The organism is Deinococcus detaillensis (genome assembly GCF_007280555.1).
In the GTDB taxonomy this organism is placed as follows: domain Bacteria; phylum Deinococcota; class Deinococci; order Deinococcales; family Deinococcaceae; genus Deinococcus; species Deinococcus detaillensis.
The window spans coordinates 222,180-330,619 of record NZ_VKDB01000001.1 but is presented as its reverse complement, the minus strand read 5'-3'; the positions used below and the strand labels follow the sequence as shown (position 1 = coordinate 330,619).

Genomic DNA, 108,440 nt, shown 5'->3' with positions numbered 1-108,440 from the left:
CAATTCCTAAAGTTAGTTAGGTTACACTACGGTCACGTCGGGTTCTTTGCCGAAGCGACGCGGCTTCATTGCGGGAATTTGTTATAAACCTGTCATAGTTTTTTTAAGAATTTCGCAAAAATCTGCATTTCTTGGAGTGTTTTTCATGGCATTGTCCACCAAGGTACGCTTAAATAAAGTATGTCAATGAAGTTTAAACAACAGCTCGGCTTACTGGTGATGGCCGCGCTTTTTCTATCCGCTTGTGGTTCGCAGGTGGCGGCCCCGCCGACTTCTGACCAAAGCGCTCAGCCTGCGGTGGCTGTCCGGAGCGCTGCCCCCGCTGCCGACACAGCCCTTGATACTTCCACCATGCCTAAAGCGCTGAGCCTCAGCGTGGGCGAAAGCCTGCAAGTCCCGGTCACCATCAGCGGCCAAGTGCCTGCGGCTGGGCTGCTGAGTTGGCAAAGCAGCGACCCCCGCATCGTCGCAGTCACGGCGAGCGGCTTACTGAGCGCGTACCAGCCCGGCGCGGTGCAGGTCAGAATCGTTCAGAAAGACCACCCCGAGCGCGATTATGTCCTCGAAGTCACGGTTCAAGCGCCCCCAATGGCCACGCCCAAGCCGCCCGCGCAACCAATTGCTCCCGCTCCACCTGCGCCAGTCGCGCCCGCTCCAGTAGTGCCTCCGACTCCCACGCCACCTGTGCCAGCTCCCACACCTACCCCGGCCCCTACGCCCACACCGCCAGCGCCAGCTCCTACACCTACTCCGGTCGCGCCTCCAGCCCCCGCGCCCACCCCACCTGCGCCAGCTCCCACACCCACTCCAATTGCTCCGCCGCCCGTACCAGCCCCAATTCCCACTCCAGCCCCCGCGCCGACGCCGACCAGCGGCTTTACTTCCGAAGTGCTGCGCCTGGTCAACGTGGCCCGCGCGGCGGGGGGAAATTGCGGCGGCGTGGCTTACCCGCCCGCAGCAGCCCTGAGCTGGAACACTCTGCTGGCCGGCACGGCACAGGCCCACGCTGCTGATATGGCCACCAAAAACTACTTTGACCACACCAGCCCGGATGGCCGCACCTTCGATCAGCGCATCACCGCCGCCGGATACCAGTGGCGCAGCGTGGCCGAGAACATCGCCGCCGGCCAGCAGACCCCCGCCGATGTGATGGCCAGCTGGCTGAGCAGCCCCGGCCACTGCAAAAATATCTTCAATCCCATTCTCAAAGAGTTGGGGGTGGGCTACTTCGAGGGCGGCAGCTACAAACAATACTGGGTGCAGGACTTCGGCACGCCACGCTGAGGCCAAAGCATGTTGCTGAATTGACCCTCTTCTTCCAGCACAACTCCTCCCCTCTTCGTTCGGAATGGCCGTTCCAAATGAAGAGGGGAGGAGTTTTTATTAATTATTCAGGCAAACGACCAAGCCTTTTTACAACTCCTGCTCTGTCCTGGCTTCTTCACGGCTTTGCTGCGCTGTGTTGACCTCACCGCGTGCTTTCTTGACTGCTTTATAAATAAAGTAAGCGGGAACGCTGAGAACCACCAGCCCGACCAGGCCGTAGATTTGATACCGGTGCCAGACCGCAATAAAGGCCACTCCGCCCAGCCACATCCCAATTTGCCACACCGCCGTCCAGGACAACGCCCCAAGAAAAGAGCAGGCGATATACGGCAAGGGCTTGAGGCCAGCTTCACGGGCATACAAAATAAACAGCGTTCTGAACGGCCCGAACCAGCGGCTGATGACGGCCATCCACGGGCCGTACTGGGTCAGCATGTTCTGAATTTGGGTCAGGCCCAGCTTCTGCTGCGCTTTTTTGGGAATCAGCTTGATCCCGCGCGGCCCGATGTAGTAGCCGATCAGGTTGCCGATGGTATTGCCGATGGTGCCGAACAAAATCGATTCCCAAAGTGTGGTGTCGTGGCCCTGAATCATTAAACCCAGCGCCAACATGCTGGCTTCATAAGGAATAAAGGGCAGCCCGATGCCTTCCAGTAGCAGCAGCAAGGCGTTCACCAAATGGACGACCTGCGGGTTGAGCGTCCCCAGCCAGTGCAGCAAGTGCTCCGTCATGGTGAACTTTACGCTTTAGGCTTGCTAAGGCGGGCAATGGGCGTTTGTGCGCCGTACACTTGGTCGCCCACGCCCACCAAGAAGTCCACGTCACCGAAGATAAACAAATCCACCTGTGAGCCGCGCTCAATGAAGCTGATTTTCTGGCCGGGGCGCAGGGTATCGTTCACGCTGACATAGGTGCTGATCTTGTTGACGAACTTGTCGGCGATTTCCACCATCGCCACTTTGACGCGCCCCTCGATGAACACCGTTTGGCGCTCGTTTTCCAGGGCGTAGCGCTTGGCAAACAAATCCACCGCCCGCCGCAGATACGTCAGTTGAATGTATTCCCAAATATCCACCATCGGCAAATTGAGTTTGGCTCCGTTGTGAACGATGCCGGTGATGCGGCCTTTCATCGGCGCGTAGTTGAAATGCACGTCTAAGGGTGACATGTAAATCCCGATCAGCCAGCCGTGTCCGGGCGTCTGGCCTTCAGGCCACTCGGCGTGGGTAATTTCGCTGACTTTGATTTTCTGGCCGAGCTTCTCGCTGACGATCTCGCCGTTTTCCACGCGGCGCACGTAAACGACTTGGCCGTCACAGGGACTGGTCAGCAAATCGTCGTCGGTGGGAGTGATACGTACCGGATCGCGGTAAAACCAAACGCGCTGCAAAAACAGCAAGACCGCGCCCCAAATCAGGGCGATGGGCAAGAGGCGCTTGAGAACATTGAGCAAAAATTTCAGCATGTGCAGAGTCTAGCAGTGTGGACATTCAACGCTTCTTAAGATGCCCCACACACGCCACAATCTCTCTATTTCTTATTTTCCACGTACGCTTTACGGGCGATATACGGCAACTTGGGAAGGTAATAGCGGGCAAATCCGGCGTACCCTCGCCAAGCTGCCGGCAGCGGGTGGGGCGTGCCGAGGTCTTGCCAGATGCCGCTGCGGTAAAGGCCGTCGAGGTGGGCGCAGGTGCTGGCCCAGCCGTGAACCTCAGTATGGCCTCGCACCCGGTCTGCTTCGGTAAAGCGCAGCCAATCGGTAGAAAAGCCCACCCGCTCCGCGAGTTCGTCGGCGCGTTCAAAGAGGGTGTCGGATGCGCCGCCGAGCATCTGTGCCCGCAACTGGTTGTAACTCTGGCGGCTAAACGGCAAGGTGCCGGGCAACTTGGCGATTTTTTCCACCGCCTGCACAATGGCCCACAGCCGCTCTGGATCGGGAACCGGGTCGAGGACGCGCAACTCCAGCGTGCCCAGCCGGCGGGTGATGATCAAATCCTGAAACCGCTCGTAGGGATCGCTGCCGAGTTCGCCCAAAGCAAACGACGACTTGATGCGCGAAAGCGGGCCGCTCTCGCCCTGTCCAAAGTAAGGGCTGCTGGCGCTGGCAAGGGTCAGCACCGGCAAGAAGTAAGCCAGGTTGCCGTAAACCCGCTGGCGCTCGGCGTCCGGCACACCGACGTGAATGTGCAGCCCCGCCGTGTGATAGCGGTCACTGCCCGGCAAGGCACCGAGGGCAATCAGTTGACCCGACGAAAAAACGCGGGCGAGTTCGCGGCGGCGCGACAACGTAGCGGCAAACAGCGTCGCGGCGCTGAACTCCACTCGGGTGCTGACTTCCACGCTGCTCATCACCTCACGCCTGGCCGCTTCACCCCGCCGGAAATTGGTGGCGGTGGCCGCCCAGTTGCGGCCCGGGTCTTGCCACAACAGCCCCCCCATATCCCACAAACTGCCCAGCGAAGTGCGCCCGCCGTAGAGGACGAAGACTTCTTCTTCCAGACCGTAAGTGGGCGCGGCAGCGGCGATCAGAGCGGACAAGGCAGCAGGCATTTGAGAGCGAGTATACGCACAGCGCTCACCGTAAGCTTAAAGCTTCCTTTATATTGATGGGTGCTGATGCGTTTATACAGGCCGCGCAAATGGAAACGTCTGGCAGCAGCGGCCGTTATCCTGCTGCTGCTGGCCGCCTTTATTAACGGCTGGTACTGGCTGCCCACCGGAAGGTTGACCGTTCACCAGGTCAAGGCGGCGGCGGCGGCGTTGCCCATTATGGAGCCGCTCAGCGGGCGGGTGCTGTTCGTCTCGCCGCATCCCGACGACGAAACTTTGGCGGCAGGCGGACTGCTGCAAGACGTGATGGAGCGCGGCGGGCAAGTCTACGTGGTCTTTTTGACCAGCGGCGACGGCTTCGAGTGGGACGCCCGCGCCACCAACCGCGAAGTAAACGTAGACCGCGCCGATATGCTGCGCCTCGGCCTGCGCCGGATGAACGAGGCCCGTGCGGCGACGGCGGCGCTGGGCATTCCCAAAGACCATATTTTCTTTTTGGGGTTTCCCGATCAGGGTCTGACCCCGATTTATCTGCAAAATTATTTGTCGCCGTACACCAGCCCGCACACTGGCGTCAACCGGGTGCCATATGCCGGAACCTTCGTGCCGGGTAAGCCCTATACCGGCAAGGAATTAGACCGCCAATTGGCCGCCGTCTACGACCAGGTCAAGCCTGACACGGTGCTGGCCCCCAGCGCCCAAGACGGCCACCCCGACCACCGCACCGCCGCTTACGTGTCGTCGCGGCTGGCGACCCAGCGCGGCGAGAAGCTGTACTTTTACCTCGTTCACGGCGGGCTGGAGTGGCCCCTTCCCAAGGGCAAGCACGAAGACCTGCCGCTTGTCCCGCCGCGCCCGACCTGGCAAGGGCTGAAATGGAACCGCTATCCGGTGACGGATCATCAGCGCAAACGCCAAATCGAGGCCATCAAAGCCTACAAGACGCAGCTGATGGTGGTGCCGCGCTTCATGTGGGCCTTCGTGCGCCAAAACGAATTGCTGCTGCCCGCTCCCGCCGAAGGTGCGCCGATTCCGCCCGCCGATCTGGGAAAATGAACAGGCATGGCTGAAGCGAGCACGGTTGAACGCACCTCGGACGGTACACTCACGCTTTTCAGCGAGCGCTACGGCGAGTGGTATTCGTCCATGCACGGCGCAGGGGCACAGTCGCGCACAGTGTTTTTGGAAGCCACCGGAACGCACCTCCACCCTTTTGCACAGGTGCTGGAAATCGGCTTTGGGCTGGGCCTCAACTTCCGCACCACCTTGACGAGTGCCGAGGAGCGCGGCGCGGCGCTGAGTTACCTCGCTTACGAAGCCTTTCCGCTGGCGGCCTCGGCATTGGCGCAGGTCGCGGCGGGCGAAACCCATCCGCTGTGGACGGCGCTGCTGGGGGCATGGGACGCAGGTACCAAAGTGGGCCAGCTCCACCTCCAGCACGGGCAATATGAGGTGAGGGTAGAGTTTGCCGACGCCAGCGCAGCGCTGCTGCCACGTCAGTGGGCCAGCGCCATTTACCTCGACGGCTTCAGCCCCGCCAAAAATCCTGAAATCTGGACGCCAGACTTTTTGGCCCGCTTGGCGGATAGCTTGGCGGCGGGCGGCGCTCTGGCAACGTACAGCGCAGCGGGCGCGGTACGGCGCAGTTTGCTGGCGGCGGGCTTGGCGGCCAAAAGGCGGCGAGGCCTGGTAGGCAAACGTGAGTTTTTGGTGGCGCACAAACCGTGAGTGTGCAGCGGTGAGACTGCTCATCATCGGCGGCGGCATTGCGGGCGCGTCGGCGGCTTACTTCGCGGCGCAGGCAGGCCACCGCGTCACGCTGCTGGACGCAGGCGCGGGCCGCTCAAGTGACGTGCCAGCAGCGCTGCTCAATCCGGTGCGCGGGCAAAGCGGCAAGGTGGAGCCTCAAGCTTTAGCGGGCCTGCGCTGCACTTGGGCGCTGATTGCCGAATTACAGGCAGCGGGCCAGCACATCCCACACGGGCAAACTGGAGTGCTGCGCCCCGTACCCGACGAAAAAACCCAGCGCAAATGGGCCGCCGCCTTGCCCACCGAACTGCCGCACATTTGGCGCGGGCCTGCCGGGTTGCCACCAAGCTGGCAAAGTGTTCTCGAATTGCCGGAAGGCGGCTGGGTCAGCGGCGCGGCCTTCGTCGGAGCGCTCAAGCGGGCTTCGGGAGCGCGGCTGATGCGCGGGAAAGCGGCGCGAATCTGGGCCAGCGGCGCGGCTTTGGAAAGCGGCGAGATACTGGAAGCCGAGCGGGTCATTTTTTGCGGCGGCTCATTGGGCGCTGAATTCAGTCATCAAAATGGCGGCGAACAGAGCAGTCACTTGGAAGGCGCAACTCACCGAGCGGGCAGCCTGCTCCTGCTCAGTCAAGCGCCCCAGCAGCCGCTGAGTTTCGGCGCTTACCTGTCTCCGGCAGCGGTAGGCGGCGTGCTGGGAGCCACTTTTGAAGCGCCTGCTGTCAGTCACGCGGCGGCTTTGGCGGGCGGTTTGCCGTTCAAATCATTAGACTGGCTGCTGCAAAAAGGAGCAGCCCTCAGCGACCTCGGCGGCGTGCAAGTCACGGGCCGTTGGACAGGCGTGCGCCTCTCGCCTCTGCGCTCTGAACCAGACGCGGCGGGCGTGTACCACCTCAGCGGGCTGGGCAGCAAAGGCTTTTTGCTGGGGCCGCTGCTGGCGCGGGAGTTGGTGCGCGAACTCTCGGGCTGAGGCTGAATGAGTTGGTTGGGCGAGTGAGTTCAGCGCCCACCGCGTTACTCTGGAGGCATGCCGCCGTTGCCTTTTCCTCCCTTCAAGCTCTGCCCCTGCAACTCCAAACAACCTTACGCTCAGTGCTGCGGCCCGCGCCTGAGCGGGGAACAACCGGCCCAGACACCCGAAGCGCTGATGAGGTCGCGCTATGTCGCTTACGTTTTGCAAGACGCAGCTTATCTGCTGGCCACCTGGCACCCCACGACCAGACCCGCCGAATTGGAGGTGGGGCCGCAGCCGCAGTGGTTGGGCCTGAATGTGCGCCGCGCTGCGGGCGACACCGTCAGCTTCACAGCCCACTACCAGGAACGGGGGGTGCGCCGCGAACTGCGGGAGCGAAGCACCTTTGTGCAGGAGAGCGGGAAGTGGTTTTACTTGGACGGGGTTGAGGATTAGTGTTGTCTCTAGAGTAGTTACGCTAGCACCACTGAGCGGCTGCTTAAACTTGGCGCATGTGGAATCCCCAGCAATACCTTCAGTTTCAAATAGAGCGAGATCGGCCCTTTTTTGATTTGCTCGCGCAGGTGCGGGGCGACCCCCAACAAATCGCCGACCTCGGCTGCGGCACCGGCCACCTGAGTGCTGCGCTGAGTCGGCGCTGGCCGAAAGCACAGGTGACCGGTGTGGACAGCAGCCCCGAAATGCTGAAACAGGCCAAGCCGTTTGCCAGTTCGCACCTCAGCTTTGTTCAGGCCGACCTGCGCACTTGGCAACCCGAGCGCCCCGTGGACCTTCTGCTGAGCAACGCCGCTTTGCAGTGGGCCAACAACCACGCCGAACTGATTCCCCGTTTGGCCGCTTGGGTCGCTCCGGGCGGCACCTTTGCTTTTCAGGTGCCGGGCAACTTTGATGCGCCCAGCCACACGCTGCTGGCGGAAGTATCAGCCCGCCCGCGCTGGACGCCGCTGCTCAGCGGCCAGCAGCGTGACAAAGCCGCTCTGAGCAGCTACGGCCCCGCCGAATACACCGCCGTGTTGGCTCCGCTGGGCTACCATGTCAACGCTTGGGAAACCACTTACCTTCATCTGCTACCCGCTCATGAAAATGCCGTGTTGGACTGGGTCAAAGGGACGGCGCTGCGGCCCGTGCTGGCCCAACTCAGCGCCGCGCAGAGCGCCGAATTTTTGCAAGAGTACGGCAAGGAACTCAGCAAGGCGTACCCAGCTAAAAGCTACGGTACGCCTTTTGAGTTCCGGCGAATTTTTGTAGTGGCCCAGCGAGATTAGCCGGCGGCTCTACAAGGTGCAGCTACCCGGCAGCTCCGCCGTCCCAAATGCTGACAATCCAGATGTACGTGACGGTGAGGAGAGTGATGACCGCGTAGATCAGGCGCAAGCCGATCAGATGCGGCCCCAGCAGATCGCTGCGGAAATAGTCGAGGGCCAGTGCCGAGGCAACGAGCAGCACCAAGCCCAGCGCCACGAAACCCTGATGGCGGCGCACAAAAATAAACAAAGGGCGAACGGCTGGGGCGGGCTTGGTCATGCTCATGAGGTCTCCGGCAGTGTCAGGTGAAGGGATTAGGTGGGTCGTTCAGTGGCCGCCGGGCTGGTGCTGTTCTCCGGAACGCCCACACTGCGGTCATGCGCGGTCTTTTCCAGCGCAATAAAGTAAATCAGGGTGCCGAAGCCGACTTTGGCGAGAATATCCGCGATGCTGTAGCCCACTTGAAGCCCAACGACTCCGTTGGCACTCAAGCTGCCGCCGCCCAAAATGACGGGCAACAGGTAAGCGATCGGGTAAAAGCCCCAAGAAGCGAACAACAGCAGCCGCAGATTGCGGGTCAGCACCTGAACCCGTGGCGGCTGGCGGTCCAGCGACTTGCCCAGTTCGACAAACAGCGTGTAGACGATATAGATAAACGGAATGGTGCTGATGGTTCCCCAGATCAGGCGTGTCGTGGTGTCGCCGGAGATTTCACCGGGATACCCCGTGGCGATCATCACGAAGGCGGCCATCGCCAAGCGCCAGATCATGCCCGAAGCGATATTGCTGGCAAGGGCCAGCACCGCCACGGTTTCGACCAGCAGCAGCGGCACCGTCAAGATCCAGTCGGCGTAGCGGTAAGCGTCGTTGAAGGGAACAGCCGTGGCGACGTAGGCTCCGGCGTTCAGGGCGTAGGACTCGTTCCAAGAGTTGAAGATTCGGAAGTAGTGGTAGCAGGCCACGGCCACCACCAGCGCCGAGACCACCATGGCCGGGCGGTACTTGGGCGACAGATTTTGCTGGGCCAGCACGAAGAAGATAAAGCCCGCGCCCATGGTGGCGATAGTGATTGAAAATATCTGATACACCAAGCCGAACTGACCGCTGCTCAGCGAAAGCTTGGCAGCTTCGACTGGGGCGTTTTGCGTCTGCGCCAGCACGGTGCCCAGCAGCACGGTCAGCGTGGCGACGAGCCAAGTGAGCGGCGTAAAACGTTGCCTCATAACAACTCCTGTAGTAAGAGCCGCACCCGGAAAGGCGCGGGGAGTGGGCCGCATGCACGGCGGGCTAAGGAGCCAGGTGGTGAAAAGCGCCCCGTTCGTCAGAATCGGGATACCCGTCAGCGCAAGGTTCGCGTCAATTGGGAGTTGAAGGACGAACGCAATCCGCTTCCGCTCGCTCCTTGGATCGGGGCAGCCAACCGAGGTTTGGGCCAGTCCCCAACGAAGGAGAAAGGGGGCTTAAGATCAGTCCTTGCCGCCCTGCTTTTTTCATAATGCTCCTCCTCAAAACGAATGACCACGCGACGTGGAGATCAAGCACTTCCTTTGGTGGAGTAGCCCTGACCTCTCACGACCTCTCACAATGAGCGCGTTAGGAAGATTGTTGGCCTATATGTCTCATTGGTTGTTAATAATTTATACAATTAGGAACATCTGTTCAAAAACGAAGAGTGCTCCAACATACTATTAGCCAATACCCCACCCCTGGTATTTGCCGGAGGTAGGGTATTGACGCGCAGGCAGTTCGATCAGAACAAGGCAGCCCAAAGCAAAATTTGCAATTCAGCGCGGGTTGTTTTATTTGCGTTTAACTGGAAGCAGCAACACGTCCCAGTGGTGCAGCAACAAACTGCAGAGCATCACCATAAAAGTCAGCAGCAACCCGAACAGCACCGGCTGAGGCTGCTGCGAGTAGCCGTAAGCCGACACCACAAACAGCGAACACAAACTCAGCAGCAGTTGGGGACGCTGCTCAGGGCGGTGGCGGTAAATCCACAGCCCAGCAAGAGTTGAAAACAACAGCGGCAAGGTCAGAATGTTCAGCATCTCTTGAGGCATTTCTCATAATTTAGCAAGTTTGGTCTGACAAATGTCTCTCTAGATTGGGACGGCGGTTCAAAAAGTTGGGCGTCTGTGTTCGCGCCCGCAGTTCCTCCCCAAACGGCTAGCTCCCCATTCGGCGGAAGTCAAATGGTGGCCAGCGGCGCAAGATAGTCCCATGACAAAGAACACCCCCGAAAACAACACGTTTTCCGATCTGTCCGAAGCGCTTTCCAGCGCCGTTGCTCAAACTTCTCAATCGGTGGTCACCGTCTTGGCCGCCCGCAGCATCAGCGGCGTCGTGACCGGCCCAGATGAAATCCTGACGGTGGCGCACGTCCTGCACGGCGACGAAGTGCAGGTGCGCTTGCCGGATGGCCGCGAGCTCAGCGCTCAGGTGGTGGGCCGCGACCCCGCCAGCGATTTGGCGCTGCTGCAGGCCGGGAATCTCGGCCTTCCCGCCGTCAGCGCCAGTCAGGGCGCACAAGTCGGTGAACTGCTCAGCGTGGTAGGCCGCACCCCTCGGGGTCTTCAAGCGGCCCTCGGCTTTATGGGCGCGTCCCTCCCCCAGCGCGGCCTGATACCCACCGGAGCGGCACCCTTTAGGGGCGTGTCGGGCGGCGGCGTCTTTGATGCACGCGGGGGCTTCATCGGCGTGGCCAATGCCGGGATGTCACGCGGCGAGCTGCTGGCCGTACCTGCCGAGCGGGCGCTGAAAATCGCGGGCCTGCTCTCCCGCGATGGCCGGGTACCGCGTGGCTATTTGGGGATCGGCACCCAGCCTATTCACTTCCCCAGCGACGCCCCACACAACGCGCCCGACGCTGACGGAGAACAAACCCAAAGTCAAGCCCAGCCACACCAGAGTGGCCCGCGTGGACATGGCCCACAGGAACGGGGCGGACGCGGCGGCCCACAGCGCGGCGAGTTTGGCCCACGTGGTTGCGGTGGTTGGGGTGAGGAGCGCTGGAGTCGTAGCGGCTGGAACCGTGAGGGCTGGGGCGGACGCGGCGCTGATCCTCGGCGCGGAAAAATCGGCCTGACGGTGGTGCAGGTCGAAGACGGCAGCCCCGCCCAAAGCGCCGGAATCCTTCTCGGTGACGTGCTATTGAGCATCGCCAGCACACCCATCCGTCACCCCGGCCAACTCCTGGAAGCGGTGCGCGGCCACGCGGGCGAACATCTGACGCTCGGCTTGCTGCGCGGTGGCTCGGAGCAAGACGTCACTGTGACGCTGGGAGAAAGGTAAAAGAGGGATGTGGCTTGTGAGAACCGAAAAAACGGAAATGGAGCAACGACCTCAAAACTGGACTGCTCTCCTCCACCTTTTTCACACGCCGCTCACCATCCATGCGAGGCTTGATCGGTGCTGAGTGACCTGCTCTCCGACCTCCACATCTTTATTGGCGTGCGCTCTCCCGCTGCGGCGGCGGGGGTTCGCGCCTTTTTGCTGGAAGCGGGCCTGACCGTCGTCAAAAGTGCTGACGAAGCCGACGTGCTGCTGCTTGACGACAGTGCTTTGAGTGACTTGGGCACGCTGCGCGACTTCGTGGGCGGCGTGGTGGCGCTGGGCAGTCCGGTGTGGGTGGGCGCTTTGGCTGATCTGGCCCTCTCCGGCTGGGCTGCCCTGCCGCCCGACGCAGGGCCGCTGGAAGTGGTGGCCGGCGTGCTGGCGGCGGCGGCAGGCTTGGCAGCTCTCCCCAATGAGCAGGCCGAGTTGTTGCAACTGGATACGGAGCATCCGGACGCCGAACTCTCAGACACTGCTTTTGCAGATACCAGTTTTTCAGACCCAGACCTCCTCGGCAATGTCCACCTGACGCCCCGCGAGCACGAGGTCTTGGAACTCCTCGCGGCGGGCCTGAGCAACAAACGCGCCGCCAAACAGCTCGGTGTCAGCGAACACACCATTAAGTTTCACGCGCAGGCGCTGTATTCCAAATTGGGCGTGCAGAGCCGCGCCGCCGCCGTGACCAGAAGCGTGCAGCTCGGCTTGCTGAGCGTGTGAAATTGGGCGTGTGGGATTGAGCCTACGGAGCTGAGCACGTGAGGCGCGGCCTCATCTTTTCTTATCTTCACCCCCTTCATCAATTCAGACAATCAACCGGCGCGGCCTGCGCTTTAATTTCGCCATGACTGACGCTCAAGCCTCCCTGTTCGGCGCGGCCCCCGAAGCTGCGCCCGATCTGCCCGCTTTGCCTGAATCCTGGCAGGCGGCGCTGCGAGACGAATTGGCCAAGCCTTATTTTCACGCCCTGATGCAGTTTGTGGGTGAGCAGCGGGCAGCTGGGCCGGTTTTTCCGCCGCCGGAAGACGTGTTCACCGCCCTACAACTCACCCCGCTGGACGATGTGAAGGTGCTGATTCTGGGCCAAGACCCCTACCACGGCGCGGGTCAGGCTCAGGGGTTGGCGTTCAGCGTGCGTCCAGGCGTGCGGGTGCCGCCGAGCCTGGTCAACATCTACAAAGAACTGCGCGACGATGTCGGCTTTCAAATTCCCAAGCACGGCGATTTGCGAACCTGGGCCGCTCAGGGCGTGCTGCTGCTCAACGCCGTGCTGACGGTGCGCCAGGCCGAACCCAACAGCCACGCCGGGAAAGGCTGGGAAGCGCTGACCGACGCCGTGATCAAAGCGGTCAACGCCAAGCCGGAGCGGGTGGTGTTCGTGCTGTGGGGCGCATATGCCCGCAAAAAGGCCAAGCTGATTACTGGAGAGCAGCACATCATTCTGGAATCGGCCCACCCCTCGCCGCTGAGCGTCACCAAATTTATGGGCACCAAGCCCTTCAGTCAGGTCAACGCGGCCCTTGAAGCAGCGGGGCGCGGCAGCATTGTCTGGCAACTGCCGATGCAGGCGGGCGATTGATGCCGTCGCGCACCGACCTCTTGCAAGACGAGTACCTGCGCCGTGAGGGCCAGAAAGCGGGCGAGTTCCAGTATTTCTGGCCGGACAGCACGCCTTACGAAGACCAAGCCGGAATAGAGCGGATCTCTGCCCTCGCGGTGCCGCCTGCTTATCAGGGCGTGTTTGTTAGTCCAGACCCCGACGCCGAGGTGCAGGCTTTTGGCCGCGACGCCGCCGGACGGTTGCAGTACCGCTACCACACCGACTTCGTGCAGGCTGGAGCCATCAAAAAGTGGCAGCGGCTGACCCGTTTCGCTACAGCTTTGCCTAACCTCCGCACTGTCACCGCCACCGATTTGCGCCTCGCGGCAGACGCAAAGGGTGGCCTGCCCCGCCGCAAAGTGCTGGCGCTGATGACCCGCTTACTGCACGTCGCCCGCTTCCGGGTCGGCAGCGACATCTACGCCCGCGCCCACAAAACTTACGGCCTCTCCACCCTGCGCCAGCGCCACGTCAAGGTGGAAGGCAATACCATTTCTTTTGACTTTAAGGGAAAACATTCGATCTGGCAGCACAAACAGACCGTCGACAAGACGCTGGCTGCCAACCTCCAAAAGCTACTCGACTTGCCGGGGCCGTGGCTGTTTCAGAGTGTGGATGAAGATACACGCCGCCGGGTGCGCTCAAGCGACCTCAACGCTTACCTCCATGACGTGATCGGCCCGTTTACCGCCAAAGATTTCCGCACCTGGGGCGGCACGCTGCTGGCCGCCGAATTTTTGGCCGAAGCGGGCACGCCGGGAAGTGAAAGGGCTGCCCAAAAAACGCTGGTCGAATGCGTCAAATACGTGGCCGCCGACCTCGGCAACACGCCTGCCGTGACCCGGGGCAGCTACATTTGCCCGGTCATCTTTGACCGCTACCTCGCCGGAAAAGTGCTGGACGACTACGAACCGCGCACGCTCAAGACGCCCGCGTTCGAGGGCCTGACCCGCAGCGAAGCGGCCCTCAAGCGCCTGCTGGAAAGCGAGAAGACACTCAAGAAGGGCAAATGAAGCCGTCTGCCGCTCACCTGCCGCTCTAGAATGGCGGGTATGACTTCCACCCACGACTTTATCCGCGCCGACGATGTGCTGAGCGGCAAGCTCTCGGACGCACAAACGGTTTATCTCGAGAAAAAATACGGTCACGGCAAGCTGATTCGGCTGCTGGAAGTGGTCGGCACCGGCGGCCCCTTCAAGGTCAAATCGCCCTGGGAACTGCAAGACCGCGCCGGACAGACCGTCATCAACGCTTCGGGCTACGCCGCTTTGCCGTTCGGAGACAACCCGCCGGAACTCAACTTGTTTTTGCGCCAAGTTCTGGAGCAGACCGATCAAGTCATGTTCGGCCAGCAGTCCATCACCACCTGGCGGGCAGCGCTGGAAACCAATCTGGTGCGGCTGCTGGCCCGTGAAAGCGGCGATCACCACGACTCCCGCGTATTTTTTTCCAACAGCGGCACCGAAGCCGTCGAAGCGGCCATCAAATTTGCCCAGGCCGCCCGACCCAAGGCCAAGTACCTGATCAACTTCACCCGCGCTTATCACGGCAAAACGCTAGGAGCGCTGGCGGTCACACCCAATCCCAATTTGCAGGGGCCGTTCAAAAATATCCTCAATCCGGCAGTCATCACCTTGCCCTACGGTGACGCCGAGGCTGTCGAGCGGGCGATCAAGCGGGTGGGCGATCAGGTGATCGCGGTGCTGCTGGAACCGATTTTGGGTGAGGCGGGCGTCCGGATTCCGCCGCCGGGCTTTCTCAAGCGGGTGGGCGAAGTTTGCCGCACCAAAGGCGTGATCGTGATCGCCGACGAAATTCAAACCGGACTGGGCCGCAGCGGGCACTGGTTTGAAAGCGTAGCGCAGGGATTGATCCCCGACATCCTGACGCTGGCCAAGCCGCTGGGCGGCGGGATGCTGCCGGTGGGCGCGACCATCGTGCGCCACGAGATCTACAAGCCGCTGCTGGGCAGTGTGGAAACCATCAAGCGCCACTCCAACACCTTCGGCGGCAACTCGCTGGCAATGGCGGTGGGCCTCAAGAGCTTGGAGATTTTGCTCGACAACGATTATCCGGCACGCTCGCGGCGGCTGGGCGAACGCGGCTTGACCCGCCTCAAAGCTGTGCAGCGCCAGCATCCGGCCCTGATCGAAGACGTGCGCGGCGCGGGGATGCTGTTCGCCATGAACTTCCACCCTGTCGCAAAGTTGCCCTTCAAACTGCAAGGCGAGCTGATTGCCGAAGTGACCGGCATGCTGGCGCTGGTGGCGTTTTACCGCTCCGGCGTGCTGCTCAATTTCTCGCTGAACGCCGCCCGTACCATGCGCCTGACCCCGGCCATGAACATGCCCGAGGAACTGTTTGACCGGATGTTCGACGATGTGGAAGCCGCTGCCGCCGAGCATCCCAGTAGCTTCGCCCTGGTGCAGAAGTACGGCACGCCGGAGCTGCTCAGCCTCGTCAAAGCGGCCTTCTTGGAAGATTGAGGCGCTGGAGTAAATACACCTGCCCCGGCACGTTCCTGCCTTCGTAACAAAAAGCAAAGACGGGACGCGGTGAGGAGAGTGATAGACTGACTCCAACATGACTGAAATCGCCAAAGGTTTAGAGGGCGTGCTGTTTACCGAAAGTAAACTCACCTTCATTGACGGAGCGCAAGGCATTCTCACCCACCTCGGCATTCCTATTCAGGAGTGGGCCGAGAACAGCACGTTCGAAGAACTCAGTTTCGCGCTGCTGCACGCCAAGTTGCCGAGCGCCGCCGAACTGGCCAAGTTTGACGCCGAGCTACGGGCCAACCGTGAAATTCCCGCCGAGCTGATCAAAGAAATTTCGAGCTTTCCGCCAGCGGCCAACCCGATGCAGATGCTGCGCACCGCCATCAGTGCGCTGGGCCTGTATGACGCGCAGTCCGAAGACACCAGCGAAGCGGCCCGCTACGCTATCAGCGTCCGGCTCATCGCTCAGTTTTCCACCGTCAGTGCCGCAATTGCCCGCGTCCATAACCGCCAAGACCTCGTGGCTCCCCGCGCCGATCTGACCCACGCTGCCAACTTCCTTTATATGCTCAGCGGCAAAGAGCCGAGCGCTGAGCAGGCCAAGCTGTTTGACATCGCGCTGGTGCTGCACGCCGATCACGGCATGAACGCCAGCACCTTCACGGCGATTGCCACCTCCAGCACCCTCAGCGACATGTATTCGTGCGTGGTGTCGGCCATCGGCGCACTCAAGGGGCCGCTACACGGCGGAGCCAACGAAGCCGTGATGGACATGCTCGACGAAGTCGGGACGCCTGACAAAGCCGCCGACTACATCACCAGAAAGCTGGACAACAAAGAGAAGATCATGGGCGTGGGCCACCGCGTCTACAAAAACTTCGATCCGCGTTCGCGGGTGCTGCGCGACTACGCCGAACACGTTGCCAACAAAGAAGGCAAGAGCAATTATTACCAAATCTTGGAGACCATCGAAAAAATCGTGGTCGACCGGATGGGTTCGCGTGGTATTTATCCGAATGTGGACTTTTACAGCGGCACGGTCTATTCGGACTTGGGGATCAGCAAAGAGTTCTTTACCACCATTTTTGCGCTGGCCCGTGTCAGCGGCTGGTGCGCTTCGGTGATCGAATACACCCGCGACAACCGTTTGCTGCGCCCCGACGCCGTTTACACTGGGGCCACCGATCAGCATTACGTGGAGTTGAAAGACCGCCAATAGGCTCAGGTTTCGAGCAACCCATTAATACCCCAGCGGGCCACCCCCTTTAAGGAAGTGGCCCGCTGGCTTGGCTACTGGGTTTCTTCAGCCGATTGCGTTTTGGAGGCGCTGGTAAACCTCGTCCATGTTGCCGACGCCGTTGATAGTCTTGAGCTGGCCTCTCGCAGAGTAATAATCGATCAGCGGTTGGGTCTGCGTACGGTAGACATTTTGGCGTTCGCGGGCCACCGCTTCCTCATCGTCGTTGCGCTCTGAGGTCTTGCCGCGCTCCAAGATGCGGGCAATGAGCAGTTCTTCGGGGACTTCAAGCAGCGGCACCGCGCTGATCGGTGCACCGAGTTCATCCAGTAAACCGTCCAGCGCCTCGGCCTGAGCAGTGGTGCGCGGAAAGCCGTCGAAAATCACCCGTACACTGTCCATGCTGGCGAGGCGGTCACGAATCAGGGCGATCAACAAATGATCCGGCACCAACTGACCGGCTTTCATAATCGGCGCGGCTTGCAGGCCCAACTCGGTGCCGCGCTCCACATGGTCACGCAGAATGTCGCCAGTACTGATTTTGGTGAGCTGCTTATCGGCGGCCAGACGCTCAGCCTGAGTTCCTTTGCCTGCGCCGGGCGGGCCGAGGAAAATCACCACTTGGTGCTGATCTTGCGCGGGTTTGCCGGAAATGTCAATCTGAACCGTTTCATTTTGGGTCATTCTTGTCCTTTCTTCCGCTTTGGAACGGTGCCTGCTTCGCTGCGTTTTTTAAGGCAGCCTGCCTTCTCCAACAGAATAAGGCGCACGGTGAGGTGCGCCTTAAAAAGGTCTAACTTGGAAAAGGAAAACTGCCGCTCAGAGGCGTCCGCGAATGCGGCCCTTGCTGATAAAGCCGTCGTAGCGGCGCACGGTGAGTTGGGCTTCGAGCTGCTTGAGGGTTTCGAGCGCCACACCCACGATAATGAGTAGGCCGGTGCCGGAAAACTGAAAGGTGGTCACGCCAGTCCAGCGCTGCACCAATTGCGGCACCACCACCAAAATCGCCAAGAAGAGAGCGCCCCACAGCGAAATCCGCATGCTGATGTTGCCCAAAAAGCCAGCGGTGGGCGTGCCGGGCCGCACGCCGGGGATAAAGCCGCCTGCTTCGCGCAGTTGCTCGGCAATCCGTTTGGGGTCAAACTGCACGCTGTTGTAGAGGAAGGTAAAGCCGATGATCAGCAGCACTTCGATGCCGGTGTACCAAACGCTACCCGCCGCTAGGTACTGCTGAATAAAGGTCGATATCGCAGGCGCACGTTTGACGGTGGCCTGCTCGATCAGGTTCGGCAAAATCAGCATGGCCGAAGCGAAAATCACCGGAATGACGCCCGCTTGGTTGAGCTTGATCGGCAAATAGGTGGCCTGCCCGCTGTAATTGCGCCCCGAAGAGCTGGGCGTGCCGCCACGGGCGCGGGCGTACTGCACTGGCACCCGCCGCTCAGCTTGGTAGACGTAGACAATTCCCACGACCACCACGATGATGATCGCCAAAAACGCCACGATACTCAGAATGCCGAGGTTGCCCTCTCTGAACAGCGTCGCCGTCGCACCGATCTCGGTGGGATAGCGGGCAATAATGCCGAGCGTGATGATGAGGCTGATGCCGTTGCCGATGCCGACTTCGGTGATGCGCTCGCCAATCCACATGGCAAAGGCGACGCCCGCCACCTGAGTCAGGATCATCACCAGCAGAGTAAACAGTCCCGGCGTCCAGCCCACCGCGATATTGGCCGCGTTGCTGCTGACAAACAGTGAAAACACGGTGGCCTGCACTGCACCCAGAGCAATCGCGGCGTAGCGGGTGTACTGGTTGATCTTCTTGCGGCCCTCTTCGCCCTCTTTAGAGAGCTTTTCGAGGGCCGGCAAAGTGGTGGTCAGCAGCTGAATCACGATGCTGGCCGTGATGTACGGAAGCACCCCCAACGCAAAGATGGAGAACTGCGAGAGGTTGCCGCCGGAAATCATCCCGATAAGGCCCAGCAAAGGATTCGAAGTCTGCGAGAGATTGGCGACATTGACGCCCGGCGTGGGGATAGCGTTGCCGAGACGGTAAACCGCCAACAGCAGCAGCGTAAAGACGATCTTCCGCTGCAAATCCGGAATACGGAAGGCGTCGCGGAAGGCTTTCAGCATTAGCGGGTCTTCTGCTCGGCAGCGTCAGGGGCTTTAGGAGCGGGCAAAACGACTGTGCCGCCCGCCGCTTCAATAGCCTTGACGGCGCTCTCGCTGGCGGCGTCCACGTGCAGGGTCAGCGCCCGGCTGACCGTACCGCGTGCCAGCAGCTTGACGGGGTTGCCTTTCCGGCGAACCAGTCCGGCAGCTTCCAAGCCAGCACGGTCAAAGCTGTCACCTTCCAAGCGATCGAGCTGGGCAAGGTTGACGACTTCGTACGTGGTGCCGACGTTGTTAAAACCGCGCTTGGGCAGGCGGCTGATCAGGGTCGAGCGGCCACCTTCGAAGAACTGGCCTTTGCCCGCGCCGGAGCGCGATTTCTGGCCTTTGTGACCGCGTCCGGCGGTCTTATCGGTGCCGCCGGGGCCGCGTCCGACCCGTTTACGGGTTTTGCGCGAACCGGGCGTGGGGAACAGGTCACTCAGTTTCATGATTCCACTTCCAGCAGATGCTGCACGGTTCTGACCATGCCGCGAATGGCGGGCGCGTTGGAGACTTCACGGCTGTCGCCAATTTTGCGCAGGCCCAGCGCACGGACGGTGTCCACTTGCGACTGAGGACGCCCGATCACGCTGCGCCTGAGGGTAATTTTGATGGTGGTAGAATCGCTCACAAGCTCCCTCCAGCCTCCGCCTCGCCAGCCTGCGTCGCGGCGGACTGAGCAGCGGGACTCTGTTCTTTGGGACTCTGTTCGGTGCTGCGGCTCGTGTCGACGCCGCGCAGGGCACGCACTTGCTTGGCCGTCCGAAGGTTTTTGAAGCCGTCGAACACGGCGTAAGCCACGTTGATTTGGTTGCGGCTGCCGATTTCTTTGCTCAGCAGGTTGGTGATGCCGGCCAGCTCAGCAATGCTGCGCGGCACGGTGCCCGCGATCACGCCGGTACCCGCGCTGGCGGGCTTGAGCAGCACGCGGCTGCTGGTCGACACGCCCACGATTTCGTGGGGAATGGTGCCGTTTTCGACCGGCACGGTGATCATGTTCTTGCGGGCCACCGATTTGGCTTTCTCGATAGCAACCGGCACTTCTTTGGCTTTGCCAATGCCCATGCCGACGCGGCCATTGCGGTCGCCCAAGATGACGAGCGCGGCGAAGCGGAAGCGCCGTCCACCCTGATAGGTCTTGGCGGTGCGGTTGACGTTGATCAGCTTTTCTTCGAACTCGCTGTTCTCGCTGTTGTTGCGGTCGTTTCGTCGGTTAAAAGTCAAGGCCACCCTCCCGCGCCGCATCTGCGAGCGCCTTCACGCGTCCGTGGTAGCGGTACTGACCACGGTCAAACACAACCGCTTTGACGCCCTTTTCGGTGGCGGCAGCGGCCAGTGCCTTGCCGACAGCGGCGGCAGACTCGGTTTTGTTGCCTTCCTTGACTGCCTTGCCCCCGGCCTGCGCGATGGTGGTGCCGGTGACATCGTCAATCAGTTGGGCGTAGATGTACTTGCTCGAGCGGTAAACGCTCAGGCGTGGGCGCTCCGGCGCGGCGGCGGCGCGGACTTTGCTGCGGTTACGCAGCTTGCGGCGCGTATTGGTCTGGTTGGCAGTACTCATTTCTTACCCTTCCCGCCCGTCGCACCGGCTTTACCGGCCTTGAGGGCAATTTTTTGACCGAGGAAGCGCACACCCTTGCCGTGATAGGCGTCGGGCTTGCGGGCTTTGCGAACGTTGGCGGCGACTTGACCGACGAGCTGCTTGTCGATGCCCGACACGTCGATTTTGGTGGGTTCCGGCACCGTGAAGGTGACGCCCGCTGGCGGCTCGATGATGACGGGGTGGCTGTAGCCGACCGACATTTCGAGGTTCTTGCCGGTCAGCTTGGCGCGGTAGCCGACGCCGCGCAGCTCTAAGTTGATTATGAAGCCGTCCGAGACACCCTTGACGGCGTTGGCGACCAAGGTGCGGGTCAGGCCGTGCAAGGAGCGGTGGTCTTGGCGGTCATCGGGGCGGGTAACCACGATCTGGTCACCTTCCTGCTTGACGGTCAAAGCGGTGTTAAAGGGAACGGTCAGTTCGCCTTTGGGGCCTTTGGTCTTGAATACGCCGTCAACGATACTGGCGGTTACGCCACTCGGCACAGCAATGGGTTGTTTACCGATTCGGGACATAGCGCCTCCTTACCAGAGGACGCAGACGACTTCGCCGCCCACGCCCTCTTTGCGTGCGTCACGGTCAGCCAGCAAACCTTTGCTGGTCGACACGATAGCCACGCCCAGACCGCGCTGGATGCGGGGCAGGTTGTCGTGGCTGACATAAGCGCGGCGGCCCGGACGGCTGATGCGCTCGATGTGCTTGATGACTTGCTCTCTTTTGTTGCCGTAGCGCAGCGTCAGGCGCAGCACGTCAAATTTCATGCCCTCGTCACGTACCCGCTCGGCGGACGCCACGAAGCCTTCTTTGACCAGCAGTTGAGCGAGTTGCTCTTTGAATTTAGAAGCCGGAACATCCACGGTTTCTTTGTAGGTGCGCGTCGCGTTGCGAATGCGCGTGAGCATATCGGCGATGGGATCACTCAGCATTATTCCTCCGAGAACAAAAGTAAATTGTTCCCCGGACTTCGGCAAAGAGCCAGTGTTGGCTCGGTGCAAGATTTGACCCACTGAGAACCGCCTAAAAAAAGATTCGGCGGCATTCTCTTCTTGGGAATTGACGCTTGCTCAGACGATCACCGCAAAAAAGTTGCGGTTCGTATCCAAGAAAGGTGTTTACCAGCTCGCTTTGCGGACGCCGGGGAGTTCCCCACGGCTGGCCATTTCGCGCAGCACGATGCGGCTGACGCCAAAAAAGCGGATGAAACCACGGGGACGGCCCGTGAACTCGCAACGGTTGTGCAGCCGGGTAGGGCTGGCGTCGCGGGGGAGTTGCGAAAGGCCGTAGTAGTCGCCCGCTTCTTTCATGGCGTGACGCTGTTCAGCGTACTTGGCCACGACTTTCTCGCGCTGCTTCTGCTTGACGATTTTACTCGTTTTCGCCATGCTTCCTTCTCCTTGGCTTGCTTAGTCACCGCATTTTGAATACGGCAGCTTCAACAAGCATGCGCGTGAAACGCTTTTGACGTCACGCGCAACTCGAAATTATAACGCAGTTACTTGCGGAAAGGAAGGCCCATGCCCGCAAGCAGCGCCCGGCCCTCTTCGTCGTTCTTGGCGGTGGTTACGATGGTGATGTCCATGCCACGCGTCTTGTCGACCATCTCGTAGGTGATCTCAGGGAAGATCAGCTGCTCTTTGATACCGAGGTTGTAATTGCCGCGTCCATCAAAGGAGTTGGGGTTAACGCCACGGAAATCACGGATACGTGGCAAGCCGATGTTAACCAGCTTTTCCAAGAAGACGTACATCCGGTCACCGCGCAACGTCACTTTGATGCCGACTGGCATGCCCTGACGCAGCTTGAAGTTCGAGATGCTCTTTTTGGCTTTGGTGATGATCGGCTTTTGAAGAGTGATCAGACCAAGTTCTTTTGCGGCCTTGTCAATCGCCTTGCTGTCTTCCTTAGCGGAACCCAGACCCTCGTTGACCACGATCTTCTCGATGCGCGGCGCGGCCATCACTGAGCTGTAACCAAACTGCTGGACGAGTGCGGGGCGCACTTCGTCATTGTATTTTTGCTTGAGCTGCTGCATATGTCTTCCTTCTTTGGGCGGGAATAACGCCCAGGACGCGCCTTAAGACGCGCCCCAGAACTTAATCGATGGTTTTGCCGCTCTGAGCGCCCACGCGGACTTTCTTGCCGTCCACGATGGTTTTGCGGATGCGAGTGGCCTTGCCCGTTTCGGGATCGACAAGCTGCACTTTGGAAGCGTGCATCGCGCCTTCGCGCTCCTCAATGCCGCCCGAGGTACTGCCGGGGTTGGGCTTGACGTGCTTCTTGACGAGGTTGACGCCTTCCACCACGACTTTTTGGTCTTCGGGGCTGGCAAACAGTACGGTGCCGGTTTGGCCCTTGTGCTTGCCACGGTTGACAATCACGTTGTCGCCCTTCTTGACGTGAAGCTTGTTGCTGTGGTGCTTGCCCGGTTTGGGAGCGCTGATTTTTCCTTGAGGCATTACAGCACCTCCGGGGCCAGCGAGATGATTTTCATGAAGCGGCGGTCGCGCAGCTCACGGGCCACCGGCCCGAAGACGCGGGTGCCGCGAGGCTCGCCCTGATTGTTGATGATCACGGCAGCGTTCTTGTCAAAGCGGATAACCGAGCCGTCAGCCCGCTTGATGGCGAAGCTGGTGCGGACGATCACGGCCTTGACCACGTCGCCGCTCTTGACGGTGCCGCGAGGGGCAGCGTCTTTGACCGAAGCGACGATGATGTCACCGACGTGGGCGTAGCGCTTGTTACCGCCGCCACCAGTGGTCAGGCCTTTACTGCCGACGCCGGAGTTGAGCACCCGGATACACATGATCTCGCGCGCACCGCTGTTGTCGGCCACGTCGAGACGAGACTGGGGCATGATCATGCTTGACCGCCTTCAGTTTCCACCGCAGTGGTCTCGATGCCGCGTGGGCGCTCGAGCAACTGGGTGACTTTCCAAGTTTTGGACTTGCTGATCGGACGCACCGCCAAAATCTCCACGCGGTCGCCGGTTTTAAATTCGTTGTTTTCGTCGTGGGCCGCGTACTTGTGGCTGCGGGTCACGATCTTGCCGTACAGCGGGTGGGCGAAGCGGCGCTCGACTTTGACGCTTACCGTCTTGTCGGCTTTATCGCTCACAATCACGCCTTGAAGGGTCTTTCTGGCCATCTTACTTGTCACCGTCCTGGCTGGGTTCAGCTTGGCGCTGACGCTCGCTTTGAAGGGTGAGCAACTGCGCGACTTCCTTACGAAGCTGCTTGACCTGGTGCGGATGGGCCAAGTTGCCCACCGCGCCCTGAAAACGCAACTTCATCAGTTCTTCTTTGCGCGAAGCGACTTCTTTTTGAAGGTTCGCCGCGTCAATTTGGCGCAACTCACTGAGCTTCATCGTAAACCTCGCGCTTGACCATCTTGGTCTGAATAGGGAGCTTGTGGCCAGCCAGACGGAAGGCTTCTTTGGCCTGCTCTTCGGTCACGCCGGAAACTTCAAACATCACGCGGCCCGGCTTGACAACGCTGACCCAGAACTCCACAGCGCCTTTACCTTTACCCATCCGGGTTTCAGCGGGCTTTTTGGTCACGGGCTTGTCAGGAAAAATACGGATGTAGATTTTCCCGCCGCGCCGGAAGTGGCGGCTCATCACGATGCGGCAGGCTTCGATCTGGTTGCTCTTGATCCAAGCCGGTTCCATGGCGATCAGACCGAAGTCGCCGAAAGCGACGTAGTCGCCGCCCTTGGCTTCACCGCGCATACGGCCACGCATCTGCTTACGGTATTTGGTGCGCTTGGGAAGCAGCATCATTCACCTCCGGTGCGGCGGCGGGCCGTCGGGCGGCGGCGGTTGTTACGGTCGCCCCCTTCGGGACGGCGCTCGGTGCGCTCAGGGCGAGCGGGTTTGGCGACGGCTTCAGTTTTGCCACCGATGACTTCACCGTTAAACACCAAGACTTTGATGCCGATGATGCCGTAGCCGGTTTTGGCCAGGGCGGTGCCGTAATCGATGTCGGCACGGAGGGTGTGCAGCGGCACACGGCCTTCGAGAACCTTCTCGGTACGGGCCTGCTCGGCTCCGCCAAGGCGTCCACTCATGACTACTTTGACGCCGCGTGCGCCGGATTCCATCACACGCTGAGCAGCCTGCTTCATGGCGCGGCGGAAAGCAAAGCGGCGCTCGATCTGCTCAGCGATTCGCAGCGCCACTAAAGGCGCAGAGGTGTTGGGATTGGGGATCTCGGCGACGTTAACCGCCACCGTGCCCGCAGTCACCACACGCTCGATCTGACCGCGCAGTCTCTTGATGCTCTCGCCGCCCTTGCCAATCACGATGCCGGGTTTAGCGGCGCTGATGATGACATTGACCTGCTGACCGGCCCGCTCGATCTCGATACGGGCGATGCCAGCGGCCTTGAGTTCGCGGTTGACCAGTTGACGAATGGTTTCGTCTTCCTTGACCAGTTTGCTGTAGGTTTTCTTGCCGGCGTACCAGCGGCTGTTCCAGCCTTTGGTGATGCCGAGGCGAAAGCCGTTCGGGTTGACTTTATTTCCCATTAGGCTCGCTCCTCCAAGATGACCGTGATGTGGCTGGTGCGCTTCTTGATGATGTTGGCCGTGCCACGCGCACGTGGGATGAGGCGCTTGAGGGTCGGGCCGGCGTCCACGAAGATCTGCGAGACGTACAAGCGGTCTTCGATCATGTCGTGGTTGTTGACCGCGTTGGCTTTGGCGCTTTTGAGCACCTTGTCCACCGGGGTGCTGGCGGCCTTGGGCACGAAGCGCAGCAGGTCTTCGGCGTCACGGACGTTCTTGCCGCGAATCACGTCCACGACAAGGCGAACCTTGCGTGGGCTGATGCGGATGTAGCGTGCAATCGCTTTAGCCTGCATTACTTCTTCTTGCTCCCTTTGGCGGACTTTTCAGAGCCGTGCCCACGGTAACTGCGGGTCGGGCTGAATTCACCAAGTTTGTGGCCGATCATTTGCTCGTTCACGTAGACCGGCACGTGCTGCTTGCCGTTGTACACGGCGATGGTGTGACCGATCATCTCGGGAACCACCGTACTGCGGCGGCTCCAGGTCTTGATCACACGCTTGTCTTTTTTGGCGTTCTGGGCGTCCACCTTGTTCAGGAGGTGGTCATCCACGAATGGCCCTTTCTTCAGGCTACGGGGCATGTCCTACCCTCCTTACTTCCCGCCGCGGCGGGTGATGATGAAACGGTCCGAATTCTTGCGCTTGCGCCGGGTTTTAAGACCCTTGGCAAGCTGGCCCCAGGGGCTGACCGGCTGACGGCCTGCACCGGTGCGGCCTTCGCCACCGCCGTGTGGGTGATCCACCGGGTTCATGGCGCTGCCTCGTTGGTGAGGCTTATTGCCCAACCAGCGACTGCGTCCGGCTTTACCGAGGTTGATGTTCTTGTGCTCGGCGTTGCCGACGGCTCCGATGGTGGCGTAGCACTCGGTGTGCACGCGGCGGAGTTCGCCGCTGGGCAGACGCAGGATAACGTAGTCGCCTTCCTTACCCTGAAGCTGAATGCTGGTGCCTGCTGAGCGGGCGAGCTGCGCGCCCTTACCGGGGGTCAGCTCGACGCTGTGGACAACCGCGCCGACGGGCACGAAGCGAAGAGGCAAAGCGTTTCCGACTTTGGGTTCGGCTTCGGGGCCGGTCTGAACCATCATACCGACGGCGAGACCTTCCGGCGCAATGATGTAGCGCTTTTCACCGTCGAGGTAGTGCAGCAGAGCAATGCGGGCGCTGCGGTTGGGATCGTACTCGATGGAGGCGACTTTGGCGTTGACGCCAGCTTTACCCCGGCGCTTGAAATCGATGATGCGGTACACGCGCTTGTGACCGCCGCCGATAAAGCGGCTGGTAATGCGTCCGTGGTGGTTACGCCCGCCGGTTTTCGGCAGCGCTTCGGTGAGGTTTTTCTCAGGCTTCTTTTTGGTCAACCCCGAAAAATCAGCGGTCGTCATTTGACGGCGCGAGGGGGTATAGGGACGGTACTTCTTAACGGCCATGCTTCAACCTTCCTTAAACCAGACCCTCGAGGGCCTCAATTTTCTGGCCATCGGCGAGTTTGACCATGGCCTTCTTGCGGTCGTTGCGGTTGCCGGTAAATTTGCCGACCCGCTTGACTTTGCCTTCGACGTTAAAGGTCGTAACCTTGACCACCTTGACGCCGAATGCCTGCTGAACCGCGTTGCGGACATCGGTTTTGGTGGCGCTGGGCTTGACCCAGAAGGTGTAGACACCCTTTTCCATGCCTTTGTAGGCTTTCTCGCTCATCACCGGGATTTGCAGGGTTTCGTAGATGCTGCTCACTGCTGCTCACCTTCCGAGTTGGATTGGGGGACGTCGGTCTTGGCGGGTTCCAGTACGGCGGCGTCGATGACGAGGCGCTCGTGGCGCAAGATGTCATAGACGTTGAGGCCGGCCACTGGCAAAGCTGTGACCCAAGTCAAGTTGCGGGCAGCACGGCGGGCGTTCGCGTCGTCGGTGACGAGGAACACGCGCTCAGAGCCGTCCATGCCGTTGTCCTTGGCCCAGCTCAGGAAGCCTTTGGTCTTGCCGTCGAGGTTAAACCCGTCCACGGCCAGAAGCTTGCCTTGCTCGCTGCGGTCAGACAGAGCCATCGCCAGACCAAGCTGACGGACTTTTTTGGGCAGGGTGTAAGCGTAGCTGCGGGGCTTAGGACCGAAGGCCACGCCGCCGCCCACGAAGTTGGGAGCGCCACGGTCGCCGTGACGGGCGTTACCGGTGCCTTTTTGGCTGTACATCTTCTTGCTGGTCGCACTGACCTGGGTACGGGTCTTGGTGCTGGCCGTTCCGGCGCGGCGCTTGGCAAGCTGCCAAGTGACCACTTCGTGCAGCAAATTGGGGTTTGCCTTAGGCAACTCCAATTCGATGGTGCGGGCATTCGCGCCCACCACGTTAATCTGAGCCATTACTTCGCTCCCTTGACGGCCTGACGAAGCTCCACCAAGCTGCCGGTCATGCCGGGAATCGCGCCTTTGATGAGGATCAAGTTCTCGCTGGCGCGGATTTCCACGACTTCCAAGTTCTGCACCGTGACGCGCTCGACGCCCCAGTGTCCGGCCATGCGCTTACCTTTGTAAACGCGGCCTGGCGTTTTACGCTGCCCGATCGAACCGGGACGGCGGTGCCACTTTTTGGAACCGTGGCTGGCGGGGCCGCCGGAAAAGTTCCAGCGGCGCATGACGCCCTGAGTACCGCGCCCCTTGCTGATGCCAGTGGCGTCAATTTTGTCACCTTCACCGAAGATGTCCAAAGTAATGGTGTCACCGTCGGGGGTGAAGTCACGGAACTCGCGCAGGTAGCGCATGCCGCCGACGCCTGCTTTCTTGAGGTGGCCGAGTTGCGGACGGGTGATGCGCTTTTCAGACTTGGGCGAGAAGGCCACTTGCACGGCTTCGTAGCCGTCGGTGGCCGCCGTCTTGCGCTGCACCACCGGGCAAGGCCCGGCCAGCACCACCGTCACCGGAACGGCGCGGTCGCCCTTCCAGATCTGGGTCATGCCGATTTTGGTGCCGAGAATGCCCTTGCTCATGCGCGTCCGCCCACAGTCTTGATTTCGATGTCGACGCCAGTAGGCAAGTCGAGGGTCATCAAGCTGTCGATGGTCTTCTTGGTGGGGTTCATGATGTCGACAAGGCGGTTGTGGGTGCGGATTTCAAAGTGCTCTTGGCTGTCTTTGTCGATAAAAGGCGAGCGCAGCACACAGAAGCGGCGGATGCGGGTCGGGAGCGGCACTGGGCCGGTCACGTCCGCTCCGGTACGGCGCACGGTGTCGACGATCTTGCTGGCCGACTGATCGAGCGCCTTGTGGTCAAAGCCACGCAGTTTGATACGGATTTTAGGGGCTACCATTTCACTCACTCCACGATCTTGGTGACGACGCCCGCGCCGACGGTGCGGCCACCTTCGCGGATGGCGAAGCGCAGGCCTTCTTCCATGGCAATCGGCTTGATCAGATCGACGATAAAAGTCACGTTATCGCCGGGCATCACCATTTCCACGCCCTCGGACAGTTCCACCACGCCCGTCACGTCCGTCGTGCGGAAGTAAAACTGAGGACGGTAGCCGCCGAAGAACGCACTGTGGCGTCCGCCTTCGTCTTTCGAGAGCACGTAAACGCTGGCTTCAAACTTGGTGTGCGGCTTGATCGAACCAGGCTTGGCCAACACCTGGCCGCGCTCCACGTCGTCACGGGCCACGCCGCGCAAAAGCACGCCGACGTTGTCGCCCGCCATACCGGAATCGAGGAGCTTGCGGTGCATTTCGATACCGGTAACGGTGGTCTTGCGGAGGTCGCGCAGGCCGATGATCTCGACGTCGTCCTGAACCTTGACAATGCCGCGCTCGACACGGCCGGTGGCGACGGTGCCACGTCCGGTGATGGTGAACACGTCCTCGACGGGCATCAAGAAGGCTTTGTCGGTGTCGCGCTCAGGGGTGGGGATGTAGCTGTCCACGGCGTCGAGGAGTTCCCAAACGTTGTCGACCCACTTGTCGGTGCCGCGTGCCATTTTGGGCGTGGCGGTCAAAGCTTCGAGGGCACGCAAAGCGCTGCCTTTGACAACAGGAACATCGTCGCCGGGGAAGTCGTACTTGGCGAGAAGTTCGCGAACTTCCATCTCGACCAACTCGAGCAACTCTTCATCATCGACCATGTCGACCTTGTTCATGAAGACGACGATGTGGGGCACGCCGACTTGCTTGGCAAGCAGGATGTGCTCGCGGGTCTGGGGCATCGGGCCGTCAGCGGAGCTCACGACCAAAATCGCACCGTCCATCTGGGCCGCGCCGGTGATCATGTTTTTGACGTAATCGGCGTGACCGGGGCAATCCACGTGGCTGTAGTGACGTGCAGCAGTGGAGTACTCGACGTGGGCGGTATTGATGGTGATGCCACGGGCCTTTTCTTCGGGGGCCTTGTCGATCTGGTCATAGCGCATGGTCTCGATGCTGGCGTCAATTGAGGCTGCCGTGTAGGTGATGGCAGCGGTGAGGGTGGTTTTGCCGTGATCGACGTGACCAATCGTGCCGATGTTGACGTGGGGCTTGTTGCGCTCGAATGTTCCTTTTGCCATGTGATTACTCCTCCAAGTGGTGGGCGACATGCTCTGCTCTGCGACAAGAGAAAATTTCCCTTTGATCGGGTTGCGGTCGAACATAAAGTCCACATTGGGTTGATTCCCGCCGGGGCCGCTGCACTTGAGTTTCTCAAGGCCCAACCTCACGGCACGTTGCGCCAACGCTTTTCAGCGCACCGACTTCACAGAGTAATGGATTTGGCGGGAAATGGCAAGGGGTGTTTCACTTGCAGGAACAGCGAAACACCCCTTTAAATTTGACTTTTGCTTACGTCTTGCTTTAGCGGTTGGCGTATTCCTGCACGGCAGGGTCAAAAGCGCCAACTAGCATAAAGACGCCCAGCGCCGTGCCGACTGGAAAGTTCAGCAGGCCCAGGATGGCAATCACGATGGCGGCAATTCTGGCCCAGCCTTTGCCTTCCTGTATCGCCCGGTAAGTGAGAAACTGAAAAACAGTCCAAGCCAAGCTGAAAAAGAAAATGACCCATAAGGTCGAGCCGGTTAAAAGTTTGACCCAGCCGAGCGCTTGAGCGTCTGACGCCGTCGTTGAAGAATCGTTCATGGCCGCACCGAAAATCAGATTGATAAAAAAGCCTATAAACGGCAAGCTTAACATTCCCAAAATGCTCAGAATGATGGAGATCAGTAGCGGGATCGTGACCCAAGAGAGTTTTTCAGGCTTCATGGTTCATCTTAACATTACCTTTGTCAAATACCCGTCAAAAAAGCGGGCCACCTCCGAAGAGATGACCCGCTTTGCAGAATTTGGTTTTACTTCTTCATCAGTTGCTGAGCGATATTGTTCGGCACTTGGCTGTAGTGATCGAAGAACATCGAGTAGCTGGCGCGGCCCTGCGACATGGAGCGCATGTCGGTGGCGTAGCCGAACATTTCGGAGAGCGGCACGAAGGCCTTGACGAGCTGGGCATTACCGCGTGCTTCCATGCCCTGAATCTGGCCACGGCGCGAGTTGAGATCGCCGATGATGTCGCCCATGAAGTCGTCGGGCACCGTGACCTCGACGCGCATAATGGGTTCGAGCAGGGCCGGAGCACCCTTCTGAACGGCTTCTTTAAGGGCCATCGAACCGGCGATCTTGAAGGCCATTTCCGAGGAATCGACTTCGTGATACGAGCCGTCATAGATAGTGACTTTCATGTCCACGACGGGGAAGCCGAGCATAGGGCCGCTCTGCATGGCTTCTTCGATACCCTGCTGGGCGGGCTTGACATACTCGCGGGGCACAGTGCCGCCGACGATGGCGTTCTCGAAAATGAAGCCTGAGCCGGGTTCGAGCGGCTCGGCCTTGATCTTGACATGACCGAACTGGCCGCGTCCGCCCGACTGACGCACGAACTTGCCTTCGGCGTCCACGGCGCGGGTGATGGTCTCGCGGAAGGCGACTTGCGGAGCGCCCACATTGGCTTCAACCTTGTACTCGCGCTTGAGGCGGTCCACCAGAATTTCGAGGTGAAGTTCGCCCATGCCCGCGATGGTGGTCTGGCCGCTTTCCTGGTCGGTTTCGACGCGGAAGGTAGGATCTTCCTCGGCGAGACGCTGGAGGCCCACGCCCATTTTTTCCTGGTCGGCCTTGGTCTTGGGTTCGATAGCCAGCTTGATCACTGGTTCTGGAACGTCAATGCTCTCCAAGAGCACGTGGTTGTCGCCGTCACCGATGAGGGTGTTGCCGGTGCCCGAGTCCTTGAGGCCAATGACGGCTCCAAGTTCACCTGCACGCAGTTCAGTGACTTCCTCGCGGCTGTTGGCGTGCATTTTGAGCAGACGGCCCACGCGCTCGCGCTTGTTCTTGGAAGCGTTGTAAATGTACGAGCCGCTGTGCATGGTGCCCGAGTAGATGCGCACGAAGGTCAGGCGGCCCACGTAGGGATCGGCCATGATCTTGAATGCCAGCGCGGCCAGTTGGCCTTCGGGGTCAGCGGGGAAATCGTGGGTTTCTTCGCTATCTTCCACGACGCCGCGAATGGCCGGAACTTCCAGCGGGCTGGGCAAGTAGTCGATCACGGCGTCGAGAAGGAGCTGCACGCCTTTATTTTTGAGGGCGCTGCCGCAGAGAACCGGGAAGATCTTCTTGGCGATGGTGCCCTGACGAACGGCGTACATCAATTCTTCGATGGTGGGTTCTTCGCCGCTGAGGTACTTCTCCATGACGGTCTCATCGACTTCGGCAGCGGCTTCGATGAGTTGAGCACGCATCTCGGCGACTTTGGCATTGAACTTCTCAGGAATCGGCCCGATCTCAATGTCGGTGCCCAAGTCGTTGGTGTAGGTGTGGGCCTGCATCCGCACGATGTCGATGATGCCCTTAAATTCGGCTTCCTCGCCCATCGGGTACTGGATGGGAGCGGGGATTGCGCCGAGGCGCTCGCGGATATCGCTCAGTACCAGCTCGAAGCTCGCGCCGGTCTTATCCATTTTGTTGGAATAGGCAATGCGCGGCACGCCGTAACGGTCGGCCTGACGCCAGACGGTCTCGGACTGCGGCTCGACGCCCTGCGAGCTGTCGAAGACAGCCACCGCGCCGTCGAGGACGCGCATGGAACGCTCGACTTCAATGGTGAAATCCACGTGACCGGGAGTGTCGATGATGTTGATGACGTATTCCTGGTCAGTGCCGGAGTGCTTCCACTTGGCGGTGGTGGCAGCGGCGGTGATGGTGATGCCGCGCTCGCGCTCCTGCTCCATCCAGTCCATGGTGGCCGCGCCGTCATGGACTTCGCCGATGTTGTGGGTGCGTCCGGTGTAATACAGGATGCGCTCGGTGGTGGTGGTCTTGCCGGCGTCGATGTGCGCGGCAATACCGATGTTGCGGAAATGCTCCAAATAAGCGGTGCTTGCTTTGATCGTCATTTTAAAACTCCCTAAGTGGGTTGACTTACGAACAGGTTAGGTGCTGAAGCGCGGTATATAGGAGGCGGACAAAGCGGCGACCCAGCGAAAAACGCTACAGCCGCCGTCTGCCTTGCTGCTTTGTTTACCAGCGGTAGTGCGCGTAAGCGCGGTTGGCCTCGGCCATGCGCTCCACATCGTCTTTTTTCTTGATGGCCCCGCCGCGTCCCTGCGCCGCATCCAAAATCTCGGCAGCGAGGCGCTCGACGGCGGTGCGCTCAGGACGGTTGTCCACGGCGGACTTCATCCACCGCAGGGTCAAGCTCTGGGCGCGGCGGACGCTGACTTCCACCGGCACCTGATAGGTGCTTCCGCCCACGCGGCGGCTGCGGACTTCCACGCGCGGCTTGATGTTCTCGAAGGCCTGCTTGTAGACCTTGAGCGGCTCCTGACCAGTGCGGTCTTGAACGACGCTCATCGCACCGTAAAAAATGCGGCTGGCAAGGTTCTTTTTGCCGTCTTCCATGATGCGGTTGATGGTGGCGCTGACCAGCACATCTTGGTAAACGAGGTCGGGCAACAATTCACGAACTTCTGCTCTACGGCGACGGGCCATTTTGTCTCCCTCTCTACGCCCAACGCACCAAGTGTCGGTGGGGGCGGGCTTCAGCGCCGTGGTACTCCAAAGCGCTTACTGATGAAGCACGGTTTTACGGTGCATTTGCTTAACTGCTACTCACTGATTCATTGGCCTGGCCTCCGAAGAAGGCGGCAAATCAAGTGCGGCCTACTTCTTTATTTCTTTTTTGCGCCGGCGGCAGCAGCGCCCGCTTTGGGCTTCTTGGTGCCGTACTTGGAGCGGCTCTTGTTGCGGTCTTTCACGCCTTGGGTGTCGAGCGATCCACGGACGATGTGGTAACGCACGCCGGGCAAGTCCTTGACACGTCCGCCGCGAATCAGCACCACGCTGTGTTCCTGAAGGTTGTGGCCTTCCCCGGGGATGTAAGCGGTGACTTCAAAGCCGCTGGACAGGCGCACACGGGCAATTTTACGCAGCGCCGAGTTGGGCTTTTTGGGGGTGGTGGTCTTGACGACGGTGCAAACGCCGCGCCGGAAAGGGCTGCCTTTGAGGGCGGGAACTTTGCTCTTTTTTTGCAAAGTGGTGCGCCCCTTGCGGAGCAGCTGTTGGGTAGTGGGCAGAGTAAATCACTCCTCAGTGGGTGGCTGGCGCTGCCTTGCTGCTCGGCAGGCGCTAGGGCTTGAACAGTGCTCCGGCGCGGTCAAACGTGCACCGAAGTCGTGGCTTTAAAACTCTGCGAGCGTGGTCAGCGTTCACGCCGCGCATCCGCAGAAACTTTGACGGGTTAAAAATCAGCCGCGAAGTTTCCAACCGGAGCATCTTAGCGCTCTTGTGCAGCGCGGCGCAAGGGTAAAAACTCGCAATTGAGCCGCCGAACCGCCGTCAAGTCAGCTGAGAAAGCAATGCCGCTTCCCGTTCTGCACTCGGCCCCGTGCCCTCAGCGCCCGTTTGCTTGGCCCAGGCCAGCGTGTCCCGCGCCGTGTCGGAGAGGGGGCGCAACTTAAGGCCCGCCGCTTTGGCCCGCACAGGCTCAATATTGAGAATAGGTTCGCGGTGAGCATAGATGGGCCAGCTCTCCCCTGCCGCGAGGCGTTGCTGATCGGCCTGCGAAATCCAATGCCAATCGGGATGAGCGTCCACGCCCACAGAAACTTCAGCGAGAAAAGCGGCAAACGTCAGCGGCTCACCCACCGCGTTGAAGATGCCCGGCGTATGGTGCTCCAGCAGATGCGCCACAAACGCTGCCAAGTCGCGGGCGTCTATCGCCTGAGTGATGTCCTGACCGTCGCCGGGAGCCAGAGCAACGCCACCCTGGGCAGCCCGTTTGACCCAGTAGGTGAAGCGCCCGGTGTGATCGTGTGGCCCTGCCACCAAACCGGGGCGTACGATGGTGGCCCGCTCGCCGTAAATCCGGCGCACCTCCGCTTCGCAAACTGCTTTGAGCGCTCCATAATCGGCTTGAATGTTCTCGCTTTTAGAGTCTTTCAAGACGGCCAAGGCTGAATCTTCGGTGATCGGCCCGCTCTGTCCGTCCGCATAAACGCTGACGGTGGAAATAAAGAGGTAGCGTTTCACGGCGTCTTTAAGGAGTTCAGCACTCTGGGTCACCACACGGGGCACGTAGCCGCTGACATCCAAGCAGGCGTCCCAGGTGCGGCCCGTGAGGGCGCTCAAATTGCCCGCGTCTCTATCGCCGCGCAGCCGCTCCACTTCCAGCGGCAGGTCGTCGTCGGTTTGTCCGCGCGTCAGGATGCTCACATGGTGGCCGCGCCCGAGGAGTTCCAGGACTATTTGCCGACCCACGAAGCGGGTGCCGCCCAATACCAAGAAGTTCATGGCTTTAGGCTAAGGCATGCTTGCACCTTCGCCTCCCTTTTTTGTTGGCATTCCCCCGCCGCCCGAACTCACGGCCCGTGTGCTGGCTTGGCAAGCCAAACTGGAACACATCATCACTGTGCCGCACGTGACCTTGCTGGCTCCTGCCGCGCTGCCCCAAAAGCGCTGGCAAAGCGTGGCCGCAGCGGTGGCTGAGCGCCAGACCGCCGCGCCCGTCACTCTTGGGCGCGTGGGATTTTTCGGCTCGCGGGTGATTTTTTTGTCGGTGGACGCGCCCGCTTTGCACGAGCTTCACCGCGACCTGGTGAGCGAACTGGGCCAAGCACCCGGCGATTTTGCTTTGGAGAACTACCATCCGCACCTGACTTTGGCGCTGGAGTGGCGCAGCTTCAACGTGACTTGGGAGCAGGCCATCGAAAGTGCTCAGCAGGAGTTCAGCGATCTGGAAACTCAGCCGCTGGTGTTCACGGCTTCTCAGTTGGTGCTGTTTGGCAAAGACCAAGCGGGGCAGCCTTACACGGAGCGGCAACGCTTTGACCTCAAACCGACTTGAGCGTTTCTTCATTTTGATTCATCTGGCTTAACTTAGGCTTGACAATTACGCCAACACCGTAATAATACCAGTATGGATAACCTCTTGAAGAAAGCGGGCGCGATGACCGCGCACTTGGAACTGTTTCAGCACATGCTTCATTTGCGCGGCCTGCTGCAACTCGCCGCCCACATGGAGGAGCGCGGCGATAGGGTCACGATGGTCTCGCCCGACAACATCACCTTGATCGGTGCGGGGATGGACAGCGCCAGCACCGTGACGACCACCAAAGGAGCGGAGATCGAGTCGGCCAGCGCGTACAGCGTGCTGCGCGGCCTTAAGGGTCACGACGCGCCCGAATACGCCGTGACCCGCGAAGAACTCAAAGCGCTCAATGCCCGCGCCGTGTCTGAGCTGGAAGCCAGCGACGCCATGCGGGCTTTTGGCGAAACCTTGGGCCGCATCTCGGCTGTACCTACGAACAACATGCCCACGACCAACACGCCCGCTGCCAACGTCCCTGCGGCCACTGCGCCCACCGCCAGCGCCCCCGCACCGACAGAGACCACCGCCGAGCGCCCTAACCGCAACCGGCGCGGCGCGGAAGAAACCAGCAACGAAGCCCCCGCCGCTTAAAGGCTACCCCGACGTTTGGCTCCGCTCCCACCAATTGGGAAGCGGGGCTAATCTTTTTTGGTGTCCCACAGGCGTATGCTGGCTCAACGCGAACTGAAGTTTTTTCAATTTAGGCTCTACCGCCGTACCTCAAATCCGTGAGGCAGGGCGGTCATTCCCACTTCTTTGGCGTGGAGGGCACATGACGCAGGGCAAAAGCGAATCCGCTCCAACTTCTGTTGATTATCTGGTGATCGGCGCGGGTTCAGGCGGCTGCGTGGTCGCGGCGCGGCTGAGCGAAGACGCCCAAACGCGGGTGCTGCTCCTCGAAGCGGGCGTGCCGGACGAAGCGCCGGAGATCGGCATTCCGGCGGCCTTTGCCAAACTGTTCAAGTCGCCGCTGGATTGGAACTACGAAACGCAGGCACAGGCGCATCTGGCCGGGCGCAAATTGTACTGGCCGCGCGGCAAGATGCTGGGCGGCTCCAGCAGTATCAACGCGATGGTTTATATTCGCGGCAACCGCGCCGACTACGACGCTTGGGCGGCGGCAGGCAATCCGGGCTGGAGCTACGACGAAGTGCTGCCGTACTTTATCAAAGCTGAGGACAACGAAAACGGCGCGGGTGAGTTTCACGGTGCGGGCGGGCCGCTGCACGTCGAGAACCGCCGCTACACCCACGAGATTTGCGACGCCATCACCGCTGGTTTCGAGGAAATCGGCTTCGCGGCCAATGGTGACTTCAACGGCGAGTCGCAAGAAGGGGTCGGGCGCTACCAAGTCACTCAGAAAAGCGGGGTGCGGCATTCGGTGGCCAGCGCTTACCTCAAACCCGCTCTGGCGCGGCCCAATTTGGAAGCCCGCACCGGAGCGCACGTCACCCGCATTGTGCTGGAAGGCGGGCGGGCGGTGGGGGCCGAGTATCTCAGCGGCGAGCAACTGCACACGGTTCGGGCCGAGCGGGGCGTGATTCTGGCGGCGGGAGCGATCACCAGTCCGCACCTGCTGATGCTTTCGGGTATTGGCGAGCGCCGAGAACTGGAAGCGGCAGGGATCGAAGTGCTGCATGACCTCCCAGGCGTGGGCCAGAACTTACAAGACCACCTGTTTGTGCCGCTGGTCTACGAAACCCAGACGGTGAGCATCAAAGACGCCACCAGCGAAGCCAATTTCGCGCTGTACATGAGTGACCAGCAAGGCATGCTGTGCAGCAACATCGCTGAAACCGGCGGCTTTATGAAATCCGATCCTGCCCTAGACGCGCCGGATTTGCAGTTTCACAACGGCGCAGCGCTGTTCGTAGATCACGGCTTTTTGGAACTGGACGGCCACCACTTCACGCTGCTGCCTTCATTGGTCGCCCCAAAGAGTCGGGGGCGTATCCGTTTGGCCAGCGCCGATCCGCAGGCCCAGCCGCTGATCGAACCCGATTACCTCTCGGATGAAGCCGATATGAATGTGCTCCTGCGCGGCATGCGGCTGGCGCGGCAAGTCGGCGAATCAGAGGCACTTTCGGCATACCGCACCCGCGAAGCCATGCCGGGCGCAGAGATTCAAAGCGACGACGACCTGCGCGAGTACATTCGGGCGCAGGCCATGACCATTTACCACCCGGTCGGCACCTGCAAGATGGGCCACGACGACCTCGCCGTAGTCGATGAGCGCCTCAAGGTACGCGGCTTGGAAGGCCTGTGGGTCGCTGACGCCAGCATTATGCCCAGTGTCGTGCGCGGCAACACCAACGCGCCAACCATCATGATTGCCGAGAAGGCAGCTGAGTTTATTCAGGCGGAGGGTCAGGCTACGGCTCAGCGGGCCGCAGCGAAGCCGGAAGCCGTCAGCGCCGACGACTGAGTTTCAAGTTTTAAGATTGGGAAAAAGCCTTGGGCCGCTCGGTGGCACTCAGCAGCGCCACTGAGCTTTGTCCAGTTGGGTTTTGTCCAGTGCGCTGCGCCAGTGCTCCGGCTTCCTTGGCGGCCCGGTCAGCGCCTAACCAGCCTTGCCAGTACGCCTGCATGGTATCTGTGACTAATCTCAGTGAAACAGTCTCAGATGTTTCGAGCGGGCAGTACATCAGGTCCAAGTCTTTGAGCGGGCCACCCTCAGGGCCGCCGACAGGCTGCCAATACGGAATGTCCACCGTAAAAAAGCCCAGAGCGCCCAGCTTGACGCGCCGCAAAGTGGGGTCGCTGCCCACCCGGGCTTCGGCGGCCAGGTCTTCGGCGCTGAGCGCTTGGCGGTGAACGGCGTCAGCAAACACGCCCGCCGCACCCGCTTCACCAATGATTTGCATTCGGGCTTGATGTAGAGCGCGGGCGGCTCCCGTTCCCCACGCCGACTGGGCCACCCCCATAAATGAGCTGAAGCCCGCACCGCTGCTCAGCAGGTGAAAGAGCGTGCCGCCCACCACTTCGCCGCCTTGCTCGGCCACCAAAATAATGTTCTGGCGCTGGCTGGTCTGCGGCGGTTGGGCAATCATCGGCCCGAAATATTCAGCGGGAATCAGCATCTCCGGCTGATAGTAGGCGGCTTCCTGAATGCGCCCGAAGGCCTCAAGGGCGGGGTCATGCGGATCGGTGACGCGGCGAACGGAAAGAGACATGGCTGGAGTGTAGCCCTACCGCTGAGCCAAAAGGCAGAGACTAGGGCTGCTACTTTTAGCCACACCGTTAAGGCAAAGGCCAGCGCACCGTTCCCACCTGATCGGTGCGCCAGACTTTTACACCGGACGCTTGAAGGCGATCCAACACCTGCGGGTTGGGGTGACCGTAACTGTTGGCCCGCCCGACACTAATAACAGCGTCATGCGGGCGGGTTTCATCCAAAAACGCTTGACCGCTCGAAAAGCGGCTGCCGTGATGGGCCGTTTTGAGAACGTCCAGTTTGCCGACGCCCAGCTCGCTTTCTAGCGGGTCGGGGAGGTCGCCCAGAAAGACGGTGTGAAACTGGGGAGTATCGAATTTGATGACCACACTGTTTTCGTTGTCGGCGTCCAACCAGACTTTCCCGGTGGGCCACAGCACCGTGAAGGTGGCTTTTCCGGCCTGCACGCTGTCACCTCGCCGCACTTCGCGCACCGGTACGTGGCGGGCCTCAGCGGCCCTGAGCAGCATATTGAGATTGGGGTCGTCTTTGCGCTGACCGATCCACAACTCGCCTACTGGCAAGCCCAGCAGCACGCTGATCAGGCCTTCGATGTGATCGGCGTCGGCGTGGGTGGCGACCATCACGTCGAGGGAGCGCACGTTCATGGCCCGCAAGGCAGGCAGCACCGTGCCTTTGCCGACGTCGTAATCGCCTCTGGGAGTGCCGCCGCCGTCGATCAACATGGTGAGCTTGGGAGTGCGAATCAGCGAACTGTCGCCCTGTCCGACGTCCAGATAGACGATTTCGCTGGGTGGGTTGAGGACGCCCGGCAAAGCAGTGGACGCGCCGCCCAGTAAGGCGGTGAGCGGCAAGACCCACAGCGGCAAGCGGCGGTAAAGGGTGAGGACGGCGGCGGCGGCAAATACCGCATAAACCGCGAACCCCGCCGAACTGATCATTCCCCAAGTCAGCACTGGAGCGCGGCCAAAAATGTCCACCACTTTCAGCAGCGCTTCTGACAGCGGGCCAAGCGCCCAATTGACCGCCACCGCCAGCGGCCCCAGCAGTCCGGCGAGGTAGCCGAGCGGCACCAGCACGGCCATCAGCGCGGCGGCGGCGAGGTTGGCGGGGAGGCTCAGCAGCGGCAACTGGCCGAAGGTGTGCAGCACCACCGGCAAAGTGGCCAGCTCGGCGCAGGGGGTGGCGACCAGCGCGAGACGCAGCCACAGCGGCCACTTTGCGGGCAGCAGGGCGGCCACCCTGTTTGACACACTCAGGCCCAGCACCGCCAGAAAACTGAGTTGAAAGCCCACGTCAAAGAGCCAAGCCGGTTGATACAGCAAGCTGGCGATGGCCGCCAAGCCCAACACACCGTAGACGTCGAGCTTGCCGCGCCCCAGCCACAGTGAGAGCAGCACCAAGACGCCCATCAGCACGGCGCGGGTGATGCTGGGCGTGGGGCCGACCAACCACAAAAAACCCGCCAGCGCCGCAAGCATCAGCGGGTAGCGGGCGTTTGTCCACTTGAGCGGCAATAAACGGGCCAACAGCCAGGTCAGCGCTCCCACCAGCAGCGCCACGTTTTGCCCGCTGAGCGCCATCAGGTGTGCCAAACCCGCCCGCGTGAAAGCGTCGCGGACATTCAGGCCGTCATTGAAGCTTTCCTGTGAGATGTCGTTGCGCTCGCCCAATTCCACCGCCCGCAGCAGGGCCGACTCACGCGGCGAGAGACCAGCGCTCAGGCCACGCCGAAACCAACCGCGTACCCCACCTTCGGGGGTCAGGTGCTTGACCTTAGCGGCCACCAAGACTTCGCGCACGCCCTGCATCCGCAGCCAAAACGCGTAATCGAAGCCGCCGGGAATGCGCCGACCTTCGGGGCGAACCAGCCGCCCACGAACGGTCAGACGTCCGGCTGGCCCCTTGGGTTTGGGTGCCAGCGCCACCGCCGCCGCAGGGCTGCTGAGGTGCAGCAGTTGGCCGTCCCAGTCGCCAGTCAGGGTGGCTTGAGCGCCCACCCAGCTTGAGAGCGCGTCGGGAGCGGCTTGCCAGGCCCGCTCGCGCACAAAGCCGCAGGCCGCCAACACCACGCAGGCTCCCAGCAGCCAGCCCTTGCCGACAGGCCAGCTCAGCGCCAGGGCCACAACCAGTACCACCGCGCCCCAGAGCGCTCCGAAGCCCAGCAGCACGCCGCCGATGACCGCCAGCGCCACCGGAACCGGATAAGCCGGAACGGGCCAGCGGCGCGGCGAGTGGACCGCGTCCGCCTGCACTTCTCCGGTGGCCGGATTCCAACTCAGCGCCATACCGGGCTCACTTTCAAAGACCCGACCATCAGAACTCGACCAGCGGCGTCAGTTTGCCGAGCAGCACCGGCCCCACCCCGCGCACCGCGTCGAGGTCGGTGAGGGTGTGGTACGGGCGGGCAGCAATTAAGCGGGCAGCCAGCGCTGGGCCGATGCTGGGCAGGGCTTCGAGCTGCTCTTCGGTGGCGGTGTTGAGATTGAGCCTGCCAGAAATCAGCGGCCTCACGCTGGCGGTGGTGGCATAAGTTGGGGCGGCCTCAGCGGTGGCCGAAACGGGCAGCGCCGCGTGGGTCACGGTTGGTCGGTGCAGAGCGGGACTGAAAGCGGGGAACAGCGCCCAAGCCCCGCAACCGAGTGCCAGCGCGGTCAAGACTGCCGCCGCGCCGCGCTCCAACGGTGAAGAACCAGACATGGCTCAAGATTCTCACGGCCGCGCTGACACGAAAAGCACAAGCGGCGGGGCGGGCGCTCAGACCAACTGTCAACGGGCAGCACAGGGCTTTTGGGACAAGCTGCCAGTTGAGCAGTGAGCCGCACCACTCCCAAAACAGGAAGCCACGTAAGCCAGCACGCCGCTCCACCCACTCACTTTGGTTAGACTGCTTACCACAGCACAACTCACGGCCCATTTCCCCAACTTTCCCCACTGTTTCAAGGAGAACCAAGATGAAAAGCACCATGATGGACGTTCCACTGCTCATTCCCGAAATCGTCGAACGCGCCCGTCACTTTTTTGCCGAGCGCGAAATTGTCAGCTTGATGGTCGCGGGACGCGGCGAAGACGGCCAGCCCACCGCCAAACTTCACCGCACCACTTATGGCGAGGTCGCTGAACGTGCCTTGCGGCTGGCCAGCGCCATCACGGCGGCGGGCGTGGGGCCGGGCGAGCGGGTGGCGACGTTGGCGGTCAACTCCTACCGGCACTTGGAGGCTTACCTGGGCGTTCCCAGTTCCGGCGCGGTACTGCACACCCTCAACATTCGGCTGCACCCCGACCAACTCTGCTGGATCATCAACCACGCCGAGGACAAAGTGCTGCTGATCGAAAACCTGTTTGCCGACAAGATTCCCACCATCTTGGAAAACTGCCCCAGCATCGAGAAAATCGTGGTGCTGGGGCCGCTGCCCAAACCCATGGACGGCGTCGAGGACTACGACACCTGGATCATGAACCACGCGCCGCAAAGCCGCTATCCCGAGATGCTGGAAACCGACGCGGCGGGCATGTGTTACACCTCCGGCACGACGGGCAACCCCAAGGCCGTGACCTACTCGCACCGCTCTACTTTGCTGCACAGCCTCGCCTCCGCGCCCAAAGACGCGCTGAACGTCGGTCAAAGCGACGCCGTGCTGCCGATTGTGCCGATGTTTCACGTCAACGCCTGGGGGCTGCCGTACACCTGCTCACTCTACGGCGCGAAACTGGTGTTTGCCGGAGCATTTTCGGATGGCCCGAGCCTCGCCAAGCTGATGCAGGACGAGCAAGTGACCATCACGGCGGGCGTGCCGACCATCTGGATGGGCCTACTCAATGAGCTTGACCGCGCCGTCGGAGCTGGGAAGCCGTATCAACTCCAGCTCGAGCGCTTGGTGGTGGGCGGCTCGGCCGCTCCCGAAGCGATGATTCGGGCTTTTTCGGAGCGCCACCACCTCAAGCTGGCCCAAGCCTGGGGCATGACCGAAACGCACCCGCTCGGCACGGTCAGCATCACGCCGCCAGGAATGAAGTTTGCCAGCGACGCAGGCTACGCGCTGGCCGCCAAGCAGGGAGTGGCGGTGCCCACCGTGCAACTCGAAATTCTGGATGATGCGGGCAATATCTTGCCGCACGACGGCAAAAGCATGGGCCGCCTCATTACACGCGGGCCGTGGATCGCCGGAAGCTACTACGGCGGCGCGGGCCAGGAAAACTTTTTGGAGTTGGGCGGCCAGCAGTGGTTTGACACCGGTGACATCGCCACCCTCGACGGGCGCGGCTTTATGCATATTCAGGACAGGGCCAAAGACCTGATCAAATCCGGCGGCGAGTGGATCAGCAGCGTGGACTTGGAAAACGCTTTGATGGCCCACCCCGCCGTGTCGCAGGCTGCCGTGATCGCCATGCCCGATCCCAAGTGGGACGAAAGGCCGCTGGCGGTGCTGGTGCTACGGCCCGACCACGACCACCCGGGTTACGCCGAGCTGACCGCCTTTCTGTCTCCCCGATTCGCCAAGTGGTGGCTGCCCGACGCCTACGAAGTGGTGGCCGCTATTCCGATTGGCGCGACGGGCAAGTTCCTCAAGCGGGAGTTGCGCGAGCAGTTCGCAGAGAAAAAAGCCGAGGGAACAGCGGTGCGCTGAGCGCGATTTCAAAGTTCACCAAGGAGCACCCACATGACCAGCACTCCAGCGAAATCTGTTTCTACCCCCAACATTTCCTGCGGCGCGGCGCTCGAACTCATTGCGGCGGCCCGCGCCGCTGCCAAGCGACTCGGCGTGAACATGGCTGTTGCCGTCACCGATACGGGCGGGCACCTGCGGGCTTTTGAGCGGGCCGACCACGCGCCCTTTTTGGTGGCGGAGGTGGCGATCAACAAAGCCTGGACTGCCGCCTCGTTTGGCCGCCCCACTCACGTTTGGAACGAAATCGTCCAGAGCCCTGAAGTCTCGCCGCTCAACCACCACCCGCGCATGACGGCTCTGGGCGGCGGGTATCCAGTGGTGGAAAATGGACAGGTGATTGGCGGCCTCGGCCTTTCGGGCGGCAGTTCGGCGCAAGATCAGCAGGCTGCCGAGGAAGCGCTGCGGGAGATGGGTTTTGAGGTGAAGTGAGGGCTGAGACGAAGCGAATCGGCTCAACTCACCCGTACCGCTCCCTGTGCTCCTGCTTGAGCCGCTTGTACTCGGCGTTGGCCGCCGCTTCGTCCCACTTGGCCTTAAAGATGCGGGCCGACTCGGCTTTGACGGGGTCTTCAGGCATGCGCGGCAACTCGGGGCGGCCATGTGCGCCGCTGACCCCTTTTTTGTCGTCTGGAACTGGCCCGTCGTACTTTTTGCCGCCCTTGTGGTTGGCGTAGCGCCGAGAGCGGGTATACCCCATCTGCAAAAATTTGCGGGCCATGTCCGCGCCCACCACGTCACCCGCCGCCAAATAATCCAGAAACAGCTGGTAAATCTTCTGGCTGCTCTCCTCTGCTGCTTCGGGCGTGGCAAAGCGCCAGTGCGGGAGGATTTCAGCTTTGTAAGGCTGCACCAGCAAGACGCCCTGCTCGCCCACGCCGATTCGGTACAGCTCAGGGTGAGCGCGGAGATCGAGTTCGGCGTAGTGAAGGCTGTAATCAAACTTCTTGGCCGGCTGTTTAGGTTGGTCGCTCACCTTCGCTCCTCATCGCAGAGTCCGGAACACAAAAAAGCGGAGGTTTCCCCCCGCCTTCCATTTTTCAAAATCAGTTCAGTTGCTCGTCGTCCATCATCGCCTGAAGCATCCAGCGAATTTTGTCGATGGTGCCGGCGTAACCGTTGTACATATCGGCGGTGGCGTGGTCTTCGGCGTCGTCCACTGTGCCGCTGTCGTCGCGGTAACCTTTGCCCACGCGGCTTAGGTCGCTGACCAGATCGGCCACTTGGGTGCGGGCGTCGCGCACGGTTTCGGTGGGCACTTTGACCACGCTGTAGCGGGCCAAGTCTTCCGGCGCGTTTTTGGGACTGCCGCCGAGGGCCACCAAGCGCTCTGCCTGCTCGTCGATGCTGGGAAAGATTTCGTCGATGAACTCGTCGTAGGCCAAGTGAAGGTCGCGGAAAAAGCGGCCCCGGATGTCCCAGTGGTACTTTTTGAACTTGAGGTACAAGTTGATGCTGGTCGCCAAGTTGCGCTGCAAGGTCTCCGAAACGATTCCGAACTGCTCTTCGGTGAGGTAATGGTGATTGACCAGTTGGTTGAATTCCCCGCCCTCGTGCGCCGCGTCGGTTTGCTTACCCACCGAGGCTTCGGCGGGCGTCATGGCGTCGCTCACGTCATTCACGGTGATCGGAGCGACTTTTTTCTTGCTGGCTTTGGCGCTGCCGGTACTGACTTTGGCATTGCTTTCCGGCAGGTCGGTGTTCTTGCTCTTTTTGGTCATGCTCTCACCGTACCGCCGCCACCGCGCCAACTGGGTGATGTGGCCGTAAGGAGGCCTTTAACATTGTGCAGGAGAGAGGCTCACGCGCTCAAAGCTGCCCCGCGAAGAGGAGCTGATTGCCCTCCACACTCATGCTCACGCGGCCCAATGCCACCAACTCCGCGAGGTGGGCGCTCACCACGCTGCGGTTGAGCACGACTGCGCCGGGATTGGTCATTTCAACGTCCAAGCTGTCGCAGACGCGCTTCAGGGCCGTGTCCACCGTGCAGGCGTGTGTCACGGCTTCATGCACGGCCCGCGTGACCCGCTCGAAGGCGCTGAGGTTGGCGGCCACCAGAGCGGGCAACTCTTCAGTGGGCTGGCCGTGCCCAGGCACCGTCAGGCGCACGCCGCCCAGACTGGGTAAGCCTTGACTCAGCAGGCTCTGGGCGCTGCACTTCATGGCGGCGCTGTCCACACAAAAAGTCAGCGGGTGCTTGCTCAGCGCTTCCGGCCCGAACAGCGCGTCGGCGGCGTACAGCACCTCCCCTACCCTCACGGCGTACATTCGAGAAGCGTGGCCCGGCACTTCGATCAGTTCTACGTCCACGCCGCCGAGCGTCACCAAGCCGGGTTCAACGGCCTGTGCCGGACTCGCTGGAGCCAGCAAAAACTTGGTTTGAAGGGCCTGCGGTGGGTATGCGCCGTAAAGGTAAAGCGGCTCCAAGAGCGGATTGGCAATGATGGCGGCTTCGAAAGGCGGCGCGTAGATCGGCAGATTAGGAAAGCGCTTAAGGAAAGCCGCGTTGCCGCCGTGATGATCGGCGTGCGAGTGGGTGTTGAGAATGGCTGTCGGCCTCAGACGCTGAGCTTCTAAGCCGCGCAGCAGCTTGCGGGCGTGCTGCTCGTCTAGGCCGGTATCGACCACTAGCACACCGCTGCCCTGCACAAACACCAGCGAGTTGACGGCAGCCGGGAACAAAAAGACATTGGGCGCGAGGGCGAGCGAATCAGGCATACCTTGAGTTTAGTCGCCCAACTCCTCACGTCCAGTTTCTATTCCAATGACCGCGCCACTCACACAGCCGCTGCGCTAGTCTGCCCGCATGACCCTGACCGCCCTCAAAGAATGGGACGTCCAAGCCCAAGCCCTGACCACCGGCCAGACCGCCGTGATTTTGCGCAAAGGCGGCATCATGGAAACGCACGGCGGCTTTGAAGTCCAGCACCGCGAGTTTTTGCTTTATCCCACCTTCCTCCACCAAAACGCCGCCGAGGTGCGCTCCGAATTCAGCGGCCTGCTGCGCCCCGACCCCGCGCCGGGCCAGATCGTCGTTCCTGCCCGCGCCGAGGTACTGGGCGTCTACAAAATAGAAGCGCTGGATAAGGCACTGGCCCTCGAAGAGGTGCAGGCTTTAAATGCCAGCGCGATTGAGCGGCGCTTTCACTACCGCAACCGCCCTTGGCTGCATGCTGTGGTGCTGCGGGTCTGGCCGCTGACGCCGCCGCTCAGGATCGAGGAAACGCCGGAGCTGCTCGGCTGCGTGAGTTGGGTGCCGCTGGCTGACTTTTCAGTTGGAACCCTTTCGTTTGAAACTGCCGCGCCCGCTCTCGCTGAGTCGGCACTCACCGAAATCCGCGCCGAGGTGGCCCGCCGCCTAAGCTAGAGCCGTGAGCTAGAGTATGGAGATCATGGCTCAACCGCTTAGTTTCAAAGACACCATCGTTATTCGCTCACGGCCCGACGTGCTGTTTCGGCTGGTTCTTGATCCCAAACGCCGCACCCGCTGGGATCCCAATATCCGCTTGGCCAACTACGTCGGCGAAGAAAAACTGGCCAGCGGCACCCTGGTGAATATCAAGTTGGAGCGGCGGCTGCTGGGCTTGTCGTACACCGCCAAATACGGCCAGATTCAAGCGCCGTTTCGCGGCGGTTGGGAAGCGGTGAAGCCCTTTGGCCCCATCGAGAAGTACACCCAGAGCTGGGTTTTCAAGAACATTCCTGGCGGCACCGAAGTCACGCTGAGCACCAACGCCACCATCCGCTACAACTTCATTGGCAAGCAAATCGAAGCTCAACTCCGCAACATGAGCGGGCAGACCCTCATTGAATTGCAGCGGGCGGTGGATCAGCAGGGCGCTCAACTGATGGAAGACACCGCCAAGCAGTTTCAGGACAAAATGCGGGCCGAAAAAGCTGCCGCCAAAAAGCAGGGCAAGACCAAGAAACCCAAAGCAGCCAAGTAGGTCAGTGCTGAACGGAAACGGGGCCAAGAACGGCTGAGGCTCAATTCGTTTTCACAACGTCCCCGTAGCCCATTTCCTCACTTCCCCTTTGCCACTTCCCAGCCTTCGAAGCCGTCGTCGCCCACGCTTTCTAGGCGGGCGGGGCTGCTGGGCGTCGGGCGTCGCATAACCGCGTAATTCCAGCCCGCCTTGAGATTCAAGGCGTAACTGGTGCTAGACGCCGCCACCGCGCACGTCAAGTCGCCCTGCACGCGGGCCGGCATGCTGGCGTAGATGTAAACGCGCTGATCCAGCGGCCCGCCCGGCACGTTGCTGCGGGTCTGACTCACCAGCGTGAGGTTCGCTCCCGCCGCCGAGGCGCTGATGCTCGGCAGCAGGTAAAACTGAGCCGCCGGGTCGCTGACCGCCACCTTGTCGGTGCAGCCCGCCGCAAGGCTCGGCAGCAAAGTGGGCCGCAGCACCGGAGCCATCGCCGCCGCGCCGGGCAAAGGCAAGGTAAAGCGCCCCACCTTGTCTATGGCGCTGCTGGTCAAGGCCGTGCCGCCGCCACCAAGGATCATGACTTGCCCCGCCTCACCGGGCCAGTCGCGGACTTGAGCGCGGATTCGGCTCACGCCTCCGGGCGAGCAGCCGCCGAGCAGCAGACAGAGGACCATCAGGGAAGCAGGCAGAAAACGGGCCATAGCGCGAGGATAGCGCTGCGGGCCGGGGACGGATGTGCCGAGCTGGGCTGGAGATGGCCGGGTGCAGTTTATGGGTTGACGGCGAGCCCGAACGCTGTACCTAAGTACGCCAATGTTTATCTTTAGATAAATCGAGCGGAGCGAGAGATGGGAAAAGTACGGCTAGATGGGAGTGAAGGGATGGAGCGCTTTTTGCGGAATCCCGAAACGGTAATCTTGCTGTACTTAGCGCCCCTTGCCCAGCCGCCGCGCCCCGCCGCGCAGCTTCCTGAATTTTTGCTGACTGCGCCGCATGCCGTGATCGGGCCTGATGCCGTCGGCGATCAGGTGCAGCCACTGGCTGACGTAGTAGCCCAGCGCCAGCGGCAGCAGCACTTCAAGACTGGGCGAGGAGGTGGTGGCGGGCCAAGACGCAGGCCAGTGCAGCTTTGGCCACACCAACAGCAGCGCACTGTAGAGGAGCAGGGCAATCAAGCCCAGATACACCAAGCGGGTCAGCGGCCCCAGCAGCCACGTGTGCGACAGACCCCTGTGGCTGAACATGCGGCCATACGGCACCCAAATGAAACCCAGCGGCCCCCAGCGGCGCTTGCTGTCCACCCGTCCCTCAGCCAAGTCAAGGTCCGGCGACAGCAAGAAGGTGCCCACCGCGTAGGCAACGCTGAAGCTGGCGGCCTGCGGCAACGTGAGAACCACGAGTTGCTGCGACTGTGCCCACAAGGTCGCCGCAGCGATCAGGCCGTAGGTGGCCGTGTTGATGATGTTGTGAACGCGCCCACTCGGCATGGCGCTTATTGTGACGCATCGGCGCTCGGCGGCCCATCCCCCCAGCGCGGCTCCGCTCCCTGCCCACCGCGTCACATCCCCCATCAGGCAAAAAGCGGCATGCTGATAAGCAATGAACCGCGCCACCCTGACCGCGCTCCTGGGCCTCAGCTTGCTGCTGACCGCCTGCCCCCAAACCACTGTGCCTGATCCGTCAGGCGGCGCGGGCACGGCGGGGCCGTCTAACCCGGGCGCTCCGGCCAGCTTGCCCAGCCAAGTGAGCCTATCCGCCGCCAACGCGCTGAGCGCCGCTTACACCGCTCCCTTTGACGGCACCTGGAACCTCACCGGCTTGCCGGGTTGGCTCAGCGCTTACCCGCTCAGCGGCAGCGGCAACGTGAAAACGACACTGACCCTCAACCGCAGCGCCGCCGCGCCGACGAGAGCAGATGTCAAGCAGCTCAGCGCCGGGCTGCAACTGCTCTGGAAGGCCCACCCCCTGCGCGGCGGGGCGGCAGGCACCACCACCCTCAATGTCAGCGCCGACCTCTATCACCTGACCGGACAGGTGAGCGGGCAAATCAGCGCTCAAGGCCCTTCGGCGCTCTCGGTGCTGCCTGCCGCGCCGCTGCGGGTCAACCCTTCAGCCCTCAGCAACTCAGCCGGGGCGCGGGGCGTGATCGTCAACTACAAAACCGAATCGGCCCTGCTCTCGGCGCTGCCCGCGCTGACGGCTGGCCGGGTACCGAACAGGGGAATAGAAAGTTTAGCGCTGCCCGTGCAAACCCTCTCGCTCGCGGCGCAGTCGGGGCAGACCCTCAAGCTGGACACCAGCGATGTCAGCGCCACCCTCAGCGCCTTGCGGGCCGATCCCAGCGTCAATTACGCTGTGCCGGACGCGGTGCTGCGGGCGCAGGATGTACCGGCACCGGCCCTGCAAGCGCCTTACCTGCCCGCCGACGAGTATGCCCAGCTTCAGTACGCTTACCGCTTGATGGGCTACTCGGCAGTCTGGCGCGATATGAAAAGCACCCCATACCTCAATCCGGTCACAGTGGCCGTCATCGATACCGGCGTGCGCTTTGACCACCCCGATTTTGCTGGCAGGCTGTGGAAAAGTGGCGAGGGAGCGCTGGACATCGTCACCACCGACGCCTACGGCCCCGACACCGATCCCACCGATCCGGGCGAAAGCGGCACCACCGGCAGTCACGGCACCCATGTCAGCGGCATCATCGCGGCGGGCGAGGGCAGCTTCGCCTCGCCCTGCGCCGGATGCAGCACCAGCGGCGTGGTGGGCGCGGCGCTGAGCGCTCCGATCAAGGTGCTGCCAGTGCGGGCAATCGACCGCTTTGGCAGCGCCTCGGAAAGCGGTGTGGCGATGGCCATTGATTACGCTTCCGGCAAGCCCATCACGCTGCGGGCGGTCACGTACACCAATCCGCATCCGGCTCAGGTCATCAACTTGTCGCTGGGCGGGCCGATCAGCGTGGCGGGCGCTCAGCCGCTGTGCGACGCGATTGCCTCAGCCACGCAGCGCGGGGTGTTGGTAGTGGTCGCGGCGGGCAACGGCGGCGGCACCCAGCCGTATTATCCGGCGGCCTGCGCGGGAGCCGTAAGCGTGGCCTCAGTGCGGCCTGACGCAGGGGGTCTCCCGCTCCACGCCGAATACAGCCAACGCTACCCGCAAGTGACGCTGGCCGCTTACGGCGGGGCCGACCCCAGTAATCCCACTTACAACATGAATCTCAAGCTCGGCGGCGTAGTGGTGTCGGATTCTATTTTCTCGACCTCTTGGAATTACGACAAAAATCAGCCGAGCTATCAGTTCGAATCCGGTACTTCGCAGGCCGCACCGCAGGTCAGCGCCCTCGCCGCCCTGCTGCTGAGCAAAGGCGTGGCCAGCACCCCGGCACAGGCGCTCAGCATTATGCAGGACACCGCCACCGACCTCGGCACGGCGGGGCGCGACGATTTGACCGGCTACGGCCTGATCAACGCCGCCGCCGCGCTCGGCGCTCCAGCCATCAGCAACACCTTTACCTTCAGTATCCTGGGCACCACCTCCACCTTTGCTCCGGTACTGGACGCCGCAGGACAGTTCAGCGCTTACCTGCCTGACGGCGATTTTCAGGTGCTGGCAGGCTATGACCGCAGCGGCAACGCGCTCGGCGGCGAAGCAAGCGAACCCGGCGCAAAAGCCAGCGTGACGCTGGGGCCGTCTCAGCCCTCGGCGGACGTGGGAACACTCCTGATTAAGCCGTGAGCCACGCTCCGCCGACCAGCACCCCAGCCCAAGGTTTCCTTCAACCGCTGCTGTGCGCTAAACTGCTTTCCGTTGCGCCTGCGGGCGCGTAAGGAGAAACGCGCATGTCAAGTTTGAGTATCGGAATCGTTGGCCTGCCCAATGTCGGCAAATCGACGCTGTTTAACGCCATCACCCGCGCCGGAGCGCTGGCCGCCAATTACCCGTTTGCCACCATCGAACCCAACGTGGGCCGCGTGAATGTGCCGGACGAGCGCCTCGCCGCGCTGAGCAAGGTCTTTACCAAGGGCGACCGGGTGCCGCCGATCATCCCGACATTCGTGGAGTTCGTGGACATCGCTGGCCTCGTGAAGGGCGCTTCGCAGGGTGAGGGACTGGGCAATCAGTTTCTGGCCAATATCCGCGAAGTCGACGCGATTGCCCACGTGGTGCGCTGCTTTGAAGACGGCAACGTGATTCACGTGTCCAACAAAGTCGATCCGCTGGACGACATCGAAACCATCAACACCGAGCTGATTTTGGCCGATTTGGCGGGCTTAGAAAAGCGTGTGGTGGGCCTGAGCAAAAAAGCCAAAGGCGGCGACAAGGAAGCCAAAGAGCAACTCGAAATAGCTGAGGCCATCTTAAAAGTTTTGGGCGAGGGCCAACCCGCTCGCGCCGCACAGGTAGAAGGCGAAGTGCCTAAAGACTTCGGCCTGATTACCAACAAGCCGGTTATTTACGTTGCCAACGTCGGTGAAGACAATCTGGCCAGCGATAACGAGTACGTCCAATTGGTGCGCGATCACGCCGCCAAGGAAGGCTCACACGTCGTCAAGATCAGCGCCCAGATCGAAGGCGAACTGGCCGAGATGGAAGAAGAAGACGCCCGCGCCTTTTTGCATGACCTCGGCGTACAGGAAAGCGGCCTCGATCAACTTGTCAAAGTCGGCTATGACACGCTGGGCCTGATCACCTTCATCACTTCCGGCGAAAAAGAAGTGCGGGCTTGGACGATTCACAAAGGCGAAAAAGCCCCCGAAGCCGCCGGAGAAATCCACTCGGACTTGGAACGCGGCTTTATCCGGGCCGAAGTGATCGAGTGGCAAAAAATGGTGGAAGCTGGAGGCTGGACCACTGCCAAAAGCAAAGGCTGGGTCAGAACCGAAGGCAAAGAGTACGTGATGAAAGACGGCGACATCATGAACGTTCTGCACAATATGTAATCGTAGACGGGGCTGGGGCGCTCCGGAGCGGTTTGTCAGAAGTTGAAAAGAAAGGAAGCTCTAGGCTGGCACATCTTCGCGTAAGGATGTGCCAGTCGGTTTTGGAGCAGTCAGTCTGTTGACGGCTTTTCCAGCCCGGCAGCTTCCCGAACGGCGAGGATGATCTGTCCAGGAGGCTCCTACCTTGCTACGATTCCGCATTCATCTCGCTCATCTGGCCCTGCTCGGCTCAATCATCGGATTGGCCAGTCCGGTTCAGGCCGCTGGCCTGGCCAAAATTCAGGGCAAGGGACAGTTCAGATTGGCTTTCAGCACGGCCCAACCGCCCCTCATCAACCAGAATGCAGCAGCCTTCGAGGGCTTTGCCACCGAACTGCTGAGTATCATCGGCAAGCAGATGAATGTCAGCAATATCACCTGGCGCAAAATCGGCACGCCCGAGGCGCTGATGCAGGGTCTGCGCTCAGGCAACTACGACGCGGTCATCGACAGCCAGTTGCCACAGCCGCTGAGCGACGTGACGCTCAGCAAGCCGCTGGCCTGCACTGGCGGGGTGATTCTGGCCCGGCCCGGCGGCCCCACCTCCGAGAATGAACTCAAAGGCAAGCGCGTCGCCGTCGTGACCGGCAGCAATTATTTTTATTACGTGCGCAGCCTGCCGTTCGACAAGCAGATCAACGTCTTTACCGATGATGATCAGGCGTTGCTGGCCTTTTTGACCGGGAAGATGGACGCTTTGGTGATGGACCGTTATGCTGCCCTCAAGATGTTCAAAGCGGCGGGCGCGAAGGTCATTCAGGTCAGCCCGCTGCTGTGGTCGCAGGACATCACGCTGGTCATGAACCGCAGTAGCGGCACCGAGCTGTCTGCCAACAACGAGGTGCTGGGCCCCGTCAACATCGCCCTCAAAAAGATGCTGGCCGACGGCAGCTACACGGCCCTGAGCAAGAAATACTTCGGCCAGGACGTGCGCTGCGTGCTGTGAGCTCTGTTCAGCGGGTCAGCGCTTCCTCCAGCGCCTCCACGAACTCGTCCTCGTCATCCAGCCACGGATAATGTCCAGCGTCGAGCAAGGTCACTTCGGCGTCGGCCAGGTCTTCGACCCACTGCACCTGCGCGGGATAGCTGGTGGCGTCGTGTGTTCCGGCGATCACGTAGATTTGGCGCTTGATCTCGGTGAGAAACGGCGGATATTCAAACTCCCACAGCCCCTGATTGACCAAGGCTTGCTGCACCTCGGCCCCGCCCATCAGCTGGCCTTCGACGTCGGAAAATTCCAAGCGCATCCGGCTGGGCGCGTCTTTGAAGTGCAGGGCGTTGAGCAGGTCACGGGCGTTGATCAGGCCAAAGGCCGCTTCAATGCGGGCCGCGCCGACCTGAGGATGCTGGCCTTCGGGCGCGGCGGCTTTGACCTCGGCGCTCGGATCGTCGAGCTTGACGCTGCGGCGGGCGCTGGCTTGCTCCAGTAAGGTCAGGGCCAGATCGGGAAAGTGAACCCACGGGTTGATGCAAACCACCCGGTTGGTGTGCATAGGAAAACGGCGGGCATATTCCAGCGCGATCAGTGCGCCGAAGCCGTGTCCTATGGGGGTAATCTTGTCGATCTCCAAAAACTCTCGCACCGCTTCCACGTCCGCCGTCAGGGTGTCGAGGTCGAGGGCGTCGCTACCCTGCTCGGTGTCGTCTAGGGGGCCGCTGCGCCCGCCGCCGCGCTGATCCAAATAAATCACCCGGTAAGCACTCAGGCGCTCACCCACGAGGTCGCGGAAGGTCAGCGCGTTGTAGCCGGGGCCGCCGTGCAAATAAATCAAAGTCGGCTTGTCGCCGCTTTCTTCATCCTCTGGCCCGATCACTTCGAAGTAGAGATCAGCGCCGTTGAGCCGCTCCAAGTACAGCGCTTCGTTGTCAAGGCCGCTTTGCTCAAAGTCCTCTGTTCCAAAATCTTCAGGCTCAAATTCATAGCGCTCATCCATCTCGGTCATACCGTCATTCTACGTTCAGGAGGGCGGCAGCACGAAACAAACCTCGCCCCGCTAAACTACTCGTCATGCTGACCGCCTTCGCGCTCCTCCTCTGCGTCACCGCCGCGCTGGCGTATCTCAACGAACGCTTCTTGCATTTTCCGACCACCGTGGGCGTGGCCCTCTCCGGCGCACTGGCAGGCATCGTGCTGGTGGCCCTAGACGCGCTGGCTTTGCCCGGCGTCGGCCACTACGCCCGCTTCATGCTCAAAACGCTCAACTTCACCGACTTTGTGCTCAACGGCATTCTGAGCCTGCTGCTGTTTGCCGGAGCGCTGAGCCTCAATGCAGCTCAGATGCTCAAGCAGCGCGTCACGATTCTGACGCTGGCGGTGTTCAGTACCCTGATCAGCACGGTGCTGGTGGGCTTCGGTTCATATTTGGTGTTCGGGGCGCTGGGCCTGGCAGTGCCGCTGATCGGAGCACTCTTGTTCGGAGCGCTGATCTCGCCCACCGATCCTGTGGCTGTACTCGACCTCCTCAAGCGGGCCAAAGTGCCGCCGCGCTTGGAGACCCTGATCGCCGGGGAGAGCCTCTTTAACGACGGCGTGGGCGTGGTGATTTTTCTGGTGCTGAGCGGGCTGGCCGGCAACGGTGAACACGCTGCCAGCGTAGTAGACGCGCTGGGCTTGTTTGCCCGCGAAGCGCTGGGCGGCGTGCTGCTGGGCGGGGTGCTGGGCTTGGTGGGCCTCTACCTGACCCGCACCATTGAGAACGCGGCGGTGGAAGTGCTGCTCACCCTCGCGCTGGTCATCGGCGGATACGTGCTGGCGCTGGGGCTGGATGTCAGCGGGCCGCTAGCAATGGTGATATTCGGGTTGATCATTTCCGCTTACAAAGACCAGATTTTCACTGAAGAAACCCGCGAACAGGTCATGAATTTTTGGGAAACGATCGACCAAGTGCTCAATATTTTGCTGTTCGCCTTCATCGGCTTAGACGTGCTGCTGACGCCCAGCACCGTTCAGCAGTTCGCGGCGGGAGCGCTGCTGATCGTTGTGGCGCTGGCGGCCCGTTACGTCAGCGTGGCCGTGCCGTTCGGCTTGGTGCGGCGCTGGGGCAATTACGGGGCGTACACCGTGCGGCTGCTGACCTGGGGCGGCCTGCGCGGCGGCATCGCCATCAGCTTAGTGCTGGGCTTGCCTGCCAGCGCTTACCGCGCCGACCTGATTACCGCCACCTATTTCATCGTGCTGTTTACCATCGCGGTGCAGGGACTGACCATCATGCCACTGGTGCAAAAAGCGGCGGCCAACAGTCCAGAGGAGTGAGCGGGCAACCGACCTGCGTTCGGGCGGCTTCTCGGTGCTGCTGGATCTCTCGGCAGCGGCGCGAGCGGGGCCAGACCGCCGGCTGTTTCAGCTTTGGTTTCAGAGCGCCGGTAGCGTGTACATCATGGTGTAGTGATGCACCTTCTCTGTGTTGTCCAGTTGCAGTTGACCGCTCAGGCCGGTCAGTTCACCTGTACCAGAATCGGGAATGACCTGATACGTGAGCCGCTGCTCGCCGCCCTCGCTGAGACCCACATGGAAAAGGGCGAAGCTGCTCGGACGTTCTCCCAGCTTGGCCTGCACCACTTCAATCGCCACGTAAACTGCAGAACCCGCGACGGGCGTCATAAACGTCAGCATCTCTACCGCACTTTGCCCCGCCCGATCTCAGGAACAGTTTGTGCGGGGGCTTCGGCGCGGGGCTTGACCGTGAAGGTGCCGGTGGCACTCCTACTCTGGCGCTCAGCGCCCATAAAAAGCGGGCGGCTCAATGCCCAGCGCCCGCAAATACACGTAGCCCTCGCCCCGGTGGTGCGTTTCGTTGTCGACGGCGTAAATGGTCGCCGCCCAACCGCTCATCTCCCCCCAAGGCAAAGGGTGTTGCTGGGCATAAAAAGCCGTGTCCACTTTGAGAAAGTCGCGGTTGATCTGCTCGGTCAAATCGTCCCAAACCTTCAGCAGTGCGGCCCGTTCAAAGGAAACGCCTTCGCGCCAATCCGGCATCGGCCAATCGCCGCTGAGTAAGCCCCCCAGCGTGAGGACGCTGACCTGATAAATTTCCCACGCCATCACCCCAAAAGGCCGCATGCCGCCGATAGAAAAGCTAAAGAGTTGATCTTCGGTCTGCGTAACAGGAAAGGCCTCGATCACGCGGCGGGTCAGGCGGCGCTGGCCTTGCCAGTACGTCAGAAATTGCTCGGGAGTCACGATCGCGGGCGCAGTTTCAGTCTGAGTCATACAAACACCTCCAAATGGGTCTGGGTGGTTCTGCTCTCAGCTTAATGCTGATACCCGTCAGGACTTGTCGTGTTTATAGGGCAAGATAGTCGGTATGTACGATCCCTCCATGCGGGTACTGACGGTGCTGGAACTGCTGCAAGAACGCGAACAGGTGACGGGCAGCGAACTGGCCCGCCGCCTCGAAGTCAGCCCGCGCACGGTGCAGCGCTACGTGGCGCGGCTGCAAGACTTGGGCATTCCGGTGGAGGGCAAGCGGGGTGTGGGCGGCGCGTACCGCCTCAAGCCCGGCTTCCGGTTGCCGCCCCTGATGTTCAGCGGAGAAGAAGCCCTCAGCCTCGCGCTGGGCCTCAAGGCTCTTCAACACCTCGGCCTCACCGCTCTGACGCCGGCCGCACACAGCGCGGGAGCCAAACTGCGCCGCACCCTGCCGCACGCCCTGCGCCAAGACATGGAGGCCATCGAACAAGCCGTGCAACTCGACACGGCGGCGTGGACCGTCAGCACCGACGCCGCGCTGCTGGCCACGCTGCTGCGGGCCGTGCGCCACGCTAAGGCCGCGCAGTTTGCTTACCGCTCGCGCCTCAATGTGGACTCGCTGCGAACGGTGGACATCTACCGCGTCGCTCAGTTCGGCGGCAGTTGGTACGCGGTGGGGCGCTGCCACAGCCGCGAGGCGCTGCGCTGTTTCCGATTAGACCGGATGTCGGCCCTCACGGTGCTGGACGCTTCGTTTGTGCCGCCCGAGGACTTCGACGTGCTGAGCCACTTGCGGGCCACTTGGCCCGACACCCCCGAAAGTCACCACATCGATGTTTGGCTGAATCTGCCTTCCAGTGCGCTGCGCGGACGAGTCTCGACTTGGGGCGTCACCTTGACTGAGGAAAACGAAAACGGCGGGACAAGACTGCAGGCCCAGCGGGAGCACTTGGAAGCGTTTGCCGCCATGCTGCTGGGCCTGTGCTGTGAAGTGCGAATTGCTGCGCCGCCGCAGCTCTACGCTACGTTTGGCAAATTGGCCGAACGGTGCCGGGCGCTGGCCGAGGTTGGGGGCTGACTCTCCCCTAGAGCGTTTGTCCGTTCCATTGTTGTGGAAAGCACCCCACCAATTCCACTCCCATCTGCTCTAGCACATATTTCACTCGCTCCACTCGGTCGTAAAAGTCTTGCAACTTTTACGACAAATGCTCTAACCCCGCAAGAACCGCTGAACTTCGCCCAACCCCGAGGTTTGCAGCAGCACCTTGCCCGACGGCAGATGCAGCAGCGCGGGCGTGGTTTGAATGAAGTGCGCGGCGGTCAGGGCGGCGAATTCGTCTGCGTCGTTTTGGCGGTGAACCGTCATGATCTGCTCGTCGAACTGGCCTTTGAGCGGCTTGGCCAGCATCATCTTGAGGCGCTCACAATTGGGGCAGTCGTTTTGGGTCAGCAGCACGAATGGTTTGCTCGGTGCTTCAGTCATGGCTCACCCGCACAGGCTGATTCGTGTTGTCCAAATCGGGGAATCCGCCGGCCCAGATGGCTTCCACGTCGGCGTCGCTCAGCGTTTCGACCCGCACTTTGCTGTAGCTGCTGCCTTTGGCGCTGAAAAAATCGTGGGTGGTGCCGCGTGCTTCGATGCCGTTTTGCACTACCGCGTTGATTTCCTCATCGGGAAAGGGGCGCTCCAAAGCCAAGTTATCGGCCAAGACATTGCAGTTAAAGCGGATAAAACGCTTGACTTCGCCAGTCAAGTTCACGCCGGCATACAGCACGTCGGTATAAGCCAGTTCATTTTGATAAAGCGTCTGTAAAGTTTGGTTGTACCAGGCTTTGGCGTAGGCCTGCTCGGCAGGATTCATCAAATTGAACTTCTCCTGCGCCAGCAGCGCCACGTATACGCCATGCAGCGCTTCATCCAAGATAATCAAATTGAAAATCTCACCTGCCGAAACCATCCGGCCTTGCCCAGCCATATACAACGGATAAAAGAAGCCACTGTAGAACAAAGCCGTTTCCAACATGCACGACACCGCAAGTTTTTTCCAGAGACCCAGATTGGACACATCAGGATCAGCGAAGACGCCCTGAATAAAGCTGATTTTGAATTGAAGTTGCGGCTGTGTTCTGATCCACTCGAAGACTTCGCGTTCTTCGCTGGTCGACAGAAAGGTTTTGTTCATCAAGCTGTAGCTGCGGGCGTGGATATTTTCCATGGTGGCTTGAAACTGGAGCGTGGCCTTTCGGATGTGGCCTTCGACCAAGTCACTCAGCACCGGCATTCCAATTTCACCTTGCAAGGTATCTAAAGCGTTCAAGCCCGCCGAAGCGTGAATGTATGTCCAGCGTTCTTCATCACCCAGCGCCTTCCACACCAAAGCGTCGTTGCTGAGCGGGATTTCTTCAGGAAACCACAATTGAGAGGTGTATTTCTCGTAAAAGGTGGTAGAGAAGCTGTCTTCAGGTTCAGACCAGTTGGCGGCAGAGAAAGGGGACATAGATACTCCTTAGAGATTCAAGTAAGGTTAGGAAGAGGAAATTAAACGACGCAGCTCAAGCACTCTTCCAAGTTGGTTTTGCGCATCCGGGTGTAATACAGCGTTTTGATGCCCAGTCGGTAGGCATACAGGTAATACGCTTGCAGGGCGCGGGTGCTGGTGGTGCTCGGCACAAACAACGTGCAACTGATTCCCTGATCCACGTGCTTTTGGGCGGCAGCCACCGTGTCTAATACCCGGCGCTGATCCATGTCGTAGGCTTCCTCGTAATACCACTCGGTATCCGGCGACAGGTGCGGCATCGGGTAAATGGTGCGGGCTTTGTTGCTGGTGCGGGTTTCTACGCGCTCGGTGATCGGCATGATGCTGGCGCTGGCGTGCGAGACATAGCTGATGCTGCCGGTGGGCGCAACCGCCATCACGAACGAGTGCGCCAGACCGTGCTGCTTGATATCGCTGACGAGCTGCTGCCAGTCATTGCGGCTGGGCAGCGCGTGGCTTTCAAACAGAGCGGTGACTTCGGCAGTGTGCGGCACAAATTCGCGCTCTAGATACTGGGCAAAATGCTTGCCGGACTGATAGCGGCTGCCTTCAAACCCTTTGAAGACGAAGCCGGTGTCACGGGCGATCTGCATGCTGGCTTTGCGGGCGTGGTAATGCACCGCCGCAAAAAACACGTCCACGAACTCTAGTGCCTCGGCGCTGCCGTAGACGAGTTCCTTGCCCGCCAGAAACGAGTGCAGGCCCATTGCGCCCAAACCAATCGAGCGCATCTCGTCGTTGGCCCGCTTGACGGCGGGAACTTCAGTGACGCTGGTCGAGCGGGCCACGTTGTCGAGCAGGCCAATGGCCGCCGATACCACCCGCCCGATGTCGCCGCTGTTCATGGTCTGCTCGATCACCAGTGATGACAGGTTGCACGACACGTCCAGCCCAATGCGGTCTTTGGCTTCCTGGCCGTAGGCGTGAAAGTAGCTGGGCAAGGTGGGCTGCAAAATCTCGGAGCAGAGGTTGCTCATTTTGATGCTGCCGACGTTGGCAATCGGGTTGGCGCGGTTGGCATTGCCTTCGAACAGCAAATACGGATAGCCGCTCTCGCCCTGCGTCACGGCGATGTCTTCCAGCACCCGGCGGGCCGAGACGCGCTTCTTGCGGATATTGGCGTTGTCGGCCAGCGCTTGGTAGTCGCGTGTCCAGTCGATGTCGCTGAACTCTTTTCCGGTTTCTTGCCAGAGCGAATGCGGGTAAAACTGAAAAATGTCCTCGCCCAGCCGCGCTTTTTCCATGAAAATATCGGGAATGGTCGCGCCGACGCTGAGGGTTTTGAGGCGGGAATCCTCGTCGGAAGCGATTTTCTTGGCGCTCAGCACGTCCAGAAAGTCGGCGTGCATGACGTTGAGATAGATTGCCCCAGCTCCGGGCCGCTGCCCAGCTTGATCGGCGTAGCGCAGCATGTTGTCGAGCATCTTGGCGACGCCCAGCACGCCTTTGGTGACATTTTGAATGCCGCGCAAGCTCTCGCCGCGTGCCCGCAAGTTGCTGACCTCCACCCCGATGCCGCCGCCGCCCTTGCTGAGTTCGGCTACGAACGACAGCGTTTTGGTAATTGAATCCAAGTTGTCGGTGCAGTCTTGCAGCAAAAAGCAGCTCACCAAGCGCCCAGTGTTGGCTTTGCCGGAATTCATCAGCGTGGGCGTGGCGGGCGTAAACGTTTGGTTGACCAAATGGTGGACGAGTTCCAGCGCTTCATCCGCGCTCTCCGAACGGGCCAGCGCCGTGATGGCCATCCGGTCTTCGTAACGCTCCAGCCAGCGGCTCCGGTCCGGCGTCATGGTGGCGTACTCGTTGTAAAACTTGCTGGCCCCCATAAAGCTCTTGAAACGGAATTTATAGCTGTAAGCGCGTTCAAAGACTGAGCGCACTTCTTCGGCACTGTAGCGCTCAAAAAGCGTTGCGTCCCAGAGGCCATGATCGGTCAAATACCGGATTTTTTCTTTCAAATCATGAAAAAAGACTGTATTGGGGTTGACTTTCTCCTGAAAGTAGACTTGCAGCGCTTCGCTGTCATGTTGAGGCTGCACCACATTTCCGGCGATCACTTTGTTGTTGAGTTCAATCCAGCGTTCCATCAGTTCACATCCTCCACGTCTTTGCTATTTCCGGCTCGTTCTTCCTGCTCATTGATCCACGCCAGCACCCGCATCCGGTCGGCGGCGCTGCCCGCTTTATTGACTTTGGCGACCACCGGCACACCGTACTGCCCAGCGATCACGTCGGCGGCGCGGGCGAAGTTCTGGCCCCAGTGAAACGAACCGCTCGAAACCACGCCGCGTAGCCCCGCTGCCCGCTGTTGCAAAAACGCCTGGGTGCTGGCCGGCACACCTCCGGTGCCGAAGGTGTAGGTCAGCAGCAAATAATCGTCGTCAGGCAAGTCTTGGGCTTTGCTGACGGCGAACAGCGGCATTCCGCCGAGCTGCCGCGACACATCTTCAGCGAAGCGGCGGACATTGCCGGTCAGCGAATCGTAGACGAGCTGCATCAGCAGGCCGTCCAAGCCAGCGGCAAGGGAGAAAGCGCCTGTGCATAGCCTCGGCACTGAGTTGAGGTTAAAGGGATGGACATCGACACTCCTGGCGCGGGCGGGCAAACGGCGGGCAAAACGTGTAAGCTTCTCAAAGCATGGCAACGCCGGATTGAGTTTCGTTCCGGCTCAGGCTTTGGGAAGATCTCGGTGTATCCGGTACTACATATTGTAGCCCGTCTACTTCAAGACACAAGATACACCATTTCGTCCGGCGGTTTGATTAGAGCAAAGCGACCACGGCGCTTAGCGCTCCATCACCGAGTGCCAGATGACAGGCCGACTTTCCCCATTTCGGCGCTGACTTCAGCGGCCTAAATTCGGGGCGTTGACCTCACCTTGACCTCAGCGCTCGACTTCGTCACCGACCCACACGCGGCCCTTCTCCAGCCGCTTGCCGCCGATCAGCGCGGCGTCGGCGCGGGCCAGCAGATGACTGGCCAGTTGCTCGCGGCTGCGGGCCAAGTGCGTGGCCGCCGCTTGAGGCGCGTGGAAGACCAGGCCCGCCGTCGCCTGAAGCTCGCGGCTGACTCCCCGAACTTCCAGCGGCTTCGAGGCCAGCTGTTCCAAGAGGCCTTCCAAACGCAGACGCACCTCGGCCTGATTCGGGCCGCGCAGGAGCAGCGCAAATTCGTCGCCGCCCAAACGCCCTACCGTGTCGCCGGGCAACGTCGCCGCCAGCAAAAAGGTGCTGAACGCCTGCAACACTTCGTCGCCAACCCCGTGTCCGAACGTGTCGTTGATGGCCTTGAAGCTGTCGAGGTCGAGAATCGCCACACCCAATTCGGTAGCGCTCAGGGTTTTTCTTCCCAAGTCCTCGGCGAGTTGCGCCAAAAAGCTGGCGCGGTTGCGCAGACCGGTCAGGGCGTCGGTGCTGGCTTGGCGCTGAAGCGCGGCCAAGGGTTGGGTGGCGCTGAAGGCCAGCGGCCAAGCCACCAAGATGGTCAGGAGGATCAGGGCCGCCGTGAGAATCAGTTGCTGGCGGGCCACCCCGCTCAGGTCGCTGACAAAATCACGGTCAGGCGCGTAGACACCGACCACCCAGTACACGCCCGGCTGCACTTCGACCCGGTGCAGCACCGCCGAGTAGGCTTCGTTGCCCACGCTGTAACGGCGGGTCAGCTCGGCATTTTTTTGGAGGCTCAGCAAAGCGCCGCCTTCTAAAAGGGCTCCCAGCGCCGGATCACCGACTTCTCTCAGCGTCGGCACCCGTCCCTGCACGTCACGCGGCCAAGCTCTTGAGGTCGCGATGGCGTGGCCCTGACTGTCGGTGATAAAGGCGCGGCCTCCGGGTGTCAGCTTGAGGTTTTCGAGAAGCTGCACGAGGCCGCTGAGCCGGACATCGGTGCCGACGACCACCCGCATGCCGCCGGGGGCAATCAGGGCAGTGGCCACCGTGACGCCGGGCAACTGCGATGAGGCGAACACGTAAGGCGGCGTCCAAACGCTCTGACCCGGTTTTTCGAGCGCCAGCTTGTACCAAAGTCGGGTGCGCGGGTCGTAGGGATCTGCCGCCGTGACCCGGGACACCACCCGGTTCTCGGCGTCGAGCTGGGTCACCTCGCTGCGGTTTTGTCCGCCCCGCTCGATGACCTTGATGTAAAGCCCACTGCCGCCGCGCCGCACATATTCAAAACGCCCGTCGGTATGGCCGAGCAGCACGCCGTCGAGCTGCTTGATGGCGTACAGCATGGTGTTGAACGTCAGCGTGACATCGGCGCTGCTGCTGACATCGAGCTGCCCCGACAAAATCAGCGAGCGGTTGATGCTCACGATCTGCAAAGCGGTTTGCAGGTAAGCGCCCACGTTGTCGCCGGTCACGCGCACAAGCTGCATCAACCCGTCCCGCGCCTGCGCTTTGAGGATGGCTTCACCGCTGCGCCGGTTGGCCCACAGCACGGCGCTCATGCTGCCGACCAAGATCAGGAGCAGCGCCAGCAAAATCATGAAGCGCGTCCACGAAAAAACGCGGGACGCCTGCCGGGGCGTCAGCGCAGCAGCGGAAGAAGAAAATTTTCGGAAATCAGGAAACATCAGCTTCTCTCTACCCTCACTCGACTGGACTCGGCCAGACCGCTCACCCCTGTCCCGCTTACAACCGTCCCAGACGTCAGCAGAGCTGTATTCTGCTTGCCAACCTTACAAAAGCCGTTCACACAGAAGTATGACAAATTTCACGCTGACTTCCAGGTTGAGCGGCCAAACAGCGCCCTACACAGCGCTTTCATTCGAATAGGCGCAGAGCGGGCAGGCCACCATTTGTAAGCCCAGCTCAGTTGGTATCGCCGAACAAAGCGCCCAGCCGTGTATCTTTTCAAGCATGACGCGTTCTCGGCCTCCCAGTACCATCGTTCTCGGCGCAGGCTTTGCGGGGCTGGCGGCGGCGCTGCGGCTGGCACGGGCCGGAGCGTCAGTCACGGTGCTTGACCGCTTGGAGCGCCCCGGCGGCAAAGCGGCGCTGGGCTGGACAGACTTTTCCAGCGGCCCCAGCGTCGTGACCATGCCCGACATCTTCCGGGGGCTGTATCAGCGCCTCGAGTGGGCCCAGCCGCTGCTGACGCCGGCGCGGCCCACCACCACCTACCACTACGCGGGCAAGCTCTCTGGGCGCACCTTTGCCCCCGAAGCGCTGAACGTGGCGGGCAACTTGGACAGCACACTGGCGCAGCTCAGCCGCAGCGAGGCGAGCCAGTACCGCCGGTTGCTGGATGTCTCGCGCCAAATGTACCAAGACGCCGCGCCCACGTTTTTGTTTGGCCCGCCGCCCAGCCGAGTTCAGCTGGCCCGCTACGCGCTCACCAAGGGCCGCCGCGCCGCGCCGCTGAAAAGCCTGGCGCAACTGGTGCAAAGTGGCCCGCTGCTGACGCCCTTCTGGCTGCGCTTTGCCACTTACTTGGGAGCCAATCCTTACAAAGCTCCCGCCGTGCTGCACAACATCGCCTGGGTCGAACTGGGTATGGGGGTGTGGCATTTGGGCGAAGGGCCGTCGGGGGGCCTGGGAGCGTTGGCGGCCCGATTGGGCGAGGAAGCTGAGCAACTCGGCGTGAGATTCGAGTACGGCGTGACGGTCAAGCACCTGCTGCGCTCTGGCCGCCAGATTATCGGGGCGCACACCGATCAGGGAGCGTACAGCGCCGAGCAGTGGGTCAGCGCCGCCGACCACGCCACCACCGCCAAGTGGCTGGGGCTGCCACCAGAAAAAGCGCCGCGCGGCATCAGCGGCTTTGCCCTGCAGCTGCGGCTGGAGCGCGACGTGGGCCGCGCCCACCACCTGTTTTTTCCGGCGGAGTACCGGCAGGAATGGCGCGATATCGCTCTCGGTAAGCTGCCCAGCGATCCGGCGCTGTACCTGCACCTCGACGGCCAGCGGGCTTTCTTGCTGATCAACGCGCCGCCCAATCCCAATATCGTCGCCGATCCTTACACTTACGGCGCGGCCCTCTTGGACAACTTGCAGGCCCGCTACGCAGAGAAGTACGGCGCAGCCTTGCCAGTCAGCAGTTGGCTGCCGCTCGATCCGGCCCTCTACGCCCTGACCGGGATGGGCGGCGCGATTTACGGCGCAGCTCCGCACGGTCTGTTGGGCAGCCTGCGCCCCGGCTGGACATATACGGCGGCCCGCAATCTGGTGCAAGTCGGCGGCACGGTGCATCCCGGCGGCGGCGTGCCGCTCTCGCTGCTGAGCGGCTGGAACGGCGCGGGACAGGTTTTGGGGCTGCCCTACGACGACCTTAGTGGGCAAGTGAGCGGGGCTTGAATCTCAGCGACTTGCCGCGTCCCCGCGCCCTGCCTTTCTCCGGCCACTTGCAGCGCTGGGGCGGCCAACCACTGGAACTGATCGAGGAAGGCGCGGCGTTGGGTGAACTGTTCGGACTTCAGCTCGGCCTCAAGACGGTGGTCGGTTACTCGCCAGCTTGGAACAAGCGCGTGCTGACCGACTTGACCACCTTTGCCAGCGCGGGCGGCTTCTCGGCAGTGGTGCCTTACTTGGCCGGCGGGATCATCCTGACCGACGCACCGGGACACGGCCCGCGCCGCCAACTGATGAATCCGGGGTTTGGCAAGGCGCACTTGGAGACGCTCAAAACGCGGATTGAGTCAGCCCTGCGGGAGTTCAACGCCCAATTTTTTAAGGCTGAGTTCGACGCCCTCCAGTGGGCTGACGGCGCAGTGCTGGCGATGCTCAATGCGGCGTATTTCAGCGGCGAGTTTCCAGACAAGCTGCTGCACGCTTTTCTCGCGCCGCTGCGCTTTCCTTTTCCGACTCCGGCTTATCCGCGCCCGCTGCTGTTCGCCCGCTTCGACGCCGAGCTGGGGCGGCTGGCCCAGCGGAGACTGACTCAGCGCCAATTCACTCAGGGTGGCGACGATCTGCTGGCACTGCTCGCCAAGCTCCCCGGCGGCGTGCGCGAAGCAAGGATTTCGCTGGCGGCGGGCCACGACACCACCACCCACACGCTGGCTTGGGCGGCCTGGCACCTGGCCCAGTTTCCAGAGTGGCACACCCCCGAGCGTCATTCCACCGTCATCAAAGAAACTTTGCGGCTGTATCCGCCAGGCTGGATGGGCAGCCGCCGCCTGACCCAAGACAGCGAGTTCGAGGGCGTGCGGCTGCCTAAAGGCGCACTGGCGCTCTACAGCCCTTACCTGAGCGGGCGCGACGCCACGCGCTGGGAGCGGGCGGGCGAGTTCTGGCCGCAGCGCTGGCAAGCCGGATTTAGGCCCCCGGCCTGGAGTTATCTGCCGTTCGGCGGCGGCGAGCGCGTTTGCCTCGGGATGCACTTGGCCAATTTGATACTGGAAACGGCTCTAGCCAGCCTGCCGCCCCTCTCGGCGCTGCGCGGCAACCCGGCACCCCGCCCCGGCGTGACCTTGGGGCCGAGCGGGGCTTTGTGGGTGAGGGCAAACTAAAGCATTTGTCAAAAAAGAGGCTCTTTTTTGACCGACCAACGGGAGTGGAATAGAGAAAGCATTTGGGAGGATGGATGGATGAGCGTGCTTTTTGCTCATCCATCTATTCTATTCGGACAAATGCTCTAAAGCCGTAAATTACCAGCGAACCGGCTGGGTGTGTGCTATCAGAGGAGCGGAGGAACATCCATGAAACAAGTTGTCTTGCTGCTGACCGCCTCGTTAATGCTGGCTTCCTGCGCTCCCCGCTACAATCCCAATTCACGCAAGCCCGACGCTGATTTGTCGTGCAATGAAATCAGGTCGGAAATTGGCCGCGCCGAGTCGGCCCGCACGGAAGCCGGAAAGAACCGAGGACTGAGCGGACAAAACATCGCCTGGGCCATCCTCTTCTTGCCGGGCGTGGTGGCCAACGAGTACACCAACGACCAAGTCCAGCGGGCAGCCGACGAACGCATCGGCACCCTCAACCGCCTCTACAGCGCCAAACGCTGTACCAACTGAGCGCGGCGGTTCATACAACCCCAACCAATCCGAATGCGCCCACTGCGGCGCATTTTGCTAGCCTGCTGCCATGACTCCTTCTACCCCTCCCCAAGCCGGTGCCCTGCTGATGGTGGACATTCCCGGCCCGCGCTTAGACGTGGACACCGCCGAATATTTGCGCGTAAACGGAATCCGGGCCGTGTGCCTCTTCGGTAAAAATGTGGAGAGCCAAGCACAACTCCGCCAGCTCTGCGCCGAGTTGCGGGCCGTTATGGGCGAAGAAGCCCTGATCGCCATTGACCACGAGGGCGGCGCGATTGTACGGCCCACCTTTTGGCCCGCGCCGCCCAGCGCCATGAGCCTCGGCCAAGCGGGTGACCTGCAACTCACCGAAGACGTTTCGGCGGCGGCGGGGCGGCAACTACGCTCAGTGGGCATCAACTGGAATTTCGCTCCAGTGCTGGACGTGAACGTGAACCCTGACAATCCGGTGATCGCCGAGCGCTCGTTTGGAGCGTCGCCGGATTTGGTGGCCCAGCAAGGCGCGGCGGCCCTGCGCGGCCTGAGGCGGACAGGCGTGGCGGGCTGCGTCAAACATTTCCCCGGACACGGCGACACCCACCAAGACTCGCACCGCGCCCTGCCGAGGGTCGGCAAATTCCGCGCCGAGTTGGAGGCGCTGGAACTCGCTCCGTTTAAGGCTTGCCTCACCGACGCCCCCGCCGTGATGACGGCCCACATCGTTTACGACGCGCTCGACGCCGAGCATCCGGCCACTCTGTCGCGGCCCATTCTGACTGGACTCCTGCGAGGCGAGTGGCACTACGGCGGCGTGATTATTACCGACAGCATGGGGATGCAGGCGATTGACTCCCACTACGGGCGCGGCGAGGCGGCGGTGCTGAGCCTGAGCGCCGGAGCCGATATGGTTATGGCGCTGGGGCGGCGGGAGGTGCAAGAAGCTACCCTCAAAGCCGTGCGGGAAGCGCTGGAAGCCGGTTTGGAGGTGCAAGACAAACTCGGAAGGCTCTCGGATTTGGCGCGGCGCTTTCCAGCGAAAGTCGAGCAAAATAAACAGGAGCAAGAAGATGAAAAGCTGTTCGGCGAGGCCTGGGCGCGGGGCCTGACTTTTGTGGGCAACCCCCAGCCAGTGGCGGTGGGTCAGCCGCTGCTGGTGGTTGCCCAAGCCAAAGCCCAGCGCGAAAATGTCAGCGAGGCCAGCGTGGAGGCCCAGACGTTGGCGGGCGAGCTGGCCGAGTGGTACGCGGTCAAGTTGCACGCCTACGACGATCCGTCGGCGCTGAACTGGGCTGAGTTGCGGGCGCAGGCCGAGCAAGAAGGCCGCCTCTTGGTGCTCATCACGGCCCACCGCCACCGCCAAACCGCCCTCACGGGCGCGAGTCCGGATTTGCACTTGGCCCTCTATAACCCTTATACCGCACAGGACGTTCAGGCTCCCGCCGTACAGAGTTTCGGCTTTAGGCCACTGGCGCGGGCAGCGGTATGGAACTGGCTTCGAGGCGGCTAAAAATTCCTTTACTCGCTACGGCGACCCAAAATAGAGCGCAACCCCACCCGGCGCGGGCGCTCTTCACCTCCGCTCGGCGGCGTGCCGTGAAACGCTTCGTATTCACGGATGGCGGCAAAAAGCCACTGCGGAGCGCCGGCGCGGCGAAGCTCCTCGGGGTCAAGCCACTGTGCGCCGAGCACTTCCGAGCTGGGATTGAGAATGCCCGAGACGTACTCGCTGCCAAAAATCAGGCTCAGGCGCGAGTCGCCTTCCGGCAGCCGCACGGCAAAGCTGGCGACCACCGACAACGCACTGACCGCCAAACCCACCTGAGAGAGCAGGGCGCGGCGCAGCCCCGACTCAGCCAGGCCCGCGCCGCTGGGACTGGTCAGCAGCAGCCCCGGCAACTGCACCGCGCCCGGCAAAACCGGCTGATGCGGCGTGACGGTCAGGTAAGTGTCTTTGCTGCGAATCAGCCCAAAGACGCCCACTTGGTAATAAAGAGCGCTGGAGGAACGAGCGGCAGTCATAGCGACCTGTACAGACGACAAACCATCCAAAAACCTCGGAAGCGGCGAGAAAAAAACGGCCAACGGAGCAACTTCGAGCGATGAGCTCAGCTCCTCTGTCTAGAGTTGCGGTAAGGAGTTGGGCCAGTTTCGCACAAATGGTTGGCTGATGGGCTTTGCGTCCAGCGCCTTTGCCAACGCCGAGAACGCCGCGTCATGTGCTGGACTGCTCCAAGACGGTGACTGCACCAGCAGCAGCGCCTCGACTTCATGCTTCGGGGGGAGGGTATCGGCGCGGCTGAGGCTTAGGTGGCTCCGCACCCCCTGACTCAAATGTGGGCGGAGTTCGGCCAGCGTGCGCTCAAGGTCGTGCCCCTCGGCCACCGGCACTTCCCCATGCCACGCCGGGTACTGCACGCGGTAGTGCGAAATCAGGTTTGCCACCAAACCTAGGCCCGCCCAGTTGCCGGGGCGCAGCTTGGCGGGGTCGCCGCTGAGCGAGTACAGATCGTGGTGGCTGTCGATGTTGAGCACTTCACGGCCCGGAAACTGCTCCAGCCACCGCCAAGCGTGGGCGTGACTCCAGCACACCGAGACGGGAAGGCCGGCGTACTGCGCCCAGTCTCGCCAACCGGGATACAGCGGAAAATCGGCCTCCAGCACCTCCCACTCCCGCGCCTGCGCATCGCGTTTGAGAGCGCGGGCCTGCCAAGCCGCCAAGCGGTCATGCTCGCGGTCGGGCGTGCCCCAAATCGGCGCGTCGAACACCAGTGCTCGGCAACCCGAATAAGCGTCCCAGTCTAAGCTCAGCAGCATCGCTTCAGAGTGTAGAGCCTGCGCCGGACGAAGCCAGCGCCTCGCTCCACTCGCTGGGCGCTTCTTCATGCAGCGGCAGCCGGACTTCCACTTCCGCGCCGCCGCTCAGCGCGTTGCGGGCCGTCACCGCGCCGCCATGTGCACCGATGATGGCGGCCACAATCGCCAGCCCCAGTCCGCTGCCGCCCGAATCGCGGGTCCGGCTTTCGTCGGCCCTAAAAAAGCGGGTGAAGACCTGCCGTTCGCTGCCCGCCGGAAAGCCGGGGCCGGAGTCGCGCACGCTCAGCACGGCCTGGGCCGCGTCTGTGCCTCTGGATGTGGCACGCACCGAAACACTGACTTGGCCGCCGGGCGGGGTGTAGCGCAGGGCATTTTCGAGCAAATTGACCAAGACTTGCCCCAAGCGGTCACGGTCGGCTTGGATCGGCAGCTCACCCGCCGAAGTCGTCAGGTGCAGGGCAATGCCCGCCGCCTGCGCTTTGCTGACAAAAGACTGCCCGATACGTGAGGTCAGCGCCGACAAATCCAGCGGCGCGAGTTGCAGCGGCAAGCGGCCCGCCTCGGCCAGCGACAGCGTCCGCAGATCGCTCACCAAGCGGGTCAGCAGGCCAATTTGAGTCGACATCAGGGCCAGTTCCTGCGGGGTGGGTTCCAGCACGCCGTCTTCAAAAGCGTCGAGGCGGGCCTGCACCACGGCCAGCGGGGTACGCAGTTCGTGGGCGATGTCGGCGATCATCTCGCGGCGTTCGCGCTCAAGGAGTTCCAAGCCGCTGGCCATCTGATTGAAGTTGCGGGTCAAATGGATCAGCTCAGCGTTGCCGGGCCACTGCCGGGCGCGGGCCGAGAGGTCTCCGCTGGCCACGAGTTGCGCGGCTCCGGAGACTTCAGCCACCGGACGGGCAATCAAGCGGGCCAGCAGCGCCCCGATCAGAACGGCCACCACGCCCGAAATCCCCACTGCCCAGATGAGGTTGTTCAGCAATTCACGCCGGATTCGCTCGCTCCGGCTGAGGCGCGGGGACACTGAGCCAAGCGCAGAAGCTGGCCCAGCAGCCACAGACGGCACCAGCATGAAATAGGATTGGGTCACGCCCTGCGCGAGTTTGCGCCCCACGTCGCCAGTGTTGGTGGGGCGGTTTTGAATGGGGTTGGTCTGGTTGTTTGGCCCGCCCTGTTCACCCGAGTCAAACTGAGCGCGAAATTCTGCTGGCATGTTGTCGAATTGCCGCTGCACCGAGTAATTAGACACCGCCACCAAGCTCAGCGCCATGATCGCCATCATCAGCAGCATGGCGGCAATGATGCTCACCGACAGGCGCTGCCAGGGCCAAGTGCGGCTGGGCGCGGCTGAATCGGGATTGGCTTGTTGGGCGTTGGGCGTCATGGCGGAGTTGGCCTCATTTGGGGCAAAGTCTTAGGCAGTGGGCGGGCTGGGCAAGAAGTTGAAAACCGGGCCAGCCGCTTACCCTTCGGACAATCTATAGCCGACGCCGCGCACGGTGTGCAGCAGTCCCGCCGCGCCCGCCGCTTCCAGCTTGCGCCTCGCTCCGGCCAGGTGGGCGTCCACCACCCGTTCCAAGGCGTCGGAGTCGGGCAGGGCGGCCTGCAAGAGTTCCTCACGGCTAAACGCCCGGCCCGGCGCGGCGGCCAGATGCGAAAGCAGGCGAAACTCGGTGGGCGTCAGTTGCAGTTCTTTCCCACTGACGCTGGCGGTCACGGCGCGGCGGTCTATCTCCAGCGGCCCCACCCGCAGGGGCGCGTCACCGGATTCCAGCGCGGCGGAAGCGCGGCGCAGCACCGCCCGCACGCGGGCCATCACCTCGCGGGGGCGAAACGGCTTGACCACGTAATCGTCCGCGCCGAGTTCCAGGCCCACGATGTGATCGCTTTCCTCGGCGCGGGCGGTCACCAAAATAACCGGCGTGGCACCGTCTTGGCGAATCGAGCGCAGCACGTCCAGGCCGTTTTTGCCGGGCAGCATGATGTCGAGCAGCACCAGATCCGGCTTGGCGGCGCGGTAGAGGGTCAAAGCGGCGTTGCCGTCGGCGGCCCGTTCGCTGCGGAAGCCTTCTTGCTTGGCGTAGGCTTCCAGCACCTCGGCCAGATGCGGCTCGTCTTCTACGATTAAAATCAGGGCGCTCATGAGCTGATCTTAAATCCAGCGTGTAAAGGTTCGGCGCACAGAGCGGCGCGGCGTCTGCGCCAAACCTTCACAAAGCCTGCGCGGGGTGTTCGTGGGTTCCGGTTTTACTGTCAGGTATGCAGAACCCAGCGTCCCGACCGCCTAGACACGGCCCCGTTCGATCAGGAAGGCTGTAAACGATGTCCACACCCAGCACAGCGGCGTCTCGACCCGCTCCCCAGCGCAAAACACGCCGAGTTTGGCCGTGGATCGTGGCGGCCCTGCTGATCGGCGGCGGTGGAGCTTACTGGTATCAGCGCACCAAAACGGCACAGACCCCAGTAGTCACCGTTCAGACGGCCACCGCCGCCGAGGGTGAGGTCAAGGTGTCGGTCAGCGGGCCGGGCACTTTACAGGCGGCCACCAGCAGCAGTGTTTCGGCCACGACGGGCGGCACCTTGACGCTGGTGCCCACGGTCGGCCAGAGCGTCACCAAAGGCCAACTGATCGCCAAACTCAGCAGCTTGACCGCCGACACCGGCCTGCAAAACGCCCAACTCGCGCTGCAAAAAGCCCAGGCGCAGCTCGCTTCGCTGCGGGCGTCGCAGGCCAGCAGCCGCGCCGGAGACGCGCAGAGCGTCGTCAGCGCCCAGCAGAACCTGACCACCGCCCAGAGCACCCTCGCCGCTGCCCAGCAGACCTACGCCAATCAGCAAACCATCTACGCGGTGGGCGGCATCAGCGCTCAGGATCTGGAAACGGCCCGCCTCGGCGTGCAAAGTGCCCAGAGCGCCCTCAACACGGCCCAGCAAGCTCTAAGCTCAGCCCGCGCTCAGCAGAGTGCCAAAGCCCTCAGCGCCCAGCAGGATCTCAGCAGCAGCCAACTGGCGGTGCAGCAAGCTCAGGTCAGCTTGCAAGACGCCCAAACCACCCAGGCGGGCATCAAGTTGTATGCCCCGATGTCCGGCACAGTGGCGACGGTGCCGGTCAGCAGCGGCCAGAGCGTCACCGGCAGCAGCGTGGGCGGCACGGTGATCGCCACCTTGATCGACGCTTCGCAGATCGACCTCCCGGTACAGATCGACGAAACCGAGATCGGGGCCATCAAAGCGGGCCAACAAGCAGACGTGACTTTGGACGCCCTCGACGGCCAGACCTTTAGCGGCAAAGTGATTCGGATCAGCCCGCAGGCCACCACCGATTCCGGCATCGCTTACTTCACGGTAACGGTGCAGCTTCCCAATCCTGAAGGCACCCTGCGCCCCGGCATGACCGCCGAAGCCGAGATCATCCAGAGCCAAGCTCAGGGCCTGACGGTTCCCAAAAAAGCGGTGGAAGCGGTCAGAACGCGCAGCTATGTTCAGCTTCAGGCCGCAGACGGCACGGCGGAGCGCACCCGCGTCCGCACCGGAGCCGATGACGGCACCAACATCATCGTGACTGAGGGACTGAAGGCCGGCGACGTGGTGGTGTTGCCGGCTGACACGGTGCCCAGCACCTCTGGCGGCGCAGGCGCGGCGCGGACGGGCACCCCCACCCGCGTTCCGGGCGTCGGGGGCTTCGGCGGTGGACGGTGAGCGTTCCCGTTTCAGACCTCCCCGTTTTGGATCTCAGCGCCGTTCGCAAAACCTACCAGACCGGCGAAGTGGTGTTCGAGGCGCTCCGGGGCGTGGACTTGGTGGTCAACGTGGGCGAAATGGTGGCGCTGATGGGGCCGTCGGGCAGCGGCAAGACCACCTTGATGCAGATTATCGGCCTCCTCGACCGCGCTTCCGAGGGCCGCTACTTGCTGGGCGGACGCGACGTGACGGCGCTGAGTGAAAATGAGCGGGCCGAGGCCAGAAACGAAGAGATCGGCTTCGTGTTTCAGGCGTTTCACCTGCTGCCGCGCCTGAACCTCCTCGAAAATGTCGAAGTCCCGCTGACCTACGCCGGATACCCCGCCGCCGAGCGCCGCGAAATCGCCATGAACGTGCTGCGGCGGGTCGGGCTGGAGAGCAAAGCCAAGAACTTGCCCTCGCAGATCAGCGGCGGGCAAAAGCAGCGGGTGGCGGTGGCGCGGGCGCTGAGCCTCTCACCCCGCTTGCTGCTGGCCGACGAGCCGACCGGCAACTTGGATTCGCACACCTCCGAGGAAGTCATGAACCTGTTCGGCGAACTGCACGCCGAGGGCAAGACGGTGGTGATCGTGACCCACGAAAATGACATCGCGGAGTACACCGAGCGGGTGGTGCGGCTGCGCGACGGAGTGATCGAGCGAGACGAGCGCCAGACCCCCACGCGCGGCCAACGGGCGGCCCCGCTTACCGTCCAAGCGGCAATGCTATGACCACCCAACCCCTCAAGGACACTGCGCCGCAACCGCCCAGCCAGACCCCAATCAGCCAAACCCCAGCTGGCCAGCACCGCCCCCGCACAGGCGGCGGCATGGGCCTGGGCGGCGCAGTGACAGTGGCTTGGCGGGCGATTTTGGGTTCGCCGCTGCGCAGTATGCTCACGGCGCTGGGCGTCATCATCGGCGTAGCCGCCGTGATCGCGCTGACCGCCATCGGATCGGGCAGCACGGCGGGCGTCACCAAAAACCTAGAAGCGCTGGGCACCAACCTCCTGACGGTGGGCAGCGCACGCGGCAACTTCGGCGGCGGCTCACTGGTGCGCGGCGGCCCGCGCCAGACCATTACCCTCAAAGACGCCGAGGCGATTGCGGCCCTGGACTCGGCCAAGATCGCGGGGGTGGCTCCCAGCACCCAGAGCAGCGTGCAGGCCAAAGCCGGAAGCCTCAATACCCAGGCCACCGTCATCGGCACCTGGCCCGCCTACGAAACGGTCAGAAACAGCCCGCTGGCCACCGGCAGTTACTTCACCGACGAGGACGTGAAAGGCCGCAAACGGGTGGCGGTCATCGGTTATCAGCTGGTGCAGGACTTGTTCAGCGGCGCTGATCCGCTCAATCAAAAAGTTCGGCTGGGCAACGTGACGTTTACGGTCATCGGCACGCTGCCCGACAAGGGAGCCAGCGGCTTCGGCAACCCCAACGGGCAAGTCATCGTGCCGCTGTCCACCTTCCAGCAGCGCTTTAGCACCACCCGCAGTGGCGGCCAGCCCACCGTCAGCAACGTGTATGTGCAGGCCACCACCGCCGCCGATTTGACTCCGCTGCAAAGCGAAATTACCACTCTCTTGGAAACCCGCCACAAAATCACCGACTCGGCCAACGACGACTTTCAGATTCAGAATCAGGCCGACTCGCTGGCGAGCCTGAACAGCATCACCACCACCCTGACGCTGCTGGTGGGCGCAATCGCCGGAATCAGTTTGCTGGTCGGCGGCATCGGCATCATGAACATCATGCTGGTGTCGGTCACCGAGCGCACCCGCGAAATCGGCGTCCGCAAAGCGCTGGGCGCAAAACCCCGCGACATCCTGACTCAGTTTTTGGTCGAAGCCTTCGTGCTCTCGGTGGGCGGCGGCGTGATCGGGCTGGTGCTGGGCGTGGGCGCAGCTTATTTGGGCACACTGGCGGGCATCACTCCGGTGTTCTCGCCCGTCACGATTGGCATTGCCTTTTTGTTCAGCGCTCTGGTGGGCATTTTCTTCGGCTACTACCCAGCGGCGCAGGCGGCCAAACTCGATCCGGTGGACAGTTTGCGTTATGAGTAGAATCGGCACAGTTCAAATTGAAGATGAAGTTAGAAGATGTGTCAATTTTAATGAGAAGTCTTCTCAAAGATAAGTGAGCTCTCTCTTCGCCATTTCTGCACGGCACCGCTGTAAACATAACCTATCCAAGTGTTCAAATTGGATTTAAAAGAAGGAGTAGATTCATGATGCCTAAAAATATCCTCAAAATCCTGACCATTTCCGCTTCCTTGCTGCTCGGCGCAGCGTCTGCCCAGCAAGGCCAACCCGCTCAGCGGCAGGGCGGCCAGCAGCGCCAAATCGATCCTGCCCAGCGTGCCCGCTTTCAGGCCATGCGCCCAGTCTTCGATCTCGCCAGCCGCGTATCGCTGATGGCTGAACTCGAAAAAAATAAGGCGCAGGCGGTGACCAAGGCGCAGGCCAAACAGCTGGTGCCGCTGCTGCAAAAGCTGCAAACCTCGGCCAGTATCAGCGGCGCGGACGCGACAAAGATGCTCAGCCGAATTGAAGACAAAATTCTGACCGACAAGCAGGTCACGGCGCTGGATGACCTCGACCTCAAACGCCAAGAAGACCGCCGCGCTGCGCGGGCCAAACAGGGCAGCGCCCAGCAAGGCGGCGGCATCCGGATTCCGGGCCTGCCGGGCGGCGGCTTTGGCGGGCAAAATCGGCAGGGTCAGGCGGGGCAAGCAGGCACAGGCGGCGCACCCGCAGGCGGCTCCTTCAACCCCTTCAAGCAGGGCCGCGAGGCCGCCGCACTCAAGGCTTACATTGCCTTGCTGCAAAAGAAATAGAGCCGCTAGGCGGAAAGAGGGTGAACTCGGGCGGTTCGCTCTTTTTCGCGTTTACCCCTTACGCCGCGTCAAAAACACCATCGTTTCGCTGCCCAGTTCCAGCGGCCCACCTTGAAAACCGCCTTGTACGCGGGGCGACTCGAAGCCCGCGCAGCGCAGCAGCCATTCCACTTCGTAGCGGGTGTAGTAGCGCTGCTCCAAACTGAAGAACCGGCGGCGCAGCGCTCCGTTCTCGCTCACCGTATCCACGTAGTAATCGGTGGTCACGCGCTGCTTGACTTCGTCGAGACGCTGCACCAAAAACACGTCGGTGCGCTCCTTGCCGACATAAAACGTCTCGCCCTCATGCCGCATAGTGGCGGGCTGGCCGTAGCGCGGCACGCTCAAATCAAACACCAGTTGGCCGCCGGGGATCAGGTGGGCACGCAGGTTTTCCAGCGCCTGCAACTGCTCGTTGGGGGTGTAGAGATGCATCAGGGCGTTGAAGGGGGCGATGATCAGGTCGAAGCGGGTTTCTAATTGGAAGGTTTTGGCGTCACCTTGCACCAGATGCAGCACCAGGTTTTCGCGCTCCGCCCGCGCTCTGGCCCGCTCCAACATGCGGGCGCTCGGCTCCAAGCCGGTCACGTCTGCGCCGCGCCGCGCCAAGTAGGTGGTCACGCGCCCGGTGCCCGCTCCAACTTCCAGCAGTTTGCCGCCGACGCGTTCGGCCAGCGCACCGTAAAAATGCAGATCGTCGCGGTAAAGGTCGTACTGGTGGTCGTAGAGATCGGCGAAGTCGTCGTAGTTCACGGCCCCCAACTTAGCGCAACGGCCAGCCCTGCGCTTGCCGCAGCCGCAAGAGGTGGGCGGTGTGGTGCTGGCCGTGCCATTGGTAGCGCAGCGCCGCTTGGGCCACGCTCAGCACCTCTCCACTCACCGGATGCACGAACTCACGCGCCCACTGCGCTTCGTCTAAACTCTCCAGCACGGCCACCCAGCGCTGATGCAGGCTGTCGAGCAGCACCAAACTGACTTCTACAGGCAGGGCCGAATCCGCAAAGCCCGCCCACTGGCTTTCCTGATAGGGCTTGATGGTGGGCCGCTCCTCGGTCAGCGCCCATTTGAGGCGGGCGTAGGCGTTCAGGTGGCTGTCGGCAACGTGGTGAACGACCTGGCGCAGTGTCCAGCCGCCTTCACGGTAGGGGGTGTCCAGTTGGGCGTCACTCAGGTTGGCCGCCGCTGAGCGCAACTCGGCAGGCAAAGCGCGGATGGCTTCCACCGCCTCGGCGCGTGCTTGCAAAGACACCTCACCCGGCACCGGCATCGGGCCAACCGGGTAACGCGGATCGGTCAAGAAGGTGCGGGGCGATGCCGCTTCTTTCTTCGTCCAGCGCTGAGCGTCGCGCGTTTCGACTTTCTGCATCATCCGCTCAAAGCCGCGCTCCAAGCTCAGGCCGCGCGAGTTGGTCATACACAGCATCACGAACAGGGCGTCGGCCAATTCCAACTCCAAATCGCCCACGTCTTCACCGGCTTTGGGTGTTTTTCCATTTTCGTGCGAGAGGACGCGGGCCACCTCGCCCACTTCCTCGCTGAGACGGGCCAGCAGCAGCAGCGGCGGAAAGTAGCCTTCCTTAAACTGCGAAACGTAAGCGTCTACCCGCGCACTGGCGGCGGCGAAGCTGAGCGCGGTGTCTGGGGGCGTGGTCATCTCAGCAGCTTAGCGCCTCGGCGCAGCAAAAATCGGCGCGGTAAAAATGCGCCCAGCTCGTCACCGAGGGGCGCACTTCTTGGTCTGCTGGCTATCAGCGAATGTAGAAAAAAGTTTCCTGCACGTCGCGGTCATTCAGGGCGTAGGGCCGCAGGTAAGAGCTGGTCACGGTGTTCCAAGTGTCGCCGCTGTACTGGCCTTGCAGCACCACGTCCACGGTGGGTAACACGCGGGTAAAGATGGCCCGCACCCGCTGGAGGCCGTAAGGCTCGCGCACGTCGTAGGTCACGCGGTCTTCGGCACGGGGGAAGGTGGTCGTGCCCGCGCCCACTGCCGCGCCGCGCACCAAGACATTGCCGCGCCCGTTGGGATCGAGCGAAATCAGGGTGACGTAGCCGGCCGTGCGGGTGGTGAAGTTAAAGCTGACTTGACTGCCGATCGGGTAGGTGCTGCCCTCGCCGCGTGCGGGCGTAAAACTGGAGATGAGATTGCTGCGCGAGCCGCTGAGGCCCGCGTTGGACTGAACCGTCACTGAACAGGCGCTCAGGCCAAGCGCCAAAGAGCCGAGCAAAAAGGCATTTCGCATACATTGAGCATACTGCATCGAGCCTGACTTGAACCTGAAGCCGGCTCAGTTCTTTCCCATTGTTTTGTTCACGTTGGGTGTTGGAGAGTGAAAACCGGACAGTGGAAAGAAGGGAGCGCAAGGTGGCAAAAGCGCTCTGCCCACTTTTGACAGTCTGCTCGGCAATTGTCATTCTCAATCAGTAAGCTCAGGCCGGTGCGCCGTACCATACGGCATGACCCTGCGCCGCCCGACTGACCGGCAAACCACTTCTTACAAACGCTCTTTCTCAGCGTGGCAGCGGCGCGTCACGGGCTGGCTGGCTCCACTCCTGATCAGCTCGCTGCTACTCGGCGCAGCGGGAGCGCAGCAGTCGCCCGGACAGCCAGCCGCCGTTCGCAACGACCAGAACTACACCGCTTCCAATTTCCTCGCCGATGTCCGCGCCGGCAGGGTCAGCAGGGTGATCATTGACGGTGACGGCAACGTCCGGGCCACCGTGCAGGGCGAGGGCCGCACGCTCGACGTGGTGGTGCCGCCCACCGGGCAGACCCTCAGCGCGTTGCGGGCCGCCAAAGTGGAAACCCAAGTCGTCGGCGGCGGCTCACCCTTCGGCTGGATCACTCAACTGCTGCCGCTGATTTTGATCGGCTTGGTGCTGCTGGTGATCTGGCGCGGCGCACGTGGCAATCAGGGCGGCGGCGCGAGTCAGTTCGGCAAATCTAAAGCCAACCTGTTTCAAGAAGGCCAGGTTAAAGTCAACTTCGGTGACGTGGCGGGCTGCGACGAAGCCAAAGCCGACCTCACCGAAGTGGTCGATTTCCTCAAGCACCCCGAGAAGTACCATGCTCTGGGCGCACGCATCCCGCACGGCGTTTTGCTGGTCGGCCCTCCCGGCAGCGGCAAAACGCTTTTGGCAAGGGCAGTGGCCGGAGAAGCCAAAGTCCCTTACTTCTCGATCAGCGGTTCGGACTTCGTGGAGATGTTTGTCGGCGTCGGTGCGGCCCGCGTCCGTGATTTGTTCGAGCAGGCCCGAAAAGCTTCGCCTTGCATCGTCTTCATCGACGAAATCGACGCGGTGGGCCGCAAACGCGGCTCCGGAATGCAGGGCGGCAACGACGAGCGCGAACAGACCCTCAACCAACTGCTGGTCGAGATGGACGGTTTCGGCACCGGCCACGACGTGATCATTCTGGCGGCCACCAACCGCCCCGACGTGCTGGACGCCGCGCTGCTGCGGCCTGGACGCTTTGACCGTCAGGTGGTCGTCGACGCGCCGGATGTCCGGGGCCGCGAAACCATCCTCAAGATTCACGCCCGCAAAAAGCCGCTGGATTTGAGCGTGGATTTGGCTGCCATCGCCAAGCAGACACCCGGTATGGTCGGGGCCGACCTGGAGAACTTGCTCAACGAAGCGGCGCTGGGCGCAGCCAGAGAACAGCGCAGCCGGATTACCAACAAAGACATTGACGAAGCCCGTGACCGGGTACTGATGGGGCCGGAGCGGCGCAGCATGGTCATCGGTGAAAAAGACCGAAAGGTGACGGCTTACCACGAAGTCGGGCACGCGCTGGCCGCGCAACTGCTGCCGCACGCCGACCGCGTTCACAAACTGACCGTCGTGCCGCGTGGACGGGCGGCAGGCTACATGATGCCGCTGCGTGAAGACCGGGTGCATTACGTGCGGGCCGCGCTCGAAGACATGATCGCCGTGGCGCTGGCGGGCCGCGCCGCCGAAGAAATCGTCTTCGGGGAAGTCACCACCGGAGCGCAAAACGACTTCCAGCAGGCCACCAACATCGCCCGCCGGATGATGACCGAGTGGGGCATGAGCGACAAGCTCGGTAAAGTGGCGCTCAGCAGTGAGGCCAGCATGTACCTCGGCGGCACGGCGATGGGCAACTACGGGCCGCGCACCGCCCGCCTGATCGACGAAGAAGTCTCGTCGCTGATCGAGTCTCAGTACCAGCGTGTCCTGGAGCTGATGAGGACCCACCTCGACCGCACCCACAGCATCGTCACCGCCCTGATCGAACACGAAACCCTGTCGGGCGAAGAATTTGCCTCGGTGCTGGCAGGCGGCACGCTGAGCAGCGTGTCATTGGGCAAGGCCTAAAGTAGGCAGAGCAGCACGGCTGAAAACAAGCAAACGGCGGCCTGAGCAAGTGGGCCGCCGTTTTGTGTGAGCTTGCCGGTCAGCCGCTCACCTTCGGATAGCGGACGGCTGAGCCAACTCGGGAACGCAGCGCTTGCGCTAGACTAATCAGCAATGAAACTCCGTTTGCCGCGCTGGGAGGAAGTGCGCCGCCTGCCCCTGACCATGATGATCGCCAGTTTGCTCGCGGCACTGGGCATCGTCCAAATGACATTTTTGCTGGGCCAGAGTGGCTACCGTTACCTGACCTGGACGCAGCAAACTGCGCTGGCCCGCAGCCAACAAACGCAACTCGAACAAGACGTCACTGTCCTTCAAGACGCCAAAGCCAAAGCCAGTGACCCGGATTATATGGACGCGCTGGCCCGCTGCATCGGTTACGTGGGCAAAACTGAACAGGTGGTGGTGGCGCAAAGCGCCGAGGAGAGCTTGTCGGGCAACTGCGATCCGGTGCGCTTGCCTTAGATTTCAGCTTATCGTCTAAGCCTATACAGCCATTTGAAGTCCATGAGTAATGTGAGTAATCTAACAAGCAAGAAAGCTGTGCGACTCTCGGCGCTACTTTGATGGCCGTTTCCAGCCGAGCGAAGTGAAACTGGAGCTGATCCTGGATCTCTCTTCGGCCCACTCTTGGAGCGCCCTTGAAGCAGCCTGTCCTCAACAATCTAGAACCCTCTGTTCTTCAAGAACACCAAGACAAGCATCTCAAGATTTTTGAGGCGACGCTGTTTTTTTCTATTCCTTTGGGGTTCTTTATTTTATGGGGGTCGCTGACAGGGGTCTTGCCGGTTTGGTGGCCGCTTTATGTGCCGCTGCTGCTGGTCTTAATCGGCGGAGCCATTTTTGGGCGTTCGCGCACGCTTTCGACACGCTACGAGTTTTTAATGCTCACGCTCCTGTGCGCCAACGGCATCGCACTCAATGTGCTGCGTCTGTTTGGTACTGACGGTCTAGGCGCGTTTTCAGAAAACAGCTTGTATATTGTTGCTGCTGGCATTTTTTTGTTTCAACGTACCCGTTGGGTCGTTCTCACCACCGTGCTCTACTCAGGCCTTCACCTCTCCATCAGCGCTTCACTGATAGGCCGCGATCCTTCGCCGGAACGCTGGATTTCCTTGGCGCTGATGACCGCGACAGTGGGCGTCTTTTTCCTGCTGTACTTGTACCGGAAGTGGTGGGAAGAAGCCCACGAATCGCGCCGCGTGTACCAGCGCCTTGCCTACACCGACGACCTGACCACTTTGCCCAACCGCCGGGCGCTGATCAACTTGTGGCAGACCTATAAGCCGCTTGAGAGCGCCGCCGTGATGATGGTGGATATTGACCACTTCAAGCAGGTCAACGACCGTTTTGGACACGCCGAGGGCGACCGCTTGCTTTGGTCGGTGGGCCAACTGATTTACCGCCAGCTCGGCATTTCCCCGCGCTCGTCCGCGCCGCAACCTGCGGTGGGGCGCTGGGGCGGCGAGGAATTTTTGGTGCTGCTGCCTGCCAGTACCCCGACGCTGGCTTATCTGTTCGCCGAATCTATTCGCGAAAGTGTGCAGTACACCGACGACGCCACGCCGCTGACCGTCAGCTTGGGGGTGGCGCTGCGCGAACAAGGCGAGTCGCTGGCGCAAACGGCGGCCCGCGCCGACACTGCGCTGTATCAGGCCAAACAGACGGGCCGCAACCGCGTGGTGCTGTACGACGAGCTGGATACTCCCCTTTCGCCCGTACTTCAACTTCACGGCAGCTTTTTACCCGACTCCGAAGCCTCAGACCAAGCGGCGCGGATTCTCGAAGAGTGTCCCCCGCGCTAAGCGCCGTTTTGAGCAGACCTTCATCCTGAGAGCGCTGCCGCATTGCTCAGGCGCTAGGAGCGCTAGAACCCTGGGCATGACTCAAACCCATTCACTCAGCGCACAGGCCAGCGGCCAGTTCAAGATCGGCGGCGACCTCAGCGTCAACCGCCTCGGCTACGGAGCCATGCGGATTACCGGCAAAGGCATTTGGGGCGAGCCGGATGACCGTGAGGAAGCCCTCAAGGTTCTCAAACGCCTTCCCGAACTCGGCATTGACTTTATTGACACCGCCGACAGCTACGGCCCTTATATTTCCGAAGATTTGATCGCCGAAGCGCTTTTCCCTTACGGCGACACGGTGATCGCCACCAAAGGCGGCCTGACCCGTCACGGCCCCGATGTCTGGCCGCCGCTGGGCCGCCCCGAGTACCTGCGTCAGTGCGTGCTGATGAGCCTGCGCCGCCTCAAAATCGAGCAGATTCCGCTGTGGCAACTCCACCGCATCGACAAAAAAGTGCCGCGTGACGAGCAGTTCGGCGTGATGAAGCAGATGCAAGACGAAGGCCTGATTCGCCACCTGGGCTTGTCGGAAGTCAGCGTGGAAGAGATCAAAGCCGCCCAGCAGGTCTTTGAAGTGACCACCGTTCAAAACCTCTACAACCTGGTGACCCGCCAAAGCGAAGAAGTGCTGGACTACTGCGAGGCGCAGAACATCGGCTTTATTCCCTGGTTCCCGCTGGCGTCGGGCAGCCTTGCCAAAGAAGGCAGCTTGCTCAGCAGCGTGGCCGAGAAGCACCAGGTCAGCGCCAGCGGGATCGCTCTGGCATGGATTTTGCAGCGCAGCCCGGTGATGTTGCCGATTCCCGGCACCAGCAAAGTCAAGCACCTCGAAGAAAATGTGGCGGCGGCAGGCCTGATCCTCAGCGACGAGGACTTTAAGGCGCTCGATCAGCAGGGCAAGGCAGAAGCCAGCAAGCAGAAGTAAGTTCAGATTTGAAAAAACCGCGTCCCAGTGATGGACGCGGTTTTTATTTCTCTGCTGCCGCTGTTACTTTCCCCGGTCAGCCACCACCAGCAGCAGACCGCCCATCATGGCCACGTTTTTGGCAAAATGCAGCATCTGACCCTGGCGCTCGGCTCCCTCCAGTTGCCAAAACGGGTGGCCGACAACAGTAGTGGGCACCATACTGGAGAGCAGCGCCAGCGCCGAGGTACGCGGCATGATGCCCAGCGCCATCAGCACGCCCGACGCGGCCATGATGCCGCCGTTGATTTGGGTCAGCAGCTCCGGCTGCGGGAGTCCGGCCCGCTCGACCAGTTTGGCGCGTTGCTGGGGGTGTTGCAGCGCCGAGAGGCCGCCCTGAACGAAAATAGAAGCCAGCGCGGCGCGGCCCACGAAGTTGAGGATACTCATGCTGGCATCCTGCCAGAAAAAGCAGGTGGGTTGCCACTTCCTTTTCTTTAGACCTGCCTTTTGAGCTGGCTCAAGAACCGCTCACATTGCCCCTACTGTAAGCTCCCATCAGATTGCCTCAGCCGCGTAACACTTGCACAAGCGCCCCCAGCTCTAAACTGCTGAGTATGTCACGCTTTCTTTTCACCGCTGTTCTCAGTTTGGGCCTGCTCGGTGCGACCCAGGCCCAAACGCCACCACTGCCCACCATTCATATCGGGCTGGGGTATATCCCCAATGTGCAGTTCACGCCGTTTTACGTCGCCAAGCGGCTGGACTACTTCAAGGCCGAGGGGCTGAACGTGGAGTATCAGCACGGTTACGTTTCCGAACTTATTCCGCTGCTGCTGCAAGGCAAACTCGACTTCGTGGTGGGCGATCCTGAAGACGCGATTTTGGCGCGTTCGGCGGGACAGCCGGTCAAATACATCATGGCGATGTACCAAAAAGTTCCGGCGACGGTGTTCAGTTTGGCCAGCAAAAATATCCGCACGCCCGCCGACTTGAAGGGTAAAGTCATCGGCATTCCCGGCACCTTCGGCAGCACTTACTTTGCTCTGGGCGCACTGCTCGACTCGGCGGGCCTCAAAGAAAGCGACGTGAAACTGGCTTCCATCGGCTTTACCCAGCTTGAAGCGGTGCGCGGCGGCAAGGTAGACGCGGCGGTGGGCTTTGTCAACAACGAAGTCGTGAACCTGAAAGCGGCGGGCGTGCCAGTCAACACCCTCGACGTGACGGCGGCTTACCCGATGGTGGGCGTAGGCATCATCACCACCGACAAAAACGCCCAGACGGCGCTGGCCAAAAAAGTGGTGCGGGCCTCGCAGCGGGCCATGCGCCTGACCATCAACGATCCGGCCCAAGCCTTCAAGATTGGGCTCAAGGACTTCGGCAGCGGCGGCGGCACGCTCAGCGTCTTGCAGGCCAGTTTGCCGCTGATGCAGAGCAGCGCCACCAAAGTCAGCGGTCTGGGCTACAGCGACCCCGCCGCGTGGACAAAGGCGGTGGCGTACTTGCAAAAGCAGGGCAAAGTGCCGAGCAGCGCAAAAGCCAGCGACTTTTTCAGCAACGCGGCGATTAGCAAAACGCTGAAGTAGAGCTTGTCGGTTGCCACTGGCTTGTTGGGTCAAGGAGAGTGCTAAGCACATTGGCCTACCCGCCGCGCTGCGCCCTTCCTCATGGCCGCCTCACCTGCTAAGCTGAGCCATCACCTGAAAGGAGGTGCAGCAACATGACTGACAACTACTTTGTTTTAACCGAGCTTGTTTTGATTGAAGACGCGCAACGAGGCTTTCTCCCCGTCGCCCCATTTTCTGATTCACGGAGTATGCATGCTGCACCAAGTTTCAGCGGTTCCCCCCTATACGACCCGAACAGTTAGTTTTCAAGGCCTCAGTTGAAGGGCCAGCTTTTAGACCGCCATGTGAGCGGCGACGACGCGGAGCAAGAGCAAAAGCTCAGCCGCAAGCGCCGTAAACCGCAGGGCAGGCGCAAGCTCTCGGCCATGAGCGCTGACGCCGACGCCAAAGACCCGGTACTGACCCAGCTTGAAGAATTGGGCCTGATTACCGAGGTGCTGGCCGAAATCAAAAGCGGCAAAGAAGCCACCGTTTACCTCGCTGAAAATGACGACGGCCTCTTGGCGCTCAAGATTTACCGCGACGTGGCCGCCCGCAGCTTCAAAAACACTGGCGATTACGGCGTAGGACTCGCCAGCACCAGTGACGCGGTGAGCAAGGCGATCGCCAAGCGCGGCTCCAAAGGCCCAGCCGCCCAGCAAGACTTGTGGGTGGCCAGCGAGTACATGGTGCTGTGGCAGCTCTGGCAAGCCGGACTGAACGTTCCTGAACCGCTGATCGGTCCCGAGGCATTTGATTATGTCCAGACCAGTCCCGCCGTGCTGATGCGCTTTATCGGCGACGAAGACCGGCCCGCGCCGAGGCTCAGCGATATTCGCCTGACGCCTGAAGAAGCTCAAGTTGCTTGGCAGCAAGCGCTGGAAGGCATGGCGCGGCTGCTTAAACTCGGCCTCGTCCACGGGGATTACAGCACTTACAACCTCCTGTGGTGGGAGGGGAGCGTGATGATGATTGATTTTCCACAGGTCAGTGACCAGACCAACCCTCACTTTCAGTCGCTCTTAAAGCGCGACGCCGAAAGTTTGGCGCAGAGCTTTAAGCGCCTCGGGATTCGTGAGGACGCCGAAAGCACCCTGCGCGAAGTGCAGCGCCTCGCCCGCACTCTGCCCGACAAGCCGCGTTTGACTTTGCCGTGAAGATATTGATTCAGTCGCCCTCCAAGCTGGGGGCGACTTTTTCGTGGCGGTATTCAAAAAGGAGCGAGGGACATGGAAGAAAAGGGCAGAGAAGAATTCGAAGGGAGGCTTGAGAACCTTGAGCAAGCCGTAGATGACGATTTAGTTGAGGCCAGGCTGGAAACGGCGCGACGTTCAGAAGGCGACCTTGAACTTGAGTTTTCCCTCATTGGCGAAGACGAACGGGGGCAAGCTGTTCACGAGCGCTGGCAAGTCATCGCCGCAGGTGTTGCTGAGCACTGCTTGGCTTTTGAACCCACACTTTCGCGCTTTACGTTGCATCATCCGCGACTAAGAAGCTGGCAAGAAGACTGGGCACGCTTGATGTTTGCCGCTGCCCCCACAGAAGAAAAGCAGTTTGAGCAAGATTTACGCGGCGTCCATGATGTTCTGGAATATGGCCTCTTTGAAAATGTTTATCTGCCACCGGATTTGTCATTCGGCGTAGGTGAACTGGCCCATGGCCCGCTGAGCTTGCTTGAGCAGTATGCCGCCGTCCTTGAGCTTTATGGGATGCGTCCCAGCTTGCTTTGGAAGGGACGGCGCAGTCCACACCAGCCGCCGCCCACGGCAATGCTGTGTCTAGATTGGTCGACAGGTTGGTTTGCCGAAAATTTCGTGATTGCCCGAACCTTCCACGCCCAGCGCCTCTCCTGACCAGCACCTTCACCCTTCGTTAAAGCGCTGTGGGCAAACGCTGCGAGCGCCTTCACAATGAACACCATGAAGCACACCCTCACCGCCTTGCTTGGAGCACTGGCCCTGACACTGCCCGCCGCTGCCCAAGACGCGCATTTCGTTTTTCGGGCGCAGGCCACCACCCGCCACAACACCAACTTGCGGGCGCAGCCGTCCCTGAAAGCCAAAGTCCTCCTGGTGGTTCCGAGGGGGCAGCAAGTCAAGGTCGGCGACTGCACCGATTGGTGCCAGGTGACCTACCAGGACAGCCAGCAAACCCATACCGGCTACCTGTACGCCGCCCTGCTGAAGCGAAAAGTCTTGCCGATCATCACGCCGCAGTCCAGCGCTAAGCCTTGAAACGCGCCCTGATCGTGGTCGCCACTGCCGGAGAAGCTGAGCGGCTGTATACCCTCAACGTCAGCGGCGTGGAAATACAAATCGTGATGAGCGGCGTGGGCGCGGTGGCGGCGGCGCTGGCGACTCAGGCGGCCCTGAGCGCTTCCAGTTATGACCTCGCCATCAGCGCGGGCATTGGCGGGGCTTTTGAGGGCAGCGGCTTGGCAGTGGGCAGCGTGGCGCTGGCTTCCGAAATCGTGCAGGCAGACTTGGGCGCTTGGGATGGAGACGCGTTTTTGCCGCTTGCAGAGTTGGGCCTAGAAGTGACGGCGGGCAACACAGGCCGCTTTGCTTGCTGGCCCGCGAGCTTGAGCTTGGGTTTACCCTGCGGCCCCTTTGTCACCGTGAACAGCGTGACCGGCAGCGTGGCGGGCGCGGCAGAGCTGCTGAGGCGTGTGCCGGGGGCGCTGGTGGAAGGTATGGAAGGCGCGGGAGTGGCGCACGCCGCCTTACTGGCAGGCGTTCCGGTGGCTGAGGTGCGCGGTATCAGCAACTTTGTGGGGCCGCGTGACCGAGCGGCGTGGCGCATCGGTGAAGCGCTCACGGGGCTAGATACGGGGCTACGGCGGGTGCTGGAGCGCTTGGCCGAGTCATGATGAGTTTGGTCTCACCCGAACGGCAGTCATGAATGAAGCCAGAGAGCACCACCCCAAACAAACGGAAAAACCCCGCCCGAAGACGAGGTTTTTGTGTGGTGTGCCTGAAGGGATTCGAACCCCTGGCCTTCTGATCCGTAGTTGCCACAACTTCAGCACACCCCATTTTATGCTCTCCCAGACTCTCCCTCTGGGTGGGCATTTTTCGACCTAGAGTCTGTCTTGAGTGCCGACTCATCCCGCTTCCTGCTGTGCTGGTAGTGACACTGTAGTGACGCAGGCTGGTTAGGCATCCTGCCAGTACTCTAACTCTGCTTGTTTTGGCAGTTCGTTACTTCTATTGAATTTACGTCGATATTTAGACGCAGGATCATTGAAATGAAGTCACACAGTTACGTTAATACGTTATGACGTCACTACTTCACAAGCTATTGTTCAATCTAATAAGGCGCTGTAACTCTTAGTTACAGCGCCTTATTAGACGAAAAATGGTGTACTATCTCATCACGAACCGAGACGAGGTGAAGCAGTATGTAACCTGAAAACAAAAATAAAAATAAAAACGACGAAACGTGTGCAGGCCTCTCGACCAAGAAAACACCCACACACGTTCACGAGATAAGAACTCCCTAAGCGGGGCGTTCATAGCTTTTTACGACCCCATAAGGAGGGCCGCACCATGACTGTAATCCAAGAACCACCTACACGTCTCACCAGAAAGCCAGAAGAGGCCGCACCGATGCTGGGCGTGGGCCGCAATGGGGTCTATGACTTGATCCGCTCCGGCGCACTCCGCAGCATTCGCATAGGCCGGAAAATTGTCATTCCCTTATCTGCCATCGAGGATTTTTTGAACGGCGGGCAGAAATGAAGCGGCCCACCGAGCGGACGGTGGGCGACACGAACAGTTTAACCCATTTGCCCGACGTGCTGGGCCTACTTCATGCAGACGGTACGCCCCTCACCCATAAAAGCTGCTTGTACTGGGCTGATCGGTTAACCGCCCAGAATGCCAAGACAGCTCAAGAACGGGAAAATTTTATGTGCAATTTTGAAGGCGATCTGCAAGAGGCTGGGCAGCTTAAAGAACTGGCCTGCGAGTTGCAACAGGGCTACGCTGCACAGGCCGCATGGCGGGCGCTGGCTAATGTGTTTGAGGCGGTGAAGTGTGGACACCCTTCCCTCTGAAGCGACCGCCCTTCTTGCTCAGCTTGACGGGCGGAGCACCTTCCAGACCTTCGATGATCGGCCCGTTAAAAATCGGCGGCTGTCTCGCATCTTGCACGACCCGGCAGAGCTGCAAGCCTTAAACCGGCAAGGCGCGGGCGTGTTCGTGATGGTCAATGAAGGGGACGGCGAAGGCCGCGCTATTGCTAACGTAACCCGTATTCGAACATATTGCGCGGACTTTGACGGCCAGCCTCTGCCTGAACGCTGGCCGCTTGCGCCGTCCATGCTCAATGAAAGCAGCCTCGGCAAGTTTCACGCCTATTGGATTCTTGAAGATGCTGAAAGCGTTCCACTGGATAACAATGCCTTCAATGTCCAGCAAGAGGCCATAGCGCGGGCGGTGGGAAGCTGTCCGGATGACTGCAAGGGCTTAAACCGCGTCATGCGATTGCCTGGCTTCCTGCACCAAAAAGGTGAGTCGTTTACTTCGCGCATCGTGTCTTGTACAGGTGAGCGCTTCACCCTAGCCCAGATTCAAGCGGCATTCCCCTTACCGGCCAAGCTGCCGATCCCCCTGGCACAGCAGCCCACCCACTCACCACTCACCGGCAAACCCAGTACTCAGCGCGAAGCCCAGCAAAAATACGCGCTCATCACCTTGCATGGTCTGGCCGATGAGCTGGCACAGCAGCAAGAACCGGGTCGAAACAACCGTCTGAACGCGGTGGGCTTTCGAGCTGGGCGGCTGATCGGCGGCGGACATCTGGCACGGGGGGAAGTCGAACGCGAATTGCTGAATGCGGCAACACTGACCGGGCTTCTGGAAAGTGAAGTCAGCCCCACGCTCCACAGCGCCCTGACAGCGGGAATGGCTGACCCTGAAATGCTCGAAGACGTGGGCCAAATGGCCGGGAAGGTGAAGGATCTTCACAACAGCCCCTCTGGGCTGGAGTGGAAACCGCGTCAGCTCTTGCCACCCAAGTTGCCGCCTGTGCCTACCATGCCGCCCGATATGGTTCCCGAAGCGCTACGCGGCTGGCTGGTCAATGCCGCTGAGCTGGCCTGCATTCCCCTGGAACTGTTCGCGGTGCTAGCAGTGGCGTCAATCTCTGGACTGGTGGGACGATCAATCAAGATCAAACCGGAGCGGCTTCAAGGCTGGGCGGTGGTGCCGAATCTCTGGGCCGCTATTGTGGGCCGCCCAGGGGCCATGAAGTCCATGATCCTTGATACCGCCTTAGAGTTTTTGCAACGTCTAGAGCGTCAGGCCGCCGAAGCACATGAGGCGCAACTCTTGGAGGTGGAAATAGAACGCGAGGCGCTTCTCGCTGAGGCGGCCAGGCTGAAGAAGCAAGCGGCTAAGTCTGGTGGTTTTGATCGTGAAGCGCTACGCGACCTCAAGGAACGAGAGAAGGAAAATGTAGCCGTCGCCAAGCGCTACGTCACGCAGAACGTCACCTACGAGAAGCTGGGCGAATTGATTCAAGAGAATAAACGTGGCCTGACATTCACGCGAGATGAGTTGGGAAGCTGGATTAACGACCTCACCCGCGAGGAACGCGCTGAGGCGCTGGGCTTTTTCCTCACGGCTTGGAACGGTGAGGGGATGTACTCCTTCGAGCGGATTGGGCGCGGCACAGTGCGGGCCGATAATCCCTGTATTTCGGTGATCGGCGGCATTCAGCCGGGGCCACTGACTTCCTTCATGGTACGCAGCCGTGCAGGGTCAGCCGGTGATAGTGGGCTGTTGCAACGCTTCCAACTTATCGTCTGGCCGGATTCGATGGGCGAGTGGATACGTCAGAACCGGCGGGCTTCCAGCGAGGATAAGGCGCGGGCCTTCAGCGTATTTGAAGCACTGGATAGCTTGTACCTCCCTGGCGAGGATGAGCCGCCCAGCTTGCCATTCAGCGATGAAGCTCAGCCTATGTGGGAGGAGTGGCGAGACGCCCTGGAAAACCGTTTACGCGGTGGTGAAGTGGAACATGCGCCCGCCTTTGAATCCCACGTCAGCAAGTACCGCTCCCTAGCCCCTTCGCTGGCCCTGGTCTTCCATGTAGTCGAACTGGCCGCGCCGGACATGGACGCCAATCAGTTGCCACCCGTGTCGGTTGAAGCGCTGGAACTGGCCTTGAACTGGGTTGAGTTTTTGGAGCTACACGCTCGGAAGGTCTATGCCCTTGAACTGGGTACGTCTAACGCTCCTGCCTATATGCTGGCCGAGAAGATCAAAGCGAAGGCAGTTAAGGACGGCGACCGGCTTCGTGACCTTCGCCGGAAAGATTGGGCGGGTTTGACGGATGGGCTGCTTGACCGGGCCATAGAGCAACTGGCGGCACTGGGCTGGGTACAGGTGGAGGAAATAGAGACTGGCGGGCGGTCTTCTGAGGTATTGCGCCTGCATCCTGATCTGATTGGCGGTGACGCATGACCGTGTTCAAGATGCGCTCCTACAAAAAAACGCCAGAACACCCCCTCCCCCTTACCGCCAAAGCCGACAAAAGCTATCATCTCCCTCCTTCTGGCAGTTCTGGCAGTGAGGGGGAGGGGGTGTTCGCTCGAAAACAGAGTGGTGAAGCCGCCCACCTCCCTCCTTCGCTGGACATACAAACGACTGAGACTGGAGCTGGGTTGGGCAACCTCAGCCGCCCAGCTTGGCAAAAGCTAGCCCAGCAGCTCGGACACTGCGGCAGTTGTACCCGCTGGGAGGCCCACCCAGCCCCCGCCGATCACATGGGAATGTGCAGCGCTGGCCGCCGCGCTCATGGCGAGTTGCACGGTGAACCTCTGGCCCCGGTAGAGATTCAGGCAGGCCATACCTGCCAGGTCTACGGCGCTCAGGGCTACAGGAAGCGAAGTGGCGCAGCGGCGCATTCATGAGCGGCCCAGAGCGCTACCGCTGGCTGACGCGGGGTAAAGCCTACAAATACAGCGCGGCAGTGGGTAAAGGGCTGGACGAACGGCGCAGCCAGACTTGCCGGGTGCTGATCCTGCCCAAACCTGGCCGCAGACCCGCTAACGCCCTGGTGAGATTTGAAGACGGGACGCGGCATATCGTTTCAACTTGGTCGCTGCGGCCCGTGAAGGGGCAGCCATAAGAGTGCCAGTGAAACTGTTACCGCCTTCGCCTCGGCTTGCAATGCGCCACCCAGAGAGTTAGGTTAGGCCGCGCTAGTCATGACGGATAGCAGTGCGCCGCTGCCAAACCGCATGGAAGGGCCGTCATAATGACCCCACATGGCCCTTTCTCCCTCAGCATTCGTCAGCAAATACCAGAAGGTCACGGTCAACGAAAAGGCCGCCGTACAGACGCATTTCAATGAGCTATGCGAACTGCTGCAAGTGCCTAAGCCGCTCGATTACGACCCCACCGGCAGCGAGTACCGTTTTGAGAAGCACGTGGTCAAGACCACCGGCAAGAAGGGTTACGCCGACGTGTGGTGGGCTGGGCATTTTGGCTGGGAGTACAAGGGGCCGGAAGCCAATGGCGATCTCAAGAAGGCCTACACCCAGCTTCTGACCTACCGGGAAGACTTGCAGAATCCGCCGCTGCTGGTGGTGTCGGACATGAAGACGATTCAGGTTCACACCAACTTCACCGGCACCCAGAAAGAAATTACTGTCTACACCCTTGAAGACCTGCTTGATGAGGGCAAGCGGCAAGCGCTGGCACGGATCTGGACCGATCCGCAGACATTCAACCCGACCAAACGTATTGAAATTGCCACTGAGGCCGCAGTGGCCGACCTGGCAAAAGTCAGCGAAGTGCTACGTAGGGACGAAGCGGACACAGAGGCCATTGCGGATTTTCTGGTACGGGTCATGTTCACGCTGTTTGCCGAGGATATGGAGCTAATTCCCTCCGGCACTTTTACCCGGCTGCTGACCGAAGCCCTCAAGCACGATGAAGACTTTAAACCGATGTGCGAAGAGCTGTTTGAGGCTATGAAGGTGGGCAAGAGGACGCTGGCCGGGCGCATCCCCTACATCAACGGCGGCGTCTTCGAGAACACCAGTGCGCCAGATCTGAAAGGTAGCGAAATCAGGATTCTTCGTGATGCAGCGCGGCGTGACTGGCGGCAGATTGACCCAACCATATTCGGTACTCTGTTTGAGCTGGTGCTTGACCCGGAGAAGCGCTGGCAGCGCGGCGCACACTACACGCCGCTCAGCGACATTCTTGACGTGGTGGAACCAGTCATCATGCGCCCACTACGCGCTGAGTGGGACGCGCTGCGCTTGGAATTAGTGCCACTGGTTCAAGAGGTGGAGGAAGCCCGCCGGAAGGGCGGCGGCCTGTTTGCTGAGGGCGGCCTGGGACAAACTCAGATTGATGAGGCGGCAGGCCGTCTGAGAGTATTTCAAGCGCGGCTGGCCAGCGTGACTGTGCTGGACGCGGCGATGGGATCGGGCAACTTCCTGTACGTGACGCTGCGGCTGCTGCTTGATCTGGAGCTAGAAGTACGGGCCACTATCCGCACTCTGACCGAGCAGGAGGCTGAGGCGGTGCCGCCGCTGGTATCGCCCCGGCAACTGCTGGGCATGGAAATCAACAAGTACGCCCACGAAATCGCCGGAATGGTGTTGTGGATCGGCTACCTTCAATGGCTGCGCGAACACGGCGAGAAGCGCCGGGAATCGCCCGTGCTGGACAGACTGCCGGGGCTGGTCTGCCAGGATGCCGTGATGGATGGTGACAGGGTGCGCGAGTGGCCTGCTGCCGAGTTCATCGTGGGGAATCCGCCGTTTCTGGGCAACTCTCCGATGCGCGAACAGCTTGGCAGCGATAATGTGGACGCCCTTCGCAAAGCCTACGGGGAGCGCATTCCGGGCTTCTCAGACTTCGTGTGTTACTGGTTCGAGAAGGCCCGCGAGCAGGTGGCTGCCGGGAAAACCAAGCGGGTGGGGCTGATCGCCACCAACAGCATTCGCGGCGGCAAAAACCGTGTGGTGATGGAGCGCATTCAGCGAGACGCCAACATTTTCAGAGCTTGGCCGGATCGGGCCTGGACGCAGGACGGCGCAGCGGTGCGGGTCAGTGTGGTGATGTTTGATGATGGCAGCGACCCAGAGAGGGTGCTGCTGCACCACGAGGGCGACGAGCGCAACGTCAAGACTCGCACCGAGGCCGTGCGAGTGGTGGCCAGCATCAATCCCGATTTAAGTATCGGGGCCAGCTTGGAGCAGGCCCCGAAACTCAAGGAGAATGCCGGGCGGGCATTCATAGGTGTGCTGCCTACTGGAACCTTTGACCTTCCTGGTGAGAAGGCCCGCTCTTGGCTAACGCTGCCCAATACTTCGGGCGTAAGTAACGCTGACGTAATTAAGCGCTTCATAGTGGGCGAAGACATCACCGAAGGCAGTAAGGATCGCTACACGATTGACTTTACCGGCCTCACCGAAAAGCAAGCTACCGAATATGAAGAGCCATTTGAATACGTCAAAACTTACGTAAAACCGAAGAGGGATCAGAACAATAGAAAGGCTTATCGTGAGCGCTGGTGGCTCTATGCTGAAGTACGTCCTGGGATGCTTAGTAAACTCTCAGGCCTATCTAGATTTATAGCAACTTCCCGTGTTTCTAAGTTCCGTACATTTGTTTATCTGCCATCCGATGTAGTGCCAGATAATGCACTGGTAGTGATCGCCGCTGACGATGATTTCACTTTCGGCGTGTTGAACAGTCATTTACATAGCTCATGGGCGTTTCGACTTGGCACCTTCATGGGCAAGGGGAACGATACCCGCTACACCCCGTCCACCACCTTTGAAACCTTCCCCTTCCCTAAACCGAATGCCGCCCAGCGTGAGGCTATCGAGAAGGCCGCCCGGCAACTTGAGAATGTCCGCGCCATGCTGCTGACCAAAGAAGACCCTTACCGTAAGGCCAACGCAGAGACGAGCAGCGCCAAGAAGCTGCTGACGCTGACCGGCGCTTATAACCTGCTCACCACCTACCGCACGAGCGGCTCAGAGGTCATCGTGGGAGTCAAGGCACTGGCCCGCGCTCATGACGCTCTGGATAAAGAGGTGGCGGCGGCCTATGGCTGGGCCTGGCCATTGACCGACGACGAGCTGCTAGAGAAGCTGCTGGCACTCAATCTGGAATGTGCCGCGCTGGAAGCTGAGGCCGCCGTTACGCTGGCCGAAGTGGAAACGCAGTGTAAGGCCAACGAGAAGACAGCGAAAGCAGCCGCAAAGCAAGCAGCGGGAAAGAAGGTGGATAGCTCAGCCGTCTCTCAAGCCTAGCTTTAGATGGGCTGCGATGTTTTACTTGAGGGTTGTTGTAATAGCTGCATCTTGCAGACTGTTACCAACTACAGTGCAGCTAAAAGATTTATCCGTAGGAACATTACTCACGAAATCAGTGACTGAACTCTCCCAGTTCCAACTCTCACCGCTCAGTTTTGGCATGGCATTTTCGTCATAATTCGCCGCAGGGCTGCTCTCAAGTTTGCTTTTGAGATTGTTCAAACACTCTTCACGGATAAGATCAGCAGGCTGCTGGCTAAGCGGTGAACTGCGAGGTGGATCAGGCGGCGATATGGTGAGAGCTGTATCTGCATCTGCGTCGGTGGTTGTATCTGCTTTGGGGGCGCATGAGTTAAGTAGCAACCCAGAGAGCAAAGCAACAAGTAAATATCTGACATTCATCGGATAAGTCTAAAAAAAAGAATATTACGTTTTCCTTGCGTGTTGAAATCAGGCTGAGCAGTCCTTTCCACTGTTCAAACCCCGAAAACTCCGCCTTCAATTGCCGAGTGCCTAGACTGAGAGCATGAGCAAGAGCCAACCTTACGAACGAATCGGGGACGCCTTCAGCTTGGCCGTCGAGCGCGGCGATGGCCCGCCGACAGTTCAGTTAGAGCACAACGAGCGCACTGGAAGGCAATTCTTCAAGCGGGTTCCAGTTCAAGCCTGCCGCTCTCTCCCAGTCGCCAGCTTAGCGGGCAGCGTAGCGGCGCGGCGGCGCACCCTGACCGGACTGGAGCCGCTGGCCGATATTGCAGCGCGGCTAGCGGTGGAGTGGCAGCCCGACGCCAACACATTTCAGATCGTGCCCAACTCGGCCAGCACAGAGCTACGCCAAGAATGGAGACGGGTGCAACTGACTTATGCCACCACCGGACGCGGCGCACAGCGGCTCTGGTTGGTCTGTCCTCGCTGCGGCGGGCGGTGTGGTGTGGTTTATGCTTCGCCCTGGAATGCTGAGGGTGTCGAGCAGGCAGCGGCTCTGGTCGGGTGCCGGAAGTGTCTGGGCCTCAGCGACGTGAGCAGGCAGCGTCACAAGACACTCGACTGGACTTACGACGTGATGGGCCTGAGCCGGGAAATACCTAAACCCTATCGGCGGCGCGGCGACGGCGCACTGAGGCGGGCTAACGGCGTCTTTGACCGGCGCTGGGCGCGGGTGTTTCGCAAACTCGGAATCGAGACGGATTGACCAGGGTGGAAAAAAATACAGGGCTCTTGGTTCATGACTCCCCCACTACGCCCTTCCCTCCCTACCCCCAGTCCTAGCCAAGTGAAAACCCGCCCTGAACTTGGGCGGGTATCTGCTGCTGGGTGCCGAGATGAAGGTCAGCAGGGAGGCTGAGTGTTTAGGCTGCCCAGCGGATCAGTGAACGCCCACTGATTCCCTTCGAGTTCGAGCAGGCTGGCTAGGGTGCTACTGCTGAGGCCAGCTTCTACCCAGTGCGCCGCCCACTGCTGAATGATGGGAGTCAGCAGCGCGGTCAGGTGGTCGGCGGCGGCGGCTTCTGCCATCGAGCGAACGGCGCAGGCTGGGCAGGCGGCGGGGCCGGTGAGCATCGAGGCTGGGACGATAGCACCGCAGACGGCGCAGTGAGGCAGTGAGGCGGCGGTAAGCATGGTATTGACTCCTTGAGTGCAAGAGAGGGGAAGGTGGGGGCGGCAGCTTCACGCCCCCCAGCAGCTAGACCGCGTGCCGGATAGCGGGGAAGGTGCGCCAGAGATGTATCCAGAACCGGCGGGCTTCCTGCTCAGTGAGGCTGGCCAGGCTGAACACATCGCGGCCCAGAGCGCGGCGGGCATTGCCGTAGTGGTCTGGGCCGCACAGGCCGATGCGACCCATGAGGCGGTGCAAGCGGGCGGCGCGGGCCTTGCCGATGGTGGCCGGCTCAGTGGCCAGCACTTCAGCGGTCAGGGTCATGGTGTCGGCGTTCCTCAGCAGGCGATCAGCGCGGGCCACGTTGACCGCTTCACCGTTCACGGTGGCGCTGATGGGGCCGCCCAGCACTTCACGGCTGAGGGTCACGGTGCGGGTAACGCTGCCCCAGTTCTCGCCGCAGGCAGTGTAAGTGGTGACGGTTTCCCATGTGCGGCTGAGGGCTTTGGTGTTAGTGTTCATCTTGCTCCTTTCGGTCTTGCGCTGTAAGGGAGTCAGTAAGGGCGCTTCCCGTCGAAAGAGAGCGCCCTTACTGCTGCTTGCAATTGTATCAGTTTATGATACTATGTGTCAAGAGGTGATACAGTGAAAGGGATGAATGAGCAAGTGAGGCAAGCTGTCAGGGAGCGCATGAAACAGCAGGCTATTACCCACGAGAAGCTCGCTGAGCTAACGAGTATTCAGCGGCCAAACGTCACCCGACTCCTGACTGGGCAGAGTGGAGCCATTCCTGAAAACTGGCAAAAGGTCTTAGACACGCTGGGCTTGGAACTGGTGGCACAGCCAAAACGGGAAGGCTGAGACATGCCCAAACGAGCTAATGGTGAAGGCACACTGAGCAGGCGCAAAGACAAGGCAGGAAAAACAATCGGCTGGCGTGGCGCTATCACAGTGGGTCATCACGAAAACGGCAGTCAGGAGCGGCGGTGGATCAGTGGGAAGACCCAATCAGAAGTGCAAGACAAGCTGCGGGCCTTGCAAGCCGATCTGCACAGCGGCATGGTGGCAAATACTGAAGGCTTGACGGTGGCCGACTTCATGGCCCGTTGGGTAGAACACAAAGAGAGCGACGGCGTGAAGCCGAATACTGTCCAGAGCTATCGGGACACGGTGCGCCTTTCCATCACGCCCCACATTGGCCGGATGAAGCTGGCAAAGCTCAAACCTTTGGATATTGAGCGGCTACTCTCCAAGATGCAAAAAGCCGGTAAAAGCGCGGCCAATCGACGCTACAGCCTGCGCGTGCTGAGTATGGCCCTTCGTCAAGCAGTGCGCTGGCAGATGTTGCCGCGCAACGTGGCTGACGTAATTAACCCCCCAAAAGCAGAGCGGCCAGAAATGCAGATATGGACGCCCGAACAAGTAGTGACCTTTCTGGATGCTTCACAGGCCCACCGGCTACACGCGGCTTTTTACCTGGCCCTGATGACTGGGATGCGGCGCGGTGAAGTGCTGGGCTTGCAGTGGACAGATATTGACTTCGGGCGCTCCCGACTGATGGTTAGACACAACCTTGTCGAGGTTCACGGCGACGGTGTGACCGGAAAACAGCAGGCAGGGAAGCCGACTGTTTCTTCAATTCAGGTCAAACTCCAGACCCCAAAAACGGCGGCTTCGCGGCGCACCGTTGTGCTCTCACCCGGCACCCTCTCCAAGTTGCGAGAACATCAGGCCCAGCAAGCGCGGGAGCGCTCAGCGGCGGCGGAAGCCTGGCAAGATCAGGGCTTGGTCTTCGCTTCCGAGCTGGGCGGGCTGACCAATCCGAACAGTTTCTCCCGTCAATTCAAGAAATTGACAGGGGAAGCCAAGCTGCCCAACATCCGCTTCCATGATCTTCGCCACACGGCGGCTTCGCTGATGATCCGGCGCGGCATGAATCCTAAAGTGGTGAGTGATCGACTGGGCCACACTGACCCCGCCTTCACCCTGCGCGTTTATACACACCTCTATGACGAACAGCGCGAAGAGGCAGCATTTGATCTAAGTGATCTCTTTCCAGTAGCCGCAGGCGGGCCAAACTAAGCTTATTTTGATCCAGTAGTGACACGGTAGTGACAATCGCCGCGTCGAGGTGCATGACAACAGAAGAGAGAAACGGAAAAACCCCGTCTAGGACGAGGTTTTGTGTGGTGTGCCTGAAGGGATTCGAACCCCTGGCCTTCTGATCCGTAGTCAGACGCTCTATCCAGCTGAGCTACAGGCACCTATGGCGGAGAGAGAGAGATTCGAACTCTCGATACCCTTGTGAGGTATACAGTCTTAGCAGGACTGGGGTTTCAGCCACTCACCCATCTCTCCAGCGCTTACTCCACTGAGGCTTGCTTACGGTGGCGGAGGGTGAGGGATTCGAACCCCCGGTAGGTTGCCCTACTACAGTTTTCAAGACTGTCGCCTTCAACCGCTCGGCCAACCCCCCACGCGCGGCGGCGGGGCGCATCTCAAAAGGCTTGCTCAGATGCGTAAGGGAGTATAGGGGCCAGTCTCAGCCTTGTCAAATCAGGGGCGCTCAGCAAAATGGCTTAAGGCGCAGAGGCGCTGCGTTTACTTGCGCCGCTGAAGCCGCCTGATGAGCCACCAAGACGCTCCCAGCAGCGTCAGCAGCGCGGCCCAGCCCCAGCGCAGCGGCGAGAGCGGCAAGCTGGCCTGCCCTTCCAAAAAAGCCGTGAGCGCCCGCTCGTGCGGCGTGGCGGGCGGCGGCACAAGGGTGGACGGTGGAAGGTGCAAATCAGCGTGAACGGCTCCGCTGAGGTAAGCGTTTTCGAGCGGGTGGCCCGAACCGGCGGCGAGCTGCTGGCCGACTTCCCGAAGCTCCTGCGGCGTGCCGTCCGAAACCCAGGGCAGCAGCGCCAGAAAACCCCTGCGCGGCGGCGTCATGACGTAGCTGAGGCCCCCTTCGGTCACCTCCCCTTCGTCTGGCCCAGTGATGGCGCTCTGGCCGTCAAAGGTCATGTCCAGCAGATTGCCCACCACCATCGGGTTGACGGCGTAGCGAATCTGATTGCCGTCCGTGACTTGCCAACTGCTTTCCAGCCAAGCCAGCGGCTGGTCACGCGGCTGCTGGCCTGCCGGATAGATACCCTCCTTGCCCGTCCAAGGGCTGCCGTTGGCGTCGGGTTGCAGCAGCACGGTGCAGCCGCCGTTCATCAGCTTGCCGATCACATCGGCCCGGAAGGCGTCTAGGCTAATCGCCACACCCAAATCACCGACCGGCGTGGGAAACACCCGCAGGTCTTCCAGCTTCCCCGGCGTCAAGTCCACGCCGCCGGCTTGCTCGTCGGGGGTCAGGTGAACTTTATCGGCGCTCCCGATCAGTGAGCCGTCTGGAGCGAAGATCAGGGTTTGGTTGTAGAGGGCTCTGCCTTCACGCCTCAGCCGGGTGCCGCACAACTGGTAATGCGGCATCGGCGTGCTGCCCGACACCAGATACACGCCGCATTCGCGGGCCAACTTCTGGCACGTCTTGAGATACAGCGCCGCGTTTTCATTGGCGCGGGCCAGTTGCAGGGCGCGAATCGGCGAGACTTTCTCTTTCACTAAAATCGGCAGTGCCTGGGGTAAGTGATGAACAAAAAGCAGGGCCGCCGCCCACTCGAATTTACCGCTGGCCGCTGCCAACGCGCCGCCGCGCAGCACCAAGGGCAAGCCGTTAAGTTCAGTCAGGACGACCAGATTTGGGTGGGTTGCCGACAAGTGAGGCCGCGCCATTTCGAGCTGTTGCTTCATCCAGCGCTCGAAAGCGGCGGCATTTAGAAAGTCGTGGGCGTGCCATTTTGGCTGCACGGCGACGGCGCGGACGGTGCGGGTCATGCCCTGAGCTTAGCGCCCTTGTCTTGATGAAGGGCGCGTCACCCCGTCGTCAGCTCTCAACGCGAGACTGAGCTATGTTTGCCCCGTTGATCTTGACAGCGCTCCTTACTGGTGGTTCCGCCGCGCCCACCTTCGCCACCGGCTCCCACGTGCTGCTCACAGGCACGGTCATCACACAGGCGGGCGCAAACCAGGGAACTGGGAATGCTAAGCCCGTTTACCTTACCCAGCCTGCCCTGACCGATATCAGGGGCCAGCCCGTCGCGGCACAACCTTGGCTCAATACGCCGCTGACGGTTAAGAGCCAGACGGCAGCGGCCTACATCCTGTCGGGCGGTCAGACTGTGTTGCTGCTGCCCAAGCGCAATTTGGCGACTAGGGCGGTCTTTGCGCTGGTAAAGGACAAGGAAACTCAGGCGTTGGCCGGAGAATTCGTGAGCCGCATGGTGTGGCCTAATGGACGGCTGCACGGTCCCTGCGAGATCGCGGCGGGTTACCATGCCGACGCGGAGGCCCGCCGGGCGCGGGTGGTCGGGGTCTGGCGGGTCCAGGCGCTGGGGTTTGCTGCCGGGTCGGGCCTCAGTCTCTCGCCGCAGGGTGGGCTGGTGCAGGGCGACATGGTGCACAACGAGCGGGTCAGCGCCTCGTCCCTGTTCGTCCAGTTCAGCGGTTTAGAGGAGATCAAAGCACTCTCTGCCGTTCTTGACTCCTCGCTGCAAGATCAAAGCGCCAAACTGATGGCTCTGGCTCCCCAGCGTTGTACCCATTTGGGTGTTCAGTGCGCCAGCGCTGATGATCTGCGCCGCAGCCTGAGCCTCAGTGCCCCGCCTGCTCACCCGCCCCGCGAAGGCGATCCGGATAAAGCTGAGAAGGCCCTGCTCGGTCAAACGAGGCAACAGGTGCTGGCGCTCTACGGCAGTCCCAACGAGCTCGGCACGCTGGAACAGATTCTGAAGCTGCCTCGTTGGAACTACGGCGCAGGCGGTTACGACAACATGCAGATCGATTTTGGTATGGATAGACGGGTGATCAGAGCGGCGATTACCCGCATCCCCTAACTCTGTTCCCACAGGTCACTGGTTCAATAAAAAAACCGCCCAGGATTACTCCCAGGCGGCCTTCTTCATTTCCGACTTAGCGAACGACGCGCTGGCCCCGGCGAATGCTGAGTTTGTTGGTCAGGGCGATGTAAGCGTCGTAATCCTGACCTTCCAAGTACTTGAGCAGGCGGCGGCGCTGGCCGTTCATCAGTTGCAGGCCACGCTGACCGGCTTTGTCTTTTTTGTTGGTGGCGAGGTGCTTGCTCAGGTTGCTGATCCGGTCAGACAGCAGCGCGACTTGCACGCTGGTGCTGCCGGTGTCCTGCGCGTCTTTGCCGTAGGCGTTCATGATCTCTTTGCGGTGTGCGGCGTCCATAAGTGTACCTTCTTCTGTTTGGTGTCCGGTCCAGTTCAGTCAAGGGCCATGCTGGAACATTGGCTCCTCCCGTCACGGCGGCAAAGGTCAGTGTAGCAGAGCGCGGCTTGGCAAGGCAAACGCAGCCCGGTCTGACCTTCAAGGCGCTATGGTTGGGAGCATGTACGTGGTTGTCGAAGGCCCTATCGGCGTGGGAAAAACCAGTCTGGCCACCCGCCTCGCCCAGCGCTACGGCGCGGAGCTCCACCTCGAAGTGGTCGAAGAAAACCCCTTTCTGGCCGCCTTTTATGCTTCGCCGGAAAGCTACGCCTTTCAGGTGCAGGTCTTCTTTTTGCTGTTCCGGTTCAAACAGCTCTCGGCGCTGAGTCAGGCGGGGCTGTTTCAGCAAAATGTGGTGGGCGATTACCTGTTCGACAAAGACTTTATCTTCGCGGCCATGAACCTCAAAGACGCCGAGTTCGAGCTGTATCAGGATTTGTACGGCCACCTTAGCCCCCGACTCCCGGTGCCGGATCTGGTGGTATATTTGCGGGCCGAGCCGGAGGAACTGCTGCGCCGCATCGCCATTCGGCAGCGCTCCTTTGAAGACTCCATGCCGCAGGCGTATTTGGCCGAGCTGACCCGCCGCTATGACGAATACTTCCGCAGCTATCCGGGTCAGGTGCTGAGGGTCAGCGCCGATGAGCTGGACTTCGTGACCAACCCCGACCACGAACGCGACTTACTGGAGCGCATTGACGCGGCGCTGAGCCTGAATCCTGAGTGGGCTGAAAAGGCGGCACGGTGAGAGCGGTCTTTGTATGTATTTAGCGGTCAGCGGCAACATCGGCAGCGGCAAGAGCAGCCTGACCCGTCTGCTCTCGGAGCGCTACAGCCTGCGCCCAGTCTACGAGCCCTACGCCGAAAACCCGTATTTGGAAGACTTTTACCGGGACATGCGGCGCTACTCGTTTCACTCGCAGGTCTACTTTCTGAGCAAGAGATTAGAGCAGCATCTCACCTTGGTTAACGGCGCGGTGTACGTCATTCAAGACCGCACGGTGTTTGAAGACGCCGGGGTGTTTGCCCGCAACCTCTACGAGGGCGGCCAGATGGAGGAGCGCGATTGGCAGACCTATTTGGGCCTGTATCAGGGGATTTTACCGGCCCTGCGGGTGCCAGATCTGCTGATTCACCTCGATGCCTCGCTGCCGACCCTAAGGAGCCGCATCGCCGTGCGCGGGCGCGACTACGAGCAGAGCATTCCCGACGAGTATCTGGCCCGCCTCGGCACCCTGTATGACCGCTGGGCCGACGAATACGACTACAGTCCGGTCATCCGGGTGCCGGGCGACGATTTTGATTTTGTCCACGATTCCTCGGCGTTCAGTTGGATCTGTCAGCAAATAGAAGCGCGGGGCTACGGCCTGCCGCTGCTGCGCTGAGCGGTTGTAGACTGACTCATGGACAAATCTAACCGGGCGCTGCTGTTGCTGGTTTGTTTTCTGGTTGCGGGTCTGGCGTCGGTGGCGATATACATCCGGGGCCGGGAAGTCTTCTGGCTGGCGATAAGCGTCGTCTATGTTTTCTCCGGGCTGGCCATCTACCTGCGCGTTCGCCGCCGCTAAACCGCCTTGTCTGTTGAATCCGTTTCCGGGCCTTGCAGGAAGGACGCCACTCCAGTTCACCTTCAGCCCGCGATTGGCAGTATTCTGAAGTTCTATGCGCCTCGCCGATCTCTGCGCCGCCCTTCAGTTAGCCGCTCCCGCTGCCAACCCTGAAATTCTCGGCGTGACCCACAACGCCGCCTGGGTCAGTCCCGGCGACGTATTTGTGGCGATTCGCGGCGCGAAGGTGGACGGCCACCAGTTCGCGGCCCAGGCCGCAGAGCGCGGCGCGGCGGCAATAGCGGGTGAGGGCTGGCCGCTGGCCGAAGCTTGCCCGCTGCCTTACGTTCAGGTTCCCAGTGCCCGCGCCGCGCTGGCCGATTTCGCCGCCGTACTGGAGGGACAGCCCAGCCGCCGCCTCAAGGTAGTGGGCGTCACCGGCACCGACGGCAAAACCACCACCAGTTGGCTGACTGCCCATCTGCTGCGCTCGGCGGGCCTGGACACCGGCCTGCTCAGCACGGTGGGCTATCAGCTCAGCGACGGCATGTTGCAGCACTTCCCAGCGCATTTCACCACCCCCGAAGCGCCGCAGGTGCAGGCCACCCTGCGCCAACTCGCAGACAGCGGCGGACAAGCGGTCGTTTTGGAAGCCAGCAGCCACGCCCTCGCCTTAGAACGGGTGCGGGCAGTGGAATGGGACGTGGCGATCTGGACGCACCTCAGCAGCGAGCATCTGGACTTTCACGGCAACCTAGAGCAGTATTTCGCCGAGAAACGCAAACTGATCGAGCGCTCGCCCTTCGCTGTGCTGAACGCCGATGATCCGTGGACGGAGCGCCTCAAGTTGGGCCAGCATGTCACTTACAGCGCCGAGGGCAACGAAGCCGACTGGCAAGCTCAGCACGTTGAAGAGCAGTCCGGCGGCCTCGCCTTCAAAGTCGTTTCTCCTGCTGGAACCTTCGACGCTTTCTTGCCAATGATTGGCCGCTTCAACGTCAGCAACGCGCTGGCAGGCATGGCGGCGGCGCACCACTTGGGAGCCACTGCCGAACAGTTAGCGGCGGGTCTGGCCAGCTTCGCGGGCGTGCCGGGCCGGATGGAACGGGTGACGCGCCAAACGTCCGTGCCCAGTCTCTTAGGGCCGAGAGTCATCGTCGACTTTGCCCACACGCCGCCGAGTTTGGAAAAAGCGCTGGGCACCTTGCGGGCCACCACTAGCGGGCAACTGATCGTGGTGATCGGCTCAGCGGGCGGCCCCCGCGATCCCAGCAAGCGCGGGCCGCTGGGCGAGGTCGCTGCTCGAATGGCCGACGAGGTAATTTTCACTGAAGAGGATTGCCGCGACACCCCCCTCTCAGACATCCTCAGTGCCATGGCGGAGGGCGCTCAAGCAGCGGGGCGCAGCAATTACTGCTTGGTGCCAGACCGCAGGCAGGCCATCAGTCATGCGGTGCGCTTGGCTGGCCCCGGCGACACGGTGCTGCTGGCCGGAAAGGGACCAGAAGAAACGCTGGAACGCTTAAACGAAACAGTTCCTTGGAACGAAGTCGAGGAAGCGCGGGCGGCCTTGGAGCTGTGGGGATAAAGAGTGTGAGGAAGGCAGGCGGCTCAGCGCGGCGCTTGCGGCTCAGCCCAGCCGCGCAGCAGCCACCAGCCAAGGCCCAGGGCCAGCAGCGAGAGCGGCAGCAGCAGCAGCAGGGCGTCTGAGCGCCGCCACAAGGTGCAGGCCATCAGCAGCGGCACGGCAGGTGCGGAGGCCAGCCGCACGGCGGCGCTGAGTTTGCTGCCGACTTCCGGGCTGCGGGCTTGCCGGAACGCCAGCCAGAGGCTCAGCAGCATGCAAAACAGGGCCACGCCGGCCAACAACCAAATGACGCTGCTCTCCCAGCGCGGCTGCAAGGCAAAGCCCAGCGGCACGCCGATCAGCACGCCGGGCAAGGCCAGCGCCGCCAAGCCGAGCAGATACAGCCCGCGCAGCCGCGCAAAAGTGGCGGGGGGCGCGGGTTTAGACTGGGATTCGGGCAAACTCACTGCCCGTTAGTGTAGCCGCTCGGTTCAGGGCAGAGGGATAAAGTTGAGCGTTCTTACTCGGCGGCGGCCAGCGGCACTTTCACACTCGCTGCCACCCCGCCCACGTCCAGCACTGCGCCTTCGGGCACGTCTTTGCGGAGGCGGGCCAGCGCGGTATCTCCGGCGCTCGCTCCGCTGCGGCCCACCACTTTGCCGCTCAGCGTAATCTCGGCGCGGGCGGGCAGGGGCAAGCCTTGCGCGTTCTCCAGCTGAGTGAGCTGATAGCGGGTATTACCCCGCGCTTCCAACCGCGCCATGATCTCCTGACCCACGTAGCAGCCCTTGCGGTAGCTCATGGCCCGCTCCAGGCCGACTTCCTGCGGCAAGAACCCGGCCCAGCCGTCTTGCACGGCGTCACTGATTCCGGCCCCGATACGGGCGGCTTCCAGTTCGGCGTGGGAACGCTCAGCTCCGCCGAGGGCAAGCAGCACTTCAGATTGGTGTTTGCGGAGATAATGCAGATCCAGCCCCGCGCTTCCAGTGCGGTCGATTCGTCCGGCCAGCACCACGCCGCCGCCGAGTTCAAAGCTCTGCACCTCGGGGCCACCCGCGTCCCAGCCCGGCACCTGCTGGCTCCAGACATGCAAGCTGGCGAGTTCGCCGCTGATGTCCTGCACTTCCACCTGGTCAAAGATGATGTATTTGCCGAAGCGGGCCGCTAAGGTGGGCGCAACGCCTTCGGCCAAGTGCAGATACAAATCGCTCTCGCGCTTGTAAATTCGGGCAAAAAACTCGATCTGCCCTTTGGGACTCAGGAAGCAGGCCTCGACCATGCCGGGCGTCGGCGCGGCCTTGAGGTTGTTGGTCATCTGGCCCTGCACGAAATCGAGGCGGTCAGCGCCGGTCAGACGCAGGGCGCTGGAAGGCAGCACTGTAAAGGCAGTCGCAGTGAAGGCGGTCATGGCGTTAGGGTAAGCCAAATGCCGCTGCCCAACTGTGGAGCGCTGGGGCCTGTAGGCTGTGGCATGGACTTAGACAAGTACCGCCGCCCCGGATGGCCGAGACTCAAACTTTACGCCGGTTTGTACATCACGCTGGTGCTGAGCGCCGTACTGGGCCGCGCCCGCACAGGTGATCTGGGCACCCCCGAAACGCTAAGGCGCAGCAGTTTTGCCCGCGTCATGTTCATGGACATCGGGATGGTCAGCACGCTGGGGGCGCTGTATCTGTATTTGAACGGCAAAACGCCGGTGCGGGTTCCCGCCGCCGTCGCCTCGCTCTTTGCCGGAAGTTTCGCGCTGATTCCGGCGCTGGCCTGGGAAGACTGGGTCGCCATGCAGGAGAAGCAAAAAGAATGAACGCCTAAAGCGCTTTAATCTTTTCCAGCACCTGCTCAGGCCGCAGCGTGTAGTCACCGGCCTTTTCCTCCACGAACCGGAAGCGGATTTTGCCTTCTTTGTCAATCAGGAACACGGCGCGGCCCGAAATGGCGCGGTCTTCGATGGCCACGCCGTAGCTGCGGGCCACCTCCAGCTTCATGTCGGCCAGCAGCGGCACCTCAATGCCGTACTCGGCGGCCCAGGCTTTGTGGGTGTGTAAGCTATCGCGGTTAAGGCCCAGCACCACCGTGTCCGCTTCGGCAAAGTCGTCTTGACGGCCAGAGTATTCAGGAAGCTGCATGCTGCACACCGGCGAAAAATCCAAGGGGTAAAACACCAGCACCACGTTTTTGTGTGAGCGGTAACTGCTGAGCGTCACCGAATCGCCGCTGGTCGAGGGCAAGGTGAAATCGGGCGCGAGGTCGCCCACTTGCGGCGCAACTTGAAGCTCGGAGTGGGAAGCGGAGTCAGGCAAAGTCATGCTGAGAGTTTAACCGAAGGCGGTGAACTCTTTTCGCTGCCCAGCGCCGAGCACCACAGAGATTGAACTCGGTTCAAACTTCGCCTTTCCTTACTGACGAATTGTCTGTTAGGCGGATTTGTGACTCAGGGCAGGGTGGTACCTTATAGCCACGTCCGCCTCAGAGAGTTCCGTTCTGCCTGATCGTTAATGCGGCGAGACGAGTCAAGGAGGCTCTTGTTATGGCTGATGTTATGCCCCCCAATATGCTGGCCGATGTGCCGCCGACCCCTGCCGGACTGCTGAGCAACCGTGAAAAAGACCGTTTGATAGAGCGCGGCTTCTTGGGACTGTACCGCTGGTACACCGCCCGCAGTCAAGAAACCCGCAATTGGAATCCGGACAAGTCCTTTGATTGGCGGGCCCTCTCGCCCAATTTGCCGCCCGAAATCATGACAGTGCTCACCGGCTTCTTCGCGGTCGAGCAGTACGCTCCCGATTTCACCAGCAGCTTGATCAACTTGGTACGGCGCTCGCATGGCCGCAGCCACTTTCAAATGCGCTGGGGCAGCGAAGAAGAAAAGCACGCTGACGCCTGGGAAAACTCGGTATTGTTTTCACGTCAGCGCACTCCGGAGTGGTTGTTCGAGTATAAGGAGCGCCTCAAGGCCCAAACGTGGGAGTTGCCGTTCCCCGACGCGCTGCACAATATGGTCTACACCGTGTTTCAGGAGCGGGCCACCCAGCTCAATTACCTCAACATGATGAAGATTGCCCAAGGCAAAAGCGATAAGCCGCATTTGCAAGGCTTCTCTGATCCGGTGTTGGCCAAAGTCGCGCAAACCATCGCGGTAGATGAAGCGGCACACTACAACTTCTTTTTGGAAGGCGTGCGGATGTATTTGTATTACTACCCGCAGCGCACTTTGGAAGCCATTCGCACCATCGTGTCTCAGTTTTCGATGCCTGCGGCCAAATTGGTGCCGGACTGGGAAAAGTTTTATGAAACAGTGTACCGCGCCGGCATTTACGGCCCCCGTGACTTTTCCCGCGACGTGATGCA

124 protein-coding genes and 3 tRNA genes (1 of these 127 only partly in view) are annotated in these 108,440 nt (G+C 61.2%); 56 read left to right on the top strand and 71 right to left on the bottom strand.

Annotated features, from left to right (window positions below; all coding sequences use genetic code 11):
• The first annotated feature begins 186 nt into the window (after nt 1-186).
• Entirely contained in the window at nt 187-1,284 is a 1,098-nt protein-coding gene (locus FNU79_RS01760; RefSeq protein WP_185974575.1) for a CAP domain-containing protein, read from the top strand.
• Between the two features lie 129 nt (nt 1,285-1,413).
• Here FNU79_RS01760 and FNU79_RS01755 read toward each other — a convergent pair whose 3' ends face one another.
• From FNU79_RS01755 to FNU79_RS01745, 3 genes are all read right to left on the bottom strand, one after another.
• Nucleotides 1,414-2,058: a DedA family protein gene (locus tag FNU79_RS01755; RefSeq protein ID WP_124870039.1), complete on the bottom strand. Its 645-nt coding sequence runs from the start codon at nt 2,056-2,058 to the stop codon at nt 1,414-1,416.
• 8 nt (nt 2,059-2,066) lie between these two features.
• On the bottom strand, nt 2,067-2,792 hold the full coding sequence (locus tag FNU79_RS01750) for a phosphatidylserine decarboxylase (protein WP_143719166.1): 726 nt from the start codon (nt 2,790-2,792) through the stop codon (nt 2,067-2,069).
• Between the two features lie 65 nt (nt 2,793-2,857).
• Nucleotides 2,858-3,880, bottom strand: coding sequence for a glutamate-cysteine ligase family protein (locus FNU79_RS01745; protein ID WP_143719165.1), 1,023 nt, complete (start codon nt 3,878-3,880; stop codon nt 2,858-2,860).
• A gap of 66 nt (nt 3,881-3,946) precedes the next feature.
• Here FNU79_RS01745 and FNU79_RS01740 point away from each other — a divergent pair, with 66 nt between their 5' ends.
• From FNU79_RS01740 to FNU79_RS01720, 5 genes are read left to right on the top strand one after another with little or no spacing between them, the layout of a single operon-like run.
• Nucleotides 3,947-4,936 (top strand): PIG-L deacetylase family protein, encoded by a 990-nt coding sequence (locus tag FNU79_RS01740; RefSeq protein ID WP_143719164.1) that lies wholly within the window; start codon nt 3,947-3,949, stop codon nt 4,934-4,936.
• Nucleotides 4,937-4,942: 6 nt separating this feature from the next.
• Nucleotides 4,943-5,608, top strand: a complete 666-nt coding sequence (gene mnmD, locus FNU79_RS01735) for a tRNA (5-methylaminomethyl-2-thiouridine)(34)-methyltransferase MnmD (protein ID WP_143719163.1) — start codon at nt 4,943-4,945, stop codon at nt 5,606-5,608.
• A gap of 10 nt (nt 5,609-5,618) precedes the next feature.
• Nucleotides 5,619-6,596 carry an FAD-dependent oxidoreductase gene (locus FNU79_RS01730; protein WP_225429810.1) on the top strand — a complete coding sequence of 326 codons (978 nt, stop codon included), beginning with the start codon at nt 5,619-5,621 and terminating at the stop codon, nt 6,594-6,596.
• Nucleotides 6,597-6,653: 57 nt separating this feature from the next.
• Nucleotides 6,654-7,034, top strand: coding sequence for a YchJ family protein (locus tag FNU79_RS01725; RefSeq protein WP_143719162.1), 381 nt, complete (start codon nt 6,654-6,656; stop codon nt 7,032-7,034).
• Between the two features lie 56 nt (nt 7,035-7,090).
• Complete coding sequence (locus tag FNU79_RS01720) at nt 7,091-7,864, top strand: methyltransferase domain-containing protein (protein ID WP_143719161.1); 774 nt, start codon at nt 7,091-7,093, stop codon at nt 7,862-7,864.
• Nucleotides 7,865-7,886: 22 nt separating this feature from the next.
• Here FNU79_RS01720 and FNU79_RS01715 read toward each other — a convergent pair whose 3' ends face one another.
• From FNU79_RS01715 to FNU79_RS01705, 3 genes are all read right to left on the bottom strand, one after another.
• The gene (locus FNU79_RS01715) at nt 7,887-8,123 is read right to left on the bottom strand and encodes a hypothetical protein (RefSeq protein ID WP_143719160.1); all 237 of its coding nucleotides are present in this window, start codon (nt 8,121-8,123) and stop codon (nt 7,887-7,889) included.
• Nucleotides 8,124-8,158: 35 nt separating this feature from the next.
• Complete coding sequence (locus FNU79_RS01710) at nt 8,159-9,067, bottom strand: bacteriorhodopsin-like (RefSeq protein WP_143719159.1); 909 nt, start codon at nt 9,065-9,067, stop codon at nt 8,159-8,161.
• Nucleotides 9,068-9,643: 576 nt separating this feature from the next.
• Complete coding sequence (locus FNU79_RS01705) at nt 9,644-9,904, bottom strand: hypothetical protein (RefSeq protein WP_143719158.1); 261 nt, start codon at nt 9,902-9,904, stop codon at nt 9,644-9,646.
• 160 nt (nt 9,905-10,064) lie between these two features.
• Here FNU79_RS01705 and FNU79_RS01700 point away from each other — a divergent pair, with 160 nt between their 5' ends.
• From FNU79_RS01700 to FNU79_RS01675, 6 genes are all read left to right on the top strand, one after another.
• Nucleotides 10,065-11,135 (top strand): S1C family serine protease, encoded by a 1,071-nt coding sequence (locus FNU79_RS01700; RefSeq protein WP_143719157.1) that lies wholly within the window; start codon nt 10,065-10,067, stop codon nt 11,133-11,135.
• 117 nt (nt 11,136-11,252) lie between these two features.
• A complete protein-coding gene (locus tag FNU79_RS01695; protein WP_225429809.1) occupies nt 11,253-11,894 on the top strand; it encodes a helix-turn-helix transcriptional regulator in 642 nt (213 codons plus the stop codon).
• Nucleotides 11,895-12,018: 124 nt separating this feature from the next.
• Nucleotides 12,019-12,753: a uracil-DNA glycosylase gene (ung, locus tag FNU79_RS01690; RefSeq protein WP_143719156.1), complete on the top strand. Its 735-nt coding sequence runs from the start codon at nt 12,019-12,021 to the stop codon at nt 12,751-12,753.
• Nucleotides 12,753-13,787 (top strand): DNA topoisomerase IB, encoded by a 1,035-nt coding sequence (locus FNU79_RS01685; RefSeq protein WP_143719155.1) that lies wholly within the window; start codon nt 12,753-12,755, stop codon nt 13,785-13,787. The genes ung and FNU79_RS01685 overlap by 1 nt, the downstream gene beginning before the upstream one ends.
• A 39-nt stretch (nt 13,788-13,826) precedes the next feature.
• Complete coding sequence (locus tag FNU79_RS01680) at nt 13,827-15,260, top strand: class-III pyridoxal-phosphate-dependent aminotransferase (RefSeq protein ID WP_143719154.1); 1,434 nt, start codon at nt 13,827-13,829, stop codon at nt 15,258-15,260.
• Nucleotides 15,261-15,357: 97 nt separating this feature from the next.
• Entirely contained in the window at nt 15,358-16,491 is a 1,134-nt protein-coding gene (locus FNU79_RS01675; RefSeq protein WP_143719153.1) for a citrate/2-methylcitrate synthase, read from the top strand.
• Nucleotides 16,492-16,575: 84 nt separating this feature from the next.
• Here the strand turns inward: FNU79_RS01675 and FNU79_RS01670 are convergent, their stop codons facing one another.
• The 29 genes from FNU79_RS01670 to FNU79_RS01530 all read right to left on the bottom strand — a co-directional run bounded on the left by FNU79_RS01670 (nt 16,576) and on the right by FNU79_RS01530 (nt 34,618).
• Nucleotides 16,576-17,193: an adenylate kinase gene (locus tag FNU79_RS01670; RefSeq protein WP_143719152.1), complete on the bottom strand. Its 618-nt coding sequence runs from the start codon at nt 17,191-17,193 to the stop codon at nt 16,576-16,578.
• Nucleotides 17,194-17,328: 135 nt separating this feature from the next.
• Nucleotides 17,329-18,645, bottom strand: coding sequence for a preprotein translocase subunit SecY (gene secY, locus FNU79_RS01665; protein ID WP_124870089.1), 1,317 nt, complete (start codon nt 18,643-18,645; stop codon nt 17,329-17,331).
• On the bottom strand, nt 18,645-19,115 hold the full coding sequence (rplO, locus tag FNU79_RS01660) for a 50S ribosomal protein L15 (protein WP_124870091.1): 471 nt from the start codon (nt 19,113-19,115) through the stop codon (nt 18,645-18,647). The genes secY and rplO overlap by 1 nt, the downstream gene beginning before the upstream one ends.
• Nucleotides 19,112-19,279, bottom strand: a complete 168-nt coding sequence (gene rpmD / locus FNU79_RS01655; RefSeq protein WP_124873004.1) for a 50S ribosomal protein L30 — start codon at nt 19,277-19,279, stop codon at nt 19,112-19,114. The genes rplO and rpmD overlap by 4 nt, the downstream gene beginning before the upstream one ends.
• A gap of 14 nt (nt 19,280-19,293) precedes the next feature.
• Complete coding sequence (gene rpsE, locus FNU79_RS01650; protein WP_225429808.1) at nt 19,294-19,890, bottom strand: 30S ribosomal protein S5; 597 nt, start codon at nt 19,888-19,890, stop codon at nt 19,294-19,296.
• Nucleotides 19,880-20,227 (bottom strand): 50S ribosomal protein L18, encoded by a 348-nt coding sequence (gene rplR, locus FNU79_RS01645; RefSeq protein ID WP_124870097.1) that lies wholly within the window; start codon nt 20,225-20,227, stop codon nt 19,880-19,882. The genes rpsE and rplR overlap by 11 nt, the downstream gene beginning before the upstream one ends.
• Complete coding sequence (rplF, locus tag FNU79_RS01640) at nt 20,224-20,781, bottom strand: 50S ribosomal protein L6 (protein WP_143719150.1); 558 nt, start codon at nt 20,779-20,781, stop codon at nt 20,224-20,226. The genes rplR and rplF overlap by 4 nt, the downstream gene beginning before the upstream one ends.
• A gap of 9 nt (nt 20,782-20,790) precedes the next feature.
• Nucleotides 20,791-21,192, bottom strand: coding sequence for a 30S ribosomal protein S8 (gene rpsH / locus FNU79_RS01635; protein ID WP_124870103.1), 402 nt, complete (start codon nt 21,190-21,192; stop codon nt 20,791-20,793).
• A gap of 186 nt (nt 21,193-21,378) precedes the next feature.
• Nucleotides 21,379-21,648 carry a 30S ribosomal protein S14 gene (gene rpsN / locus FNU79_RS01630; protein ID WP_124870107.1) on the bottom strand — a complete coding sequence of 90 codons (270 nt, stop codon included), beginning with the start codon at nt 21,646-21,648 and terminating at the stop codon, nt 21,379-21,381.
• Nucleotides 21,649-21,758: 110 nt separating this feature from the next.
• Nucleotides 21,759-22,298 carry a 50S ribosomal protein L5 gene (rplE, locus tag FNU79_RS01625; protein WP_124870110.1) on the bottom strand — a complete coding sequence of 180 codons (540 nt, stop codon included), beginning with the start codon at nt 22,296-22,298 and terminating at the stop codon, nt 21,759-21,761.
• A gap of 61 nt (nt 22,299-22,359) precedes the next feature.
• Nucleotides 22,360-22,722 carry a 50S ribosomal protein L24 gene (gene rplX / locus FNU79_RS01620; RefSeq protein WP_124870113.1) on the bottom strand — a complete coding sequence of 121 codons (363 nt, stop codon included), beginning with the start codon at nt 22,720-22,722 and terminating at the stop codon, nt 22,360-22,362.
• A complete protein-coding gene (gene rplN / locus FNU79_RS01615; RefSeq protein ID WP_124870116.1) occupies nt 22,722-23,126 on the bottom strand; it encodes a 50S ribosomal protein L14 in 405 nt (134 codons plus the stop codon). Before rplN ends, rplX begins: the two co-directional genes overlap by 1 nt.
• Nucleotides 23,123-23,410, bottom strand: coding sequence for a 30S ribosomal protein S17 (gene rpsQ / locus FNU79_RS01610; RefSeq protein WP_124870119.1), 288 nt, complete (start codon nt 23,408-23,410; stop codon nt 23,123-23,125). Before rpsQ ends, rplN begins: the two co-directional genes overlap by 4 nt.
• Nucleotide 23,411: 1 nt before the next feature.
• Entirely contained in the window at nt 23,412-23,630 is a 219-nt protein-coding gene (rpmC, locus tag FNU79_RS01605) for a 50S ribosomal protein L29 (RefSeq protein ID WP_124870122.1), read from the bottom strand.
• Complete coding sequence (rplP, locus tag FNU79_RS01600) at nt 23,617-24,042, bottom strand: 50S ribosomal protein L16 (RefSeq protein ID WP_143719325.1); 426 nt, start codon at nt 24,040-24,042, stop codon at nt 23,617-23,619. The genes rpmC and rplP overlap by 14 nt, the downstream gene beginning before the upstream one ends.
• Nucleotides 24,042-24,791 carry a 30S ribosomal protein S3 gene (gene rpsC / locus FNU79_RS01595; RefSeq protein ID WP_143719149.1) on the bottom strand — a complete coding sequence of 250 codons (750 nt, stop codon included), beginning with the start codon at nt 24,789-24,791 and terminating at the stop codon, nt 24,042-24,044. The genes rplP and rpsC overlap by 1 nt, the downstream gene beginning before the upstream one ends.
• Complete coding sequence (gene rplV, locus FNU79_RS01590) at nt 24,791-25,126, bottom strand: 50S ribosomal protein L22 (RefSeq protein WP_124870127.1); 336 nt, start codon at nt 25,124-25,126, stop codon at nt 24,791-24,793. Before rplV ends, rpsC begins: the two co-directional genes overlap by 1 nt.
• Nucleotides 25,126-25,413, bottom strand: a complete 288-nt coding sequence (gene rpsS, locus FNU79_RS01585) for a 30S ribosomal protein S19 (RefSeq protein ID WP_124870130.1) — start codon at nt 25,411-25,413, stop codon at nt 25,126-25,128. Before rpsS ends, rplV begins: the two co-directional genes overlap by 1 nt.
• Before the next feature lie 12 nt (nt 25,414-25,425).
• Nucleotides 25,426-26,259 carry a 50S ribosomal protein L2 gene (gene rplB, locus FNU79_RS01580; RefSeq protein ID WP_124870132.1) on the bottom strand — a complete coding sequence of 278 codons (834 nt, stop codon included), beginning with the start codon at nt 26,257-26,259 and terminating at the stop codon, nt 25,426-25,428.
• Between the two features lie 13 nt (nt 26,260-26,272).
• Entirely contained in the window at nt 26,273-26,563 is a 291-nt protein-coding gene (locus tag FNU79_RS01575) for a 50S ribosomal protein L23 (RefSeq protein ID WP_124870135.1), read from the bottom strand.
• Entirely contained in the window at nt 26,560-27,186 is a 627-nt protein-coding gene (gene rplD, locus FNU79_RS01570; protein ID WP_143719148.1) for a 50S ribosomal protein L4, read from the bottom strand. The genes FNU79_RS01575 and rplD overlap by 4 nt, the downstream gene beginning before the upstream one ends.
• A complete protein-coding gene (rplC, locus tag FNU79_RS01565; protein WP_124870141.1) occupies nt 27,186-27,809 on the bottom strand; it encodes a 50S ribosomal protein L3 in 624 nt (207 codons plus the stop codon). Before rplC ends, rplD begins: the two co-directional genes overlap by 1 nt.
• Nucleotides 27,806-28,129: a 30S ribosomal protein S10 gene (gene rpsJ, locus FNU79_RS01560; RefSeq protein ID WP_109824828.1), complete on the bottom strand. Its 324-nt coding sequence runs from the start codon at nt 28,127-28,129 to the stop codon at nt 27,806-27,808. Before rpsJ ends, rplC begins: the two co-directional genes overlap by 4 nt.
• Nucleotides 28,130-28,134: 5 nt before the next feature.
• On the bottom strand, nt 28,135-29,352 hold the full coding sequence (gene tuf, locus FNU79_RS01555; RefSeq protein ID WP_124870145.1) for an elongation factor Tu: 1,218 nt from the start codon (nt 29,350-29,352) through the stop codon (nt 28,135-28,137).
• A gap of 283 nt (nt 29,353-29,635) precedes the next feature.
• Nucleotides 29,636-30,040 (bottom strand): hypothetical protein, encoded by a 405-nt coding sequence (locus FNU79_RS01550; protein ID WP_143719147.1) that lies wholly within the window; start codon nt 30,038-30,040, stop codon nt 29,636-29,638.
• A gap of 86 nt (nt 30,041-30,126) precedes the next feature.
• Nucleotides 30,127-32,223 (bottom strand): elongation factor G, encoded by a 2,097-nt coding sequence (gene fusA / locus FNU79_RS01545; protein WP_143719146.1) that lies wholly within the window; start codon nt 32,221-32,223, stop codon nt 30,127-30,129.
• A gap of 124 nt (nt 32,224-32,347) precedes the next feature.
• The gene (gene rpsG, locus FNU79_RS01540) at nt 32,348-32,818 is read right to left on the bottom strand and encodes a 30S ribosomal protein S7 (protein ID WP_124870153.1); all 471 of its coding nucleotides are present in this window, start codon (nt 32,816-32,818) and stop codon (nt 32,348-32,350) included.
• A gap of 179 nt (nt 32,819-32,997) precedes the next feature.
• On the bottom strand, nt 32,998-33,402 hold the full coding sequence (gene rpsL / locus FNU79_RS01535; RefSeq protein WP_041221741.1) for a 30S ribosomal protein S12: 405 nt from the start codon (nt 33,400-33,402) through the stop codon (nt 32,998-33,000).
• Nucleotides 33,403-33,664: 262 nt separating this feature from the next.
• Nucleotides 33,665-34,618, bottom strand: coding sequence for an NAD-dependent epimerase/dehydratase family protein (locus tag FNU79_RS01530; RefSeq protein ID WP_143719145.1), 954 nt, complete (start codon nt 34,616-34,618; stop codon nt 33,665-33,667).
• Between the two features lie 16 nt (nt 34,619-34,634).
• Between FNU79_RS01530 and FNU79_RS01525 the strand changes: the two genes are divergently transcribed.
• The 3 genes from FNU79_RS01525 to FNU79_RS01515 all read left to right on the top strand — a co-directional run bounded on the left by FNU79_RS01525 (nt 34,635) and on the right by FNU79_RS01515 (nt 37,620).
• On the top strand, nt 34,635-35,171 hold the full coding sequence (locus FNU79_RS01525) for a 2'-5' RNA ligase family protein (RefSeq protein ID WP_143719144.1): 537 nt from the start codon (nt 34,635-34,637) through the stop codon (nt 35,169-35,171).
• Between the two features lie 72 nt (nt 35,172-35,243).
• Complete coding sequence (locus tag FNU79_RS01520) at nt 35,244-35,786, top strand: multidrug DMT transporter (protein ID WP_143719143.1); 543 nt, start codon at nt 35,244-35,246, stop codon at nt 35,784-35,786.
• A 181-nt stretch (nt 35,787-35,967) separates the two neighbouring features.
• Complete coding sequence (locus FNU79_RS01515) at nt 35,968-37,620, top strand: GMC family oxidoreductase (protein ID WP_143719142.1); 1,653 nt, start codon at nt 35,968-35,970, stop codon at nt 37,618-37,620.
• 10 nt (nt 37,621-37,630) lie between these two features.
• Here the strand turns inward: FNU79_RS01515 and FNU79_RS01510 are convergent, their stop codons facing one another.
• From FNU79_RS01510 to FNU79_RS01500, 3 genes are all read right to left on the bottom strand, one after another.
• Nucleotides 37,631-38,368, bottom strand: coding sequence for a GNAT family N-acetyltransferase (locus FNU79_RS01510; protein WP_143719141.1), 738 nt, complete (start codon nt 38,366-38,368; stop codon nt 37,631-37,633).
• A 67-nt stretch (nt 38,369-38,435) separates the two neighbouring features.
• On the bottom strand, nt 38,436-40,658 hold the full coding sequence (locus tag FNU79_RS01505; RefSeq protein ID WP_143719140.1) for a DNA internalization-related competence protein ComEC/Rec2: 2,223 nt from the start codon (nt 40,656-40,658) through the stop codon (nt 38,436-38,438).
• A 28-nt stretch (nt 40,659-40,686) separates the two neighbouring features.
• Nucleotides 40,687-41,070, bottom strand: a complete 384-nt coding sequence (locus tag FNU79_RS01500) for a ComEA family DNA-binding protein (protein ID WP_143719139.1) — start codon at nt 41,068-41,070, stop codon at nt 40,687-40,689.
• A gap of 254 nt (nt 41,071-41,324) precedes the next feature.
• Here FNU79_RS01500 and FNU79_RS01495 point away from each other — a divergent pair, with 254 nt between their 5' ends.
• Both FNU79_RS01495 and FNU79_RS01490 read left to right on the top strand, forming a co-directional pair.
• A complete protein-coding gene (locus FNU79_RS01495; RefSeq protein ID WP_143719138.1) occupies nt 41,325-42,998 on the top strand; it encodes a long-chain fatty acid--CoA ligase in 1,674 nt (557 codons plus the stop codon).
• A gap of 33 nt (nt 42,999-43,031) precedes the next feature.
• The gene (locus tag FNU79_RS01490) at nt 43,032-43,469 is read left to right on the top strand and encodes a GlcG/HbpS family heme-binding protein (RefSeq protein WP_143719137.1); all 438 of its coding nucleotides are present in this window, start codon (nt 43,032-43,034) and stop codon (nt 43,467-43,469) included.
• Between the two features lie 28 nt (nt 43,470-43,497).
• On the opposite strand, the gene FNU79_RS01485 is transcribed toward FNU79_RS01490, so the two are convergent.
• The 3 genes from FNU79_RS01485 to FNU79_RS01475 all read right to left on the bottom strand — a co-directional run bounded on the left by FNU79_RS01485 (nt 43,498) and on the right by FNU79_RS01475 (nt 45,755).
• A complete protein-coding gene (locus FNU79_RS01485; RefSeq protein WP_143719136.1) occupies nt 43,498-44,013 on the bottom strand; it encodes a DUF4385 domain-containing protein in 516 nt (171 codons plus the stop codon).
• A 70-nt stretch (nt 44,014-44,083) separates the two neighbouring features.
• A complete protein-coding gene (locus tag FNU79_RS01480) occupies nt 44,084-44,758 on the bottom strand; it encodes a Dps family protein (RefSeq protein ID WP_225429807.1) in 675 nt (224 codons plus the stop codon).
• A gap of 88 nt (nt 44,759-44,846) precedes the next feature.
• A complete protein-coding gene (locus tag FNU79_RS01475) occupies nt 44,847-45,755 on the bottom strand; it encodes an MBL fold metallo-hydrolase (protein WP_143719135.1) in 909 nt (302 codons plus the stop codon).
• 88 nt (nt 45,756-45,843) lie between these two features.
• On the opposite strand from FNU79_RS01475, the gene FNU79_RS01470 reads away from it, so the two are divergent.
• Together FNU79_RS01470 and FNU79_RS01465 are read left to right on the top strand one after the other, a co-directional pair.
• Nucleotides 45,844-46,404, top strand: a complete 561-nt coding sequence (locus FNU79_RS01470; protein ID WP_143719134.1) for a DUF1802 family protein — start codon at nt 45,844-45,846, stop codon at nt 46,402-46,404.
• A gap of 25 nt (nt 46,405-46,429) precedes the next feature.
• Nucleotides 46,430-46,984 carry an SRPBCC family protein gene (locus FNU79_RS01465; RefSeq protein ID WP_124870184.1) on the top strand — a complete coding sequence of 185 codons (555 nt, stop codon included), beginning with the start codon at nt 46,430-46,432 and terminating at the stop codon, nt 46,982-46,984.
• 77 nt (nt 46,985-47,061) lie between these two features.
• Here FNU79_RS01465 and FNU79_RS01460 read toward each other — a convergent pair whose 3' ends face one another.
• Both FNU79_RS01460 and FNU79_RS01455 read right to left on the bottom strand, forming a co-directional pair.
• Nucleotides 47,062-47,667 carry a hypothetical protein gene (locus tag FNU79_RS01460; protein ID WP_143719133.1) on the bottom strand — a complete coding sequence of 202 codons (606 nt, stop codon included), beginning with the start codon at nt 47,665-47,667 and terminating at the stop codon, nt 47,062-47,064.
• A gap of 225 nt (nt 47,668-47,892) precedes the next feature.
• On the bottom strand, nt 47,893-48,453 hold the full coding sequence (locus FNU79_RS01455) for a metal-binding protein (RefSeq protein ID WP_143719132.1): 561 nt from the start codon (nt 48,451-48,453) through the stop codon (nt 47,893-47,895).
• A gap of 112 nt (nt 48,454-48,565) precedes the next feature.
• Between FNU79_RS01455 and FNU79_RS01450 the strand changes: the two genes are divergently transcribed.
• The 3 genes from FNU79_RS01450 (at nt 48,566) to FNU79_RS01440 (ending at nt 52,888) form a co-directional block, all read left to right on the top strand.
• Nucleotides 48,566-50,698 carry a S8 family peptidase gene (locus FNU79_RS01450; RefSeq protein ID WP_143719131.1) on the top strand — a complete coding sequence of 711 codons (2,133 nt, stop codon included), beginning with the start codon at nt 48,566-48,568 and terminating at the stop codon, nt 50,696-50,698.
• A gap of 104 nt (nt 50,699-50,802) precedes the next feature.
• The gene (ychF, locus tag FNU79_RS01445; protein WP_143719130.1) at nt 50,803-51,903 is read left to right on the top strand and encodes a redox-regulated ATPase YchF; all 1,101 of its coding nucleotides are present in this window, start codon (nt 50,803-50,805) and stop codon (nt 51,901-51,903) included.
• A gap of 184 nt (nt 51,904-52,087) precedes the next feature.
• Entirely contained in the window at nt 52,088-52,888 is an 801-nt protein-coding gene (locus FNU79_RS01440) for a substrate-binding periplasmic protein (protein ID WP_143719129.1), read from the top strand.
• A 7-nt stretch (nt 52,889-52,895) separates the two neighbouring features.
• Here FNU79_RS01440 and FNU79_RS01435 read toward each other — a convergent pair whose 3' ends face one another.
• Nucleotides 52,896-53,885, bottom strand: a complete 990-nt coding sequence (locus FNU79_RS01435; protein ID WP_225429806.1) for an alpha/beta fold hydrolase — start codon at nt 53,883-53,885, stop codon at nt 52,896-52,898.
• A gap of 65 nt (nt 53,886-53,950) precedes the next feature.
• On the opposite strand from FNU79_RS01435, the gene FNU79_RS01430 reads away from it, so the two are divergent.
• Entirely contained in the window at nt 53,951-55,195 is a 1,245-nt protein-coding gene (locus tag FNU79_RS01430; protein WP_143719128.1) for a cation:proton antiporter, read from the top strand.
• Nucleotides 55,196-55,294: 99 nt separating this feature from the next.
• Here the strand turns inward: FNU79_RS01430 and FNU79_RS01425 are convergent, their stop codons facing one another.
• Both FNU79_RS01425 and FNU79_RS01420 read right to left on the bottom strand, forming a co-directional pair.
• The gene (locus FNU79_RS01425) at nt 55,295-55,543 is read right to left on the bottom strand and encodes a DUF3224 domain-containing protein (RefSeq protein ID WP_185974573.1); all 249 of its coding nucleotides are present in this window, start codon (nt 55,541-55,543) and stop codon (nt 55,295-55,297) included.
• Nucleotides 55,544-55,657: 114 nt separating this feature from the next.
• Nucleotides 55,658-56,152, bottom strand: coding sequence for a DinB family protein (locus FNU79_RS01420; protein WP_143719126.1), 495 nt, complete (start codon nt 56,150-56,152; stop codon nt 55,658-55,660).
• A 94-nt stretch (nt 56,153-56,246) separates the two neighbouring features.
• On the opposite strand from FNU79_RS01420, the gene FNU79_RS01415 reads away from it, so the two are divergent.
• Complete coding sequence (locus FNU79_RS01415) at nt 56,247-57,209, top strand: helix-turn-helix transcriptional regulator (RefSeq protein WP_143719125.1); 963 nt, start codon at nt 56,247-56,249, stop codon at nt 57,207-57,209.
• Nucleotides 57,210-57,341: 132 nt separating this feature from the next.
• On the opposite strand, the gene FNU79_RS01410 is transcribed toward FNU79_RS01415, so the two are convergent.
• From FNU79_RS01410 to FNU79_RS01390, 5 genes are all read right to left on the bottom strand, one after another.
• Nucleotides 57,342-57,614 (bottom strand): YbbN family protein, encoded by a 273-nt coding sequence (locus FNU79_RS01410; RefSeq protein WP_143719124.1) that lies wholly within the window; start codon nt 57,612-57,614, stop codon nt 57,342-57,344.
• Nucleotides 57,607-58,629, bottom strand: coding sequence for a ribonucleotide-diphosphate reductase subunit beta (locus FNU79_RS01405; RefSeq protein WP_124870211.1), 1,023 nt, complete (start codon nt 58,627-58,629; stop codon nt 57,607-57,609). The genes FNU79_RS01410 and FNU79_RS01405 overlap by 8 nt, the downstream gene beginning before the upstream one ends.
• A 41-nt stretch (nt 58,630-58,670) precedes the next feature.
• On the bottom strand, nt 58,671-60,758 hold the full coding sequence (gene nrdE, locus FNU79_RS01400; RefSeq protein WP_143719123.1) for a class 1b ribonucleoside-diphosphate reductase subunit alpha: 2,088 nt from the start codon (nt 60,756-60,758) through the stop codon (nt 58,671-58,673).
• On the bottom strand, nt 60,758-61,225 hold the full coding sequence (locus FNU79_RS01395) for a class Ib ribonucleoside-diphosphate reductase assembly flavoprotein NrdI (RefSeq protein WP_225429805.1): 468 nt from the start codon (nt 61,223-61,225) through the stop codon (nt 60,758-60,760). The genes nrdE and FNU79_RS01395 overlap by 1 nt, the downstream gene beginning before the upstream one ends.
• A 330-nt stretch (nt 61,226-61,555) precedes the next feature.
• Complete coding sequence (locus tag FNU79_RS01390; protein ID WP_143719122.1) at nt 61,556-63,244, bottom strand: sensor domain-containing diguanylate cyclase; 1,689 nt, start codon at nt 63,242-63,244, stop codon at nt 61,556-61,558.
• A 286-nt stretch (nt 63,245-63,530) separates the two neighbouring features.
• Here FNU79_RS01390 and FNU79_RS01385 point away from each other — a divergent pair, with 286 nt between their 5' ends.
• The 4 genes from FNU79_RS01385 to FNU79_RS01370 all read left to right on the top strand — a co-directional run bounded on the left by FNU79_RS01385 (nt 63,531) and on the right by FNU79_RS01370 (nt 68,135).
• Nucleotides 63,531-64,967, top strand: a complete 1,437-nt coding sequence (locus FNU79_RS01385) for a phytoene desaturase family protein (protein ID WP_143719121.1) — start codon at nt 63,531-63,533, stop codon at nt 64,965-64,967.
• A complete protein-coding gene (locus FNU79_RS01380) occupies nt 64,964-66,121 on the top strand; it encodes a cytochrome P450 (RefSeq protein WP_143719120.1) in 1,158 nt (385 codons plus the stop codon). The genes FNU79_RS01385 and FNU79_RS01380 overlap by 4 nt, the downstream gene beginning before the upstream one ends.
• A gap of 189 nt (nt 66,122-66,310) precedes the next feature.
• Nucleotides 66,311-66,625, top strand: a complete 315-nt coding sequence (locus tag FNU79_RS01375) for a hypothetical protein (RefSeq protein WP_143719119.1) — start codon at nt 66,311-66,313, stop codon at nt 66,623-66,625.
• Nucleotides 66,626-66,695: 70 nt separating this feature from the next.
• Nucleotides 66,696-68,135, top strand: coding sequence for a glycoside hydrolase family 3 protein (locus FNU79_RS01370; protein ID WP_225429804.1), 1,440 nt, complete (start codon nt 66,696-66,698; stop codon nt 68,133-68,135).
• Between the two features lie 8 nt (nt 68,136-68,143).
• On the opposite strand, the gene FNU79_RS01365 is transcribed toward FNU79_RS01370, so the two are convergent.
• The 4 genes from FNU79_RS01365 to FNU79_RS01350 form a co-directional block, all read right to left on the bottom strand.
• Nucleotides 68,144-68,647 (bottom strand): NUDIX hydrolase, encoded by a 504-nt coding sequence (locus FNU79_RS01365; RefSeq protein WP_124870234.1) that lies wholly within the window; start codon nt 68,645-68,647, stop codon nt 68,144-68,146.
• A 99-nt stretch (nt 68,648-68,746) separates the two neighbouring features.
• Nucleotides 68,747-69,442: an arginase gene (locus tag FNU79_RS01360; protein ID WP_143719118.1), complete on the bottom strand. Its 696-nt coding sequence runs from the start codon at nt 69,440-69,442 to the stop codon at nt 68,747-68,749.
• A 4-nt stretch (nt 69,443-69,446) separates the two neighbouring features.
• Nucleotides 69,447-70,826, bottom strand: a complete 1,380-nt coding sequence (locus tag FNU79_RS01355) for a sensor histidine kinase (RefSeq protein WP_143719117.1) — start codon at nt 70,824-70,826, stop codon at nt 69,447-69,449.
• A 78-nt stretch (nt 70,827-70,904) separates the two neighbouring features.
• Nucleotides 70,905-71,585 carry a response regulator gene (locus FNU79_RS01350; protein WP_143719116.1) on the bottom strand — a complete coding sequence of 227 codons (681 nt, stop codon included), beginning with the start codon at nt 71,583-71,585 and terminating at the stop codon, nt 70,905-70,907.
• 179 nt (nt 71,586-71,764) lie between these two features.
• Between FNU79_RS01350 and FNU79_RS01345 the strand changes: the two genes are divergently transcribed.
• The 4 genes from FNU79_RS01345 (at nt 71,765) to FNU79_RS01330 (ending at nt 75,997) form a co-directional block, all read left to right on the top strand.
• Complete coding sequence (locus tag FNU79_RS01345; RefSeq protein WP_143719115.1) at nt 71,765-73,141, top strand: efflux RND transporter periplasmic adaptor subunit; 1,377 nt, start codon at nt 71,765-71,767, stop codon at nt 73,139-73,141.
• Entirely contained in the window at nt 73,138-73,893 is a 756-nt protein-coding gene (locus FNU79_RS01340) for an ABC transporter ATP-binding protein (RefSeq protein ID WP_143719114.1), read from the top strand. Before FNU79_RS01345 ends, FNU79_RS01340 begins: the two co-directional genes overlap by 4 nt.
• The gene (locus FNU79_RS01335) at nt 73,890-75,224 is read left to right on the top strand and encodes an ABC transporter permease (protein ID WP_143719113.1); all 1,335 of its coding nucleotides are present in this window, start codon (nt 73,890-73,892) and stop codon (nt 75,222-75,224) included. The genes FNU79_RS01340 and FNU79_RS01335 overlap by 4 nt, the downstream gene beginning before the upstream one ends.
• A 164-nt stretch (nt 75,225-75,388) precedes the next feature.
• Entirely contained in the window at nt 75,389-75,997 is a 609-nt protein-coding gene (locus tag FNU79_RS01330) for a hypothetical protein (protein WP_143719112.1), read from the top strand.
• Nucleotides 75,998-76,048: 51 nt separating this feature from the next.
• On the opposite strand, the gene FNU79_RS01325 is transcribed toward FNU79_RS01330, so the two are convergent.
• The 3 genes from FNU79_RS01325 to FNU79_RS01315 all read right to left on the bottom strand — a co-directional run bounded on the left by FNU79_RS01325 (nt 76,049) and on the right by FNU79_RS01315 (nt 78,276).
• On the bottom strand, nt 76,049-76,789 hold the full coding sequence (locus FNU79_RS01325; RefSeq protein WP_143719111.1) for a class I SAM-dependent methyltransferase: 741 nt from the start codon (nt 76,787-76,789) through the stop codon (nt 76,049-76,051).
• Between the two features lie 10 nt (nt 76,790-76,799).
• Nucleotides 76,800-77,690 carry a YfiT family bacillithiol transferase gene (locus tag FNU79_RS19720; protein ID WP_143719110.1) on the bottom strand — a complete coding sequence of 297 codons (891 nt, stop codon included), beginning with the start codon at nt 77,688-77,690 and terminating at the stop codon, nt 76,800-76,802.
• A 94-nt stretch (nt 77,691-77,784) separates the two neighbouring features.
• Nucleotides 77,785-78,276, bottom strand: a complete 492-nt coding sequence (locus FNU79_RS01315) for a DUF4384 domain-containing protein (protein WP_143719109.1) — start codon at nt 78,274-78,276, stop codon at nt 77,785-77,787.
• Nucleotides 78,277-78,490: 214 nt separating this feature from the next.
• On the opposite strand from FNU79_RS01315, the gene ftsH reads away from it, so the two are divergent.
• From ftsH to FNU79_RS01295, 4 genes are all read left to right on the top strand, one after another.
• Nucleotides 78,491-80,371, top strand: coding sequence for an ATP-dependent zinc metalloprotease FtsH (gene ftsH / locus FNU79_RS01310; RefSeq protein WP_143719108.1), 1,881 nt, complete (start codon nt 78,491-78,493; stop codon nt 80,369-80,371).
• Between the two features lie 153 nt (nt 80,372-80,524).
• Nucleotides 80,525-80,875, top strand: a complete 351-nt coding sequence (locus tag FNU79_RS01305) for a cell division protein FtsB (protein WP_143719107.1) — start codon at nt 80,525-80,527, stop codon at nt 80,873-80,875.
• A gap of 176 nt (nt 80,876-81,051) precedes the next feature.
• The gene (locus FNU79_RS01300) at nt 81,052-82,215 is read left to right on the top strand and encodes a GGDEF domain-containing protein (protein ID WP_143719106.1); all 1,164 of its coding nucleotides are present in this window, start codon (nt 81,052-81,054) and stop codon (nt 82,213-82,215) included.
• 76 nt (nt 82,216-82,291) lie between these two features.
• Nucleotides 82,292-83,182 (top strand): aldo/keto reductase, encoded by an 891-nt coding sequence (locus FNU79_RS01295; protein ID WP_143719105.1) that lies wholly within the window; start codon nt 82,292-82,294, stop codon nt 83,180-83,182.
• Between the two features lie 63 nt (nt 83,183-83,245).
• Here the strand turns inward: FNU79_RS01295 and FNU79_RS01290 are convergent, their stop codons facing one another.
• The gene (locus tag FNU79_RS01290; protein WP_143719104.1) at nt 83,246-83,611 is read right to left on the bottom strand and encodes a DoxX family protein; all 366 of its coding nucleotides are present in this window, start codon (nt 83,609-83,611) and stop codon (nt 83,246-83,248) included.
• A 167-nt stretch (nt 83,612-83,778) separates the two neighbouring features.
• Here FNU79_RS01290 and FNU79_RS01285 point away from each other — a divergent pair, with 167 nt between their 5' ends.
• From FNU79_RS01285 to FNU79_RS01250, 8 genes are all read left to right on the top strand, one after another.
• The gene (locus FNU79_RS01285; protein WP_143719103.1) at nt 83,779-84,747 is read left to right on the top strand and encodes an ABC transporter substrate-binding protein; all 969 of its coding nucleotides are present in this window, start codon (nt 83,779-83,781) and stop codon (nt 84,745-84,747) included.
• A 326-nt stretch (nt 84,748-85,073) separates the two neighbouring features.
• Nucleotides 85,074-85,925: an RIO1 family regulatory kinase/ATPase domain-containing protein gene (locus FNU79_RS01280; protein ID WP_225429803.1), complete on the top strand. Its 852-nt coding sequence runs from the start codon at nt 85,074-85,076 to the stop codon at nt 85,923-85,925.
• Between the two features lie 72 nt (nt 85,926-85,997).
• Nucleotides 85,998-86,621: a hypothetical protein gene (locus FNU79_RS01275; RefSeq protein ID WP_143719102.1), complete on the top strand. Its 624-nt coding sequence runs from the start codon at nt 85,998-86,000 to the stop codon at nt 86,619-86,621.
• Between the two features lie 66 nt (nt 86,622-86,687).
• Entirely contained in the window at nt 86,688-87,002 is a 315-nt protein-coding gene (locus tag FNU79_RS01270) for an SH3 domain-containing protein (RefSeq protein WP_185974572.1), read from the top strand.
• A complete protein-coding gene (gene mqnB / locus FNU79_RS01265) occupies nt 86,999-87,637 on the top strand; it encodes a futalosine hydrolase (protein ID WP_225429802.1) in 639 nt (212 codons plus the stop codon). The genes FNU79_RS01270 and mqnB overlap by 4 nt, the downstream gene beginning before the upstream one ends.
• Before the next feature lie 679 nt (nt 87,638-88,316).
• On the top strand, nt 88,317-88,508 hold the full coding sequence (locus FNU79_RS01260; RefSeq protein ID WP_143719100.1) for a helix-turn-helix domain-containing protein: 192 nt from the start codon (nt 88,317-88,319) through the stop codon (nt 88,506-88,508).
• Nucleotides 88,505-88,825, top strand: coding sequence for a hypothetical protein (locus tag FNU79_RS01255; protein ID WP_143719099.1), 321 nt, complete (start codon nt 88,505-88,507; stop codon nt 88,823-88,825). The genes FNU79_RS01260 and FNU79_RS01255 overlap by 4 nt, the downstream gene beginning before the upstream one ends.
• Nucleotides 88,806-91,238 (top strand): DUF3987 domain-containing protein, encoded by a 2,433-nt coding sequence (locus FNU79_RS01250; RefSeq protein ID WP_143719098.1) that lies wholly within the window; start codon nt 88,806-88,808, stop codon nt 91,236-91,238. The genes FNU79_RS01255 and FNU79_RS01250 overlap by 20 nt, the downstream gene beginning before the upstream one ends.
• A 233-nt stretch (nt 91,239-91,471) precedes the next feature.
• Here FNU79_RS01250 and FNU79_RS19020 read toward each other — a convergent pair whose 3' ends face one another.
• Nucleotides 91,472-91,624 carry a hypothetical protein gene (locus FNU79_RS19020; RefSeq protein ID WP_185974571.1) on the bottom strand — a complete coding sequence of 51 codons (153 nt, stop codon included), beginning with the start codon at nt 91,622-91,624 and terminating at the stop codon, nt 91,472-91,474.
• A 59-nt stretch (nt 91,625-91,683) separates the two neighbouring features.
• Here FNU79_RS19020 and FNU79_RS01245 point away from each other — a divergent pair, with 59 nt between their 5' ends.
• Nucleotides 91,684-91,905, top strand: a complete 222-nt coding sequence (locus FNU79_RS01245) for a hypothetical protein (protein ID WP_143719097.1) — start codon at nt 91,684-91,686, stop codon at nt 91,903-91,905.
• Between the two features lie 139 nt (nt 91,906-92,044).
• Nucleotides 92,045-95,056: a class I SAM-dependent DNA methyltransferase gene (locus tag FNU79_RS01240; protein ID WP_143719096.1), complete on the top strand. Its 3,012-nt coding sequence runs from the start codon at nt 92,045-92,047 to the stop codon at nt 95,054-95,056.
• Nucleotides 95,057-95,077: 21 nt separating this feature from the next.
• Here FNU79_RS01240 and FNU79_RS01235 read toward each other — a convergent pair whose 3' ends face one another.
• Nucleotides 95,078-95,461: a hypothetical protein gene (locus FNU79_RS01235; protein WP_143719095.1), complete on the bottom strand. Its 384-nt coding sequence runs from the start codon at nt 95,459-95,461 to the stop codon at nt 95,078-95,080.
• 124 nt (nt 95,462-95,585) lie between these two features.
• Here FNU79_RS01235 and FNU79_RS01230 point away from each other — a divergent pair, with 124 nt between their 5' ends.
• A complete protein-coding gene (locus FNU79_RS01230; RefSeq protein WP_143719094.1) occupies nt 95,586-96,251 on the top strand; it encodes a hypothetical protein in 666 nt (221 codons plus the stop codon).
• Nucleotides 96,252-96,388: 137 nt separating this feature from the next.
• On the opposite strand, the gene FNU79_RS01225 is transcribed toward FNU79_RS01230, so the two are convergent.
• Together FNU79_RS01225 and FNU79_RS01220 are read right to left on the bottom strand one after the other, a co-directional pair.
• On the bottom strand, nt 96,389-96,679 hold the full coding sequence (locus FNU79_RS01225) for a hypothetical protein (protein WP_143719093.1): 291 nt from the start codon (nt 96,677-96,679) through the stop codon (nt 96,389-96,391).
• Between the two features lie 64 nt (nt 96,680-96,743).
• Nucleotides 96,744-97,178, bottom strand: a complete 435-nt coding sequence (locus FNU79_RS01220; RefSeq protein WP_143719092.1) for a hypothetical protein — start codon at nt 97,176-97,178, stop codon at nt 96,744-96,746.
• Nucleotides 97,179-97,346: 168 nt separating this feature from the next.
• Between FNU79_RS01220 and FNU79_RS01215 the strand changes: the two genes are divergently transcribed.
• Complete coding sequence (locus FNU79_RS01215; RefSeq protein WP_225429801.1) at nt 97,347-97,517, top strand: helix-turn-helix domain-containing protein; 171 nt, start codon at nt 97,347-97,349, stop codon at nt 97,515-97,517.
• 3 nt (nt 97,518-97,520) lie between these two features.
• Nucleotides 97,521-98,738, top strand: a complete 1,218-nt coding sequence (locus tag FNU79_RS01210) for a tyrosine-type recombinase/integrase (protein ID WP_143719090.1) — start codon at nt 97,521-97,523, stop codon at nt 98,736-98,738.
• 105 nt (nt 98,739-98,843) lie between these two features.
• On the opposite strand, the gene FNU79_RS01205 is transcribed toward FNU79_RS01210, so the two are convergent.
• From FNU79_RS01205 to FNU79_RS01190, 4 genes are all read right to left on the bottom strand, one after another.
• A tRNA-Arg gene (locus FNU79_RS01205) sits at nt 98,844-98,920 on the bottom strand.
• A 3-nt stretch (nt 98,921-98,923) separates the two neighbouring features.
• A tRNA-Ser gene (locus FNU79_RS01200) sits at nt 98,924-99,014 on the bottom strand.
• A 30-nt stretch (nt 99,015-99,044) separates the two neighbouring features.
• Nucleotides 99,045-99,132, bottom strand: a tRNA-Ser gene (locus tag FNU79_RS01195).
• A gap of 125 nt (nt 99,133-99,257) precedes the next feature.
• The gene (locus tag FNU79_RS01190; protein ID WP_143719089.1) at nt 99,258-100,523 is read right to left on the bottom strand and encodes a nitrilase-related carbon-nitrogen hydrolase; all 1,266 of its coding nucleotides are present in this window, start codon (nt 100,521-100,523) and stop codon (nt 99,258-99,260) included.
• Nucleotides 100,524-100,597: 74 nt separating this feature from the next.
• Here FNU79_RS01190 and FNU79_RS01185 point away from each other — a divergent pair, with 74 nt between their 5' ends.
• Nucleotides 100,598-101,581: a hypothetical protein gene (locus FNU79_RS01185; RefSeq protein ID WP_143719088.1), complete on the top strand. Its 984-nt coding sequence runs from the start codon at nt 100,598-100,600 to the stop codon at nt 101,579-101,581.
• Between the two features lie 76 nt (nt 101,582-101,657).
• On the opposite strand, the gene rpsO is transcribed toward FNU79_RS01185, so the two are convergent.
• Nucleotides 101,658-101,939: a 30S ribosomal protein S15 gene (gene rpsO / locus FNU79_RS01180; RefSeq protein WP_124870300.1), complete on the bottom strand. Its 282-nt coding sequence runs from the start codon at nt 101,937-101,939 to the stop codon at nt 101,658-101,660.
• 160 nt (nt 101,940-102,099) lie between these two features.
• Between rpsO and FNU79_RS01175 the strand changes: the two genes are divergently transcribed.
• The 4 genes from FNU79_RS01175 to FNU79_RS01165 all read left to right on the top strand — a co-directional run bounded on the left by FNU79_RS01175 (nt 102,100) and on the right by FNU79_RS01165 (nt 105,113).
• Nucleotides 102,100-102,726: a deoxynucleoside kinase gene (locus FNU79_RS01175; protein ID WP_143719087.1), complete on the top strand. Its 627-nt coding sequence runs from the start codon at nt 102,100-102,102 to the stop codon at nt 102,724-102,726.
• A 13-nt stretch (nt 102,727-102,739) separates the two neighbouring features.
• Nucleotides 102,740-103,363 (top strand): deoxynucleoside kinase, encoded by a 624-nt coding sequence (locus tag FNU79_RS01170; RefSeq protein WP_143719086.1) that lies wholly within the window; start codon nt 102,740-102,742, stop codon nt 103,361-103,363.
• Between the two features lie 18 nt (nt 103,364-103,381).
• Nucleotides 103,382-103,546, top strand: a complete 165-nt coding sequence (locus tag FNU79_RS19015; protein ID WP_185974570.1) for a hypothetical protein — start codon at nt 103,382-103,384, stop codon at nt 103,544-103,546.
• 94 nt (nt 103,547-103,640) lie between these two features.
• Nucleotides 103,641-105,113, top strand: coding sequence for a UDP-N-acetylmuramoyl-L-alanyl-D-glutamate--2,6-diaminopimelate ligase (locus tag FNU79_RS01165; protein ID WP_143719085.1), 1,473 nt, complete (start codon nt 103,641-103,643; stop codon nt 105,111-105,113).
• Nucleotides 105,114-105,136: 23 nt separating this feature from the next.
• Here FNU79_RS01165 and FNU79_RS01160 read toward each other — a convergent pair whose 3' ends face one another.
• Complete coding sequence (locus FNU79_RS01160; protein WP_143719084.1) at nt 105,137-105,559, bottom strand: hypothetical protein; 423 nt, start codon at nt 105,557-105,559, stop codon at nt 105,137-105,139.
• 53 nt (nt 105,560-105,612) lie between these two features.
• The gene (gene ygfZ / locus FNU79_RS01155; RefSeq protein ID WP_143719083.1) at nt 105,613-106,500 is read right to left on the bottom strand and encodes a CAF17-like 4Fe-4S cluster assembly/insertion protein YgfZ; all 888 of its coding nucleotides are present in this window, start codon (nt 106,498-106,500) and stop codon (nt 105,613-105,615) included.
• A 63-nt stretch (nt 106,501-106,563) separates the two neighbouring features.
• On the opposite strand from ygfZ, the gene FNU79_RS01150 reads away from it, so the two are divergent.
• On the top strand, nt 106,564-106,896 hold the full coding sequence (locus tag FNU79_RS01150; RefSeq protein WP_143719082.1) for a hypothetical protein: 333 nt from the start codon (nt 106,564-106,566) through the stop codon (nt 106,894-106,896).
• A gap of 4 nt (nt 106,897-106,900) precedes the next feature.
• Here FNU79_RS01150 and FNU79_RS01145 read toward each other — a convergent pair whose 3' ends face one another.
• Nucleotides 106,901-107,398, bottom strand: coding sequence for a peroxiredoxin (locus FNU79_RS01145; protein WP_143719081.1), 498 nt, complete (start codon nt 107,396-107,398; stop codon nt 106,901-106,903).
• 221 nt (nt 107,399-107,619) lie between these two features.
• Between FNU79_RS01145 and FNU79_RS01140 the strand changes: the two genes are divergently transcribed.
• Nucleotides 107,620-108,440 carry the 5' portion of an acyl-ACP desaturase gene (locus FNU79_RS01140; RefSeq protein WP_143719080.1) on the top strand. Its footprint extends 274 nt past the window's final position, so the window shows 821 of its 1,095 coding nt (coding positions 1-821); its start codon is at nt 107,620-107,622; its stop codon lies beyond the right edge, outside the window.

Coding starts and splice junctions, on each gene's coding strand:
- nrdE (WP_143719123.1), bottom strand. CDS start 60,758: ATGGAACGCTGGATTGAACTCAACAACAAAGTGATCGCCGGAAATGTG.
- FNU79_RS01525 (WP_143719144.1), top strand. CDS start 34,635: ATGCTTGCACCTTCGCCTCCCTTTTTTGTTGGCATTCCCCCGCCGCCC.
- FNU79_RS01225 (WP_143719093.1), bottom strand. CDS start 96,679: ATGCTTACCGCCGCCTCACTGCCTCACTGCGCCGTCTGCGGTGCTATC.
- FNU79_RS01190 (WP_143719089.1), bottom strand. CDS start 100,523: ATGACCCGCACCGTCCGCGCCGTCGCCGTGCAGCCAAAATGGCACGCC.
- FNU79_RS01705 (WP_143719158.1), bottom strand. CDS start 9,904: ATGCCTCAAGAGATGCTGAACATTCTGACCTTGCCGCTGTTGTTTTCA.
- FNU79_RS01165 (WP_143719085.1), top strand. CDS start 103,641: ATGCGCCTCGCCGATCTCTGCGCCGCCCTTCAGTTAGCCGCTCCCGCT.
- rplN (WP_124870116.1), bottom strand. CDS start 23,126: ATGATCATGCCCCAGTCTCGTCTCGACGTGGCCGACAACAGCGGTGCG.
- FNU79_RS01430 (WP_143719128.1), top strand. CDS start 53,951: ATGCTGACCGCCTTCGCGCTCCTCCTCTGCGTCACCGCCGCGCTGGCG.
- FNU79_RS01390 (WP_143719122.1), bottom strand. CDS start 63,244: ATGTTTCCTGATTTCCGAAAATTTTCTTCTTCCGCTGCTGCGCTGACG.
- FNU79_RS01680 (WP_143719154.1), top strand. CDS start 13,827: ATGACTTCCACCCACGACTTTATCCGCGCCGACGATGTGCTGAGCGGC.
- FNU79_RS01500 (WP_143719139.1), bottom strand. CDS start 41,070: ATGTCTGGTTCTTCACCGTTGGAGCGCGGCGCGGCGGCAGTCTTGACC.
- rpsN (WP_124870107.1), bottom strand. CDS start 21,648: ATGGCGAAAACGAGTAAAATCGTCAAGCAGAAGCAGCGCGAGAAAGTC.
- FNU79_RS01510 (WP_143719141.1), bottom strand. CDS start 38,368: ATGTCTCTTTCCGTTCGCCGCGTCACCGATCCGCATGACCCCGCCCTT.
- rplD (WP_143719148.1), bottom strand. CDS start 27,186: ATGGCTCAGATTAACGTGGTGGGCGCGAATGCCCGCACCATCGAATTG.
- fusA (WP_143719146.1), bottom strand. CDS start 32,223: ATGACGATCAAAGCAAGCACCGCTTATTTGGAGCATTTCCGCAACATC.
- rpsQ (WP_124870119.1), bottom strand. CDS start 23,410: ATGGCCAGAAAGACCCTTCAAGGCGTGATTGTGAGCGATAAAGCCGAC.
- rplO (WP_124870091.1), bottom strand. CDS start 19,115: ATGAAACTGAGTGACCTGTTCCCCACGCCCGGTTCGCGCAAAACCCGT.
- FNU79_RS01145 (WP_143719081.1), bottom strand. CDS start 107,398: ATGACTTTGCCTGACTCCGCTTCCCACTCCGAGCTTCAAGTTGCGCCG.
- FNU79_RS01335 (WP_143719113.1), top strand. CDS start 73,890: ATGACCACCCAACCCCTCAAGGACACTGCGCCGCAACCGCCCAGCCAG.
- FNU79_RS01745 (WP_143719165.1), bottom strand. CDS start 3,880: ATGCCTGCTGCCTTGTCCGCTCTGATCGCCGCTGCCGCGCCCACTTAC.
- FNU79_RS01505 (WP_143719140.1), bottom strand. CDS start 40,658: ATGGCGCTGAGTTGGAATCCGGCCACCGGAGAAGTGCAGGCGGACGCG.
- rplE (WP_124870110.1), bottom strand. CDS start 22,298: ATGCAGCAGCTCAAGCAAAAATACAATGACGAAGTGCGCCCCGCACTC.
- mnmD (WP_143719163.1), top strand. CDS start 4,943: ATGGCTGAAGCGAGCACGGTTGAACGCACCTCGGACGGTACACTCACG.
- FNU79_RS01370 (WP_225429804.1), top strand. CDS start 66,696: ATGACTCCTTCTACCCCTCCCCAAGCCGGTGCCCTGCTGATGGTGGAC.
- FNU79_RS01490 (WP_143719137.1), top strand. CDS start 43,032: ATGACCAGCACTCCAGCGAAATCTGTTTCTACCCCCAACATTTCCTGC.
- FNU79_RS01255 (WP_143719099.1), top strand. CDS start 88,505: ATGAAGCGGCCCACCGAGCGGACGGTGGGCGACACGAACAGTTTAACC.
- secY (WP_124870089.1), bottom strand. CDS start 18,645: ATGCTGAAAGCCTTCCGCGACGCCTTCCGTATTCCGGATTTGCAGCGG.
- FNU79_RS01305 (WP_143719107.1), top strand. CDS start 80,525: ATGAAACTCCGTTTGCCGCGCTGGGAGGAAGTGCGCCGCCTGCCCCTG.
- tuf (WP_124870145.1), bottom strand. CDS start 29,352: ATGGCAAAAGGAACATTCGAGCGCAACAAGCCCCACGTCAACATCGGC.
- FNU79_RS01530 (WP_143719145.1), bottom strand. CDS start 34,618: ATGAACTTCTTGGTATTGGGCGGCACCCGCTTCGTGGGTCGGCAAATA.
- FNU79_RS19015 (WP_185974570.1), top strand. CDS start 103,382: ATGGACAAATCTAACCGGGCGCTGCTGTTGCTGGTTTGTTTTCTGGTT.
- FNU79_RS01315 (WP_143719109.1), bottom strand. CDS start 78,276: ATGCGAAATGCCTTTTTGCTCGGCTCTTTGGCGCTTGGCCTGAGCGCC.
- FNU79_RS01465 (WP_124870184.1), top strand. CDS start 46,430: ATGGCTCAACCGCTTAGTTTCAAAGACACCATCGTTATTCGCTCACGG.
- FNU79_RS01350 (WP_143719116.1), bottom strand. CDS start 71,585: ATGAGCGCCCTGATTTTAATCGTAGAAGACGAGCCGCATCTGGCCGAG.
- FNU79_RS01750 (WP_143719166.1), bottom strand. CDS start 2,792: ATGCTGAAATTTTTGCTCAATGTTCTCAAGCGCCTCTTGCCCATCGCC.
- FNU79_RS01185 (WP_143719088.1), top strand. CDS start 100,598: ATGTTTGCCCCGTTGATCTTGACAGCGCTCCTTACTGGTGGTTCCGCC.
- FNU79_RS01330 (WP_143719112.1), top strand. CDS start 75,389: ATGATGCCTAAAAATATCCTCAAAATCCTGACCATTTCCGCTTCCTTG.
- FNU79_RS01715 (WP_143719160.1), bottom strand. CDS start 8,123: ATGACCAAGCCCGCCCCAGCCGTTCGCCCTTTGTTTATTTTTGTGCGC.
- FNU79_RS01425 (WP_185974573.1), bottom strand. CDS start 55,543: ATGACGCCCGTCGCGGGTTCTGCAGTTTACGTGGCGATTGAAGTGGTG.
- FNU79_RS01150 (WP_143719082.1), top strand. CDS start 106,564: ATGGACTTAGACAAGTACCGCCGCCCCGGATGGCCGAGACTCAAACTT.
- FNU79_RS01345 (WP_143719115.1), top strand. CDS start 71,765: ATGTCCACACCCAGCACAGCGGCGTCTCGACCCGCTCCCCAGCGCAAA.
- FNU79_RS01515 (WP_143719142.1), top strand. CDS start 35,968: ATGACGCAGGGCAAAAGCGAATCCGCTCCAACTTCTGTTGATTATCTG.
- FNU79_RS01455 (WP_143719132.1), bottom strand. CDS start 48,453: ATGCCGAGTGGGCGCGTTCACAACATCATCAACACGGCCACCTACGGC.
- FNU79_RS01410 (WP_143719124.1), bottom strand. CDS start 57,614: ATGACTGAAGCACCGAGCAAACCATTCGTGCTGCTGACCCAAAACGAC.
- FNU79_RS01220 (WP_143719092.1), bottom strand. CDS start 97,178: ATGAACACTAACACCAAAGCCCTCAGCCGCACATGGGAAACCGTCACC.
- FNU79_RS01675 (WP_143719153.1), top strand. CDS start 15,358: ATGACTGAAATCGCCAAAGGTTTAGAGGGCGTGCTGTTTACCGAAAGT.
- FNU79_RS01740 (WP_143719164.1), top strand. CDS start 3,947: ATGCGTTTATACAGGCCGCGCAAATGGAAACGTCTGGCAGCAGCGGCC.
- FNU79_RS01450 (WP_143719131.1), top strand. CDS start 48,566: ATGAACCGCGCCACCCTGACCGCGCTCCTGGGCCTCAGCTTGCTGCTG.
- FNU79_RS01720 (WP_143719161.1), top strand. CDS start 7,091: ATGTGGAATCCCCAGCAATACCTTCAGTTTCAAATAGAGCGAGATCGG.
- ygfZ (WP_143719083.1), bottom strand. CDS start 106,500: ATGACCGCCTTCACTGCGACTGCCTTTACAGTGCTGCCTTCCAGCGCC.
- rpsG (WP_124870153.1), bottom strand. CDS start 32,818: ATGGCCCGTCGCCGTAGAGCAGAAGTTCGTGAATTGTTGCCCGACCTC.
- rpsO (WP_124870300.1), bottom strand. CDS start 101,939: ATGGACGCCGCACACCGCAAAGAGATCATGAACGCCTACGGCAAAGAC.
- FNU79_RS01520 (WP_143719143.1), top strand. CDS start 35,244: ATGGATAACCTCTTGAAGAAAGCGGGCGCGATGACCGCGCACTTGGAA.
- FNU79_RS01375 (WP_143719119.1), top strand. CDS start 66,311: ATGAAACAAGTTGTCTTGCTGCTGACCGCCTCGTTAATGCTGGCTTCC.
- ung (WP_143719156.1), top strand. CDS start 12,019: ATGACTGACGCTCAAGCCTCCCTGTTCGGCGCGGCCCCCGAAGCTGCG.
- FNU79_RS01260 (WP_143719100.1), top strand. CDS start 88,317: ATGACTGTAATCCAAGAACCACCTACACGTCTCACCAGAAAGCCAGAA.
- FNU79_RS01435 (WP_225429806.1), bottom strand. CDS start 53,885: ATGACCGAGATGGATGAGCGCTATGAATTTGAGCCTGAAGATTTTGGA.
- FNU79_RS01470 (WP_143719134.1), top strand. CDS start 45,844: ATGACCCTGACCGCCCTCAAAGAATGGGACGTCCAAGCCCAAGCCCTG.
- rplR (WP_124870097.1), bottom strand. CDS start 20,227: ATGAGTACTGCCAACCAGACCAATACGCGCCGCAAGCTGCGTAACCGC.
- FNU79_RS01240 (WP_143719096.1), top strand. CDS start 92,045: ATGGCCCTTTCTCCCTCAGCATTCGTCAGCAAATACCAGAAGGTCACG.
- FNU79_RS01270 (WP_185974572.1), top strand. CDS start 86,688: ATGAAGCACACCCTCACCGCCTTGCTTGGAGCACTGGCCCTGACACTG.
- FNU79_RS19720 (WP_143719110.1), bottom strand. CDS start 77,690: ATGACCACGCCCCCAGACACCGCGCTCAGCTTCGCCGCCGCCAGTGCG.
- FNU79_RS01275 (WP_143719102.1), top strand. CDS start 85,998: ATGGAAGAAAAGGGCAGAGAAGAATTCGAAGGGAGGCTTGAGAACCTT.
- FNU79_RS01285 (WP_143719103.1), top strand. CDS start 83,779: ATGTCACGCTTTCTTTTCACCGCTGTTCTCAGTTTGGGCCTGCTCGGT.
- rplP (WP_143719325.1), bottom strand. CDS start 24,042: ATGCTGCTTCCCAAGCGCACCAAATACCGTAAGCAGATGCGTGGCCGT.
- FNU79_RS19020 (WP_185974571.1), bottom strand. CDS start 91,624: ATGGCCTGCCTGAATCTCTACCGGGGCCAGAGGTTCACCGTGCAACTC.
- FNU79_RS01295 (WP_143719105.1), top strand. CDS start 82,292: ATGACTCAAACCCATTCACTCAGCGCACAGGCCAGCGGCCAGTTCAAG.
- FNU79_RS01415 (WP_143719125.1), top strand. CDS start 56,247: ATGTACGATCCCTCCATGCGGGTACTGACGGTGCTGGAACTGCTGCAA.
- rplX (WP_124870113.1), bottom strand. CDS start 22,722: ATGCCTCAAGGAAAAATCAGCGCTCCCAAACCGGGCAAGCACCACAGC.
- FNU79_RS01710 (WP_143719159.1), bottom strand. CDS start 9,067: ATGAGGCAACGTTTTACGCCGCTCACTTGGCTCGTCGCCACGCTGACC.
- FNU79_RS01480 (WP_225429807.1), bottom strand. CDS start 44,758: ATGACCAAAAAGAGCAAGAACACCGACCTGCCGGAAAGCAATGCCAAA.
- FNU79_RS01755 (WP_124870039.1), bottom strand. CDS start 2,058: ATGACGGAGCACTTGCTGCACTGGCTGGGGACGCTCAACCCGCAGGTC.
- rplF (WP_143719150.1), bottom strand. CDS start 20,781: ATGTCCCGAATCGGTAAACAACCCATTGCTGTGCCGAGTGGCGTAACC.
- FNU79_RS01405 (WP_124870211.1), bottom strand. CDS start 58,629: ATGTCCCCTTTCTCTGCCGCCAACTGGTCTGAACCTGAAGACAGCTTC.
- ftsH (WP_143719108.1), top strand. CDS start 78,491: ATGACCCTGCGCCGCCCGACTGACCGGCAAACCACTTCTTACAAACGC.
- FNU79_RS01700 (WP_143719157.1), top strand. CDS start 10,065: ATGACAAAGAACACCCCCGAAAACAACACGTTTTCCGATCTGTCCGAA.
- FNU79_RS01175 (WP_143719087.1), top strand. CDS start 102,100: ATGTACGTGGTTGTCGAAGGCCCTATCGGCGTGGGAAAAACCAGTCTG.
- FNU79_RS01685 (WP_143719155.1), top strand. CDS start 12,753: ATGCCGTCGCGCACCGACCTCTTGCAAGACGAGTACCTGCGCCGTGAG.
- rplB (WP_124870132.1), bottom strand. CDS start 26,259: ATGGCCGTTAAGAAGTACCGTCCCTATACCCCCTCGCGCCGTCAAATG.
- FNU79_RS01170 (WP_143719086.1), top strand. CDS start 102,740: ATGTATTTAGCGGTCAGCGGCAACATCGGCAGCGGCAAGAGCAGCCTG.
- rplC (WP_124870141.1), bottom strand. CDS start 27,809: ATGAGCAAGGGCATTCTCGGCACCAAAATCGGCATGACCCAGATCTGG.
- FNU79_RS01460 (WP_143719133.1), bottom strand. CDS start 47,667: ATGGCCCGTTTTCTGCCTGCTTCCCTGATGGTCCTCTGTCTGCTGCTC.
- FNU79_RS01420 (WP_143719126.1), bottom strand. CDS start 56,152: ATGACTCAGACTGAAACTGCGCCCGCGATCGTGACTCCCGAGCAATTT.
- rpmC (WP_124870122.1), bottom strand. CDS start 23,630: ATGAAGCTCAGTGAGTTGCGCCAAATTGACGCGGCGAACCTTCAAAAA.
- FNU79_RS01210 (WP_143719090.1), top strand. CDS start 97,521: ATGCCCAAACGAGCTAATGGTGAAGGCACACTGAGCAGGCGCAAAGAC.
- FNU79_RS01365 (WP_124870234.1), bottom strand. CDS start 68,647: ATGACTGCCGCTCGTTCCTCCAGCGCTCTTTATTACCAAGTGGGCGTC.
- rpsS (WP_124870130.1), bottom strand. CDS start 25,413: ATGCCCCGTAGCCTGAAGAAAGGGCCATTCGTGGATGACCACCTCCTG.
- FNU79_RS01355 (WP_143719117.1), bottom strand. CDS start 70,826: ATGACGCCCAACGCCCAACAAGCCAATCCCGATTCAGCCGCGCCCAGC.
- FNU79_RS01725 (WP_143719162.1), top strand. CDS start 6,654: ATGCCGCCGTTGCCTTTTCCTCCCTTCAAGCTCTGCCCCTGCAACTCC.
- FNU79_RS01230 (WP_143719094.1), top strand. CDS start 95,586: ATGAGCAAGAGCCAACCTTACGAACGAATCGGGGACGCCTTCAGCTTG.
- FNU79_RS01245 (WP_143719097.1), top strand. CDS start 91,684: ATGAGCGGCCCAGAGCGCTACCGCTGGCTGACGCGGGGTAAAGCCTAC.
- rpsJ (WP_109824828.1), bottom strand. CDS start 28,129: ATGGTAGCCCCTAAAATCCGTATCAAACTGCGTGGCTTTGACCACAAG.
- FNU79_RS01385 (WP_143719121.1), top strand. CDS start 63,531: ATGACGCGTTCTCGGCCTCCCAGTACCATCGTTCTCGGCGCAGGCTTT.
- FNU79_RS01670 (WP_143719152.1), bottom strand. CDS start 17,193: ATGACCCAAAATGAAACGGTTCAGATTGACATTTCCGGCAAACCCGCG.
- FNU79_RS01360 (WP_143719118.1), bottom strand. CDS start 69,442: ATGCTGCTGAGCTTAGACTGGGACGCTTATTCGGGTTGCCGAGCACTG.
- FNU79_RS01495 (WP_143719138.1), top strand. CDS start 41,325: ATGAAAAGCACCATGATGGACGTTCCACTGCTCATTCCCGAAATCGTC.
- FNU79_RS01760 (WP_185974575.1), top strand. CDS start 187: ATGAAGTTTAAACAACAGCTCGGCTTACTGGTGATGGCCGCGCTTTTT.
- rpsC (WP_143719149.1), bottom strand. CDS start 24,791: ATGGGAAATAAAGTCAACCCGAACGGCTTTCGCCTCGGCATCACCAAA.
- FNU79_RS01235 (WP_143719095.1), bottom strand. CDS start 95,461: ATGAATGTCAGATATTTACTTGTTGCTTTGCTCTCTGGGTTGCTACTT.
- rpsH (WP_124870103.1), bottom strand. CDS start 21,192: ATGCTGAGTGATCCCATCGCCGATATGCTCACGCGCATTCGCAACGCG.
- FNU79_RS01290 (WP_143719104.1), bottom strand. CDS start 83,611: ATGAGTATCCTCAACTTCGTGGGCCGCGCCGCGCTGGCTTCTATTTTC.
- FNU79_RS01215 (WP_225429801.1), top strand. CDS start 97,347: ATGAAACAGCAGGCTATTACCCACGAGAAGCTCGCTGAGCTAACGAGT.
- rplV (WP_124870127.1), bottom strand. CDS start 25,126: ATGCAGGCTAAAGCGATTGCACGCTACATCCGCATCAGCCCACGCAAG.
- ychF (WP_143719130.1), top strand. CDS start 50,803: ATGTCAAGTTTGAGTATCGGAATCGTTGGCCTGCCCAATGTCGGCAAA.
- FNU79_RS01550 (WP_143719147.1), bottom strand. CDS start 30,040: ATGAAGCCTGAAAAACTCTCTTGGGTCACGATCCCGCTACTGATCTCC.
- FNU79_RS01475 (WP_143719135.1), bottom strand. CDS start 45,755: ATGCCTGATTCGCTCGCCCTCGCGCCCAATGTCTTTTTGTTCCCGGCT.